Origin of the sequence: Marinitoga hydrogenitolerans DSM 16785 (genome assembly GCF_900129175.1) — a bacterium.
Lineage (GTDB): Bacteria > Thermotogota > Thermotogae > Petrotogales > Petrotogaceae > Marinitoga > Marinitoga hydrogenitolerans.
This window is the reverse complement of sequence record NZ_FQUI01000003.1, coordinates 1-103,216: the sequence shown is the minus strand read 5'-3', so window position 1 is coordinate 103,216 and position 103,216 is coordinate 1. Positions and strand designations below refer to the sequence as shown.

Here is a 103,216-nt window from a genome sequence, read left to right as displayed (position 1 = left end):
ATTTGTATAACTACTACCAATCACACTTCCTTTATATTTCAATACTTGTTTCGTATATAATATGGGGATTTTTAAATTATTAAGAGGCTGCAAAGCAGCCTCTTAATAATTTTTTATTTGCTTTAATACTTCAACTAAAAATTCCCATACTCTTTTTACAGATGAAATACTCATTTTTTCTTGTGGTGTATGTACATCATATAAATTTGGCCCAAACGAAATCATATCTACATCTTTCATTTTACCTGACAATATTCCACATTCTAATCCGGCGTGAATAGCTGCTATTTCTGGTTCTTTACCATACATATCTTTATATACTTTTTTCATTAATTCTCTTATTCTCGAATCTGGTTTATATTCCCATGCTGGATATGGAGCATTTGTATTTAATTCTGCTCCTACTAATTTTGTTATAATTTCTGTTTTGTTATGTATTAAATCCCTTAGTGTTTCCACAGAACTTCTGGTAGCTGATGTAAACTCTATTCTATTAGTATATGTTTTAACAACACCTAAGTTACTCGAACTTTCTACCAATCCTTCAATTGATTTACTCATTGTTTGAACTCCATCATGAACCAACATTAAAATATATATTGCTTTTTCAAAGGATTCTTTTGTTAATACTCTTTCTGATTTTTCTATTTCCTCTATTGAAACTTTTACCTTTGGATCTGAAACACTTAATTCATTTTTAAATGTTTTGTCCCAATACTCAACAATTTGTTTTGCTTTTTCTATATTATCAATAATCAATTCTGCTGTTGCCTCTCTAGGAATAGCATTGCTTTTATCTCCGCCATTTATTGAAGCACATTCGACTTTTATCTTTTTATTTAAATCATATAATACTCTTCCTAACAATTTATTGGCATTTCCTCTCTGCTTTATAATTTCCATTCCAGAATGCCCACCTTGCAATCCAAATACCTTTAATCTTATTCCATATTTATTTTCTGGCTTTTTAAATTCAACTGGCAATGTTATTACATCTCTCAAACCACCTGCACAACTCACATAAAATATTCCTTCTTCTTCAGAATCTATATTTAAAAGTACTTTTCCATTTAATAATGATGGATCCAATTCATTTGCTCCTGTCATTCCTGTTTCTTCTTCTGTTGTAAATAATGCTTCTATTTCAGGGTGGGCTATATCTTTGGAATCAAGTATAGCTAATGCATATGCCACAGCAATACCATTATCCGCTCCCAATGTTGTATTCGTTGCTTTTATATAATCTCCATCTATTTGTAATTTTATAGGGTCCTTTGAAAAATCATGATTAGAATCAGAAGTTTTTTCACAAACCATATCAATATGACCTTGAATAATAACACCTGGAGCACTTTCATAACCTTTGGTTGCTGGTTTTCTTATAATCACATTTAATGCTTTATCTTGAATATATTCTAAGTTCCTTTCTTTAGCAAAATTTACAAGGTAATCGCTAATAGCTTTTTCATTTCCCGAACATCTTGGTATTTGACTTATTTCTTCAAAATAATAAAATACTTTTTCTGGTTTTAACCCTTTTAAAACTCCCATCTTATAGCCTCCTATTAATAAATCTTTTTGAATATTTTAATGCATCATTTGCGTTTTTTGCATAATATACTCCAAAAAATCAAAATTCTGAAGTTTTCATCTTTCTATAATTTTACTATTTTATTTTATAAATTTCAAATAGAAAATTATGTTATAATTTAATATGATAATTGTATTTTAACTATACTGTTTGAGGTGATAAATATATGAAAATTATATCTTGGAATGTTAATGGAATAAGAGCAGCTATAAAGAAAGGTTTTATAGATTTCCTGAATACCGAAGATCCAGATATATTATGTATTCAAGAAACAAAAGCAAGGGAAGAGCAATTAACCAAAAAATTTTTAAGTTATGGAACATGGAAAAAATATTTTGTTTCAGCAGAAAAAAAAGGATATAGTGGTGTAGCTACTTTTACAAAAATCGAACCAAAAAATATTTTAAAAGGTTTCGGAAATGAAAAGTTTGATTCTGAAGGAAGAACATTAATTACTGAATATGAAAACTTTTCGCTTTTTAATATATATTTCCCAAACGGTAAAGCAAGACAGGAAAGATTGGAATATAAAATGGATTTTTACTATTATTTATTGGAATTTTTAGAAGATTATAAAAAGAAACAACCTAATATTATTATTTGTGGCGATGTTAACACTGCACATAAAGAAATAGATCTTGCAAGACCAAAGGAAAATGAAAATGTATCTGGATTTTTACCCATAGAAAGAGAATGGATTGATAAGTTATTGGATAGTGGATTTATTGATACATTCAGAATGTTTAATCAAGAACCAAATAATTATACATGGTGGGATTACAAAACTAGAGCAAGAGAAAGGAATGTTGGATGGAGAATAGATTATTTCTTCATAAGTACTCCTTTGGAAAATAAAATTAAAGATGCTTTTATTCTTTCAGATGTAATGGGTTCCGATCATTGCCCTATTGGAATTGAAATCAATAATAGTACATATACTGGATAATTAAACCGATTTATAATTTTAACATAAGTTTAATCAATGCTTAGTGTGAAATATGATAAAATAATTCGGAAAGGGTCTAAGGTTTAAAATCCCAAGTGGTACCTTAGCCCAATATTATTATTTCAAGAGGAGGTGACTATATGTACGCTATCATTGAAGTTGGCGGAAAACAATACAGAGTAGAAGAAGGCATGGAACTTTACACAGAAAAATTAAATGGATATGAACCAGGTTCTGAAGTTGTTTTAGACAAAGTTTTATTTGTAAAAGATGAGTCTGCAAAAGTTGGAAAGCCATACGTAGAAAACGCAAAGGTTGTTGCTGAAGTCGTAAAACATGGAAAAGATAAAAAAGTATTAGTTGTAAAGTTCCAGGGAAGAAAAAATTACAGAAGAAAAAAAGGACATCGTCAACATTTTACTGCTTTAAAGATTAAAAAAATCGAAGCATGATTCAAGTAACATTTAATTTCAAAAAAAACATAGTTACAATTAAAGGACACGCAGATTTCGATCAGTATGGAAAAGACATTGTATGTAGTGCTGTAAGTGTTTTAACCCAATTTGTTTCAGAAATCATTAAAAATGAGAATTTAGGCGATTTCAAAACAAAAGATGGTTATTTAAAAATTAATTGGTCAAATAATGAGTTATCTGATAAATTGATAAAATATTTACACGATGCATTAAAAAGTATTGAAGAAAGTTATCCCGATAACTTAAAAGTGGAGGTGAATAAGTAATGAAAATAAATCTTCAACTCTTTTCATCAAAAAAGAGTGGAGGTACCGCAAAAAACGGAAGAGATTCCAATCCTAAGTACCTCGGAGTTAAAAAAAGCGACGGTCAAAAAGTAGTTCCAGGAAATATCATTGTTAGACAAAGAGGAACTCATTTCCACCCAGGAAACAATGTTGGAATTGGAAAAGATCATACAATATTTGCTAAAATAGAAGGTTATGTGAAATTCGAAAAAAGAAACAACAGAAGAATAATCAGCGTTTATCCAGAAAGATGAGATGGTGATAATATGAGCCGTGTAAAAACATTATCCACGGCAGGAATATTGGGAGCGTTATCGGTACTATTAATGTTTTTAGAATTTCCAATATTTCCTTTTGCAAGTTTTTTGAAATTTGATCCAAGTGCATTACTAATTATTGCTTCTCTTTTTTTATTTGACTGGAAAACCGCCATGTTCTCGTTAATAACAAAAGATATTGTATTTTATTTTGTAAAATCTGGTGATTTAATAGGCGTTTCAATGGATTTTATAGCCATTTTTACTTTTATATCAATACTTACAATTTTTAAATTAAATATAAACAAATATATTAAATATAGTATTTCTTCTTTTGGTGTTGGTATAATAATGGTTTTAATGAACATGGCTATTATTCCTATTTATTTTAAAATGTCTTTTAGCGAAGCAGCAAAATATTTTGGTTTATCATCATGGACACTTATTATAACTATAATCGCTTTTAATATGATTAAATTCATTATAGACGCTATTTTAGGCGACTTGTTATATAAAAGAATAAAGAACTTTTTTTCCTAAGAAAGGAGGACAGCAAAATGGCTTCAATTATGACTCAAAAGAGTTATTTAGCAAAAAATGAAGAAATTGAAAGAAAATGGTATGTTGTTGATGCAGCTGGAATGTCATTAGGTAGATTAGCTTCACAAGTAGCTAAGATATTGCAGGGGAAACACAAACCAACTTATACACCACATGTCGATACAGGTGATTATGTAATTGTAATAAATGCTGAAAAAATTGTTTTAACAGGTAAAAAATGGACTCAAAAGAAATATTATAGACATACAGGATATCCTGGAGGTATAAAAGAACAAACAGCAAAAGAAATATTAGAAAAATATCCTGAAAGATTAATAGAAAAAGCTGTAAAAGGTATGCTTCCAAAAACAACATTAGGAAGACACATGTTCAAGAAATTAAAGGTTTATTCTGGTTCTAGTCACCCTCATGAAGCACAAAAACCAGAAAAGTTGGAATTATAAGGAGGGAATAATGCATGGCTGAATTTATAGATTATTATGGAACAGGTAGAAGAAAAGCTTCTATCGCAAGAGTACACTTAAGACCAGGTGAAGGAAAAGTAAGAGTAAATAAAAAAGAATTTGAAAATTTAACTCAATACTTTAATAATAACCCTGTTTGGTCAAAACACGCTTTAGAACCTTTAACAGTTACAGAAAATGAAGGAAAATTCGATTTAGTTATAACTGTAGAAGGCGGAGGAATGAATGGTCAAGCTGGTGCTATTAGATTGGGTATTGCAAGAGCTTTATTAAAATTCGACGAAAACTTAAGACCTGTTTTAAGAAAATACGGATTATTAACAAGAGATCCAAGAGAAGTAGAAAGAAAGAAATACGGTTTAAGAAAAGCAAGAAGAGCTCCTCAATTCTCAAAGAGATGATCTTTGCTTTATATCAAAATGTTGCATAATAAGGGAACGGTTTTCCGTTCCCATAATTTTGCTATATGGAGATGGTATCTTGATACCAAAGGAAATTATTGATGAAATCAATTCAAGATTAAATATAAAAGATATTGTCGGAAATTATCTTTCTTTAAAAAAAACGGGAAAGAATTATACCGCCTTGTGTCCTTTTCATCCAGAAGACACACCTTCTTTTTTTATTTTCCCATCAACAAATACTTTTCATTGTTTCGGATGTGGCGCCCATGGCGATCCAATTAGCTTTATTCAAAAATATGAACAATTAAATTTTATAGATGCCGTTAAAAAGGCTGCAGTTTTAGCTGGTATAGATATTTCTCAATATATACAAAGAAAAGAGCTACCTATAGAACTACAAATATTTGAAGAATATCATAAAAAATATAAAGAAATATTGTTGAATTTACCTCAATCTCATCCAGCATGGAAATATTTAATCAACAGAGGAATTAATAAAAATTATGCTGAAAGATTTGGTTTGGGTTTTTCCAATGGTTCTTTAAAATCATCAATTTTAGATGATTTTGATTTACCGATAACTCTTGGAAATAAATTAGGAATAGTTAGAGAAGATGGGAAAGAAATATTTCAAAACAGAATAATTATTCCTATAAATGATGATTTTGGAAGAGTTATTGCCTTTGCAGGAAGAACAATAAAAAATGAAACCCCTAAATACTTAAACAGTCCAGAAAATAAATTCTTCCAGAAATCTAAGATTTTATTCTTATTTGATAAATCTAAAAATATTATAAAAAGAGAAAAATATAGTATTTTAGTAGAAGGTTATTTTGATGCTATTAGTATGCATATAAATGGTTTTGAAAATACTGTTGCAATTCTCGGTTCAGCTTTTACGCAATATCATGCTAAAAAACTTATAAAATTATCCGATAAAATTATCACTATGTTTGATATGGATGAAGCCGGTCAAAACGCCACACTTAAATCTTTAGATTATTTATTATCTTTTGGATTTCAGGTTGCCATAGCCCAATACACCACAAAAGATCCTGATGAATTAATAAAAAAAGAAGGGCAAAATGGGATTCTTCGAACTTTAGAAAATTCGAAAAAATTTCATGAATTTATACCTGAATATTTTAAAGATAAATATAATTTAGATGATGAATTTGGTATTGAACAATATCTTGAAAAAATGGCAGAATGGTATTTGAAATTTCAACGATCAAAGCATGCTGCAATTCTGGATACATTTATTAAAAGAATTTCTTTGATTATTTTAAAGCCAGAAAATAATATAAAAAAAGCCATTGATAATATATTAAAATATAAAAAGTACAATAAAAAAGTAATTCCTTATGCATCTCTTGAAGAACCAACAATATCCTCAAGAGAAAAAAGGTATAATGAATTAGATAAACAACTTATTTGGTTATGGATAAAACATAAAAAGTATAGAAAAAGAATACAAGAAAAACTCTCTTCAAAAGACTTTGAAACATATGGAAAAGAATTTTTAGATTTTATTGAAAATGGCTATGATTTATCAGAAATATTGGAAAATGGTAGCGAAGAGTTAATTAATTTAATAAAGTTAACATGGAATTTTGATTATGATATCGAACCAGAAAGAATATTTATGAGTCTAATAGATTCGATAGAAAAATTCCGAAAAGAAGAGGAAGTTAAAAAACTAAGAAAAATGCTTAATAACACAAACGATCCAAAAGAAAAAAAAGAAATAATGAAAAAAATATTCGAGATACTCGCTACTCTTAAAAAGCGAGGAGGTGTTTTTTAATGGCAGATAAAGACTTAATGAAAGCTATTGAAGAAATTGGTGATTTAGAAATTGGTGATATTGACAAATCTAAAGAATTCGTTGAAGTGAAAAAAAAGAAAAGAAAAAGTTATAAACCTCCAAAACCTTTTGAAAAGATTGTTAAAGAGTTAGTGAAAAAAGCCAAAAAAAACAATATGGTTTTAACCTATGAAGATATTGATAAAACATTACCTACAGAATTAGATACCGAACTAATTGAAAAAGTATATGAAGCCCTTGAAAAAGAAGGAATAATGGTAGATGATGGTACCCAATTAGATGATAATAGTATTCATGAAATAGAAGGAATTATCGAATCTGAAGGCGCTGCTACAATTGAACTAATGGATTATTTAGAAGATGGTGAAACTCAAGTATTTGATAACATGTCTTTAAAAGATCCTATAAAGGTTTATTTAAAAGAAATTGGAAAAATAAAATTATTAACTCCTCAAAGAGAAAAGAGATTAGCTAAAAGAGCTAATGAAGGTAATAAAAAAGCACGTAATGAATTAATTAAAGCTAATTTGAGATTGGTTATATCTATTGCAAAAAAATATGTGGGTAGAGGGTTATCTTTCCTCGATTTAATTCAGGAAGGTAACATTGGTTTAATAAAAGCTGTGAATAAATTTGATTATAAAAAGGGTTTTAAATTCAGCACATATGCCACATGGTGGATAAGACAGGCAATTACAAGAGCTATTGCTGATCAGGCAAGAACTATAAGAATTCCTGTACATATGGTTGAAACAATAAACAAATTCAATAAAATAATTAGAGAATACTTACAAGAATATGGGGAATATCCATCTCCTGATAAATTAGCCGAATTAACAGGTAAACCTGTAGAAAAGGTTAACGAAATTTTATTAACCGCAAGAGAGACTATATCTGCTGATTCACCGCTTGGATCTTCAGATGAAGATGATTCAACAATTGGAGATTTTATTGCTGATGACTCATTAGATAAACCTTCTGAAGTCGCTATGAAAATGTTGTTAAGAGAAGAATTAGAAAAAATATTAGATACATTACAACCAAGAGAAGCTATGGTTTTAAAAATGAGATATGGTCTCCTCGATGGTAAAGTAAAAACACTTGAAGAAGTTGGGCAATATTTTAATGTTACTAGAGAAAGAATTAGACAAATTGAAGTAAAAGCACTTAGAAAACTAAGACATCCAAGTAGAAGTGCTCAACTTAAAGAACTTAGTTCAATGCTTGGAAAAGAATTATAATTAAAATAGTTTTGATTAAATAGTTATAATCGGAGGATTATTATGGAAGAAAAAGTATTTAACATAAAAAGGAATGAATATACAATCCCAGAATTTTTCAAAGAAGAATTGGATGATGAGCAATTAAAGGCTGTTATTAATTCAAAAGGTAGATCATTAATAATTGCTGGCCCGGGTTCAGGAAAAACCCGGGTTATTACTTATAAAATTGCTTATCTATTATCACAAGGTATTAGACCTGAAAATATCTTACTTGTTACTTTCACAAGAGCATCTGCTAAAGAAATGATTGAAAGGGTAAAAAATGTCACTAATGTGGATACATCATCACTTACTGCTGGAACATTTCATCATATTTGTAATATGATTCTCAGAAGATATGCAAAAGTATTAGGATATGATAATAACTTTTCCATACTTGACTCTGAAGATTCGAAAGATTTAATGAGAATTGCAAAAAATGAATATAAAGGGAACTTAACAAAAGAAGAAGCAAAGCAAATACCAAATGAAGGCGTTATACTAAAAATTGTAGGTTATGCTGCAAACACTTTAAAATCCTTAAGAGAAGCTGTTTTAGATGTTGCTCCATATTTAATCGATGTTGAAGATGATATAGAAAAGATTTATATGCATTACATAGATCTTAAACAAAAAATAAATGCTATGGATTATGATGATATGCTTGTAAATACTTTAAGACTATTGGAAACAAATGATGATATCAGGAATCATATTGCTTCAAAATATAAATGGGTTTTGGTTGATGAATTTCAAGATACAAGTTTAGTTCAACTAAGAATTGTTGAATTTCTATCTAGCGTTCATAAAAATTTAATAGTTGTCGGCGACGATTCTCAAAGCATTTATTCTTTCAGAGGATCAAGATTCGAAAATGTTGAAGATTTCCAAAATCATGAAAACGTGAAACTATTTAAAATACAAACAAATTATAGAAGTGTTCCAGAAATTGTAGAACTTGAAAATTATTTAATCCCAACACATTCTATTCCTAAAAAATTAAAACCTTTTCGTTCATCTTTTAATATAAAGCCTAAAATAGTAAAAACATATGATGAATTAGAACAAGCAGACTTTGTTGTACAATTAATAGAAAACAAATTTAATGAAGGTATTTCACCAGAAGACATTGCTATCTTATATAGATCACATAGTTTATCTATGACTTTACAACAGAAATTAGATGCAAGAAAAATATCTTACAAACTGTTATCTGGAAAAAGATTTATAGAAACACGGCATATAAAAGATATTATGGCTTTTTTAAAAATAGTCGCAAATCCTTTTGACAACATATCATGGTCAAGAGTTTTAAAATTATTTCCAGGTATCGGACAAAAAACCATGACAAAAATTACAAAAGAATTTTATACAAATTTAATGGAATATACTACACCTTATGATGCCTTTGAAAATATTAATCTAAAAAAATATCCGAAATTAAAAGATATAATCTTATACCTATATGAAAACGAAACAGAAAATCCTCAAGATTTAATAGACTACATATATTTAGAATTTTACAAAGAATATCTCGAATTAAATTTTAAAGATGCATATTCTAGAAAACTTGATATAGAAAGATTATCCGAAATTGCTTCAAGATATGAAACGCTTGATAAATTTTTAGAAGAATTAGCCTTAAGTGAAAATATTGAAATTCAAGGTGCAGAAAAAGATAGAAAAGTTGAAAAAATTACATTAACTACTGTTCATGGCGCAAAAGGCCTTGAATGGAAAGTTGTTATTATAATCTCTGTAAACCCTGGAGATTTCCCAAATGGAATGGCTTTAAAAGATAAAAAATTAGATGAAGAAGAGCGTTTATTTTATGTTGCTGTTACAAGAGCCAAAGATGAATTATATATAGTAAAACAACTAACTGGAACAACTAAACCTTATTATGGAAATTCTTTTTACATAAAACAAAAATTACCTGATTTTACTGATAAAATTCCAAAACGTCTTGTTGAATATTGGAAAATTGGTTATACAGAATAAGATGTATATTATATAATAATAGTCATTCTTTCTGATTTCAGTTGATAAAAATTAGTTGATTATAATTTTTTAAAATTATAATGGAATAATAATACATATTTTATTCAGTAATCCAAAACAAATCCCCATTTATGGGGATTTGTTTTATTATTTCATTAAATATTTAATTACATTAATTGCAAGTTGTGCGTCATCTCCCCATTGCCATCCGTTATGTAGTAAATCACCTGTATCTCCAGTTCCATCATCAAATGGAGAGCTATCTCCAATTGCAACTACTTTTCCTTTTCCATATGTAGTAACAATCATATATGGTTTGTCTTCAGAATTAGCAATTAACACTTTTACTTTGTCATTTAATATTTTTATCGACGAACCATTCCAAACACCTATTTTTTTAATTCCTTTTGTTATTTCGTGATTATAAACATGCGCTAATGGTGCTTCTTCTAAATCATCTCCAGCAAATTTAAATCCAAAATTTTCAACAAAGGTATTAAAAATTTTAGGAGAATCCCATCCATTTCCATTTCTATCCGAATTTCCATGATCTGCTATTATAAATAATGAACCGCCATTTTTTACAAAATTCAGTATAGCTGATACTTCAAAATCTTTAAAAGGTTTATTTGGCTCTGGAATTATCAGAGTTTTATACATATTTAAAATATTTTCATTGAAATCTTCTTTTATTTCTTCAACCTTTAAACCAAGATTTTTTGCTGCATCTGCAAAATCTGAATATCCACCGTTGATTACCCAATCTGCATTTCCTGCGGTTTGTCCGTGATTATTGTCAAATAATACTCTATTTTTGTAATTATCTTTTTCAACATTCATTGGTAAAATAATCATACCTGTTTTATTTCCATTTTTATCTGAAATTGATCTTAAAACAAGTTTAAATTTGTTTGGCATATTCTCTATTTCAATTTTCATTATAGTATTATCTCTTAAAAGTTCAATGTTTTTTATATTTGCTTTTAGTACTCTAACAGATTTATTCTTTAATACACTTTCTGGATTAATCTGCTCATTAAATTCTACTATAAGATAATTATCTCTAATTGCATATATTTTTACTTCTGGCGGAAAAATATCATCTACAAGAATATCATCCATGTTTCTCGGCCATAATTCGCGTATAGACATATATTGTCCCAAGACTCCTACAACTTCCATATTTATTCCTACTTTAAATAATGCTGAGTTTATACCTGTGTTTTCTCTTATAAATACCATACCTTTTCCGCTTCCATCATCTATATATATTTTTCTAATATCATGTTTATCAATTTCAATTATTTTACCTTTTGTTTTTACATATAATCCTTCATATTTTTCATCATTAATGTCTACAGTTTTTATTTCAATAGGAGCTGGCAAATCATTACCTCTGGATAAAATTTTGTAATAATGTGTCGGATTATCTCCTTCTAACACTATTTGCTTATTATTCCTATGTGACCATGTATATCCTCTTACTTCAACTAAATCTCCTCTTTTTATATCATTAAATTGCTTACCTCTATAATACAAATTTATTCCAGCTGTTTCGTCTTGAAGGAAAATTATGTTTACATCAAATGGCCCTGGTTCTACCGTTACTATCCCTCTAACTATCACTGTTTGTAAATCTTTTAATTGTCTTGCTTGAGAAATACTTATTACATTAGAAAAAGATAAAATAACCAAAGTTACTAAAAATAGTGTTATAAATAGTTTTTTCACTTCTATCCCTCCCAAAATTTTTTATTTTTAACATAACATTATATCACAAAATTTTAAGAAAAAACTCTTCTAATTTTTATCTTAAATTTTTAAAATGTTTCTGGTATAATTGTTAAAGCTATAAATTTTATTCGATATTTAGTTTGGAGGTGTGTTATTTGAAAGATTTTATTCTTGGTATAATAATGGGAATTGCGGAACTATTGCCTGGAATTAGCGGTGGAACTATTGCTGCTATTTCTGGCAGATACGAAATTATTTTAAAAGCAGCATCAGATATTGTATCTCTTAAATGGACTAAAGAATCTCTGAAAATTATTACTTTTTTAATTATTGGAATGGGAATGTCTATAATATTATTATCTAAAGTTTTATCTTATCTATTTAATAAATATCCAGAATATTCTTATGGAATTTTTGCTGGTTTAATTATAGGAGGTTTAATTTATTTATTAAATCAAATAGATTTCAAAAAAAAATCAAATCTATCTATAATAACCATAACTTTTTTTATAGCTTTCCTACTTTTAAATTTTGCAAAATCTATTGAATCTACAACAGGTAATATCAATTTCTGGTATTTAATGTTTGGAGGAGTTGTTGCTGTATCAGTTATGGTTTTACCAGGTGTAAGTGGATCATCCATGCTCCTAATTATGGGACTTTATAAACCAGTTATAAATGCTGTATCTAATATGAATTTTAATATTCTAATTCCTGTTGCTATTGGCATTTTTCTGGGTTTAATTTTTATTATAAAATTATTAGAAGGATTAATGGAAAAATTTCGTGAGCATGTTATGTCATTTTTAATAGGATTAACACTTGCTGGAATGGTTACTATTTTCCCAATTACTTCTAAATGGTTAACCTATATATTTTTTATAATAGGAATTTTCTTATCTCATTATTTAGAAAAAATATTAAAAGAATAAATTAGAAAGAGGTGTGATGATGCAGGAAATTTTATTGGGTGTTATTCAAGGATTAACAGAGTTTTTACCAGTTTCAAGTTCGGGGCATTTAGCTTTATTTTCAAGATTAATAAATTTTGATCCTAATGTTTCATTTTTTGCTTTTTTACATTTGATGACATTTTTTGCTGTATTGTTATTTGTATATAAAGAAGTATGGTTTATTTTAAAAGGAATATTTACAGGAAGAAAAGATGCCTGGAGTCTTTCAATAAAAATTATCATTTCTTCCATTCCAGCAGCTTTTATTGGAATTTTATTTGAAGATCAAATAAATAACGCATTTTCTTCATTAAAATTAGTCGGAATATTTTTCTTGTTTACATCTATTGCAATGATTTTATCTGATAGATTTAACGGAAAAAAAGAATTGTTAGACATTTCTTACATAGATGCATTAATTATAGGTTTATTTCAAGCTGCTGCGATTTTCCCCGGTATTTCAAGAAGCGGTTTTACATTATTTGGTGCATTACTCTTAAATACAAAAAAAGGAGCAGCTTTAAAATATTCATTCTTAATGAGTCTTCCTGTAACTTTTGGTGCGGGTTTATTAGAAATCCATAAGGTTACATTTACATCCTCTGTAATTTATTCTGGAATTGCAACCTTTATATTTGGCGTTTTAGGGCTTTATATTTTGAAAAAAACTGTTATTAACGGAAAACTCAAATATTTTGGATATTATACTATAATTGCAGCAATATTGAGTTTTATTGTATAATTGGTGATATTATGAAATTATTATTAACTGGTAAAATGGGAGTAGGAAAAACAACTGTTTTAAATAGAGCAATAAAAAAATATAATATAAGAACTGGCATTTTCACTCAAAAAAAGGGTGAAAATGTTTATGCTTGGTTTTTATATTCTAATAAAAAATTTATAATTGGCAAAAAATCCTCTTTTGGAATGGAAATTCAAGAAGATGGTTTTAAAAATATAACTACAGAGCTAAAAAATATAAGATTTCCAGATTTTTTCGTTATTGATGAAATTGGATTTTTAGAAGAAAAATATCCTCCTTTTTTAGAAGAAATAAAAAGAATTATCGAAGAATCTAAAAATTTTATAGGTATTGTTAGGCTGTTTTTTCATAATAGATATGACTTCTTGAATACATTACCTATTATAGAAATAACTGAAGAAAATAGAAATGATATTGAAATATAAAAACTTAATTTTTTACAAGATTACTTTAAAACAAAAATCACATAATTTCTAAAATATGCATTAAATAAAAAATAAAAGCCCTGGCTAGCCAGGGCTTTTATGATACCATATATCTATATGGAATCGGGGGATGGGGATTTCAAAATTATTATATCTTAGATATATTAATTTAACGTTACAAAAATATGATTTTTTATATTTTATTTTTTTTGTTTCTTAATGCCATTAAAACTTTTTCTGGAGTTATTGGAAGTTCTTTTATTCTTACACCAACTGCGTTGTATACCGCGTTTGCTATAGCTGCTGGTGGTGTATCTATTCCTATTTCACCCACACTTTTTGCTCCAAATGGTCCTGTTGGCTCATAACTTTCAACTAATTCAACATCAAGATTTTTTATATCTACACGTGATGGGACCTTGTAATTTAATAAATTATTTGTCAATAGCCTTCCATTTTTATCATATTTAACTTCTTCATACATTGCCATTCCAATACCTTGAGCAAGACCACCTTCAACCTGTACTTTAGCCAAATTAGGATTAATAGGTGTACCACAATCTACTACTGCAACATAATTCAACAAGTCAACTTTCCCTGTTTCTGTATCCACTTCAACTTCTGCAAAACCAGCCATAAATGGTGGTGGGGATTCTTCACCTACGTATGATCCTGTTACACTTAACTGCTTTTGATTTTCATTATAATATAAAATTTCAGCTAATTTTTTCAATGAAATTTTTCTATCTTCTGTTTTTATTTCTTTTCCATCAAATTCTACTTTATCTTCAGAAACTTCAAAATACTCGGCACCTGCTTTTATTATCTCTTCTCTCATTTTCTTCGCAGCTTCAATAACTGCATTTCCAGTAACATAAGTGGTACTAGATGCATATGCTCCTGTATCAAATGGAGTTATATCTGTATCTGAAGAATATGGAATTACATCCTCAGTTGGAACATTTAATATATCTGCAGCTATTTGAGATAATATTGTATCACTACCAGTACCTATATCCGTTGCACCAATTAACAAATTAAAGGAACCATCATCATTTAGTTTCAATGTTGCTGATGCCATATCTATTTTTGGAATACCTGATCCTTGCATAGCAATAGCCATTCCAACACCTTTAACTTTCTTACCTTCTTTTTTATCTTTAAATTTCTTTTCCCAATTTATTTTCTGAACTCCCTTTGTTACACATTCATCTAATTTACAGCTTCTTACAACCATATCAACTCCTTCTTTACCTTCTCCCATGATTTTGAAAATAGGAGATGTTTCATTTTCCTTTATCATATTAATTTCTCTTAATTTAACCGGATCGATACCTAATTTGTCAGCTAATATATCCATAGCTGATTCTATAGCGAAATTAGCCTGTATTGCTCCATATCCTCTATATGCTCCTGCTGAAGGATGATTAGTATATACTACATCACCACCAAATCTAACTGCTTTTACTTTATTATACATTGGTAATACTTTAGAGCCTGCAACCATAAACGTAGTTAATGCGTGTTCCCCATATGCACCTGTATCTGACAATCCTCTAACATCTATAACTTTTATTTTGCCATTTTTGTCAGCACCTATTGTTACATCAAATCTCATCGTATGTCTTGTATAAGTTGCTTCAAATACCTCTTTTCTTGTATAATAAACCTTTGCAGGTTTGCCGGTTTTTAATGTTACCAATGCAACATACGGTTCACCATGAATTCCTTGTTTGCCACCAAAACCTCCACCTACACGTGGTTTTATCACTCTAATATTTTTTATTGGCATTCCTAATGCATTAGATAATATCCTTCTTACGTGAAAAGGAACTTGTGTTGAACTTACAACTACCAATCTACCTAACATATCCATGTAAGAATAGGCTGTGTGCGGTTCCATCATAACATGAGCTTGAGCCTGTGTATAAAATCTTTCTTTAACTACAACATCTGAATTCTCTATTTCTTTTTCAATATCACCTATACTCATCTCATATGTTGCTGCAATATTATTTTTTGGATCGGAACTTACAAAACTTTCACTTTTATAATCTTTTTCCGGATGAATGATAGTCTTTGAACCTTTACTCTTTTCAAAATCTAATACTGGCTCTAAAACTTCATAATCAACTTTTAGAAGTTTTAATGCTTTTTCAGCTGTAATTTCATCTCTTGCTGCAACAACAGCAACTTCATCACCAATATATCTTACATATTCATCTAATATATATTTATCATATGGTGATGGCTCTGGATAACCTTGCCCTGCCCTTGTAAATCTGTTTTTTGGTACATCTTTATGAGTTAAAATACATTCAACACCTTCCAATTTCTCTGCTTCTGTAGTATCTATATTTTTTATTTTTGCAAATGCATAAGGACTCCTTAATATTTTTACTATTAAAGCGTTTTTCGGAGCTAAATCATCAGCATAAACAGGTTGCCCACTAACTAATCCATAACCATCTACTTTTTTTATTGAACTTTTTACTTCTTTCATGCTTTCACCTCAAAATATTTTTTTATTGCTCTCATTTGAGGAGCATATCCTGTACATCGACAAAGATTTCCAACTAAATACTTCTTCATATCCTCTTCTGTTGGATCTTTTAATTCTTTTTTCATAGAATACACATTTAAAATCAAACCCGGACTACAAAAACCACATTGATCTGCACCTTCATTCAATAAAGCCTCAGATATTGCTTTAAATTCAGGATCATCTTTTAATCCTTCTACAGTTGTAATCTCGTGGCCATCTGCTGAAGCAGCTAAGACTGAACAAGATAATACAGGCTTACCATCCATTAACACTGTACATACACCACATGTTCCTGTATCACAACCTTTTTTCACACTCATATAATCTAATCTTCTTAATACATCTAATAAAAATTCAGAAGCCGTTATTTCAACCTCTTTTTTTTCATTATTTATAGTTAATTTTATTTTCATTTTAAAACCTCCTCTAAACCTCTTTTAACTAATATTGGTGCAATCGCTTCTCTATATTCTTTTGAACATTTTATATTTGAACCATATTCGAATTCCTCTGCTGCTATCTTTGATGCTTCTTCTATATTTTTATTTTCCTTTAAATAATTCATTGCTTTTTTTGCTAATTTCGCAACACCCGGTCTTGCACCTATTGCTATTCTAAAATCATCTTTTTTATCATATGAAACTGCAGCATTTAGCATTGAAAAATCGTAAAACGAATTCCTCATGTTTTGGAATGATAATTTTCTATCTTCATCTTTTATTATAATTTCAGTTAAGACATCTTTTCTTATTTTTTCTTCTAAAAATACTTCTAAAGGCATTCTACCATTTTCATATAAGACTACATCTGTATTTAGTGCTAATAATACTGTTATTAAATCAGAAAAACCTAATTTCGGAAATATAGTACCACCAATAGTTGCTGTATTTCTTAATTGAACAGACCATATTAACTGAAATACTTCTAATAATTTCCCATCAAATGCTTTTTTTATAATCTCATTTCTCTCGACATCACCTAATGGTGTTGCTCCTCCTATTTTTATTTCATTTCCTTCTTTTTTTACATAGTTAATACCTGCATCTTGAAGATCTATTGCTAAATTGATCTTTCTTGATGAAAGTCTGATAAATGCTCCACTACCTATTATTTCAGCACCTTCAGTACTGATAAGCTTATCATATGCTTCTTCAACACTTTTCGGCCTAAAATATTCTTTAATTTCAATCACCGCTATCACCCTTCCTGTTTTTTAATTTATATATTGTAAAAAGCTTTTATAAATAAATTTTTCACCATTTTTTTTCTATATTCTGCACTAGCTCTAACATCTGTTATAGGATTTATTCTTTCCATATATTTATCCGAAAATTCCTCAAATACTTTTTCTGAAAATTCTTTTCCAATCATCTCTTTTTCTAAATCTTTAAATCTCATTACTGTAGGTCCCACTGAACCATATGCTACCTTTATATCTTCAATTATATTATCTTTAACTTTTAATAACATCCCTATACTGATTATAGATATATTCATTGCATTTCTCTTACCAACTTTTTCATAATAATATCTGTATCCTTTTCTCTCTCTAAGTTCTATTGCATAAATAAATTCTTCTGGTTTCAAACTCAATTTACCCGGTCCATGAATTAAATGGGATATTTTTATTTTTTTATTTGAAGGTTTTATTTCCGCATATCCTCTAAATAAATATGTTGCAAGTAAAAAATCTCCTGCAGGTGATGCATTTGCTACATTTCCAATTGGAGTTGCTCTATTTCTAATTTGTGGAGATCCTATTTGTTTTATAATATCTACAATCATTTGGTATTTTTCTTGAAATTCTTTGTTATTTAATAAATCATCATATGTTGTATTAATAGGTATTTTTACTTTTTCTTTTACAAATTCTATTTTCTCTTTTTCTAATCCTTTTGTATCTATAATAATTTGAGGATTTAAAACTCCTGCTCTCATTTTTACCATTAGGTCTGTTCCGCCAGATAACAACTTTACACTTTCAAATTTTGATTTTAAATTGGAAATCTCTTCAATAGATTTCGGTTTAAAGTATTTCACTTTGTTTCACCTCGTTTCTTTGCCGCTAATTTTACTGCTTCTATAATTTTCGTATATCCTGTACACCTACATAAATTCCCTTCCAAACCATCTTTAATATCTTCTTCAGTTGGATCAGGATTATTATCCAAAAGAACCTTTGTTGACATAATAAAACCAGGCGTACAGAATCCGCATTGAATTGCACCTTTTTCTATATATGAGTCTTGTATTACAGTATCGCCAATTTTATTTAATCCTTCCAATGTCCACACTTCCTGTCCATCCAATTCAACAGCCAAAACCATACATGAATTAACATTTTTACCATTTAATATTATTGTGCATGCTCCGCATTCACCTTCTCCACATCCTTCTTTTACAGAGGTCATTCGCATATCATCTCTTAAAAAATCTAATGCTCTTTTATGTTCTAAAACATCATATTCTATATCTTTACCATTTAACTTAAATTTAATTCTCATATTCTTCAATCACCTCTCTAACTGCATTTATTTCTGGTTTTACTTTTTTTAACTTTACAAAATTTTCTATAGCTTTTACATCTTTTAATCCATTGCCTGTAATTACAATAGCAACTTTATATCCTTTTAATTTTCCTGATATTTTCTTTAACCCTGCATAGGCTGCTGCACCTGCAGGTTCTCCAAATATTCCAGTTTTTAAAGATAATTCGTATATTGCATTTAATATTTCTTTATCTGACACACTTATAAAATATCCACCACTTGCTTTTACATATTTACATGCTTTTATTATATCTCTTGGTTTACCAACACTTATACTATCAGCTATAGTATGTGTTTCTATATCATCTGGTAAAAATGGTTCTCCTTTATCATATACTCTTTTTATTGCTGCTGCCCCTTCTGCCTGAACACCTATTATTTTAGGAATTTTATCAATTAATCCCAACTTGTAAAAATCGTAAAATCCTTTATAAAATGAACTAATTACAGTTCCATCGCCAACACTAACTAAAACATAATCAGGAATATTCCAACTATTTTGAACAGCTATCTCTAAAGCTCCTGTTTTTTTACCTTCTAATAAATATGGATTTATTGCTGAATTTCTGCAATACCATCCTTTTTCTTCTCCTATTTGCATAGAAATATCAAAAGCCTCATCATAACTACCATCTATAGGTATTACATTTGCACCATATATAAATAACTGAGAAATTTTAGCAATTGGTGCTGAAGCTGGAAGGAATATAAATGTTTTTAATTTTGTGGGTGCTGTTAATCCTGCTAAAGAACTAGCAGCATTGCCTGTTGATGCACAATATATAGTATCATAACCCTTTTCATATGCTTTTGTAATAGCAATAGCAGAAGCCCTATCTTTATATGAGGCTGTAGGATTAGTACCATCATATTTTATAATTAATTGTTTTAATCCTAATTCTTCTGATAATTTAGGAACATCATATAACGGAGTACCCCCAACATGTAAAAGCGTTCTATAGCTATCTTTTTCAATTGGTAAAATTTTCTCAAATTGCCATATACTTTCATATTTTGAAAATTCTTCCCTATTTATCTTTATATCTTCATAATCATATATAACTTCCAATGTTCCCATTCGATTTCCACAAGCAGGACACGTATACTCAACTTCATCTGGTTCATAAATTTTCTCACAAGTAATACATTTTAATTTATATTTACTCATTCCTTACCTCCCCGTTTTTTTATTTTTTCATATATATTAAATTTTACATTATTTTATACTCAAATTAAACTCTATTTAAATCTACTATATAACAAATATCCGCTATAATATTTGATTATTTCCACTTAACAGCTTTTTTTGGAATATTGTATATTAAATTAAAAATGAGGTTCTTTTCAAAGATACTTGGATTAATTGTATTCAATCATGAGAATTTTATTTTTTGGTGCTTTAATTTTACAATAAAAAAAACACCCCTGAATATCTTTAAAACAGGGATGTTTTTTGACTTGCATTATTAATTTCGTGCTACATAATGAGTATGCAAATAATGATGTGCTATTTCACTATTTGGCTCTTTAAGGAATTCTTTATACAACTCTTTTACTGCTGGATTTTCATGTGATTTTCTCAATTTTGAATCATAATCGATTTCATAAATAGATTCCATTCGTTTTAACAATACTTCTTCATTTGTTGGTATTGGTTGTCCTCCTCCACCAATACATCCTCCCGGACATGCCATGAATTCTACAAAATGATATTGCAATTCACCATTTTTCATTTTTTCAAGGACTTTCCTTGCAGCACCCAATGTATTTACAACTGCAACCTTTATCATTTTCCCATTTATTTCAACTGATGCTTCTTTTACCATTTTTAATCCTCTAACAGAAGTAAAGTCTAATTTTTCTAATTCTTTTCCTGTTAAAATTTCATATGCTGTTCTTAATGCAGCTTCCATTACTCCCCCTGATGCACCAAAGATTACTCCTGCCCCTGTTGATATACCAAATGGATTATCATATTCTTCTTCTGGCAAATTATTAAAGTCTATTCCGGATTCTTTTATCATTTTAGCTAATTCCCTTGTTGTTAATACATAATCTACGTCACCTGCAAGTTCTGGTCTATGCATTTCATACTTTTTAGCTGTACATGGCATTATTGAAACAACTACCAGTTTTTCTTTTGGAACTCCTAATTTTTTAGCATAATAATGTTTTGCAACAGCACCAAACATTTGTTGTGGTGATTTTGCTGATGATAAATGAGGCAAGTATTCTGGAAAATTATGCTCAATAAATTTTATCCATCCTGGACTACAAGACGTGAATAATGGTAATTTTCCTCCTTCTTTGAATCTATGAATAAATTCAGTTCCTTCTTCCACTATTGTTAAATCCGCAGTAAAATCAGTATCAAATACTTTATCAAAACCTAATAATCTCAAAGCTGATACCATCTTCCCTGTAGAAATAGTTCCAGGTTCCATACCAAAGGGCTCTCCTAAGGCAACTCTAACTGCTGGAGCTGTTTGCACTACAACTATTTTATCTGGATCATTTAATACCTTCCATACACCATCAATATGATATACTTCATGTAATGCTCCTGTAGGACAATTCATAACACATTGACCACAATTCGTACAATCTACATTTCCCATACCTTCATTCATAAATGTTGTAACTATTGTATTAGGCCCCCTGTTCGCAAATGTGAAAATATTAACACTTTGCACTTCAGAACATGTCCTTATACATCTTCCACATACTATACATTTTGTTGGTTCTCTTACAATAGAATAACTGGAAAAATCTGAAGGTAAATTTTTCTCTACTGGTGGTATATTAATTTTTGTAACTCCTATTTCTTCTGCTATTATTTTCAATTCACAGGATGTTGCTCTTGGACAGGTTAAACAGTTCAATTCACAACTTATCCCATGTGATGCTACTATTAATTGCATTATTGTTTTTCTAACTTTTCTGACTTTTTCAGAGTGTGTTTTTATTTTCATTCCTTCACTTATTTTCACTGCACAAGAAGGTACCAATGTTTTTGAACCTTCAACCTCTACAACACATAATCTACAGGCTCCATAAGGATCTTTTCCTTCTATATAACATAATGTTGGAATTCTTATATTAGCTTTTTTTACCGCTTCTAAGATACTAAGCCCCTCAGGCATATTATATTCTCTATTATTTATTACGATTCTCATCTTAACTCACCTCCGGTGAATATATTTTTAAAAAATATTTTTTTTGAGAAATAGAATTCATCTATTTCACCTCTTCATAAAAATATTTGTCTATAATGGAATATATAAAGTTGACAGATGATTGACCAAATCCACACCTTGCTGCAAGCATTATTGATTCTCTTAAATCTCCTATAATTTTCTTATATTCATCATTATATCCTTTTCTTTTCATTTTTAATAGTATCTCTTTTATATTTCTATTTCCCTCTCTACAAGGGAAGCATGTTCCACATGTTTCTTTAACAAAGAAGTCTGAAACATTTAATAATAACTCTATTAAGTCATGCTTTTTTGATACAACTATCATGCCACCTGATCCAACGGAAGATCCATTATTTTCTAAATCCTCATATGTATAAAGAACTTCAAGTTCATCATACTTTAATATAGATGTTGCTAACCCACCTGGAACAACAAAATTAATTTCATCTTTTGGACCACCTGCTAATTCAATAATATCTTTTATGGTCATACTACCAAATTCGATTTCATATACATCTGGTAATTTAACATCACCGTTTATAGAAACTAATTTTGTTCCTTTACTATTTTCTGTTCCCATTTTTGCATAAACATTATCTTCATATTTCATAATTTCAGCAACTGTTGATAATGTTTCTACATTATTAACTACTGTTGGTTTTCCGAACAATCCTTTCTGCACAGGATAAGGCGGTTTTATTCTTGACTGTCCTCTTTTTCCTTCAATAGAATTTATTAAAGAAGTTTCGTCACCGCATACATAAGCTCCTGCACCTTTTACCAATCTTAATTCAAAGTCAAAATTACTGCCTAATATTTTTTTTCCTAGTAGTCCTCTATGATATGCATCTTTTATTGTTTTTTCAAATACTTCTATTGCTTTAGCATATTCACCTCTAATGTAAATGTAACCAAAATTTGCTTTAACGGCATATGCTGCTATTATTATCCCTTCTAAAACTTTAAAGGGCATATTTTCTAGTAAAAATCTATCTTTAAAGGTTCCCGGCTCTCCTTCATCTGCATTACAAATTAAAAATTTTATATCACTTTCTTGAGCTAGAGCAAATTGCCATTTTTTTCCCGTTGGAAAGCCTGCTCCACCTCTTCCTCTTAATCCTGATTCGGTTATTTTTTTCACAATATTTTCCGGACTCATTTTTAATGTATTTTTTAATCCTAAAAAATCATAATTATCCATTGTCTTTTCAATATCTGTTTTTAAAAATATTTTTTCTTCTATCATCTACCTCACCACCTTATATGCATTCTTTTAAAATTAAAATTGCTTGTTGAGGTGTAAGTTTTGTATAAACTTTATTGTTTACAAGCATTACGGGACCTTCACCACAATGTCCTAAACATTCTACTACTTCAAAAGTAAATTTCTTATCTGGCGTTGTTTCACCTGATTCTATACCTAAGAATTCTTTAATAGTTTCAACAACATCTTCAGCATTATTAAGGTGACAAGAAAGACTATCGCAAATTCTTATAATGTATCTCCCCCTTGGTTTTACATGTAACATAGAATAAAACGAAATGACACCATACAATTGTGATTTAGGCATGTTTCTTGCCTTAGCAATTCTGATAATTTGTTCTTCTGGAATATATCCATAAGTATCTTGAATATCATGGAGTTCCTCTAATAATGTTTTTTCATAAAATTTTTCCATATTATTCACCTCCTTGTTTATATATTACCACTTAATTAAAAAAATAACAAATGTGTTTATATATAATGACAAGTAATTATTCCCATTAATAAAAGGTAATATGTTATTAAAGTTATTTTCCTCACATTCTTAATACAAGATAATTTTATACCCCAAAAATTAGTAAGTAAAATAAAAAGCGGAGAGTATATACTCTCCGCTTTTTATCAGATTACTTATTTGTCATTGTTGCATTTTGTGATTCCTGATATTCTTTTTCTGCATCTTCAATCATTTTATCTATACCTGGATAATTTGGATCTAATTTTTTTATCTCTTCTAAATAACCAATCTTTGAAAATTTATCTTGACTAAATAAATCATTGAAATCTATTAATGTTTCTAAGGCTTCTATTCGTGTTTCTGTAGACGCCTTGGAAAAGGCTACTCTATTTAAGTTAAAGCTTATTTCTCTTAACTGTTGCCCAAAATATTGGAACATAGAGTTAACATCAATATATTGTAAATATTGTTTATATGTGTTTATCTTATTTTCAGAATATTTCAATGCAACTTCTGGATTTTCTGGTGCTTCTTGATAGTAAAATTCTATTGTTTTTGTTGAACTTGGATATTCTGCAAATAATTCATCTAATACCTTTATTCTTTTTGCTTTTAATTCATCTAAAACTGTTTGTAATTCAACTTTACCTTTTGCTATTTCTTCATCTGTATATTCTTTTAACTCATCTTTTAATTCCAAAAAGCTTTTTGCATCTTCATATTTAAATCTTTCTTTTAATAAATTTGTATATTCTTCACCTTTAACATTTTTCATTTTTTTACTTATTTCATCATATTTTTTATTTATTTCGTCTAATCTCAAGTTAAGAATTTCTTCATCAACTGTATCTTTTAAAGTTAAATATTTAGTAAATTTATCTAATCGTTCTTCTAAAATACCTTTTAATAGATTAGTAGCATTAATATATAACGCCATTTCATCCGTTGAAGCATTTACTGCTAATTCACCATTTTCATCAAATACTAACGATTCTAAATATGATATAAATTCTTTAATCTTTTTTTCATCTTTTGTTGTTGATAAAAGCGTATATTCATCATAATTTTTCAAATTTTCATCTAAATAATTTAATCCTAATTTTTCACTTTCTTTATATTCTTTCAACCAAGATATAAATTTATCATCTTTTAATTTCTTCTCTATTTCTGAATATACTTCTGGGAATTTATCCATTATATCTTCTGGTTTATTAAATACCTTTTTATCTTGAACTCTTATAATGTGATAACCATAATCTGTTTTAACTGGACCAACTAAATCTCCAACAGTAGCATTAAATGAAGCATTTTCAAATTCTTTTACCATTGTGTTATGTTTAAACCAGCCTAATTCTCCACCACTTGTTGCATTTGATGTGTCTTTTGAATATTTTGCTGCTGCATCTTCAAAGGATATTTCTTTACTTTCAATCATTTGTTTTATTTTATTTGCTGTTGCTTCATCCGAAACAAGTATGTGTTGTGCTTTTACCTCTTCATATTGACTTTTTAAATCATTAAAATTCTTTTTTATATAATCTAAACCTTCTTCTTTTGAAATTTCTGAGACTTTATTTTTTACTCTATCAATAATTAATTGAATTCTATAAGCATCTTTATAACTCGATTTAATAATATCTCTTAAATTATCCTCTGATTTGTAATAATCGAGATATTTTTTCCATGTATCTTCATTTTCTTTTAGTTTTGCTATTTGATCATCTATATATTTATTAAATTCTTTTTCCACTTCTTTATCTGTTGGAATTAATCCATTTTTATCTGCATAATATTCTATAACTTTAATATCAAACAACTGTTTTACTGCATTATAGCTTAATGGAACTTCATCAAACACTGAATCTATTTGCTGACCATATGCTGTATATTGTTGTCTAATTCTGGATACTTCATCATTTACTTCATAACTCATTATCCAATAAGGATAATCTAATTCTGTTCCATCTTTAGTAATTACTGCTAATGCATTATCTCTCGATGGCTTACTAGCTGAGTTAACTGCAGATTTTGATGCCCCCAGATAAGTAGCTATTGACCACCATATAATTCCTGCTGTAAATAATACAACTATAATAATAACAATTACTTTTTCCCATTTGACAAACCAATCTCTCATCTATTAACCCCCTCTATACCGTGCGTTTTAATAAATAGCCTAAAAACCGGGGGCAAGCCCCGGTTTTTATTTTTCATTATCTTAAGTACATATCTTTTGTTACTTCTTCTAATTTTAATAATCTTTCCCACCTTGTATCTACATATTTTTGCATTTCTTCAATCATTTCATTATATTCTGGATGTTGTAGAGCTTTTCTAAATCTTCCAATTGATTTTATATATTCTTCGAGTGGTTTAAAGTTTCTTGGTTTTCTTGTGATCTTATATACTCCTCTATCTATTTCATATAATGGCCAATATTTTGTTTCTACTGCTAATTTTGTAATAGCAGGGCCATCGCTTTCAGGAATTCTCCAGAATCTTACACAAGGAGCTAACACAGCTATAAATGCTGGACCTTCAAATTTCAACCCTTTTTCTACTTTAGCCATGAAATCAAAAGGATCTGAAGTTGATGCTGTTGCTGCATATACATTTTCATGAGCACCTATTATCTCAACTATATTCTTTTTAAATTGAACCTTACCTGTTTTTACTTTTCCAATTGGTTCTGTTGTTGCATCTGCTCCTGGAGGTGTAGAACCTGATCTTTGATTACCTGTATTCATATAACCTTCATTATCATAAAGAATATATAAGAAATCATGTCCTCTTTCTACAGCTCCTGATAATGATTGAAGACCTATATCATATGTTCCACCGTCTCCACCAAATGCAATAAATTTAATTGGTTTATCTGTTTTTAGTTTTCCTCTATTTTTTAATGATCTATATGCCGATTCAACTCCAGAAATTGTTGCCGCTACATTTTCAAATGCATTATGTATATATGGAATGTTCCACGATGTGAAAGGATATATTGTTGTTGAAACTTCTAAACATCCTGTTGCTGCTCCAACTACTGGTTCAAATCCTAAAGCTTTTGCTGTCATTGTTACCCATTTTGCTACCATTGGTGCATTACATCCTGGACATAATCTATGTCCTTGTGTAAATGGCCAATCTTCTTTATCTACCAAATTAATTAATTGTTTCATATTTACAGGCACTATTATTCACCTCCATTATTCTTTTAAACCAAGATATCTTTCTTCATTTGGATCCAAATCACCTTTAATTGCATCTTCAAATGGTATACTCAACATTTCTGGTGTAACATCTCTTCCACCTAAACCATATACATATGAACCTATTAATGGTTTTTCTTTTGCATCATACAATGCAGATTTTATCAATGAATATAATGGTGCTTCTTTTCCAAATGACATTGCTCTATCAAGAACCATTACAGCTTTCTTTCCATCAAGAGCTGCTAAAAATTCCTTTTTAGGGAAAGGTGTAAATACCCATGGCTTTACTAATCCTGCTTTTATACCTTTTTCCCTTAATTCATCAATAACATATTTTGCTGTTGATGCTGCAGAGTTCATAACAACCATTACATATTCTGCATCTTCCATTCTATATAAATCTAAGAAATCATATTTTCTTCCAGAAATCTTTTCATATTCTGCAAATACTTCAGGTAATGCTTTATATGCATTTTTTAAACCTTCTTGTTGTTGTCTGTGATGTTCGAAATAATAATCGAATAAATCTAATGGTCCATGTGTAACAGGGTTATCTATATCCAATAATGGATATTTAGCTTCCCATTCGCCAACAAAATCTCTTACAACTTCATCATCTAATATTTCCACACCTTCAACACCATGTGAAGTGATGAATCCATCTAAATTAACCATTGCTGGTGTCAATACTTCTTCTCTTTCTGCTAATTTTGTAGCTATAATTGTCATATCATATGCTTCTTGAGAATTTTCTGAGAATAATTGAATCCATCCAGAATCTCTTACTGCATAAGCATCTGAATGATCTCCATGAATATTTATAGGACCAGATAAAGCCCTATTAACTATAGGCATTACTATAGGTAATCTCATTGATGCTGCAATATATACAATTTCAAACATTAAAGCTAATCCATTAGCTGCTGTTGCTGTCATTGTTCTTGCACCTGCTGCTGCTGAACCTACAACAGCACTCATAGCTGAATGTTCAGATTCTACAGGAACCATCACTGTATCTACAACTCCATCTGCTACAAATTGAGCAAAATACTCAACAATTGGAGTTTGTGGTGTTATTGGATATGCAGCTACTACATCTGGATTAATTTGTCTCATTGCATGAGCAACTGCAGCTGCACCAGTTATTGCTAACTTTGTAGGCATTTATATTCAACCTCCTTATTTTAAAAATTCCGTTTCTGGTTTCATTGTAATTGCATTTACAGGACATACTTTAGCACATGTTCCACAGCCTTTACAATAGTTATAATCAAAACCAATCATTTCTGTCTTCCCATCTTCTTTTACTTTTCCATTTATTGCCATATCTGGACAATATAACCAACATTGCATACAATTAATACATGCATCTTTATCAACAATAGGTCTCATAATTCTCCATGTACCTGTATTATACTCTCTTGCAGTAGCTGGCTTATCAATTACTCCAGCAATTGGCATTTCTTTCCAGCTATCGTATTTAGGCATTACCTTTCACCTCCTGATAACCCCTTTCAACTGCTCTAATGTTTGCTTCAACTACTTCTGAACTAAATTTCTTTTCAAATGTTTTCTTAACTTTTTCTTTAACTACTTCTAATGGAACTGCATTTGTCAATTTAACAAGAGCTCCAATCATAACTGTATTTGGTATTCCTCTTTTTATTTCTTCTAAAGCTATATTCGTTGCAGGAATCGTATAAATCTTTCCGTTAAACCCTGTTTTTTCTTTTACTTCTTCTGGAGACATAACTGTGTTTACCAACATAATTTTATCCTCTGATAACCCAGTTGTTATCTCAGGTAATCCTAACATTGTATCATCAAAAACTACAACTACATCTGGAGTCTCGATACCACTTCTTATTCTAATCGGAACATCTGCAATTCTGTTGAATGCCTTCATTGGTGCTCCTGATCTTTCAGCACCATATTCCGGAAATGCTGTTGAATATTTACCTGCTTCTACTGCTGCTTCTGTTAAAAATTGCGAAGCACTCTTTGCTCCCTGTCCAGCTCTTCCATGCCATCTGATTTCAAAATATTTTTCTGGCACTCTTATGCCCTCCTTTCAGATATTGATTACATAATATCACTATAATCAATGTTTTCAAAAATTTTATCTACCCACATATAATATTTTAACTTATTTTTTTCAATTTTTCCACTCTCAAGCATTGCATTAAGTTCAAAAAAACGTTTCACATGTGTTTTTATTCTGTTAACTGCATATTCAACTGTAGTCCCTGAACTTATAATAAACGCCCAATCACTTGACTGTGCAAGCATTAACTCTCTTATCATTAAGGATATTATCTTTTTTTCTTCACCTTGCCAATCATTCTTAAATTTTTTTCTTAATATTTCTATCATTTCATATATTGCTGGATATATCCAATCATTATTACCATTAACCCATTCTTCAAAAAAACCGTTTATACCCCATGATGATTTAGAGGGAGTTAAAACCTGAACTTCTTTTGTCTCTTTTATAATATCTTCTGCTTTTTTCAAAATAAGTTCATCTGTATTATATACTTTTTCTATTACTTTTTCTAAAAATAATATTCCTTCATACCACCAATGACCAAAAAATTCTGTATCAAACGTATATACCATAATAGGAGATAATTCTGGATACTCTTTTTTTAAATCTCGTAATTGATTTAACTTTTTTTGAACAAAATTTGCCGCATCCTCTTTTACTGCCGCATAAGCTTCATCAATATCATATAATAATTTATCAAAAAGTTCTTTATCTTTACCAGTAATCTTATAATATTTAATCCCAGTGTTACACCTAACACCACTTTTATCTATATAATCTTTTATATATTCATAATCTCTATCAAATCCTATATCTCTATAAAATTCTCTATAACGCGGATCATTCAAATAACCTGACTCTGTATCAAAAATTTCAATATTATTTTCTTTATCTCTTGAGAAAACAAAAACATTAGAATTCGTTATAGCCGGATTAAAAGTGTTATATATTGGATATGGATTTCCATATATCAATCCTTGTTTTTCAACAAAAAAATATTTTATATCAAATTCTTTTAAATAACTATCTAATCCTTCAAAATACCCCATTTCTGGCAACCAAAAACCTTCTGGATAATCTCCAAAAACCTTTTTAAATGTTTCCAATCCATACTTTATTTGCATTCGTATAATTTCTGGATATTCTGAATATAAAGGTAATACTGCATGTGTTGCTGCTGTAGTAATTAATTCTAAATATCCTTTTTCTTTATATTCTTTAAAAGCATTTAATATATTTTTATTATAATCTTTTTCAAATATTTCCAATATTTCTTTAAAATTATTTCTATAATAATCCGCCATTTTATGTTTTATTAATTCTTCATCTTTTGTTCTTTCATATTCTTTTTCAGACAATTCTATTATTTTTTTTAAATATCTTATATACTTTTCTTGTAAATCTATACTATTTAACATTTCCATTAATGTTGGTGAAAAACTCATAACTAATTTAAAATCTATTTCTTTTCTTTCCAATTTTTTAAACATTCTAATAAGCGGGACATAAGTTTCTGTTATAGCTTCAAACAACCATCTTTCTTCCATAAACTCTTCGTAATCAGGGTGTCTAACATATGGTAAATGAGAATGCAACACAAACATTATTTTTCCCCTATTCATTTTTTTATCCCCCTGTTTAAAGAATATAAATTCCAAACAAATGAACCTCCACCAGATATTGGTGGTCTATCTCCTAATTGAGGTAATGTCATATTTCCATTAGCTACACTAGGTATCTTTTCTACTATGTTGACATTAATTTTTTTTCTTAATTTCTTTTTTTTATTTGATTTCAAATTATATAATATTACATTTTCTGAAATATTAATATTTTCAGATGGCATTTTTAATCTATTGCTCCTTATCAAAGGAATAAATTCTTTATTTAAATATCCTATTTCAGCTATATATTCAGCATTTGACACTGGAACGAAAAAATAATAACTTTTATATTCTTTTAAATCATTAATTGATTCATATATTCTATTTGCTTCATCTATTGCAAAATCTTTATTCGTTACATCATAAAATCTCATTATCATTTTTGTGTTTTCAGGGATTTTGCTTATTTTCATCATCAATTCCTTTGAAAAATTCCAAAACGCAAATATCCAATTAGAATTGACACTTGTAATTATGAGCATATCTTCATTAAGTAGTTCTTTATTATTTTTAATTAAATCTATTCCACTAATTTGCGGGATTTGAAAAGATAATTGATTTGAAGTATCTGTTATTAATCCTTCTTCTTTTAATTGCAACAACTTATTTTTTATTACCTTTATTATATCCTTTTTTCGCATTGACCTTTTTAATTTGATTCCCATATTTTTTGCAATATTCCTCAATTCTTGAATACTTGGTTCTTCACTTTCTAATAATCTGGAAAGCTTTTTATCTATTATCATATTCCAACCTCCATTTATAGTTTCAACAATTTAAATTGTATCATATATTTTTTTTTAGTAAACAAGAGTTATATGGAGGTTTTATCTCTTAATTATAATTAATTAATTATAATAACAAAATATTCAATATATTAAAGATTATATATTTTTTACATTTTTGCAAAGAATTATTGGTACAACATAATTATTTATGGTTTTAATTGCATTTTCAAGTGTTGCCCCTGTTGTAAGAACATCATCTATTATTATATATTCTTTTTCTTTTACTCCTTCGAAAAAAAATTTATTTTTAACCTGATGTATTCTTTCAAAATAATTATTTGCTTCAACCTGAGATTTTGAATATCTTTTTTGAATTTTTAATTTATTGTTGATATTAAAACCCGTTAACTTGGAATATTCTTTTGCTAATAAAAAAACGGGATTATAACCTCTTTTCTTTAAATGCCTTTTTATAGAAGGGATATATATTATTTCAGGAATTTCATTAAACTCAATATTATAATGTTTATATGTTCTATATAATAACTTTGAGAATATTTTCGCAAGATGTATATTTTCTTTAAACTTGAATTCTTTTAACAAAGAAGATAATGGTTCTTCATATACACTTGCAAAATATATATTATAACTAGTTTTCTTCAAAAGAGATGGTTGGAAAAGCGAGTCTTCACAAGACTCGCAAATTATTTTGTTAAAAGGAATCTCTTTTTTACAAACTTTACATTTGTTGGGAAATAATTCATTCAAGAACACTCGGAACTACCTCAGGATTTAATTTAAGTAATGTTGTTAAAGCAGTTAATTTTAATGTTCCATTTTCATTTTCATCCTTTAATATATTATATGGGGTTTCCCAAAAATTATTTGCTTTTAATATCTTTAATATATTTAAAGCGTTTTTTCTCAAATTTACTGGATAAATTTTATTTTCTGCTATTTTTGAAACATCCATAATAAATTGTTCCGCTTTTAATTTTTTTATAATTTGCAGCGCATAGTTTTTCCTTTTTATTGATAGTGAATTTAAAAAATCTGGTATTTTATCAAGAAGTGTATAATCAAGGAAATGAAGTAAATAACTTATTGCTCCTGATAGGAGTTCGTCTTCTACTACATTTAACAAACTTCTTGCATAATCAACATAATTCATATCGTCTTTTTCCATCGCTAATTTAAAGCCGAAGTTCTTTATTTTTGGCATATCTGTATCAATAAATTTATCAATAATCCAATCTTGAATAATGTCATTACCACAAATCTTTTTCCCTTTATTTACCAATTCATATAATAATTCTATATCTTTTTCTTCATCTATATTCTTTGTGAAAAACGGTTTAGATATTTCACATGGTAATCCTGATATATATTTTATCAATATTAATTTCATATTTTTATCAACATTATGGTAAATTTCACTAAAAGTATTATAAACAGTAACAGAATCATTTGCTTCAAAATATCTTTTTAAAACAAGTTTTTTTAATGATATTGGGACTTCTTCAGATAAAATAATTTCATTAATATTTTCGGACATATTTAATAATATTTTTATTTGAGGATTTGTTTCATCCTCAAATTTATCTCTTATTTTATCTAAATCTTCTGGATAAAATTCTATAAAAGAATTTACTAATTGAAAGCGCACCTTAAAATCCGGATCCTTTGCTAATGGATACAGAGATTCAAAATCTTCACATCCTAAAGAAAGATACAATTTAATAGCTTCTTTTCTAATTACTGATGATATATCATTAAATAATTCTTTTAATATTTCACAATCAAGTTTCCCCATTTTTTCAAGATATTTCAATGCAGATAGTCGTACATTTGGACTATTATCTTTTAACATTTCATGCATATGGGTTATTTCTACTTTTTGCTTTAATAATTCTTGAATAGACTTAGCTTTTACAGTAGAAACTTTTGATTCTAATAACTCAAGGTATAATTTCATATTATCATGCCTTATTTTTTCCTGTAAAATCTTATATGCTTCTATTATTGGATTTGACATTTTACCACTCCCCAGAATAAATATTCAAAACGTAATTTTCCAATTGAAATTCCAATATATTATCCCTTTTATTTATATCTATCATTTTACCTGAATATAAATATTCGTATACTCTTTCATTATAAGAATTTATAAATATCAATTTTAAATAATTTGAACTTTTTTCAATTTGAATTTTTTCATTATTTACACGTTCAAATTCAAAATATTTTTTATATTTTGTATCCACAAACTTGACTGTATTTACTTTAATATCATCTCTAAAAAATCTAAATAAATTCAAAATAGAATTTTCTACATTTATTCTATTAAAATCTATTTCTATTATTTCTTTAAACATAATAATTGTCCTTGCAAATATCGCAAGGACAATTATTGAAATTATAGACATTATTATTAATGAAAGAGATATTTCTAACATTAAAAAACCTTTTTTCATCCTATTGGCTCCGAGAAAAATAATGAAAAATCCTTTCTTCCGTTTATGAAACGAAATTCAAGTTTTAAGTCATCAATAAAATGTTCTGGAGGTGGAACTATATAGGTTATCTTAAAGAACATATAATCCATAAGATTTGTAGAATACTCTTTTTGACTAAGAGGATATCCAAATCCAGCTTTTAATGATAAATTTTCAAGTTTTAATTTCAATCCAGTATACATTAAAAATATACTTCTATTTTGAGTAGCGTCTTGAGTTATTCTATCATTAAACCAAGCAATTCCAAAATCTATATTGCTATTATCATTTATTTTTAAAATTGATGTACTAACATCTAAAATTGTTAAAAAATTAAAATTTGGAGTACTTATATATGTAACATCACTAGAAAATTCAAAATTATCTTCTTCTAAACCCAATTTCAAACCCATATTCCAGTTATCTTCTCCAGTTAAAATAGACATACCAATATTAAAATTCACAGAAAATGCGACAATATTTATAAAAACAAAAATAAAAAAGAATATTTTTTTCACTTATTTCACCTCAGGTTTATATTCCTCTAATTTATCTTTATTTTTTAATCTTACATGGCCTTTTTCGATTTCTTTGAAAGCTATTGTAACTAAATTATTATCAGAAGTTTTTACAAGAGGTTTTGCAGTTACATCAAACCCTTCTTCTTTTAAAATCTGAACTCTTTTTGCAACCATAATAGGAACAACATATTTAAATCCTACTTTTTTCATAATTTCATCATAATTAAAATCCATCGACATTTTCATTCCTCCTCGATCTTAAAAAATGAATATCTCCCAAGGTGTTCCGTAACTCTTTCTGTTTTTATTTGCTCAGCTATAAATATAGAAATCAATTGATTAATCGCCTCTTTTAGTTCTTCGTTAACTATTAAATAATCAAATTCATTTATTTTGGATAATTCCCATTTAGCATCATTTAACCTAATTATTAAATCTTCTTTTTTTTCTGTTCCTCTATTCATCAATCGTTTTTTCAATTCAGAATATGATGGTGGGGCTATAAATATTAATACTGTCTCTTTCGGCATTTTCTTGACAACATTCAAAGCACCTTGAACATCAATATCTAAAACAATATTCATACCTTCATTAATTTTTTCTTTTATATACTTTTTTGAAGTTCCATACATATGCCCATGCACTTTAGCATACTCTAAAAACTCGTCATTTTCTATCATTTTATTAAATGTTTTTTCATCAACAAAAAAATAATCTTTACCATTTACTTCCCCAGGTCTAGGTGGTCTGGTTGTATATGAAACAGAAAAAGAGAATCCTTCTAATTTTGACATTGCACTCTTTATTATAGAGGATTTACCAACACCGCTGGGGCCACTGACAACATAAAGAATCCCTTTTGTCATTTAGAGTATACCTCTCTCCTTATTTTTTCTAATGCTCCTTCAACGTCATAAAAATTTTGCATGAATCTGCCACTTATGGTTTCTGGTTGAATAGCACTCAATATAATGTGATTACTATCTGTAATGACTATGGCTCTTGTTTTTCTTCCATATGTTGCATCAATCAACTTTCCTTCTTCTTTCGCTATATCCTTTAATCTTTTTAATGGTGATGATTCAGGATTAACAATAGCAATTACTCTATCACCAATTACAACATTACCAAAACCTATATTTATTAATCCGTACACAACTTACACCTCCGTTAATTATCAAAAATTATATTAATGAATATTTTGCACTTGTTCTTTTATTTTATTAACATTAAGCCTACCATCAATAGATAATGCTGTTATTTCTTTTAATTTGGATTTAGAAGCTATTGTATTAAATTCCCTATGCATTTCTTGAGTTAAAAAATCCAAATTTTGCCCTAATACTTCTAAATTAGAATCTATAACTTCTCTAAATTTTTTTACATGCATTTTCAATCTATCAATTTCTTCTGTAATATCACCACGTTCCGCTATAAGAGCAATTTCATATTCTAATCTTTCTTTATTGTATTCAACTTCCAAATTCATATCTTTTAATGATTCTCTTAATTTTTCCTTATAATATTCTTTCATCTTTGACGAATATTTTTCTATTTCCAATGTAATTTCTTCTATCTTATTTATATATTCTTTTAAAACTTCTTTTATTTTCTTACCCTCTGATTGCTGTACTTCAAGAGTATTTTCAATACATTTCACAAGCGCCTCTTCTAACCCATTCCATATAAGTTCCAAATCTTTTTCGTCTATGGAATATCTCATTATTTCTTTAAATTTCACTAATAATTCCAAGTTAGGTAAATCATTTAAATGAAGATAACTTGCAAGTTCGTTCAAAGCATCAAAATATGATTTCGCAAGAGCTTTATCTATTTTAATAATATCCTTAGGCTGCAATAATCTAATATCTATGTAAACATTTAATGAGCCTCGTTTAAAATATTTCTTTAAAACATCATTTATTTTTATTTCCAAAGATGAATATATCCACGGCAAATTTACTTTTATATTTAAATGTTTGCCATTTAACGATTTGATTTCTACAGTATAACTGTAATTTCCAATATTCTCCTCTATTCTCCCGTAACCTGTCATACTTCTCATAATTTCACCTCTTTTATTATACCATTATACACTAAAATTTTTAAAAAATCAAAATTTTCAAGAAAATTTAATCTTAAATGTGCTTCCTTTACCCATATCACTTATAATCTCTATTTTTACATTAATTTTCTCGCTTATTTTTTTGGCAATCGACAATCCCAGTCCAAACCCTTTTACCGAACGTGATTTATCTGATTTATAAAATCTTTCAAATATTTTTGGTATCTCGTCCTTTTCTATTCCTGGACCTTTATCAACAATTTCAATTGAATTATTATTTATTTTAACAAAAATCTCATCTTCACTATTTAATTTGGTGAATTTAATAGCATTTTCAATAATAACCTTAAGTAAAATACTTAAATAATCTTTATTAGTTTCAATATATAAATCTTTTAAATCTGTGTTTATCTTTATTCCTTCATTTTTATAAATACTTATAATCTTTTCTACAACTTCTTTAATATTTATTTTTTCAAACTTAATTTCTTCCTCTGTTTTAGTTAATAAAAGTAAATTTTCGATCATTTCTTTTAAATAATTTGAAGATTCTTTTATATTCTCCAATGATTCAAAAAATATTTTTTCCTCATCTTTTCCCCATCTTTCTATTAACTTTATATACCCTATTATAGATGTAAGCGGTGTTCTTAATTCATGAGAAACATCTGATACAAACTGTTTTTGCAACTCATAACCTTTATCTATCTTTTCTAACATGGAATTTATATTTTCAGCCAATTTATGGAATTCAACAAATTTTTGTTCTGGAATCCTTTTGTTAAGAGTTTCAACATTTATCTCAGAAATTTCTTTTGAAATATCTAATAGTGGCCTTAAAGAACGTTTAGCAAAATAATATGAAACCAAAAGAGAAACTAATATACTTATTAAACTCAAATTCAAAGCTAAAGAATTAAAAGTTTTTATTACTGCTGTATATTCTAAAGACGGTCCTCCTATTATAAGGGTGGAATTATCAAATATTTTAGTTTTTACAAAAATATAATATATCCCATCTTTTTGATAAGCTGCATATGCTTTATTTAAATTAAAAATTTTTTCATCTACTATTCCGTATGGATCATTAAGAATTATCCCATCGAGTATTATGACTCTATTAGAAATAATACTTCGTTTTAATCTTTCTGTATCATGCAAAATATTCCCCATCATTTTACCCATAGTTCTTCCCATAATGGGATTTGGTTCTGAAACTTTTTCTATTTGTTGTTTCAAAATAGTGGCATAAGATTTTATTGACATTATCTCAACAAAATATCTCATTGAAAAAATAACTGCCAATAATATAATGATTATTATACTTGTATAAATTATTGTTAGATTTAATACAACACTTTTTTTATTCTTCTTTAAAAACGTATCCAACACCTCTCACTGTTTTAATTTTTTTCCCTTCATTACCTAATTTTTTTCTTAAATAATTCACATATACTTCGACTAAATTAATATTTTCCGGATCATCATATCCCCAAATTTCCTCAAGTAATTTTTCTTTTGATATTACATTATTTTTATTAATTAAAAAGTATTTTAACAAATTAAATTCTGTAAGAGTTAAATTTATTTCTCTGCCATTTACTTTAACTTCCATTCTTTCAGAATCCAATTCAATGTTAGAAACAGATAATATTTCATGTTTTCCTAATCGTCTAAGTAATGCTTCTATTCTTGCAATTAATTCTTCTATTTCAAATGGTTTCACTACATAATCATCTGCTCCTACTTTCAAACCCTCTATCCTTGAAGGTAAATCCCCTCTTGCTGTAAGCATTATAATACCAACATTATGATCATAATTTCTGATAGAATCGGCAATTTCCATACCATCCATTTCTGGTAACATTAAATCTAAAATTATAATATCGGGTTTAAATTTTTCATACTTTTCTAACCCTTCTTTTCCATCATTTGCAATCTCGACTCTAAATCCTTCATGTTTTAATTCCAATTCTAATAGTCTGGAAATACTTCTATCATCTTCAACTATAAGTATTTTAAACACAATATCACCCTCTAATAAGTAAATCCAATATATAATTCTTTCAATGTCGTTTCAATAATTACATATCCTCCTAAATTTTCTAAAAAGAATTTTATTCCGTATTTCGTCGAAAAATCCAAATTCGAGGAAATAGGCTGTTCAATTATAATAGAAGCCTCTCTTTTACCAAAAGTTCCCATAATTGCAAATTTGGTTTGATAATCAATAGTATCGATTAAAGTACTAAAATCAAATGTACCTTTCAAATCATATAAATAATACTTAATAAAAGGAAATGAAAAACCAGCATCAAATCCATACTTTAAACTTGTGAGATCTTGGAAGGAGATTATAGCGTCAAATCTTCCAGTAACATCATTTAATGTCGGAATCACAATATCCAATGAAAAAATAGATTTTGCTGCATTTGATATGTTTAACATAAATACTACCATTACAAAAATTAAAAATACTTTTTTCATCTTTTTTACCCCCTTATGTTATAATAAATATTATTAACAATAAAAAATTATAGTTTATTTACTTTACAAAACAATAAAGACAAAAATCTAAAGAAAGAATTCTATAAAACAATTATACAACAAAATACTTAAAATTTACTTAAGAGGTGATAAAATGGAATTTAGAGGAACCACAATAGTTGGAATAAGAAAAAACGGAAAAACCGTAATCGCTGGCGATGGACAAATAACGCTTGGAAATACTATTTTTAAAGGAACTGCCAGAAAAGTTAGAAGACTTGGAGAAGGTAAAGTTATTGCTGGATTTGCTGGCTCAGTCGCTGATGCTTTAGCACTTTTTGAAAGATTTGAAATAAAATATAGAGCAAATGCTGGAAACTTATTAAAAGCTGCAGTAGAATTATCAAAGGATTGGAGAACAGATAAAGTTTTAAGAAAATTAGAAGCTATGCTTTTAGTTGGTGATAAAGATCATTTATTATTAATCTCTGGTAATGGTGAAGTTATTGAGCCAGAAGAAAATGTTATGGCTATAGGTTCTGGAGGTCCATATGCTCTAGCCGCTGCAAAAGCATTATTGCAAAACACTGATTTAGATGCAAAAGAAATCGCTGAAAAATCATTAAAAATAGCCGGAGAAATTTGTATATATACAAATCAAAATATTACTGTGGAGGTTATTGGATGAAAGAAAAAGTTTGGGTAATTGACAATGAAATATTAAATGGTATAAATTTTTATAATGGTTTTACAATTGTTGAGCAAAATATTTTAGAAAAAATATTTAAAAATGGATATTTTATCGACAGAGTTTTAGCAGAAAATGACGAATCAAAAAAACAAATTATACCATATGTTGTAATAAAAAATGAAAAAAATGAAATTTTAGTAGTTCAAAGAACACAAAAACAAACAGAAAAAAGATTACACAATTTATATAGCGTTGGAATAGGAGGACATATCAATCCAATAGATAAAAACGAAAATCCAGAATTAACATTTTATAACGGATTAAATAGAGAATTAAATGAAGAATTAGATATAGAAAATTTAAACTCATTAGAATACGTTGGGCTTATTTTAGATAATTCTACAGAAGTTTCAAGGGTTCATCTTGGTGTTTTATTTATTGCGTATGTTACAAATGCTGATATTAAAGAAAAAGAAAACTTCAAAGAACTTTGGTTAAAAGAAACAGAGTTTAAAAAATTCAATGGAGAATTCGAGGGATGGTCAAAAATAGCATTAAGAGCCTTAGAGGTGATTTAATGCTTTTAAAAGCTTATGCGAAGGTTAATCTCTTTTTAGATGTTATAGAAAAACGAGTCGATAACTATCATAATATTCTAACTCTTTTCCAAAGTATTCCCTTATATGATGAAATGAATATTGAATTTGCTGAAAAAGAAATATTTACATCTTCTCCTGAATTAAAATTCTCCTGGAATAATAACTTGATAAAAAAAGCAATAGACACCTTTAAAAGTTTAACAGAATATAGTTTTAATTTAAAAATACACTTAAACAAAAAATTGCCAGAAGGCGGAGGCATCGGCGGCGGAAGCGCTGATGCTGCCGCTGTTTTAAGATTTTTAAAAGTTGAATATAATATCTCTGATAATGATATTATTGAAATTGGTGCAAAGGTTGGAGGAGATGTTCCATTTTTAATTTTTGGTGGTACTGCTATTGCCGAAGGGATTGGTGATAAACTAACTTTTTTAGAACCTCTAAAATTAAATTTTGAATTTAACTTTCCTGGCATTCATATATCTACACCAGAAATGTATAATGAAATAGATAAAAATTGGAGTAAATTAACAAAATTCGGCAATCCAATGAAATTATATGAAGGATTAAAAGAAAGAGATTATATAAAAGTAAAAGAAAATACATTTAATATCTTTGAGCAGGTGGTTTTTCCAAAATATCCAAAATTAAAAAGAATTAAAGAAAATATGGATAAAAACTCTATTATTTCTTTAATGAGTGGGTCTGGTAGCACTATATTTTCAATACAATATATATAAAAATAGTTCTCCCACGAAAAGTGTAGGTAATTAAGAAAAAAATAAATTACCATATTGAGTATTATATAATCGAAAAGATATAACTGCACACAATCTTAAATTAATAAAATCCCCATTTATGGGGATTTTACTTTTTATTTTGTTCAATTCCAAATTCTCATTTTTTATTTTAAATTGAATCTTTTATATATTGCATCAATATTTCTCAAATAATAATCCGGAGTAAATATATTTTCAAAGTCTTCACGTGTAAATAGCTCTTTTATTTTATTTTCTTCCCATAATATTTTTTTAAAGTCTTTTCTTTCTTCCCATGCTTTTAATGCATATTTTTGAACAAATTTATAGCTTTCTTCACGGCTTAGCCCTTTATCTATTAATGATAGCAATACTCTCTGGGAATATACAAGATTATATGACTTTTCAAATGTTTCTTTTATTCTATCTTCATTCACAATTAGATTATCTATAAGATATTGAACTTTTTTGACCATATAAAATGCAATTAATGTTGCATCTGGTAAAAATACTCTTTCCACAGAAGAATGAGATATATCTCTTTCATGCCACAAGGCTATATTTTCATATCCGGCAACAGTGTAGCTTCGCAACATTCTCGCCATTCCTGTTAATCTTTCACATAATATAGGATTCTTTTTATGAGGCATTGCTGAAGAACCTCTTTGACCTTTTTTAAATGGTTCTTGAGCTTCTAATACTTCTGTTTTTTGTAAATGTCTAATTTCAATTGCAATTCTTTCAATCCCAGCACCAATTAACGCTAATGAAGATAAAAATTCTGCATGTCTATCCCTTGGAACAACTTGTGTTGCTACTGTTTCTGGTTTTAATCCTAATTTATTTAATGCTATTTTTTCTATTTCTGGATCTATATTTGCATAATTTCCTACTGCCCCACTTAATTTCCCATAAGATATATTTTCAATAGATATTTCAAATCGTTTTATATTTCTCTCCAATTCAGCAAGATATGACAACATTTTTAAACCAAATGATGTCGGTTCAGCATGAACGCCATGAGATCTTCCTACTGTATATAAATATTTGTATTTTATAGCTTTTTCTTTTAGAATCTGGGATAATTTTTTCATCTCTTCTAATATTATTTCTCCTGCTCTTTTTAAACCCAAAGACCATGCTGTATCTACTATATCAGAAGAAGTTAATCCTTTATGAAAGTATCTAGCCTCATCTCCCATATTGTCTGTAATTGATTTAATAAATGCAATTACATCATGATCTACTACACTTTCAATTTCTAAAATTTTATTCACATTTATTTTTGCCTGTTCTCTTAATTTTTTTGCTGTACCTTTAGGCGCTAACCTTTTTTCTTCAAAAGCTTCTACCACTGATAATTCTATTTCTAACCAACGTTTATATTTTTTTTCTTCACTCCATAATTCTTTCATCGGGGATAAAGAGTATCTTTCAATCATTTTTTACCTCCATATTTTAAAAAGATATTAGTGTCTTTTAATTCTTTCAAAGTACAGACTTCCATATGTCCAGGCATTATAATTGTGCTATCTTTTTTAGATTTAATATATTCATTAAAATTTTTTAAAGATTCAAACATAGCTTCTTCATCTCCATAAGGTAAATCTGTTCTGCCAATAGAGTCACAAAATATAAAATCACCAGTAAAAATAAATTCTCCAAAATCATAAATCATAGAACCCGGTGTGTGGCCTGGATAATATGATGCCAAAAATTTCAAATCTCCAAAATTATAGTAACCTTCATATATTGTTGCAAATTTTATATTCATATTAAAATTTTCACCAAATAAATAACTTAAATTTTTAGACTCATCTATTATACCCTCTTTATCCTTCTCAGGCACCATTATTCGAAACCCTTCAAATTCTTTTACCCCAACAATATGATCATAATGAGTATGTGTTATTATTATCCCTTTATAATCAAAGTTATTAATATTAAATAAATTTAAAGAATCAAAAAATTCTTTACTACCTTTACCTGGATCCACAATTATCAATGATTTTTTTGAAATTATAAGATATGTATTAACTCCAAAAGGAGGCATAATAAACAAATAAACTTTTATATTATTTTTTTTATAAAAAGGAATTATATCCATTTTTTTACTCCTTATTATTTTTTAATTTTCTTAAAAGTTCTTTTTTCTTTTCCTTCATCTCTTCCATCTTTTTTTTCGCCTCTATATATATTTTTTCTACACTTTGACCCTTATATTCTAAAAGGCCATAACTAATTGAAATCTTATAATCTTTATCTGTTGTTATATTAAACTTCTTTACAAAATCAACAAGTCTTTTCAAGATTTTTTGTGATATTTCCAAATTAACATATCTTATTAAAACCAAAAACTCATCTTCACTAATTCTAAATACAAAGTCTCTATCTCTAATTGTCTTTTTTATTATTTCAGACAAAGTTATAATCATATCATCTGCAACATTTTCCCCCATTCTTTCCAAAACATTATTATAATTGTCTAAATTAATATATACTACACAAAAACTTTCTTTATTGCTTATTATTCTTTGAAAGATTTTCATAGAACCTTTCTTATTAAAAAACTTTGTTAATTCATCTTTTAAAGCCATATCATATAACACGTCTCTTTCCTTTTCAATCATCTCAAATTTCTTTTTTAAATTAATTAATTCATTTTCTTCTTCTTCAAGTTTTTTAACCAGAGTTGAAACAAGATGTGAATAATATTTTATCAATGTGTCTATTTCTATGATGTTTGTTTCTATTTCTTCTACCTTACCATTTTCAATATCTTTTATTAATTTCAATAATGGCTTTTCAACTTTTAACGCATTATAATTAATATATAGTGTAAAAATAAAAACAAATAAACCAATTAAAATCAAAGATATAAAAATTATATAATTTTTAGTCTTAACTAAATCAGAAAAATCAAGAATTATTTTAGTCAAAGAAACTAAAGGATAACCATTTTCCGGCTGCCATTTCAAATATATATATACTCTTTTACCATTAGAAAGTTCTTTTACAATAAAGTTTTGGGTAAAGTCCTTTGATGCGTCTAATTCATTAAAAATATCCTTTTCTTCTTTATCTAAAAGCGGATATTCTGAAGAATACGGTATAAAAGATGTGTTATAACTATATATTCCTTCAATGAAATTAAAGCTTATCGAATCTATACCTTTATAAAATTTCGGGATTGCTCTCTCATCAAACAATACGCCTATTTCAAAAATATTACCATTATCCATTAATCTATATCCATATATTCTTGGATAATTTGTTTTTATTTCAAAAGATATTTTTTCAATAAACTTAGATTCTTTAACTAATCTCGTATTTAATACTTTCCAATAATTTGGAATCCTTTGAGCTAAATTTAGATTTAAATCCTTTTGATAATCTGTTTGTATAATTATCCCATCTTTGCTAATTATATAATAATTTATATCTCTAATCATTGGATATTCAGTAAGTTTTTCAGACTTAAACCTTTTATACTCAGAAAAAAAATTACCCTTTGTATAAACAGAATACATTTCATCTAATAATTTTTCAACCTTTTTTCCATATTCCACACTATAATAATCTAAATATTTAAAATTATCATTAAAATATCTCGAAAGAGCTATCACAGATTGCTTTATAGTAGAATTGTATAATTTTTTAAAAAATATATTAGTTGATAACACAGTAATCAAAATCATTATTAGCGCTAAAACCAGCATAATAACAAATACATTATTAAACAATAAATCCTTTAAACTTTTTTTATTCAACATCTCCACCTCCTATCCCCATAAATTTATTATACATCAAAATTTTTTAAAAAAAAAGCCACCTATCATAAAATATTTATAAAACACCTTTTTAATTTGATATATAATCATTTTATACTACAAAATCTTCAAGTTATATAAGTTATTACTTCCTTGAAATCCTATTTTGACCTAATTTTAACAGTATTAAAGTAAATTCCTTGTATAATATAATTTAGAAATAAAATCAAAAAAGGAGTGTTGAAAATGCAAAAAGAAATTATATCAGAAGAAAAAAATGTAAAAAGATATTTGGTAAAATTTGATAAAAAGGATATCGACAACGCTGAAAACCAGATAGTTAGAGAATTAAATCAAAGGTATACTTTTCATGGATTCAGAAAGGGTAAAGTTCCTAAAAAGGTTATGAAAATTAAATTTGGTGAGGATTTTGCTGAAATGGTTAGAGAAATTTTAATCGAAAAAGTTGAAGATGAATTCAAAGATGCTAAAGTTTTGTTTGGGCCATATATAGAATCTTTTGCTTTGGATAGCGATTCTGCAGAAGTTGAAGTATTAATACACGAACATCCAGAAGTTGTTTCTACAAAATTCGAAGAATTAAAAGTTGAAGTTCCGACTGAAAAAGAAATTGTGGAAAAATTTGTTGAAGATAGAATAAAAGATTTATTAGAAGAAAATCCTATTTTAGAAGAAAAGGAAGAACCTGCTGAAATTGGCGACTTGGTAAAAGTAAAATATACAGTTTTAAATGAAGAAGGTAAAGAATTATTCAAAGATAAAGAAAGCGAATATGTGTTATACGAAGAAGATAAAAGACCTATGGTTACAGATTTAATAGGTAAGAAAAAAGGAGATTATGTTGAAATAAATAGAGAATTTGAAGATAAAAAATATTTATATCAAATAACAGTAGAAGGTGTATTTAAAAGAATTGTTCCTGAATTAACTGATGATATTGCTAAAACATTAGATGCTGAAATAAATTCTGTACTTGAATTAAAAGAGAAATTATCTAAAGAAGGAGCAGAATCATTTAAAGTATGGAAAGATGATTATATAAAAAATTATGTTTTAGCTGAATTACACAAGTATGTTGAAGTTGACGTATCAGATGAAACTATTGATGATTTTGTTAATAAAACATTAGAAAGAGTAAAACAAAACGGGAAATACGAAGAAGAAGTTGAAAAACATGGTGGAGAAGAAGCTTACATAAATGAATTAAAAGAACAAGCTTTAAAATCCATTAAAGAAATGACTATTATAAATAAAATTGCAGATGAAAATGATATAAAAGTAGAAGAAAAAGAATTAAGCGATTCTGTCCATTCATTTGCTCAAATGTATAGAATCCCCTATGATAAAGCAAGAGAAATTATCTACTCGAATGCGGAAATATTAGGAAACTTAATGTGGGATATTTTAAGTAAAAAAGTTGCCGAATATATTGCGGAAAAAGTTCAAGTAATTGAAGTTGAAGATTTTGAAGAAAAACAAAAAGAGAAAGAAGAAAAAGAAGAAAATTAATTATAAATAAAAGCAGGGAGAAAATCCCTGTTTTTATTTAGTTGTTAATTCCTTATAAAGATGAGGTGAGAAAATGAACATAATTGAAGCAATTACTTCTGAATTAAAAGTTAAAACTTGGCAGGTAAAAAATACTATTGAATTATTAAATAATGGAAACACTATTCCATTTATTAGCCGATATAGAAAAGAAGCTACGGGAAATTTAACAGAAGAAGAAGTAAGAAAAATTTCAGAATTATTCCAATACTATACAGAATTAGAAAAGAGAAAAGAAAGTGTATTAAAATCTATCGAGGAACAGGGAAAACTTACAGAAGATTTAAAAAATAAAATATTAAATGCAATAAAATTAAGTGAGGTTGAAGATCTTTATTTACCTTATAAAAAAAGAAAGAAAACAAAAGCTGATATTGCTATTGAAAATGGATTAGAACCCTTTGCACAAAAAATATTATTACAGGAAGTCAAAGATATAAACAAAGAAGCTGAAAATTTTATTAATGAAAAGATTACTTCAACCAAAGAAGCTTTAGATGGTGTAAAATATATAATAGGTCAATATTTTGCACATAACGAAAGAATAAGAAAAACTTTAAGAAATGACCTTTTAAAATATGGATATATTGAAAGTAACAAAAAGAAAAAATATATTGAAGAAAAAACAAAATACGATATGTATCATGAATTTTCTCAAAAAATATCCAAAATCCCAAATTATAGAGTTTTATCCTTAAACAGAGGAGAAAAGGATGGCATTTTAAGTGTTAAATTAACTATTGATGATAAGTATATTGAAAAACTTTATAACTTTTATTTAACTAAATTTGAGGAAAATAATAAAATAATAAAAGAAGGTTTAGACTATGGTTTTAAAAATATGTTATTTCCTTCCATTTCAAATGAAGTAAGAAATATTTTAACTCAAAGGGCCGAAGAAAAATCCATTGAATTATTTTCTAAAAATCTAAAAGAATTATTGCTTACTCCTCCTTTAAAAAACAAAAGAGTTTTAGCTATAGACCCAGGATATAGAACTGGATGTAAAGTTGTAGCATTAGATGAATCTGGTAAATTCTTAGAAAATAATACAATCTATCCTGTTCCTCCACAAAATGATTTTGAAAATGCCGAAAAAATTGTTTTGTATTTAATAAAAAAATATAATTTAAATTTAATTGTCATTGGAAACGGTACTGCTTCAAGGGAAACACAAAAATTTATAGTAGATACAATTAAAAAACATAATTTAAATTTAAAATATATCTTTGCAGATGAATCTGGTGCTTCAGTATATTCCGCTTCAAAATTAGCCGTAAAAGAATTTCCAGATTTAGACGTCACTGTAAGAGGGGCTATTAGTATTGGTAGAAGAATACAAGATCCTTTAGCAGAATTTGTAAAAATAGACCCAAAATCTTTAGGAGTAGGACAATATCAACATGATATGAATCAAAAATTATTAAAAGAAAAGCTTGAAAATACCGTTGAACATGTTGTTAACCTCGTTGGAGTTAATTTAAACACAGCATCTTCTGCTTTATTACAATATATTTCTGGTATTACACCAAAATTAGCTGAAAATATTGTTAAATATCGTGAAAAAAATGGACCTTTTAAAGAACGAAAAGAATTGCTAAAAGTTAAAGGTTTTGGCGAAAAAGCTTTTGAACAATCTGCAGGTTTTTTAAGAATTTTTGATGGAAATAATCCTTTAGAAGTAACAGGTATACATCCAGAAAGTTATGAAAAAACTGAAGAATTGTTGAATTTTTTAGGTTTCAAAAAAGAAGATATACTAGATAACGAAAAATTAAATTCGATAAGAGAAAAGTTAAATACTATAAATATTCAAGAATTATCCAAAAAATTAGAAATAGGTGAATATACATTAAAGGATATTATTTCTGAATTACAAAAACCTGGGAGAGATTTAAGAGATGAATTACCTCAACCATTGTTATATGAAGATGTTTTAACCTTCGATGATTTAAAAATAGGCATGATTTTGCAAGGAAGAGTTACAAATATAACAGATTTTGGAGCTTTTGTTGATCTTGGTATTAAAGAAAATGGATTAATACATAAATCAAATGTTTCTGAGAAGTTCATAAAACATCCTTCTGAGGTTTTAGGTATAAATCAGATAGTAACTGTAGAAATCTTAGATATAGATAAAGATTTGAAAAGAATTAATTTAAAGTTGAGATCATAAAAAAACACCGGGAATTTTATTTTGTCCCGGTGTTTTTTATTCTTTTCATTTCATACATTAATTTATCAACTCTATTTATATTATCTTTTAATGTTATATTTTTGTTAATTTTCATTATACCATAGGAAATTTCTATAGGTTCTTCTAATTTATTCAATACCTTCCTTATTCTCCGCATTACATTACTGGCTTTTTTCATTGTAGTATTAGGAAATATTATAACGAACTCATCTCCACCATATCTTGTAAAAATATCTGATTCTCTAATATTTTCAAAGACTGCTTCCGAAAATATTGTTAAACACATATCTCCATAATCATGTCCAAATTTATCATTGATCATTTTAAAATTATCTATATCTATAAAACTTAAAACTATATCTTCGTCATATCGTTTTATTTTTTCATAAGATTTTTTTAAATATTCTTCCATAAATGTTCTATTATATGCTTTTGTTAAATGATCCTTTATGGACATTTCATAATATCTTTCCTTTTCTCTATGCAATTCTCCATATAATTTGCTAAATCTTATCACAGACTGAATTGCATAAGTTACTTCATCTAATAGCGTAAGTTCCAATTTAGAAAAATTATGAATATTTGGTCTTTCATATAATATCGCACCATAAGCTTTATTATTTTCATCTCTTAACGGAACTCCAAAAACACTATATGGCTTAGCATCTCCAACATGGTGTATCTTATACCCATCAGGTAAAACATAATCAAGTGAATTTGGAATATAAATTTTTTTATTTTTATCTATAACATATGCTGTTAAACTTTTACTTTTTCTGTCATAAATTTTCCCTGATAAATTTATTTTGTCAATAATTCCAAATTCAATATGAATTTGGTTATCGTTTTTTAAAGTGGCTACAACCATTTCCGCAACAATATTAAAATCTTTTAAAAGATTAAAGATTTTTATATATATTTTTCTACTATCAAAATTGGCTTTTGACAATTCTTTAAAACTTAACTCACTTATTTTTTTAGATATAGATAAATATTTATAATCAAGTAATTTTATTTCATTAGTCATATCTAAAACTGTAATAAAATAATATTTTTTATCCTCAATAATTAATCCTTCAAAATTAAATTCTAGGTATCTTCCATTAAATTCCATTATATCTTTAAAAAAAGCGTTCGTTCCTGTATTTGAGTGATTAAATATCTTTATATGATCAATCAAACCTTTTAATTCTATTAATTCGCTATTTTCCATTAAATATTTATTATAATTTCTATAAATATCAAGCGGAGATATTTTATCCACATTTAACCCAAACAATTTAGATAACTCTTTAAAAGAGTCATTCATATATAGCATTTTCCAATCACTAATTATTAAAACTCCTATTTTTTCACTTTCAAAATATTTTTCAAATAAAATACTTTTTATATTTTTATTCATAAAATCCCCCCATAAATTCTTAACATATTATTTTATATCTTGAATATAACATGTTAGTAAATACACCGGGGATGTTTTTAAATATTTTGTAACTTTTATTGTAAATTTGTGAGTTTTCCTTTAAAAATTACATATTCTGGTTTATTATGATTTCTAAATACTTCAAGTTCGCTATTTACATTTAATACAACTAAATTCGCTTCATTTCCAATGTCAAGTTTGTAGTTAATTTATCTGAAATTTTAATAATACAACCATCTTTTATGCCAATGTCCTTTAACTTTTTATAATTCCTTAATTTTGCATTTTTGATTAAAATATCAAACATTTTATCCCCCCTAACAAAAATTTTAGAAAAGATGCGGCATTTTAATGCCGCATCTTTTCTATAAACTATTTATAACTTTTTTAGATATTTCATTATGTTTTTCTATTAATTTTGGTAACTCTTCATCTAAAATTTTTCCATCTTTTATTCTTATTTCTCCATTTATAACGCTTAAATCAACCTGTTTTCCATCACACATTAATACTGCTCCAAGTGGATCATCAAGACCTCCTGCAAATTCAAGCCTATTAAGATCAAATCCTATGAAATCTGCAGCTTTTCCTATTTCTAAACTTCCTATATAATCATCCATTCTTAAAACTCTTGCACCACCCATGGTTCCCATTTTCAATGCTTCTCTAACAGTTAACGCATCTGCTCCATATTTTACTCTTTGTAATAATAAAGCATTCCTTATTTCAGATATCATATTATTTGTATCGTTGCTTGCACTTCCATCTACAGCAATACCTATTCTTATTTTATCTTTCATTTTTGTTACTGGTGCAATACCAGAACCTAACCTCATATTTGATGACGGACAATGCGCCATCCCAACATCATTTTTAGCCAATTTTTCTATATCCGAATCATTTAACCATACAAGATGTGCAAACCACGCTCGTGGATTCAACCAACCTAATTCTTCCATATAATCCACAGGACGTTTACCAAATCTTTCAAGGCAATATTCCTCTTCATCTAAAGTTTCAGCAACATGAGTATGAATTAAAACATCATATTTTTCTGCAATTTTTACTGTTTCTTTCATAAGATCTGCTGTAACAGAAAACGGAGAACATGGCGCTAATGCTATTCTCAACATAGAATATTTTTCTGGATTATGGTATTTTTCAATTACTCTAATGCTTTCTTTAATTATTTCTTCTTCAGTTTGTACAACACTGTCAGGTGGAAGACCTCCATCTTTTTTACTCATAGACATACTACCACGTGTTGGGTGAAACCTGATTCCTGTTTTTATAGCTCCTTCAATTTCAGCATCTATAGCCTCATTTAGTCCATAAGGATATAAATAAAGATGATCAGTTGTTGTTGTAACTCCTGTTTTCATCATTTCATAATTTGCTATTATAGAACTAATATAAAACCCTTCTTTATCTATAAATTTCCATCTTTCATACAAAAATACTAACCAATCAAATAGCTTTGCATTTTGTGCTCCTTTTACATTTCTTGTTAGAGACTGATATAAGTGATGATGGGTGTTTACAAATCCTGGCATTATCATCATATTTTTACAATCAATTATTTCATCTACTTCAATTTCAGTATCTCCAATCCCAATATCTTTTATTACATTGTCTTCTACATATATATATGCATTTTCAAATTCGCTATTTTTATCATCAAATGTTGCAAGATAGGAAATATTTTTAAATAATTTCCTCATTCTTCTAACCACACCTTTCTCAATATTTCTTTATGTTCTTCTCTGTATTGTTCTAATAATTTATTTATCTCTTTTACTTTTCTTTGATGTTCTTCCCAATATGCTTGCTCTTTTTGTGCGTTTAATTCTTCTAATGTTTTACCTTGTTGTTCTATCCATGTATAATATTTTAAATTGTGCCATCTTTCTCTGTTATATTTATCTCCTTCAAATATTCCAGAAGTTTCCTGGTATAAGAATATTCTTTCCACTCTTGATTTTGCTTCTGCTCTATCTAATTTGCCATATGTTTTTGTCATTTGTTCCATTACAGAATGATATCTATTTATACTATCTGTTGCAACAACAAATATATTATCATCTGATTTTAAATTATAGAATTTAGCCATTTTAATTGCACCAATTACATTTGCAACGCCAGAAATGCCAAATTTATCAGAAATATAATCAACCATTTCTGGATCAACAAATTCTTTAAGGAACTTTTTGCCTTCTTCATCTGTTAAAACCTGGAGCATTTTTTTGCTATCTATGTCATCAACTAATACAACTGCATCATTATTCATAACATTATGAATCCAAGTTACATGTTTATCTCCTATACCTTGAATATCATGACCACCATAACCATTTAATGATATTGTAGGGCATTGAACAGGTTCCATTGCAACTATTTTCGTTTCTGGGAACTCTTGTTTTACTCTATCCCCACTTGCAATTGTCCCTGCTGATCCTACGCCTAAAACTATAGCTGCAACTCTTTCATTTCCAATATGATATCTCCTTACTGTTTCTATCATTGTGTTTCCAGTTACATAATAATGGAATCTATAATTTGCAAAAGCTTCAAATTGATTTAAAATTCTTATATGTTCAGGGTCTGCTTCATATAATTCCTTTGATTTGTCATATATTTCTTTAACGTTTGATTCACATCCTGGTGTTGGAATAACATCTGATCCATACTTTCTGATAAGATCAAATCTTTCCTGACTCATTTCTTCTGGCAATAACACAAGAGAATCATAATTCATTCTTGAACTTACAAATGCTCCACCTATTCCATAATTTCCCGTTGAAGGCCATACTAATTTATGAATTGAGGGATCTACTTCATGTGTTATTGTTTTTTCCATTAAAACTGAATATGTTGCTCCTACCTTATGACTTCCTGAAGGAAAATCTTTTGCATATAATACTATTATATTTGCTTCTACACCAGTTAATTCTTTTGGCATAACAAAATATCTAATTTCATTTTTTTCATCCTTCCAAGATATATTAAATAAGTTAATTGGATGAAGTGGATCTTTTGTTTTCATTTCTATAGCTCTTTTTCTAATTTCTGGATCGATTTTTTCTGGATATAACATTTCTTCGTAGGTTGGACCTACAATTGGAACTTTTTTCATTCTATTACCTCCTTGAATTTTTTTAAATTATATCTTCTATAGATATTGGTATTTTTATTATTCTTCTTTTTATTGCATTTGAAACCGCATTTGCTATTGAAGGTGGTGCACTCATTAATGATGGTTCCCCTATTCCTTTTGCACCGAATGGCCCATACGGAAATTCTTCTTCTACTACATCTGGAATAATTTCCGGAATATCTTTTATTGTTGGAATTATATAATTATTAAAATTATCTGAAATTATTTTTCCATCTTTTTGCTTTATTTCTTCCATTATTGCGTGTCCCATACCTTGAACTGCTCCACCTTGTATTTGACCTATAACTCCATCATAATTTATCGCTTTACCTATGTCATGAGAAATCCACATTTTTTTCACATCGATCTTTCCAGTTAATATATCAACTTCAACAAGCGATAATTGTGTCGAATATGTATAGGTAACATAAGCTTCTCCAACCCCATTTTCCATATCAAATTTAAGCTTTGGCGATTTAAACCATCCTGATTCGTTTAATTGAACATTAGCATCATTACACATTTTTGCTATTTCACCAAATGTAAATGTATTATCTTTTATTTTATAAACACCCAATTCTATCTTTATTTCATCTGGAGATACATCAAATTTTTTACATAAAAAGTCTATTATATTTTTTTTGATTTTTTCAGCAGCATCCTTTGCCGCATTTCCACTAAATACTGTCGTTCTTGAAGCTACTGTTGGTCCGCTATCTTGAACAATAAATGTATCTGTTTGCAATACATGAATTTTTTCCAATTTTTGACCTAAAACTTCTGAAACAATCATAGATACAGCAGTTTTCGCACCTTGCCCTATTTCCGTTCCACCAAACATAATATTGATTGTTCCGTCAGGAAAAACATGCACTTCTGAATTTGCTGCATCAAGATGCTGACCACCTGCACCTAAACTTACGCCATATATAATATGAGACCATCCTAATCCTCTTTTTTTAAATTTATTTTTTTTATTAAAATCTTCTATTTCTTTTTTCAAATCATCATATTTAGACATATTCTTTACATGTTCAAGTGTCTTTTTTGCACCAACAGAAAATTCCAATTTATGCCCTGTAGCTGTTTCATCCCCTAAATCTAAAGCATTTTTTAACCTAATATCATAAGGATCTAATCCTAATTTTTCTGCAGCTTCATCCATAATTGATTCTATTGCAAATAATACCTGAGGTGATCCAAATCCTCTAAACGCTCCACATGGAACTTTATTAGTATAAACACCATATACATCCACATAAACATTTGAAACTTTATATGCTCCTGCGGAATGTGTCAATGTTCTATACATTACTATTGGTGATAATGTTGAATATGCTCCCATATCTAAATATGTTTCACTTTTTAATCCTATTAATGTACCATCTTTTTTAAATGCTGCCTTATAATGTGATTTTGATGGATGTCTTTTACTTGTTTCCTTTATATCGTGTTCTCTTTCATAAATTAGTTTAACAGGTCTTTTTGTCAAATAAGATAAAAGAGCAGCTTTTGAAGCTATATACGACGGGACATCTTCTTTACCACCAAATCCTCCCCCTGTTTCCATTTGAATAACATCTATTTTATTAAATGGCATATCTAATATTTCAGAAACATCTTCTTGAACATAAAAAGGACATTGCATGGATGCATATATTTTCATCACTTCACCATCATAATCTGCTATAGCGCCCTGAGGTTCAAGATATGCCTGTTCTTGATAATCTGTCTTGAAATCTCTTTCTATTATCAAATCTGCTTCTTTAAATACTTTATCTACATCTCCTCTTCTAATTTTCTTATGAAATGCAACATTAGTATTTTCATCATTTACTTTTATTTCATCTTTTATTGCTTCTTCAATTGTTAAAACAGGTCGTAATTCCTCAACCTCAAATTTAACTTTCGAAACAGCTTCTTCAACTGCTTCTTTTGATTCTCCTGCTATTACAGCAATAGCATCGTGCTCAAATCTAATTTTTTCTCCTACAGGAATTAAAAACCACATATCTTTTGTTACAACACCAAATTTATTAGTACCAGGAACATCTTTATATGTTGCAACTTTCACAATGCCGGGAATTTTTTCTGCTTCTGATACATCTATGCTTTTTAATATACCATGTGGAATATTTGAATAAACTACTCCTGCATATAACATTCTATCTAAATATAAATCAGCTGTATACTTTGATTCACCATAACCTTTTTCTTTTCCTTCTATTCTTTTAGCTATTTTCCCTACTATCTTCATCATATCCCTCCAATTATTTATTTATTATAAATTCTATTTTAAATTTTACCTTATTTTTTCCTTTTTTTAATAACCAGTTTTAAAAAGAATTAAAAACCTTTTTAGGTATAAATCACTTTAAATAGACTAAATCGCTATTAATCAAGAACTTATAAATATATATATTCTTCTAATATACATCTTAATTTACTTATTTTCATAGTATTATCATCCTTTATTTCTGATTATTGAATTTAAATAACTTTTATGATAGAATATTGTTAGTTTTCTATATTATTCGAAAGAGGTGAATTATGGAAGCAAAAATTGGTTATCAAATCTTCCCTGATAGGTTTTATTCTTATTATCATAGAGGCAATACAGATTGGAATACTCCCATCACAAATGATTTCAATTCTGGAAAAAGATTATATGGTGGTGATTTAAAAGGCATTGAGGAGAAAGTCTCTTATTTAAAAGAGCTAAACATAGATTTTTTATACTTAACTCCCATTTTCGAATCCAATAGCAATCATAGATATGATGCTAAAACATATTTTAAAATAGATCCTGTGCTTGGAGATGAAATAGATTTAAAAAATTTAATTGATACTCTTCATAATAACAACATTGAATTATGTCTTGATATCGCTTTAAATCATATGAGTAATGAAAGTGATTGGTTTAAGAACGCTTTAAAAAATAAAAAAGAAAAAGATTTTTTCAGACAAGAAAATGGCAATTTTACATATTGGAGAGACCATAAATCTTTAGTTGAATTGAATTTAGAAAATAAAGAATTACAAAATTTATTATGGCAGGATGAAAATTCAGCTATGAAAAAATGGACTAAACTTGGTGTTGATCACTGGAGATTAGATTGCGCATATGACCTTGGTTTTGATATTTTAAAAGATATTGTTATCCATTTAAAATCTTTAGGAAATCATGAGATTATTGGCGAAGTGTGGGCATATCCAAAAGATTGGATTCAAATAATGGATGGAATAATGAATTATTATTATACTGTAATAATAAAAAATATGTTAAATGGGACACTCAAACCAATTACAGCTTCACAAATTCTAAAAAAGGTGATTTTTGATAGTGGTATGAAACTTTTAAAATCATGGAATATGCTTTCATCACATGATTCACCTCGAATTAAAAATGTATTTGGAAAAAAATGGAAATTAGCAGTTGTAATGCAATTTACTTTACCTGGGAGTCCATTAATTTATTACGGTGAAGAAATAGGAATGGAAGGGGATCATGATCCTTTTTGCAGGGGCGTTATGGAATGGGAAAAAGTTGATAAAGACAATGAAACATTAAATTTCTATAAAAAGCTTATCAACTTATTTAAAAATTCAGAAGCATTAAAAAAAGGAAAATATTATGAAGTGATAGCTAATGATGATAATATACTTGCATACTATAGAAAATATAAAAGTATAAAAGATGGAAATTTGATTGTTATAAATCCATCCAATGAGGATAAAGAAATACAGCTATATTTCGAAGAATCTTTATTATTAGATGCTATGCATTTAAGTGATCACTTTAGCGATAATGAATTATATATTGAAATGGGAAGCATTAAAGGGAAAATACCTGCAAATTCTTTTGGAATTTTTTATATGAAGCCTAAAGAATATGAGACCTATTCTGCTTATAAAAGATTGTAATTTAATTATAAAAAGAACCCTGGCTTATAAAATTTTACCAGGGTTCTTTTTAACATTATTAATTTTTGAATTATTAATTTGTAAAATAAAGAATGTATTTAGTCCACATTAATTTTTGTAAACCTTTTTAAATTACTTTTTGCTATTCTTGGGTTTACCATTATACCTGGTCCTCCAATACACCCTCCTTCACAACCCATACCTTCTATTAAATCATATTTTTCTTTTTTTATTTCAGAAAATACTTTTTTTGCATCTTTTAATCCATCCATTTTTATTATTTTTAATTCTTTGGTACAATAATGCTTTACAGCTTCCGATACTCCTCCACTTGTAGCAAATATCCAACCATATGGTGTGTCGCTAACTTCACTATTTTCCAATTTCGACGGTTCTATTTTCTTTGTTATAAATAATGCTCCTAATTCTTCGAAGGTTATTACATAATCAACAAATTTATATTCTTTTGCTTCTTTCTTTTTAGCTATACATGGCCCTATAAAAACTACAACAGCATCATCATTTTCTTTTTTTATTTTTTTTGCTAAAGAAATCATAGGGGATGGTGCTGGCGATATTTTTTCTACAAAATCTTTCTGATGTTTCTTTATATATTCTACAAATGCAGGGCAGCAAGATGTTGTAATTAAATCTTCCGCTTTTTCCAACAACTCTGCTTCTTCTCTAGCTACTTCATCAGCCCCCAATGAGACTTCATATGAAGTTTCAAATCCAACTTTTTTCAAAGCCGTCTTTATTTGTCCAATCTGAACTCTTGGACCAAATTGAGCAATTAAAGATGGTGCAAAAATGGCTATAACTTTTTTCTTTTCTTTTAGAGATTTTAATACTTTTAATAAATCTGACGGTGTTTCTACTGCCCCAAAAGGACAGGCTACATAGCAGGCGCCACAATTAACACATTTCCCATAGTCTATATCTGCAGCACTTCTTTCGTCTTCATTTATAGCATTAACTGCACAAGATCTTTCACAAGGTCTTTCGAGTTTTACTATTGCATAATAACTACAAGCACTTGCGCACATCCCACAATTAACACATAAATCATAATTTATTTTTGCTTTATTGTTTTCAAAAGTTATCGCATTCTTAGGGCATACACTTGAACAAGAGTGGGCTACACAATTCCTGCACAAATCTGTCACATAATATTTTCCAGAAGGACATATGTCACATGCTTCTTTGATTATCTGCATATATTTTTCCTCTGGATCATATGGATTATTATCTGATAATATTTTGTCAATTTCTTTTGCTACTTCATATAATTCCATATCTTTTGATTTTTCATAATCCATTCCCAGTAGAATTTTAATTTTTTGTTTTAAAATTTCGCGATCTCTATATACAGACATATTATTTATTGTTTCATTTAGTGGGAAAAGTTCCTTTGGAATTTTTACAATATCTTCAAAATTTCCCTCCTCAAAATATTCAGCTAATTTTATTAATGTTTGTCTTCGTGTTTTCATTATTTCGTTAAAAACGAAATTTCTCATATTACTCATCCCCATTTTCCTTTAATAAATTTAATACGACTTCTTTGAATTTTTCTGGAGCCATATTATCATAAAACTTTTCATCAATCTTAACAATAGGCGGCTTCATATCTCCGTAACATAGATCAAAACATCCACTATATTTAACATTTATTGAATTTTTTACATCTTCAGGTAAATCATTTATAATCTCAAGTAACATTGATGACCCCATAAGATGACATGTTGTTCCTACACATATTTCTATTTTCATTTTATCCCTCCTCAACAATATTCAATTTCAACTTTCTTACCTAATTTTTCTAAATTTTTTGCAATATCTCTTATTAAATTAGATCTTATCGACATATCAAAAGGCAATGCTGGATTATGGTAAAAAACGTTAACTTTTCTTCCAACTAAAAATTTAATTTCATCACAAGCCCTAAGAATTAAAAATAATTTTTCTGCTGCATTTGCCTCTTCTTCATCTATATCAATTTCAAACATGTTATTTTTACAACTTTCCAACAATTCATTAAGTCTTTTTAAGGTTAAAACACCTTCTGTTACTAAATCTACACCTTCCATTTCCCCATATGGTGGTAATCCACCATGAGTAGGCGTGTCAAGGTTAATATTCACTTTTTTATCGCTAATTCTCGACACAATATTCCCTGTAGTTCCACCACAAATAACCTTCTTCCCATCAAATTTTAAGAATCTCTCTACATAATATTTATCAGTTTTAGGATCAAGTGGTGGTCCGGTAAATATTATAACTCCTGATTTTTCTGTCATTTTTATTCCAACTAATGTGGCATCATCACCGGGTTTAAATCCATAGTAACTATTAGTAACCTCAATTAAACTATCAACCATATATTTTACACTTCTTGATCTTCTATGCATACGTTTTAAATAAGCTGCTATATTTTCTATACCCCAACCAAAATCCATCAAATTACCTAAACCCGCATGAACCACACCATCACTCATAATAAATATAAAGTCTTCTGCTTCAAGATTAAATGTGGATACTTTTATTTTTTTTCCACTAATATTTTCTTCAGTATATGAAGGTCGAAAAATTTCTCCTTTTTTTATAATAACTGATTCAGGATTATCATAATTAACAAGTTTTATAGTTCCATTCTTATAAATTTGAACAATTGTAAAGGTCGAATATGCAATTCCTCTTACCTTACAAACTGGTAGAGTACTGGCTACTGTTTTTACCACTTCAGAAATATTCACACCTTTTTGCAACATTGTACTTATAATTTCTGTTGTAAGAATAGATAATATGCTTGCTTTTATCCCACTTCCAAGTCCATCTGAAAGAACTATTATTTTTGAGTCCTCTCTTTGAGTCATTTGAAAATTATCCCCACAAACTTGTTCTCCATATTTATTTAAACTTCTTTTATATACGACAGCTGATGCCATAAATACCCTCTCCCTAATTTTCTTTTTTTATTATTGACAACAATTTCATTAAACTCGCTTTTGTTTCTGCTGTCGTTTCACCCAAAATCGAAGCAATTTCTTGACCTGTTTTCATCTGCTTGTCAACTATCTTTTGCACTTCATCAATGATTTTAAATTTTAATTCTCTTAATTCTTTATCTTTCTTTTCGTATTCAGAAATATCATGAAATATCTTAGCAATAAGCATTTCTTCATCATTACCATCTATGGCAAATGCAATCTCAGAAGTTATCAAATTATAACTTGGATATTCTTTCATGTGTTTTATTACTTTTTTATTATCTTTTATTATATCTTCAAAATCACTAACATCATCAAAAAATTCAAAAATAAATCTTCCTATAATATCTTCATTCTCTAAATAAAACATTTTTAAAAAAGCTGGATTTATTACTTTTATTTTGAGTTCTTTATCTACTACAACTAATCCATTTGGATCATAATCCCATAGAGTCTCCCAAATGTTTTTAGGCATTTAAATCACCTTCTATTTCCTTTATATACGGTAGGATCTGACTTTCAAATATTTTTTTAGCATTTTGTGGATTAAGGAGTTTGAAATAATGATCCTTTACTTTAACAACAACGCCTTGATTACAGGGCCCTAAACAAAAGGACCCCTTTAACCTTATTTCTGCATCTAATGAATTTTTTGAGATTTCTTCTTTAAATATTTTAACAATGTCTTCTGAACCTTTTAAATAACAAGCACTCCCCATACATATAAATATTTCTACCATACTATCGTCCCCCTCAATTTTCTAAAAATTATAAATCTCCTTTAAATGCTTTTATATATATATCCTTAATTTCAGAGATTAATGGATACCTTGGATTAGCTGGTGTACATTGATCATCAAATGCATGTTCTGACATTTCATCTAACTTCGCATAGAATTCTTCTTCTGAAATACCTAACTCTTTTATTGAACTTGGAATATTTAATTGTCTTTTTAACTCTTCAATTGCCGCAATTAATTTTTCCACTTTTTCATCGGTTGTTTCTCCGCCTAAATTTAAATAATCTGCTATTTTAGCGTATCTTTCTTTAGCTAAAGGATATTTATATTGTGGAAATGCTGTTTGTTTTACCGGTTTATCTGTTGCATTATACTTTATTATTTGTGAAATTAACAATGCATTTGAAAGTCCATGTGGAATATGGAATGCCGAACCTAATTTATGTGCCATAGAATGACATAATCCTAAAAATGCATTCGCAAATGCCATACCTGCTGTACATGATGCATAAGCCATTTTTTCTCTTGCTTTTACAGCTTTCTCTCCATATTTATATGAATCTGGTAAATATTTAAATATTAAACGTATTGATTCAAGTGCTAATCCATTTGTAAATTCATTTGCAAACACTGAAACATAAGCTTCAATCGCATGTACTAAAGCATCAATTCCAGAATAAGCTGCTAATTTTTTTGGCATACTCATTGAAAGTTCTGGATCTATTATTGCCATATCCGGTGTAAGTTCATAATCTGCTATAGGATACTTTAATCCTGTTTTATCATCTGTTACAACTGCAAATGGTGTAACCTCAGAACCTGTTCCACTTGTTGTAGGTATGGCAACCATTACAGCCTTTTTCCCTAATTCTGGAAATGCATAAATTCTTTTTCTAATATCCATAAATCTTAATGCTAATCCTTCAAATTTTACTTCTGGGTGTTCATACATTAACCACATGATTTTTGCAGCATCCATTGGAGATCCTCCACCTAATGCTATTATAACATCTGGATTAAAAGAATTTATGATATTTAAAGCTTTTTTTACTGTACTTATTGATGGATCAGGTTCAACTTCATAAAATACTTCTCTTTCTATATTTAATTCTTCTAAAACCTTCTCTATTTTAGTAACAAACCCATTTTCAAAAAGGAATTTATCAGTAACTATAAATGCGCGTTTTTTACCTTTTAATTCTTGTAATGCTACTGGTAAGCTGCCTGTTTTAAAGTAAATCTTTGGAGGAACTTTAAACCATAACATATTCTCACGCCTTTCAGCAATAGTTTTTATGTTCAATAAATGTTTAACACCAACATTCTCACTAACAGAATTACCACCCCATGAACCACAACCAAGTGTTAAAGATGGTTCTAATCTAAAGTTATATACATCTCCAATTGCTCCTTGTGAAGAAGGCATATTTACTAAAATCCTACCAGTTTTTAATTTATTTCCAAAATAATCTATTCTTTCTTTATTAGATTGATCTGTATATAAAACTGCCGTGTGTCCCATACCTGCAAATTCTACCAATTTTACAGCTTTATCAACAGCTTCTTTGAAATCACTTGCTTTATACATTGCAAGAACAGGAGATAACTTTTCATAAGAAAATGGTTCGTTTTCACCTATTTCTTCCACTTCTGCAATTAATACTTTTGCATGTTCAGGTACTTCAATATCAGCCATTTTTGCAATTTTATATGCACTTTGACCAACAATAGCACTATTTAATTTTCCATTTTTTATTATTATATTACCCAATCTTTCTCTTTCATCTTTTGTTAAAATATACGCCCCTCTATTAAGAAATTCTTCTTTTACATTTTCATAAATTTCATCAACTACAATTACAGCCTGTTCAGATGCACAAATGGTACCATTATCAAATGTTTTACTTAATAGAATCGAACTAACTGCCATTTTCATATGTGCTGTTTCGTCAATAACTGCTGGTGTATTTCCAGCTCCAACACCTATAGCAGGTTTTCCAGAAGAGTATGCTGCTTTTACCATACCAGGTCCACCTGTAGCTAATATTAGATTTATTTCTGGATGTTTCATTAAATATTGTGTTAGTTCTACTGAAGGTTCAGTAATCCATCCTATTATATTATCAGGAGCACCAGAAGCAATAGCTGCCTCTAACATTATTCTTGCTGCTGCTACTGTACAATTTTTTGCTCTAGGATGAGGCGAAAAAATTATACCATTTCTTGTCTTTAAAGCTAATAATGCTTTGAAAATTGTGGTTGATGTTGGATTTGTTGTTGGAATTATTCCAGCAATTAAACCTATAGGTTCTGCAATCTTTTTTATACCAAATGTTTCATCTACTTCCAGTATACCACAAGTTTTTTCGTCTTTATACTTATTAAAAATATATTCTGCCGCAAAATGATTTTTTATAACTTTGTCTTCTACAATACCCATACCTGTTTCTTCTGCTGCCATTTTTGCCAACCATATTCTATAAGCATTTGCAGAAATAGCAGCTCTCCTAAATATTTCATCCACCTGTTTTTGTGTATATGTTGCATATATTTCTTGCGCTTTTTTAACATCTTGAATTAATTCTTCTAACTCTTCCACCGTTGATATTTTCCTTATTTCCATAATAATACCCTCCTTTTTAGTTTTAATGGGAATTTTTTCACTTTCTATTCAAAGAAATCATCTTTTGTTGTTTTCCAACTTTATTCTATACTATAAATATTAAAAAATGTATATAAAAATGTTTCGTTGTGATTTTTTTCACTTTAAATTTCTAATAACTCTTCTATTTATTAAAATAATAAATTTTTATCTATATATATATTTAGTACTTCATTACACTCTTGTTTAGACTTCAACTTTAACTATTTGTTCTTAATATTCTTTATGTATAATATTTACTTTCTAAGTTTAAAAATTCTATATACTTGAGATAAAAAAGTTGAAAAAAAATAACTCCAGAAAAACTCTGGAGTTATTTTTTAACCTTTTATTCTATTTTCTGCATCTATAATACCTTTTTCTGTTTTTTCAATAAGACTTTTTAAATTTATATTTGGTTTTGATTTTAATTGATGGTACATATATCCAATAGCTTGCATATCTAATTTTGCATAAAAAAGTGGAGACCCTTCTTTCTCACTTCTATTCCTTAATAAATAACTCGGATGAAAGGTGGGAAATATGTATATTCCACCATACCATTCTTTAAATCTTCCTCTATGTTTTGTTATAGGAACAACCTGTTTTAAAAAGAAATTCAAAGCTGTTGAACCTAATGCTACAATAATTTTTGGTTTTATCACTGTTATTTGTGCCATTAAAAAATGACTACATTTTTCCATTTCTTCTGTCGTAGGAACTCTATTTTTTGGTGGTCTGCATTTCACTACATTTGTTATATACAGATTTTCTCTTTCTATTTTTGCAATTTCTTTTAATAGTTTATCAAGCAAATTGCCAGCTCTTCCAACAAACGGCCTTCCTTGTAAATCTTCGTTTGCACCTGGTCCCTCACCTACTAACATTATTGGTGAGTCAGGGGATCCTTCTCCAATTACCACATTTGTTCGCGATAAACTTAATGAACAACTATCACAATTTTTTATTTTATCCCCTATTAATTCTAAATCTTCAACTTTCGACATATTATTTTCCTCCCTCAAATTTTCTTAAAACAGGTTAATATCAACACCTTTTTCTTCTGTATAACCAACGGATTTTTCTGGTATATCTGTAATAAAGAATTTAAATTCAAAACTTTTTAATGAAAATTTAGGCAATAATTTCAAATCACCTTTAAAATATAAAGACCAACATATAAGACGTTTATTCAATTCAAATTGTGTAAAATTCCAAACATTATTTTTTATATCATATATAAAGGATATCTTTGCCCAATCATATTTTGTTGATGTATTATATCCAATTCCTGTTTTTAAATATTCATTTTCAATATCATAATCAAGATTTAATATTAATGACTGTTTTGCTCCTTTGGATTTATATTTAAGGTCATAATGTATATTTTTATACTCATTAAAAAAATTTAAATTTCCCTCATATCTTCCACCATTTGAATCATAAAATAAGTATTTAGACTTTATTTGCGGAATACTTTCTTTAAATGTTTCTTTTTTTAAATAATAATCATAATTTATTTCTATTTTGTTTTTTCCAAAAATTATTTCACTTTTATTATTAATCACAGTTATTGGCATTATTTCATTTTTATGATCATAATCAAATTGATAATTGTGTTTAAATATATCGTATTTTATAAAACCATTGAATTTTGTTTTTATAAAGTCAATTTTTTCTTTTTCTAAATCTGTTCTGGTATTATTTTCAAAACTCAATTTATTATAATTTAATGTATATTTTGAAGTTAAAAAATGTGTTATAAATCGATCTTCAGCCTTTTCTTGCATGAAATCAAACGTTCTGTTATATCTTAAATCAAAAAAATTCTTTACATCAAAAATTTTTAGGTTGAATTCCGTACCCATAAAGTCTGTTAATTTATTTGTATGTGTTGCTGGATTAGAGACCCATTTGGGTTCATTTACTAAAACCCTGTAATATTGATAATCAGAAATCCCGTATTGAAATATTGAAAGTTTCGTCTTAAAATTAGCTTTTAATCCATATGCATAATAATTATATATTTTATTTGGATAACTATTTCTAAAAGCAAATTTCAATTGTGGCGTTATAGAACTATCAAGAAAAAAGATATCTTTATTATATTTTAATGGTTTATAATTATCTGTAATATCATTTTTAATATATAAATTAAAATTTTTCAGCTCATCTTTTTGATATAAACTCGAATAACTAATCTTTATGGTGTTTTTTTTATTTCCGTTAAATATTTGGGAATCAAATGATGTATTTATAGATACGGTTTTTTCTTTCCAGGACTCAAATAGTTTTGTTGCTGGACCTGTGATATTTATTCTTGTCGAATTAATTTTAAAAAATGTTTTTTTATATTTCTTAGTTAATGATGGTGTAGATAAATTCAAAAACTTTACACTAGTAATATTTCTATCTTTCCACAAAAAAGATGAAGAAAGAGAAAATTTACCTAAACCTGTTTTTATATCTTTTATATTGATAGAAAAAGAATCTGTATTTGAAGAAAAACTATGTGACAATGAAGAAGAAAAATTTAAAAGTTCTAGTTTTTTCGATAGTGATAATCTTAAATCTGAAAAGGAATTATCTTTAATACTATTTGATATTGCCAATGTTCCTAAAATGAAAGGTATAGTATATGTATAACTCATTGACTGTGATAATTTGTCTTCCTTTACGTTTCTAGCATATTCTTGAAAAAAAGATAGTGATGAATTATTTGCAAAAGTATGATTTATTTTTACTGAAATAGTAATTGTATCCTCTTTAAAAGCAAAGGCCGCAATAAAAGGAGCTTCTTTCTCTCCAGATAAACTTTGAAAATAAAAAGGGAAATAAAATACCGGGATACCAAAAAATTCTAATATTACATCACGAGCTACTAAAAATTGTTCTGGGTATATCGTAACATGTGATGCTTTAAAATAATATGTAGGGCATTCTTTACATGTTGTCAATTTTACTTTTTTGGAAAATACTACATCTTCATCAGTTTTTTTTTCTGATATTCCAGACCATACTCTAAGTTTAACCGTCTTTTTATTCTTATTTTTAAAAGATTCTATTGAATATGTATTATTTAAAACAACATCTTTACTCTCAAAGTTTATTTCCATAGAAGACGCTTCGATAGTTCTTTTATCCTGAATATATGTTACATTTCCAAAAAGACTTGCCTTTATTATCTTATTTTCATCATTCAACTCTCCAAAACCTTTTTGAGCCTTTATTATAGAATCTTTATAATTAATAATTGTGCTACCTTCAAAAGTAATTTTTGTCCCTTCTATAGTTATATTAGGTGACTCAATATATACTTTTTCTGAAAACCCCTGAGAACTTAACAATATCAATATAATAATTGTTCCAAATACTCTTTTCAAAGGCTCTATTAATTTATAAGCTGCTCTCGTATCTAATAAAACAAATAATATTATTCCAACAATACCAAATATAATATTTGGTATCCACGGTGCGAGATATGGATTTAGGATTCTTTCTTTACCCAAAGCACTTAACCAAGCTCCTGACCCTTGGTATAAAACTACTAAAACAAATGTTGATATAACACTCCAGGACTTGCTTCTGAGGTTTATAAATAAAGACAATGCTACCCCCAATAGAGATATTACAATAGGTGCAAAGGAATTTGAAAACTTTTCTTGATATCCTACAATTAACGCTGATGCATCTCCTCCTAGTTTTTGGGTGATTTCTATCTTATGCTTTAATTCCCTTGTTGTCATATCATTTGGACTTTTAGAAAACCTTAAATACTCTTCTACATTTTTTGAAATATCCAATTCCAATTTTTTAAATGTTATATCTAATTTCAATAAACCATCATCTGTTAATCTAAAAATACGACCATTTTCCATATACCATTTGTCTTTATCTTTAAAGGCTTTTTCAGCATGAAAAACTGTAGTTTTTGAATAATCAACTTCATATAATAAAAGGCCGTATAAAATTCCAGAATCTTTATCTATTTTTCTCACATATAAATATTTTTTATTTTTTTCCACTTCTACAAATTTATTCATTTCAATATTAGCTTCTACATTTTTATAAACATATTTTGAAATGGCCTCTTTGGCCTTCATATTTGATTTAGGAACAATTGTGTCATATAAAGAAAAGGTTAAAAAGGACAAAATAATAGCCAAAAAGATAAAAGGTATGACTATTCTTTTCGATGGAATCCCAAGGGATTGAAGAGCTATTATTTCATTATCATTGGATAACCTAGACAGTACCCAGAATATAGAAAAAAGTATTCCAACTGGAATACCCATAACCAAAAAATATGGTATATGATATGCAATTAAAATAAAGAGCTTATCAATTCCTACCTTATTTCTAACTATTATATCAGAAAGCTGATATAATAATTCTACACTAACAAAAACTATAAAACCAATTAATCCCATAAAAAATGGAGATATAAATTCTTTAGATATATATTTTATCAATTTTTGCATTAATTACTCCCCCAGAGAATAGAAAATATCAAACCCTTCTTTATTACATTTATACCTGTCTCCTGTAAGTATAAAAATAGAATATTCTGCTATGTTTGTTGTCAAGTCTGAAAATTTTTCTAAATTTGATAATATTTCTATGTTTGCCATAATAGACTTAAAATTATCCTTTGTGACTTTCCCCATAAGATTTCTTTTGAAAGCATTATATAAACTATCTACTTCAATGTCAGTTTTACATATGATCTTTGCAAGTTCTATTGCATCTTTTTCCATATATAAATCTCTATTTTCAACTATATTTGAAAATAACCTTAAAGATTCACCAAGCATATTTTGTGATATATCAAATAAATCTTCAAATTGATAAGGATTTATAGAATTAGGATAAGATAATAGATCTATATTATTTTTTGCCATAGTTTCGCATAAATCTGCCATACTTTCTAAAATTCCTATTATTTTATTTCCCAAAAAAACAATTTTAAAATATATTCCATATAAATTATTAATAGCCAATATTTCCATTGACTTATATTCTAACCTGGCCTCAATAAAATCCACTCTCATATCTTGTTTAATTATTTCTCTTGACAAATCTACATTTTTTTCAAAAAAAGCATCTTTAAATTTTAAAAACATTCCTTGAACAAGACGTCCCATTTTTAATATCTCATTATGATAAGAAATTACCTGCTTTTTGGTTTCTTCTGATAATAATTCTATCATATTATTCTCCTTCCAAATCCTAATTTATTATTTAGAACTTTAAAGAATGAATAATCATTTTTCTGAGCTAAAGTAACCTTTTTTTCAGAAGAAGATACTACTACAGCCATACCCGCTTCAATTCTATGTACAATATCTCCATCAACAGTTACATAAGCATTTCCTGCATCAATATGATGAATGATAATTTCAATATAATTATTTGAAGAAACAACAAGTGGTCTTATATTTAGGGAATGTGAAGCTAAAGGGTTTATTGTTATTAAATCTAAAGATGGTTCAATAATTGGTCCTCCCATAGATAATGCATATCCTGTAGAACCTGTGGGTGTGGAAAGAATCACACCATCACCTGCATAATTCAAAACGCTTTCTCCTTTGATTAATATTTCAAGATCAACAGTCCCTATAGGTTGACTTTTTTGTACTGTTATATCATTTAAAGAGATTAATTTTTTTCCTCCTACATAGCATTCCAATAAGAAACGATCTGAATAATGCAAATTATTTGATGCTATATCTTTTGCAGCCTGCTCAATTTCTGTACTATCATATGCAGTTAAAAATCCTAATGTTCCTAAATTAATTCCTACAATAGGAATAGAATTTTCTGCTGATAATTCTGCTACTCTTAATACTGTTCCATCTCCGCCCAAAACAATAAAAATATCTGCTTCTTGATACAAAGAATTATCAGCTAATGCTGATCCCGCTGGCATAATTTTTAATATTTCAATATCATTATTATGAAAAATATCAAAAAATTGTTCCTGAACATCTTCTTTTCTTGCTTTCAATGGATTAAAAAATAATATCGCTTTCACAGGTATCACCTCAACACTCTTGCGAGGTCAAACAATGAATTAACAAGAAAATTATCTAATAAGATTAATAATAATATCGCAACAAATGGTGTGAAATCAACCATACCAAACGTAAAGTTAAAATATCTTCTAATGGGTCTTTCAACTATTTCTGCAATTGAGTCAAAAAAATGTCTTATTGGGTGATGATAATTAAAAGAAATAAAACTAAATATTGCTGATATAATCAATGAAATTTGAAAAAAATTAATTGTAATTCTTAATACAACAGCTATTGCATAAAACAAATTGGCTAATATAAACAATGTTATCAACCTCCTATATTATAATTTCTTTTGCCAAATATAAGTGATCCAATTCTTAACATAGTTGAACCGGATTCTATTGCTATAAGATAATCATTACTCATCCCCATAGATAATTCTCTTAAATCAGGATAATCTTTTACATATTTATCCCTCAACTCTTTTAATCCTAAAAATACCTTTTTAATTTCGTTTTCATCATTTGTATATGGCGCCATTGTCATTAAACCAACTACTTTAACATTTTCATATTTTTCTGCTTGTTTTAAAAGTTCATTTAACTCATTAGGTTCAATTCCGCCTTTTGTTTCCTCTCCGGATACATTTATTTCGATCAAAATTTTTTGAATTTTACTGTGTTTTTTAGCTATTTTATCTATTTCAACTATTTCTTTTTCTCTAAAAACGGAATGAATATATTCAGATATTGGAACTATATATTTAATCTTATTTGTTTGTATTCTGCCTATAAAATGCCATTTAATATCATAATCTTTTAACTCTTCAGCTTTTTTTCTTAATTCCTGAGCTTTATTTTCACCAAAGTTTTTAATTCCAAATTCATATAATTCTTTTATGTATTCAACTGGAAATGTTTTAGAAACTGCTATTAGTAAAATATCATTATAATTTCTATTTACGCTATTTGAATGTTTTTTTATATTTTCTGTGATATTTTTTAGATTTTCTGTAATAAAACTCATTTTAATTCCCCCATAATGAAAATAAGTTTTTATTATCTCTTGCAATTCCTAAATGTTTTAATGCTTTTTCTGTAACCATTCTACCTCTATGAGTTCTAACCAGAAATCCTTTTTGAAGCAAATACGGTTCATAAACTTCACTTATACTATCAGATTCAATACCAAGCGATGCTGCTAAAGCCTTTAATCCAACTGGACCACCTTTATAAAATTCTATTATGGTTTTTAATATTCTTCTATCCATTTCATCTAATCCTTCATGATCTATTTCAAGCAATGTCATCGTTTTATTAACTGAATTTATGTCTATTAAACCCTCATTATTTATTTGAGCATAGTCTCTAACTCTTTTCAATAATCTATTTGCAATTCTTGGCGTTCCGCGTGATCGCTCTGCTATTAATAAAGCTGCTTCTTCAGTTATTTCTACATTAAGTATTTTGGCACTTCTAATGATAATCTTTTTCAATTCTTCTGGTGGATAAAAATTCATTTCCATTATTATTCCAAATCTACTTCTTAAAGGTGCTGCTATTAATCCTGTTCTTGTTGTTGCTCCTATTAATGTAAAATGATTTAAATCTATTCTAATAGACCTCGCTCCAGGACCTTTTCCTATAACAATATCCAATTGAAAATCTTCCATTGCGGAATATAAAATTTCTTCAACTGATCTATTTATTCGATGAATTTCATCTATAAACAAAACATCTCCATTTTGCAAATTAGTTAAAATAGCTGCTAAATCTCCTGCTCTTTCTAAAACTGGTCCACTTGTTACTTGAATATTTGCTCCCATTTCATTTGCAATAACATTAGCCAAGGTCGTTTTACCTAAACCGGGCGGTCCTGCTAATAAAATATGATCAAGTGGCTCTTTTCTTTTTTTTGCCGCATCTATACTAATTTTTAATTTTTCTTTTACCTTTTCCTGACCAATATATTCTTTTAAATACTGTGGTCTAAGATTTATAATTGTATTTTCTTCATTCTTTTCAGCGGGATCTAAAATTCTATCATTCATATAATACCTCCAGACAATCCAATTCATAATATTATATCATATATTTATTTTAAAACAATTATTTTTGAGATAATTTTATTTAATAATTAATGTTGGTTATGATATAATTGTAATTAGCCATTTTTGAAAATAAATTTGGAGGCATTTTATGGAAAAAGATACAAAAGGAACTATATTACTAAAAGGTGATCCTAAAAAAGCTATTATAAAACTTTCAATCCCTTTGATTCTAGCAATGTTGGTACAAACACTATACAATTTAATTGATAGTATTTGGGTTGCCGGACTTGGTTCAAATGCCCTAGCAGCAATAGGGTTATATTTCCCAATATTTATGATTGTAATTTCGTTGGCATCTGGACTTGGAGTTGGTGCAAGTTCTGCAATATCAAGAAAAATAGGTGAAAAAGATAAAAGTGGTGCAGATTCTGCAGCTATAATTTCTATTTTTTTATCCATAATTATAGGGGTAATTACAACAATAGTATTTTTAACTTCTATAAGATCTATTTTGACCTCTCTTGGCACAAGTAAGAAGACCCTACAATTATCTCTTGATTATGCATATATTTTAATATTTTTTTCACCACTTTTAATTTTCAATAATACAGCAAATGGAATATTGAGAGGTGAGGGTGATGCTAAAAAAGCTATGTATGCTATCGCTGCTGGCTCTTTATTAAATATAGGACTTGATCCATTATTTATATACGGATTTAAATTGGGAATAAAAGGTGCTGCTTATGCTACAGTTATTTCTTTTGGTATTTCCACACTTTTAATTATATATTGGATGTTTATAAAAAAAGATACATATTTAACAATTACTTTTAAAGATTATAAATACGACTCAAAAATATTAAAAGATATTTTAAAGGTTGGCATACCTGCTTCATTATCTCAAATCTCTATGTCTGTTGCTATATTTGTTTTAAATATATTTGCTGTTAAAGCAGGTGGAGATTTAGGAGTTGCTGTTTTTACCAGTTCATGGAGAATAATAAATTTCGGAACTGTTCCATTAATAGGGATTGCAATGGCCGTAACTTCAGTAACAGGTGCTGCTTACGGACAAAAAAATAGTAAAAAATTGTCAGATGCACATTTATTCTCCATAAAATTCGGAGAAATTATAAGTTTTTTTGTAATGACTATTATTTTTGTCTTTTCACCACAAATCGCAAAATTATTTACATATTCTAAAGGTTCTTCTGTTATTTATAATGACTTAGTTATAGCTTTAAAAGTTATGAGTTTATTCCTTCCAGGTGTTCCTTTTGGTATGTTCACTTCATCAATGTTTCAAGGTATTGGGCAGGGGATTAAAAGTTTTGTTGCCTCTATTTATAGAACGCTTATTATGCAGGTGTTTTTTTCATGGCTGTATGTATTCGCATTAAATTTCGGACTAATCGGTGTTTGGTGGGGGATTGTTACTGGAAATGCTGCTTCTTCGATAATTACTTTTACATGGGGGAGAGTCACTATAAATAAAATTAAATATTTAGATAAAAAATAAGAACACGATATTCATAAAATAGGAAAAGATCTTTTTCTATTTTTTCGCAATTATTTTATATCTATTATATTTTCTATCTTCATTCCTACAAACTGTATTACTTGCGTAATTAAAATTAAAATAATTAAATCATACATTAAAATATCAAATCTAAATCTTTGATATCCATAATTTATAGCCATTGCACCTAATCCTCCTGCTCCAACCGCACCTGCTATAGCTGTATAATTTACAAGGTTTATTAGTAACAAAGTTATATTAGAAACAATTTTTGGTAACATTTCAGGGATAAGAATCTTCACTATAAATTCAAAATTATTCATTCCTAATGTATGTGCAGTATCAATCATTTCTTTCGATAATGAATTAAAAGTACTTTCACTTAATCTTGCCATAAAAGGTATTGCGGCAATCGTTAAAGATACTATTGCTGATTTAGGACCTATTATTGTTCCTGCTATTAACTTTGTTAAAGGTATAACTAATACAATTAATATAATAAAGGGTATAGATCGAAATATATTAATAACAACATCAAAAATTCTATATATAATCTTTGATATTTTAAGTTGGCTGATAGATGTTAAGTATAATATTATTCCTAAAGGTATTCCAAAAATAACGCTTAAAAAACCCGAAAAAAATGTCATATATAATGTTTCTAATGTTGCCTTAACTAATTCATTTATAATGTTCAAAGCATTAACACCTCCAAAGCATAAACATGTTTTTTTAATTCATTTATAAATTCATTTGTTTTTTCTCCTTCTATTTCTATAATTAATTTTCCAAATGGTGCATTTTTAAAATCTTCTATTTTACCATATAAAATATTGAAAGTAATATCATATTTTTTAGAAATTTCGTTTAAAATTGGTTTTCCAACATTTTCTCCATAAAAAATAACCTTTATTATTTCTCCATTTTTAAATTTCAACTTGCTATAATCATAATTAATATCTTTATAAAACTCTTCATTTAATTCCTTTTCAAATTCAGAAAAAAATCTATATACTTCACCAAAATAATGAACACTTCCATTTTTTAAATACAAAATTTTATCACAAATTCTCTTTATTACATCCATTTCATGTGTTACTATAATTGTTGAAATTTTCATATCTTGATTAATTTTTAATATTAATTCAAGAATTTTTTCTGTAGTTTTTGGATCAAGCGCAGATGTTGGTTCATCCAAAAATAAAATATCAGGATTAGAAACAATTGCCCTTGCAATTGAAACTCTCTGTTTTTCGCCACCTGACAAATGTGCCGGAAATGCGTTTTTCCTATGTTCAAGACCAACTTTTTTTATAATATTAGATACTTTTTCTTCTATTTCATTTTCTTTATTTAAGATTAAAGGCAATGAAATATTTTCAAAAACAGTTTTTCTTGATAATAAATTGTAATGTTGAAAAGCCACTCCTATTTTTTTTCTAAATTTCCTTAAATCTTTTCTTGATAATTGGGTTAAATTAATATTATCAAATAATATTTCGCCATGAGGTCTTTCAAGTAAATTCAAAGCTCTTAATAGAGAAGACTTTCCGGCACCGGAAAGTCCTATAATTCCTAATATTTCTCCTTTTTCTAATTTAAAAGTTATATTCTTTAATACATGATTTTCTCCATCATATATAAGATTTAAATTTTTCACTTCTAACAATTCATTCACTCTCCTTAAAAGGTTGGTACAACAGCACCTTTATATTTTTCTAAAATAAAATCCTTAACTTTTTTTGATTGTAATAATTTAATTAAAAGTTGAATTTCTTTATTATCTTTATTTTTTTCTTTTACTGCTATAATATTTGCATATGGTGAATTAGCATTTTCTATAAATATTGCATCTTTTAGTGGGTTTAATCCATTTTCTATTGCATAATTTGTATTTATTACCGCACCAATTACAGAGGTATCTTCTTTATATGTCCTTGGCAAATATGCTGCATCTAATTCAACGAAATCCAAATTATATTTATTTTCTTCAATATCATTAATAGTAACTTTTAAAGAATTCGTATCCTTTAATTTTATTAATCCATTCTCCTGTAATAACAACAATGCCCTTCCTTCATTTGTTGCATCATTCGGAATTACCACTTTATCGCCTGATTTAAATTCTTTTATTGATTTTTTTGAATAAAACCCCATAGGTTCAACATGGATTTTTGCAATTGATATTAAATCTTTATATCCTTTGCTTTTTGAAAACTCCTCTAAATAAGGTACATGTTGAAAATAATTTGCATCGATCTGTTCTTCTTCTAATGCTATATTCGGCTGAACATAATCATTAAAAACTACAATCTCTAATTTATATCCGCTTTCTTTTTCAAAGTCATCTTTAATAAACTCAAGGATTTCTGCGTGTGGAACAGCTGTTGCACCAATTTTCAATACCTTTTCTTCTTTTGTACAACCAATAAAAATAACTAAAATTAACAATAAAACCACAAATAAAAACTTTTTCATAATATCACCTCCAAGAATTTTTATAAAAAAATAAGGCCGGTTATTTTCATAACCGGCCTTCTCAATTAATTCCACTCAGCACAAAAACAGAGTGGCATTAATCTTCTTAAAAAGAAGACCGGTATGCCACATCATCATCATATGTACTTTATATAATCTTTTTAAATTATTACTTAATCTCATAATATCACCCGAATATATTTTTTCATTCTATTTATATTTTTTCGTATTCTAACATATAAATCATCTAGATGTCAAGTAAACAAAAGATTATTAAAGTAAATAAAATGTAAATGAAAAAGAGCTGAAAATCAGCTCTTTTCTTAAGGATAAACTCTATATAATGTCCTTGCAAAAGGTATTGCTTCCCTTATATGCTTTAAACCACAAATCCAAGCAACTGTTCTTTCAATTCCTAAACCAAAACCACTATGAGGGACTGATCCATATTTTCTTAAATCAAGATACCATTGATATTCTTCAATTGGCAAATTATTTTCTTTTAATCTTTCTAAAAGCACTTCTTCTTGCCAGATTCTTTCTGATGCTCCAATAATTTCACCATAACCTTCTGGAGCAATCATATCATCACATAAAACAACATCAGGATTTTCAGGATCTGGCTGCATATAAAATGCTTTTACTGATTTTGGATACTTTTCAATAATAACAGGTCTATCAAATTCTTCAGAAATCAACGTTTCATCATCCGCTCCTAAGTCTTCACCCCATCTTATATCCGAACCTTTTTTATTCAATAATTTTATAGCATCTGTATATGTAATTCTTGGGAATGGTGCTTCTATTTTTTCTAATTTTGAAATATCTCTATCAAGAGCTTTTAAATTTTCCGATGCATTTTCTAAAACTTTTTTTACAACGTAAGACACCAAATTTTCCTGTAATTTCATATTATCTTCGTGCGTGTAATATGCTACCTCTGCTTCATTCATCCAAAATTCTATTAAATGTCTTCTTGTTTTTGACTTTTCAGCTCTAAATGTAGGCCCTAAGTTATATACCTTTCCCAAAGCCATTGCTGCTGCTTCTAGATATAATTGACCCGTTTGAGCTAAATAAACCTTTCCATAATCAAAATATTCTATTTCAAATGTATTACCTGCACTCTCGCCAATTGAACCTGTAAATATTGGTGTATCTATTAAAACAAACCCATTATTATTATAAAATTCTCTTATGGCTTTAATTATTTCATGCCTGATTTTTAATATATGAAACTGTCTTCTTGACCTTAACCACAAATGTCTATGTTCCATTAAAAAATCAATACCATGCTCTTTTTTTGAAATTGGATAATCTTCTGTTGGATTATGTACTATCTCAACATCTTCTATATGTAACTCAAAACCAACAGGCGATCTTTGATCTTCTACAACAACTCCTTTAACTATTAAAGAACTTTCCATTTTTAATTTTTTCACCTGAGCATATTTTTCTTCTCCTAAAGTGTTTTTTTCAACAACACCTTGAACAAACCCCGTACCATCCCTTAACTGTAAAAAGGCTATTTTTCCACTTGCTCTTTTGTTCCATAACCACCCTTTAAACTCTACTTTCTGGCCTATATATTTTTTCATATCTTTAATATATACCCATTCCATATTTCTCCCTCCCAAATATTCAATTTTTATATATTATAACATATAATATGTTATAATTAAATTAAATAATCTTTGAAAGGGGGCAATGTTATGGATAAAACTAAGGATAGATTTATAGGCGCATTATTTGGTTTAATTGTAGGAAATGCTTTAGGTGCTCCCTATAAAAACTTGAATGTAGAAAAAATAACAGACTTTTCAAAGGGCGGTATTTATGGTTTAAACATTGGAGAGTGGACAGATTCTGCCTCAATGGCTTTATGTCTCGCTGAAAGTTTAATTGAAGATGGATTTGATTTAGACAGCCAAATAAAAAAATACCTAAAATGGATTGATGACGGATATTTATCTTCTAAAGATAAAGCTTTTGGCATAGATAACCAAACAATGGATGCATTAATATATTATGAAAAATATACCAAATTTGCTGATATTACAAATATCGATTCAAATAAATCTTTAGCAAGATTAGCTCCTATTCCCATGTTTTTTAAAAATTCATTTAAAGACGCTATATATTATTCTGGACAAAGTTCTTATACCACACATAATAATATTTATTCAATCCACTCCTGCAAATTACTTGGTGGAATTATTCAACAGGCTATTAATGGCGAAAATAAAAAATTTTTAATGAATGAAATTCATAAGAAAATGGATTTGGTATATGACGTAAGATTAAGAGTTGTTGATATTAAATACAAATCAAAAGAACAAATAAGATCATCATCTGCTTCTTTGGATTCTTTAGAAATAGCATTATGGGCATTTTATAATACCAATAATTTTAAGGATGCTGTTTTAACTGCTATTAATTTTAAGGGAGATACTGATACAATTGGGGCTATAATAGGGCAATTAGCTGGATCATATTATGGATACAGTAACCTCCCTAAATTATGGATATTGAAAATCGCAAAAAAAGATTTAATAATGGAAATAATAGAGAACCTTTATAATGCTTCTATTTCAACCGAATGAAATTTTTGAAGTTTTTATAAGCCTCAATTTGAGGCTTTATTTTTTTATCTATATAAAAAATATTTAATTAATTTTATTAGATTTTTTCACTTAATAGCATATAACAACTACAAATGATATTTAATTATTAATAACCGCTCCATTTTATAATTGATAAAAAATTTTTTTTGTTGTATAATTAAAAAGAAAATTTTCTTTTTAATTTGTTTTAAAAAAAAATAATTCTCTAAAAGGGGGTATTTTTATGAAAAAGCTTTTTGTATTCATGCTGGTATTGGTATTGATATCTACTGTTTTTGGGAAAATTACATTTTGGACAACACAAGTAGAATCGAACAGAATGCAGAGAATTAGGGCATTAGCAACTATTTTCAAAGCACAAACTGGTATTGACGTGGAAGTTATCCCAGTAGAAGAAAATGATATGTTAAAACAAATTCCTATTGCAAAAAACGCTGGCACATTGCCTGATATTGTAGAAGGAGGAATTGAACCATTATTATTATTAGGTTCTCAAAACTTCTTAGATGAAGATTTAGCAACAAAAATTATTATGGACTTTGGCGATATTTATGATGGTGCTGCAAGATTGTTAAGCAACGGCAAAGGAAAGTATTATGGCATTCCATTTCACGCTTGGGTTCAAGGTATATGGTATAGAAAAGATATGTTTGCATCTCAAGATCTCGGAGATCCTGTAACTTGGTATAATATTGCATTAGCTGCAAAAGTATTAAATAACCCTGCAAAAGGGGTTTATGGTATAATCTTACCTAAAAAGGCTGATGCTTATGCCGAACAAGTATTCACAGAAGTTGCATTAGCAAATGGCGCAAGACCTATTGATGAAAACGGGAACATTACATTTAATACTCCTGAAATGATTGAAGCTTTTAGATTCTACAAAGAATTAGGAAAATATTCAAAACCTGGATTCACAACTGTTTTAGATGCTTTAAAGGGATATTTAAATGGAGAAACTGCTATGATTTTCTATTCAACATATATTATGGATGATATTGCTGTTGAAGAGGTTCAAAAAGGAAGAATAAATAAGTTTAATCCTCAATTAGTAAAAAATACAGGTTTTGCTAATAAAATGATAAACACAAGACCTACATCTTATGGGCAGGTTGTTGCATTAGGTATAACAAAAAATGCTAATAAAGATGAAGCTGAAAAATTTGTTAAATTTTTAATGTCAGATAAGAATTATGTATATTGGGTACATATGGCACCAGGCGGGATGAATCCAACAAGAAAATCTGTTGCTGAAAGTGATGCTTTCTTAGATAATTCAGTTTTGAAAAGATATGGAAAAGCAAAAATCGCAGAAATTGTTGCCGCTTTGGATTCTGTTGAAAGATTTGAATTTATTGATGGTAAGGTTATAACTGATATGAGCAAATTGAGTGCAAATTTTGTTATAGGAAAAGCTATTAATTATATGTTTGCAAATGACTGGACTCCACAAAAAACAGCTATGTGGGCACAAAAAGAAGCTGAAAAAGTATTAGGAAAATAATGATTTTTCATAAAGGGGGATTCCAAAAATCCCCCTTTTTTTAAAAAAAGGAGGTTTTACAATGCCTGCAATTTCTTTAAAAGAAAAAGACGCAAGGTTCGGATGGAAACTGGTTTTGCCGACTGTTATACTTATTGCTTTATTAATTTTATACCCCGTTATTTATAATATTTATTTAAGTTTTTTTGAGGTATCTATTTCAGATGCCCCAAATAGGTTTGTAGGATTACAAAATTATGTCGAAATACTTGGAGATTCTTCATTCTGGAAATCATTTGGTATTACTATATTGTTCACACTTACTACCGTTATTGGAAGTATTCTTTTAGGTTTAGGCGTGGCTCTATTAATGAATAGAGAATTCCCTGGAAGAGGCTTTGTTAGAGCTCTATTGTTATTACCATATGTCACTCCATTAATTGCAATTGTGTTTGCCTGGAAATATATTTTCTTACCTATTGATGGACCATTAATGAAAATTTTAGCTGTTTTTGGAATGGATCCAGGAAATGATTTTGTTAATAACCCAAACAATGCTTTTTGGGTTGTTTCTGTATTCAATATTTGGCGAAACTTTCCATTTGTATACTTAATGTTATTATCACGATTACAATCTATCCCTACAGATTATTACGAAGCTGCTGAAATAGATGGAGCTACTAACTGGCAAAAATTTTTACACATAACATTACCAGAATTATATTTTGTTATTGCTTCTGTTGCATTGCTAAGGGGTATATGGAATTTTTATAAATTCGATGAAGTTTATCTTATGTCTAAATTCGCAAATACTTTACCCATATACATTTATGAAAAAGCTTTTTCTGGAATCCCTGAACAAGGTGTTGCTGCAGCGATTGCTACAATTTTATTTATAATAATGATATCATTAATTGGCTTCTATGTAAAGAAGGTGTTAAAATGGTAAAGAAAAAAAGCTTTTTAAGAACTTTTATTTTTTGGTTTTTAATTACATTATTGGTTGTTTTTATTACTTATCCTTTTGCCTGGATGTTATCTGTATCTTTTAGATATGATACTGATGCTTTTGAACCTGGAATCATACCAGAGAGACCCACTCTTGAAACATATGCTATACTTTTAGGATTTAAAAAATCACTTCGTGAAGAATTAAGTAATGAACAACAACAATTACTTGAAATAATAAAAACGTTACCTAAAGAGCAGCAAGAAGCAGTATTATCTCAAATTACAGCTCAAAGAAAAAAGGAATCCTTCCCATTTCTAAGATTTTTTAGAAATAGTTTGGTAATTGCAGGTTTAAGTGCTTTGGTAAGTTTGATACTTTCTATTTTCGGAGCATATGCTTTTAGTAGAATAGATTTCAAAGGAAGAGGAACTATTCAACGTGGTGTGTTGATTGTTTATCTTTTTGGAGGTACAATATTAGCAGTTCCATTATATCAAATTTTTGTAAAAATTGGCCTTACTTCTTCAGGATTTAAATCAGCTATAGCTTTATTTATTATCTATATTGTTCAAACAATACCTGTTTCCTTATATATGCTTGGAAATTATTTTAGAACAATTCCAAGATCTATTGAGGAAGCTGCTATTATAGATGGCACAACACGAATGGGTGTTATCACAAAAATAATAATTCCTTTATCTTTACCTGCTATAATTACTGTATATATTTATGCTTTTATGATAGCATGGAATGAATTTTTATTTGCATCTATTTTTGTAAGACCTTTCCCGGAATTTTATACTTTGCCTTTAGGTTTAAATGAAATCTTTAATTCTGAACATGCTATATGGGCAAAAATGATGGCTGCTTCTGTAGTAACAGCTATACCAGTAGTTGCTCTATTTATGATGATGGAAAAATATTTAACAGGTGGTTTGACTGCTGGAGGGGTAAAAGAATAAGAGGTGAATATTATGATAATTAACAAAATCAAAGGAATTTATAACTCATTAACAAAAAGGGAAAAGAAGGTTGCCGATTATATTATAGAAAGAGCTCCTGATGTTATACATTATAGCATAACAGAATTGGCTAATTGGTCTGAAGTAAGTGAAACTACTGTATACAGAGTAATTAAAAAATTGGGTTTTACTGGTTATCAAGAATTCAAAATTTTACTTGCTAAAGAATTATCAGAACCACCATTAGATACTTCCAAAAAAGAGGATTTGTTTTCTCATTTTCATAACAAAATTTGTAATAGCTTAAATATTATATATCAAAATTTAAATAAAGAATTACTAAATAAAATTGCAGAAAGAATTTTAAAATCAAAGAAATTAATATTTTTTGCCGTTGGAAGATCCTTTCCTGTAGCTCTTGATAGTTCTTTGAAATTTGCTGCTTTAGGATTACCTACTGCAGCATATTCTGATCCACATATGCAGGTTATTGTTGGAGCTAATTTAAACGAAGAAGACACTGTTATATCAATTAGCCATTCTGGCTATATTAGAGATGTTTTTAAATCTACTCAAATAGCTAAAGATGCCGGTGCTCATACAATAGCTATAACATCAGGTGTTGATTCTCCTTTAAGTTTGGTCGCTGATGAAGTGGTATATACTACACCAAGTGATCCTTCTGAAAATGAATTTACCCATGATAGAATAGGCGAAATGTATATAATAGAATTATTATATAATCTGGTTGTTTCTAAAAAATTCAACGATGAACATTTTGACAAGCTAAAAAATGTTATTAAACCAAAGAAATTTTGAAATAGAGGTGTTTCCAATGATTCAAAATATATATGATAAGTTAAAGTTTTTATATACAGAAAATGCAGATGTTCTTTATAATAAACTAATGAATTTAATAGAAAAATACAAAATTTCTGATAAGGAAATAAATTTAACAGAGAAGGATGTTATTTTAATTACATATGGTGATTCTATAAAAAGAGATGGAGAAAAACCATTACAAACATTGCATAAATTTTTAAATGACCATGTTAAAGGTATTATTAACACCGTTCATATATTACCTTTTTTTCCATATTCATCAGATGATGGATTTTCTGTAATTGATTATAAGAAAGTAAATCCAGAATTAGGTGATTGGAGTGACATTGAAAGATTATCTAAAGATTATAATCTGATGTTCGATGCCGTTATTAATCATATTTCAAAATCAAGCAAATGGTTTCAAGAATATTTAAAAGGAAATCCGAAATTTAAAGATTATTTTATTGAGCAGGAACCTGTTGATGAACTAAAATACGTCACAAGGCCAAGGGCATTACCTTTATTACACGTATACGAAACCAACGAAGGGAAAAAACATATATGGACTACCTTTAGCGAAGATCAGATTGATTTAAATTATAAATCAGAAAATCTATTTTTAGAAATTGTAGAAATATTATTATTTTATGCAAAAAAGGGCGCAAAATTAATTAGATTAGATGCTATTGGCTATTTATGGAAAGAGGTTGGAACTTCATGTATTCATTTAAAACAAACGCATATAATGATACAACTATTTAGAGATATTCTTAATCTTACAGCAAAAAATGTTATTTTAATTACAGAAACAAATGTACCTCACAAAGAAAATATTTCATATTTTGGCAATGGTTACAATGAAGCACAAATGGTTTATAATTTTTCATTACCTCCACTTGTTTTACACTCTTTTTTATCAAAAAATGCTAAATACATATCACAATGGGCAAATACTTTGGAAACTCCAAGTGATAAAACTACATTTTTTAATTTTTTAGCTTCACACGACGGAATAGGGCTAATGCCTGCAAAAGGAATTTTAAAAGACGAAGAAGTTGATTACTTAGTTGAACACACATTAAAAAATAGAGGTTTAGTGTCTTATAAAAGTAATCCAGATGGCACTAAATCTCCATATGAATTGAATATAAATTATTTCGATGCATTATACGAAAAAAATGAAACTATGGATTTAAATATAAAAAAATTTGTTTCAGCTTATGCTATAGCTTCGTCTATGAAAGGCGTTCCTGGCATATATATTCATAGCTTACTTGGTTCAAGAAATTATTACGAAGGCGTAAAAATAACAGGTATGAATAGAAGTATTAACAGAGAAAAATTAGATTATGCCAAATTGGAAAAAGAAATAAATGATCCAAATTCATTAAGATATAGAATTTTTAATGCAATGAAAAATATGCTTAAAATTAGAACAAATCATAAAGCATTTAATCCTAAAGGAATTCAAAAAGTTTTATTTTTAGACAATAGAGTTTTTTCTTTTATTAGAGAGTATGAAGATGAAAAAATTTTAATTTTAACAAATGTTTCAAATGAAAAAGTTCTAATAAATATAGAAAATACATTATCTGAAAGACCTTTTGATTTACTCTCTAATAAAGAAATAGAAACAAAAAATAATGAATTAATCATTTATTTAAAACCTTACGAAACTATGTGGATAAAATAAAATTTAAATACCTCTTGACATACAATGTAACATATGATACAATATATTCAAATTTATTTTAGGGGTGTATATTATGAGTATTAATAAAATTTTTCAAATTAAAAATATAAATAGCTATTATTATTGGTATGGTAAGGGCATCCACAAAGATGACCTCCATGCCTCTTTTGTCATATTTGTTTAGGTGTGAGGTTAATGCAGGTGGATGCCAAATGGCATCCACCTTTTTTTATTTAAAAAAAATTTTCTAACATAAATCTAACATAAAAATTCTGGAGGTGTTATTATGAAAAAGTTGGCGTTATTAGTAGTATTATTAGTTACTTTAACAGGATTTTCTCTAACAGTTGGTATTACACAAATTGTAGATCATCCAGCTTTAAATCAGGTAAAAGACGCTATTATTAAAACTATTAAAGAAAAGCATCCTGAGGTTAAAATAGTTTTTCAAAATGCTCAAGGGTCATATCAAAATGCTGTCTCTATTGCTCAAGAATTTAAAAATTCTGCAGATATTATAATTGCAATAACTACACCAAGCGCACAAGCTGCTGCTAATACTATTAAAGATAAGCCTTTAATATTTTCGGCTGTAACTGATCCTATTAGTGCTGGTTTAATAAAAAGATTTGGAAAAAACGAAGGAAATATCGTTGGTTTAAGCGATCTTCTTCCTGTAAATGTTCATTTGTCATTATTGAAAAAGGTTTTTCCAAAAGCTCATAATGTTGGAATTATTTTTAATCCCGGAGAACAAAATTCAAAAACATTATTGGAATTATCAAAAAAATTTGCAAAAGATTTGAATTTAAATATAATAGAAATCCCAGGAACAACATCTTCTGAGATGATAACTTCGTTAAATACAAAAATAAAAGATATTGATGTTGTATATATTTTCACAGACAATCTCCTTGCTTCTTCAATGGAAAGTGTGTCTAAAATACTTAATGATAATTCTATCCCTTCTATTTCTGGAGATATTGAACTAGCTAAACAAGCAAAAAGCGTTATCGGCTTTGGCTTTGACTATTACTCATTAGGTTTAGAAACTGGTAAAATGGCAAATGAAATTATAGATGGAAAAAACCCTTCAGATTTAGAGTCTAAAACCATGGATATGAGTGCGTTGAATTTATTAATAAATTTAAAATCTGCTAAAAGATTTAATATTGACATTCCAGAGTCACTTTTAAATGTTGCCGATACTATTGTGAGGTGAATATATGATCGAAATTATTGAACAAGGTATAATATTGGCCATACTGTCTCTCGGTGTATTTACTACCTTTAAGATTATAGACACTCCAGATTTAACAACAGATGGTTCCTATGTTTTAGGCGGATCAATAACTGTTATATTATTACACAATAATATTCATTGGATTTTCGCACTATTAATTGGTGGAATATTTGCCGGTATTTCTGGTTTTTTTACAGGGTTAATTCATACTAAAGCAAAAATAAATCCCTTGCTTGCAAGTATTTTGGTAATGATTATGCTTTATTCGATAAATATTAGAATAATGAATGGGCCAAATTTATCTTTACCAAAAACATCAGTGGAATCATCTGTAAATCTTTCTGGAACAAAATTAGATTTTTTATTAGAAAATAATAATAATGTCACATTAGGAAAAGATGCTTCATTTTCATTTGTTAATCCATTTGAAACCTATGCTCTTTTAAAATTATCCTTTATAACTATTCTTATATTTTTATTATATTATTTATTTCTTAAAACAGAATTGGGAACATTATTAAGAGCATTTGGTTCAAACAAGCAAGGTGTTTTAACAATAGGTGTAAATCCTGATATTATAAGTATTTTAGGTCTATCTATAGGAAATTTTTTAGTTGGTATAAGCGGTGGCTTATTTTCTATTTATGCCGGTTTTTCAGATGTAAATATGGGACAGGGTATGTTAGTTACGGGATTAGCTGCTGTCATTTTAGGAGAAATTGTTTTTAAAAGTGATTTCTTATTAAAAATCCCTGCCCCTCTTATTGGTGGGATATTATATCAAGTTATAATAAGCATGGTTATAAAATACGGATATAATATAGGGTTCAAAGCAAGTGACCTAAAATTAGCAACTGCATTGTTTATAATAATTGTAATATCTTTAAGAAATTCGGAGGTGAAAAAATGGTTGAACTCAAAAATATCACTGTCATTTACAACCACGGAAAAACCAATGAAAAAATTGGTTTAAAGAATTTTAATTTGAAAATAAATAGTGGAGATTTTATTACAATTATTGGTTCTAATGGGGCAGGCAAATCTACCCTATTCAAAGTTTTAATGGGATTGGTAAAACCCTTAAAAGGCGATTATATAATAAATAATAAAAATATGAATAACGCTACACCCTTTCAACTTTCAAAAATGATTAGTATTGTATATCAAAATCCTGACATGGGTGTATTTCCTGATTTAACCATAAAAGAAAATTTAATTTTAGGTGCAAAAAAAGGTTTAAGATTTTTTAAATTCGGAAAATTACCTTCCTTAGACTTATTAAAAAGATTAGATATGGGGTTAGAAAAAAGATTGAATACAAAAGTAAAAGAATTGTCTGGTGGACAAAAACAGGCTCTTGCCTTAATACTGGCAACTATGTCTAAACCAAAATTGTTATTATTAGATGAACATACTGCTGCTTTAGATCCAAGAGTTACTGAAAAAATTATGGAATTAACATTAAGAATAAACAAAGAACTTAATATAACCACTTTAATGATTTCACATAATACACTTGTTATTTCAAAATATTGTGATAAAATTATAAGGATAGAAGACGGTGAAATTGTACACGCTGCATAATTAAATCAAAAAAGTGGTGAAAAAATGGAAAATGTGGAAAAATATATAAAAGAGAAAAAATTACAGTTTGATACAAAAAAACTATTTAAAAATCATAATCAAAAAATAGCTGTAATGTGTTATGCAGAAAATGAAGAAAATGAAATTTTAATGCTTGAAAGAATAAAAGAACCTTTTTCCGGAAAATTAGTTCCACCAGGTGGGAAAGTTGAAACAAACGAAGATATTGAAAAAGCTATAAGAAGAGAGTTTTTAGAAGAAACAGGATTTATATTAAATGATTTAAAATTGAAGGTTTTTACTTCTGAAGAAGGCCCAGAACATTATAATTGGATATTGTTCATTTTTCTTGGGAAAATAAAAAAAAGAAAATTAAATTATTGTAATGAAGGTATTCTAAAGTGGATTAAAAAAAATAAACTTTTAGAAGAAAATCTAACTAATATAGACAAAAAGATTCTTCCATATTTATATGAAAAAAAAGGTTTATTTTTTATTGAAATTAATTATGATGAAAATAAAAATGCTGAAATCTTACATGTTGAGAAAATAGAGACCTATTAAGGTCTCTATTATATTTCTCTTACTTCCTTAATTCCAAATTTTACAGAAGCTATAATCAAAGCTGATAATAATATCAAAGCACCTATAATTTGCTGAGTGTTCATTCTTTCTCCTAAAAATATATATGCTGATAACATGGCAAAAATTGGTTCTCCAACAAAAATAAACGCTGTTGTATTTGTAGAAACAACCTTTTGATACTTTAATTGAATAAGTGTTGCAAATATCGTTGCAAATAAAGCTGTAAACATAGCAGTTCCAAACATAGACCATGTAATATGAATAGGCTTAGTAAATGATAATATTCCATTTAATACAGCAACTATAAGAAATTGATAGCCCAACAATGATGTTTCTTTTTCAACTTTGGAATATTTTGTAATATATACCATTGATAATGCAAAGGCTATGGCACATATTACTGTTAAAAAATCTCCTAAATTAAAACCAGAAATACCTCCTGACAACAAATACGATCCTATAGCTGCAAGGGGAAGAGCTATTATATGATTCATATGAGCTTTTTCTTTTTCTATTAAATAAGAAAAAAATGGAACCATTATTATATATAAGGAGGTTATAAAACCACTTTTAGATGCTGTTGTTAAGGTTAACCCTATTGTTTGAGTAATAAATCCTAATGCTATAAAAATTCCTATTATAACTCCATGTTTAAACGATTGCTTTTTCCAGATAAGAAATGATAATAATGAAGCAATGGCAAACCTCATTGTAAGAAAAATATATACATCATTGCTTCCAACATTCATTTTTACTAATGGAAATGTACTTCCCCATATAAAGGTAACTAAAATTAATAAAAAATAAGCCTTAACCACATTTACTCCCCCCATCTTTGTTTAGTTTTACTAATTATTTTATCATATAATGTTTCTCATGTCAAAAAAACAAGATGGATTTATGTTATAATAAAAATAATTTATGTTATAATAAAAATAAAAGGTTATAAAAAGGGGGGGATTTTATGGCTTCAAAGGTTTATTTTACAAATTTAAGAACAAGACCTGGAATGAATCTACTTGATAAATTAGAGAACTTAGTAAAAAAAGCTGGAATATTAAATATTGATTTCGAAAATAAATTTGTTGCTATTAAATTACATTTTGGAGAACCTGGAAACCTTGCATATATCAGACCTAATTATGCAGCAAGGTTGGTTAAATTAATTAAAGAATTGGGAGGTCGTCCATTTTTAACCGATTCGAATACTCTTTATTCTGGTAGAAGAGCAAATGCTCTCGATCACCTTGAAAGCGCATATGAAAATGGTTTTAATCCATTATCGACTGGATGTCAGGTTATTATAGCTGATGGATTAAAAGGTACAGAATATATTGAAATCCCAATTAATTTAGAATATTGTAAAACCGCAAAAATAGGATCGGCTATAGTTGATAGTGATATAATCATATCTATGGCACATTTTAAAGGTCATGAACAAGCTGGTTTTGGTGGAACGTTAAAAAATTTAGGGATGGGTTGTGCATCAAGAGGTGGCAAGTTGGAATTACATTCTACATCTCAACCTAAAATTGTAGAAAAAAATTGCGTTGGATGTGGTATTTGTGTAAAAAATTGTGCTCATGATGCCATTCATTTAAATGAAGATAAAATCGCATATATTGATTATGAAAAATGCGTTGGATGTGGTCAATGTGTAGCTGTTTGCCAATATAATGCTGCACAGGTTGTGTGGAATGAGTCTTCTGAAATAATGAATAAAAAAATCGCAGAATATACTTATGCCATAGTAAAAGATAAACCTGCATTTTATATAAACTTTATTATGAATGTTTCTCCAGATTGTGATTGTTGGTCTAATAATGATTATCCTATCGTTCCTGATATTGGTATTGCGGCTTCCTTTGATCCTGTCGCTCTTGATATGGCAAGTGTTGATTTAGTTAAAAATGCACCTGTACTTCCTGGAAGTAAAATTTATAAAGATCATTCACATGATTTCTTAGGAAAAGATAAATTTAAGTTTGTCCATCCTAATGCTGATTGGGAAGCGGGGTTAAATCATGCAGAAAAAATTGGTCTTGGAAGTAAAGATTATGAAATAATATTAATATAATAGCAGCTTAGCTGCTATTATATTAATTTGTGTTCTCCATATAATAATGGTATTTCAGTTTTTAATAACTCTTCTTTTTCAACTTTTCCAATATATATTGTATGGTCTCCCGCATCTGCTTTGTTAACTATTTTGCATTCAAAAAAAGCTACAATATTTTTTATTTTAGGTATTCCATTTTCAGTTAATTCATAATTTACATTTTCAAATTTATTGTATTTTTCTCCACTTCTACTTCCAAAATACCTCGCTATTTCCATTTGCTCTTTTGATAAAATACATATACCAAATTTATCAGTCTCCTCTAGCAGTTTGTGAGAATATCTTTCCTTCCCTATTGAAATAGCTATCATAGGTGGCTTTATCGATACTCTAGTTATCCAAGCAACTGTTATTCCATTTATTTTCCCATTTGAATTCATGGTTACAATAGAAGTCGCATTATATATTTTTCCTAAAGCACCCATATAATCACTCCTTCAAAAAAGCGCCTTTTGGCGCTTTTTTTTGTTTTTATCTAAAATTTTCAAAAAACTTGTATAACTCTATATTTTATAATTAAAATACTCTTTTGATTCTCTAAAGAAGAGATTGGCTTCATCCTGAAAGCGTCAAAGGGGCTTTTTTAATTATTATCTTTCATCATATTTCTCAATGTTACTTTTATTTCTTCTATAACTTTTTGTGACTTTGTTTTTATTTCTTCATCATTTGTGATTGACACTATTTTTTCAAAAGCCTGAAATATTTTTTCCAGTTCCGGTTGAATTACATCTTTTGGTTGTGATGGAATATATTGCTTTATATATTGATAATATGTATAATTATATTCAAATGAAATTTGTGGATCATCTGGATTTAATTGATATAATCTTATTAAAGTATCCATATCTTTATTTTTCATATACATTTCTTCTAAGACATTGAATTCTTTACTTTTCAATTCATTCAGATATTTTTCAGTATCGCTAATATCTATTTCTTTTGTAAATAATTCTGGATACATAACTTTTGCATAATATAACCCTTGCAAATCTTTGCTTAAATTCATTTTATCATTTTTATCTTTCTTATCTTTTATTTGGCTAATCTCCGAATCAAGTTCATCAATTTTATCACTTATTTCTTTATCGCTCATTTTAATATATTCACTGTTTTTATATTTTAAAATGATATTTTCCAATTCAACTATCTCTGATAAAGACTTATTTAGTTCTTTAACTAAATTTAAATAACTAATCTTCCATAACTCTGGAGCTTCAGTTTTTGTCCTAATTGCATCATATAATTTTTTTTCTATATCTATTTTTTCATCTAATGTTTTTGCTTTTTCAATTCTATCTTCATATATTAAAGGTTCATATTTTAAAGCGTAACTAAAATCTTTTGAATAATCTGTATACCATTCATATAATTTACTATTTTTTACTTCTGCTTTTATATTTTCTAAAAGAACTTTATCTGATTCCACATCATCTACTGTATTATATACTTTTTTCCCTTCAACTTTAATTATATGATACCCATAATCTGTTTTAACAGGACCTACTATATCGCCAACATTTGCATTGAATGCTGCCTCAAAATATTCTGGAACTACTTGATTTTTCGCGACCCAATTTATACTACCACCATCTACAGCAGATTGTTTATCTATAGAATATTTTTTTGCTGCATCCTCAAATGAAATTTCCCCACTTTTAATTTCACTTAAAATTTTGTTTGCAGTAGACTCATCAGTAACTAAAATATGTTTGGTTAATATCTTTTCATTCCTTAATTTTATGTCTTCAAAATTGTTTTTTATATATTCATTTAATTCTTTCTCAGAAACCTTACCAATTGTTGAATCTATATATTTATAATATTCACTTGATGATAATGCATTTCTTAAATAATCTTTAAGCTTTTCCTCAGAACCAAAATAATTTATTATTTGATCTTTTGTCTGAGGATTACTTAAATATTGGGAAGCTAAATCTTCTACTTGTTGATTTATTTTATTTTCATCTATAACATATCCATTTTCTTTTGCATAATATTCAAGAATTTTATAATTTAGAAGTTCTTTTATTGTTGACAATCTATAATATGGCTCTTTCATTTTATCATATTGTTGCCCACTTTGTTGTAAAGAATTAATCCTATTTAAATACTCAATTTCAAACATTTTATCATCTAAAGAATAATCTTGCAAAACTTTACCTTCTTTTGTTAAATACCCTATTACATCTGAAAAAGAAAGAATACTAACCATGATTAATAGTAAAACTAAAACTACTTTTTTCATACTACACCTCCAAATTAAATATCTATTTTTGATTTAAAACAATTTTTCCCCATTTTTGAAATAGGAACAACATTTAATAAACTTTCGTTAAAACACATTGTTAAATCTTTGTCTAACCCTATTTTTTTCAGTTTTTGAGAATGAGTAGAATATTGCATTATTCTCGTATGTGGAATATTAGCCATATTCAATGCAATATATGATTCATCATTAAAATAAGTAATATCCTGTTTTGACAAAACGGAAAGAATCCTTCCTGCAGTAAATACATCTTCAAGTGAAACACGTCCATCCGTACCACTACATATAATTCCTATATCATCTATCTTTTTTGCTATAAGATATTGCAATGTTGCTTTTAAGTTCAATAAAGAAGTCGCAATAGTAATACCTTTAGAATTAGCTAATAATAGAGCTTTAGAGCCATTGGTGGTACATAATACTATTTTTTTATCTTTAAAATGTGCAGCATTTTTTAATATTTCTGAAGGTGAATTTGAATAATCAAATCCAGATATTTTCATAGCATTTCTTTCACCTACTAAAAGTGTATTATCTTCTTTAATCTTAAATGCTTCATCAGGATTATCCACCACAGATATATATTCAGCTCCAACAGATAATGCTGTTGCTATTGTTGATGTTGCTCTCAATGTATCTATAACAACATAATATTTATGAGTTTCCACACTTATTTCTGGTAAAAAATAGGTATATAACCTCATATTTCTTCCTCCACTGTTTTTGGATGAATTATTTTCTCTAAATCAAGGTGCCATGTTTCATTTAAATTTAATAGTCTCAATTTGTTTTCGTTAAATTCAATTGTAGTAACTGATGCATTATCTAACATAAAATGTCTATGTTGATTTAATGGTAAATTTAAAACCCAACAAATTATCGTTCTAATTAATAACGCATGTGAAACTATAACTATATTATCATTATTTTCTGCTATTACATTTTTTAATGCCTTGACACCTCTTTGCTGCACTTCACCTAAAGATTCCACACCATTAACAAATGCCCATGGATCATTTGACCACAATTCAAATTCTTTAGTAAAACGCTTTTTTACTTGATTTATATTATATCCATTCCATAATGATACGTGCACTTCCATAAAATCTTTTATAATTTTAGGCTCGGTTTTTATATTTTTGGCTATGGGTAACGCTGTTTTATAAGCTCTTTTTAATGGGGATGTATAAACCTTTGCAAAATGTTCATTTTTAAATCTTTTACCTAAATTTTCTGCCTGTTTTAACCCTATTTCGTTCAATTCTATATCGACATTCCCCTGCCATTTTCTTTCTAAATTCCAATCTGTCATACCATGTCTTACAAGAAATATTTTCAATGCCTATACACCTCAAATCTATTAAATATTTTATCATATTTTTGTAATTTTTTTATACATTTCCTTTATTTTATCTTTATTATATTCACCAGGAGTATTTTTAATATGAGAAGAACTCATTATTTCGTCAGAATATAATTCAAGTTCTTCCTCAGAAAATTCAATTTTTAAATCATATACACCTATTTTCTTCAAAAATTTTTCAAACTCCTCTAACGATCCAAATATTTTTTCTATAATTTTAGTTTTTTCAGGATTAAATCTTTTTACTTCATCTGCAATTAAAGGCAAAAAAAGAGCTGTTGCTTGGCCATGTCTTATTTTCTTATGGATAGTAATTCTATAACCCATAGCATGCGGAAGTATTGTTCCTGTTTGAGCAATTACCATACCTGCTAAGGTTGACGCTATTGCTAACTTTTCTCTAAATTCAATATTTTCAGGATTTTCAAGTGTTTGAGGTAAGTAATTATATATTAAGGTTATAGCCTCACGAGCAAGAATATTTGAAATTGTTGTGGATTTTTTAGAAAGAATTCCTTCAACTGCATGAGATAATGCATCTACTGCTGTTGTTATTGTTAAGGATTTATTCATTTTCACCATATATTTTGAATCCAAGTAAGAAACATCTGGAAAAATCAAATCACTTTTGAATCCGCTTTTTCTTCCATTTGGTTTTGTTAATACTGCATATTCTGTCACTTCACTCCCTGTACCTGCTGTTGTGGGAATAGTTACTATTGGTAATGCAACATCATAATTATTCATATCAAACAAATTATCTGGACTTAAGTCAGGATTAGCAGCTAAAACCGCAATTGCCTTTCCTGCATCCATAGGACTACCTCCACCTATAGCAATAACAAAATCACACTCATTCTTAATTGCTAATTCTTTACCTTTTAAAACCATTTCATACGTGGGGTTTTCACCTATTTCATCGTAATGAATATATGGTACATTAAAGTCTTTTAAAACAGAAAGCACATCGTCAAGAGCTCCTGTTATTTTTGCAGAATTTCTCCCAGTAACTATAATTGCCTTTTCTCCTAAAATCATTTCTTCTTTATGCTGAGAAATAATATCATTACCATAATATAACTTTGTTGGCATATAAAATTGCATATTGATGGCCTCCTTTGCATATTTTCTGTTATTTTTAATTTAATTATATCATATATTATAAAAAAATTGAGGCTCTCGCCTCAATGTGATGATTTTATTTTTTTTCAATATTTTCCACTAATTTATTCAATATATCACTATATTCAAATTTCTCATTTTTATATATAAAATATTCCTCATTATGAAACTCTATTTTTGATTTTTCAAGCAACTTTGAATTTTTTCTTTTAAAACCTATAAAATTAGATTTGAATTTTATAGGTACTTTAAGCTCTTCAAAAAAAATTATTATATCTTCTGCAATTTTTGTTCTAATTAAATCACCAAAAGAATCATGATATGGACCTACTACTACATTTTCCCTTTCTTTGCCATATAAACATATTCCTAGTCTTATTACCTTCTTTCCTGAGGCTTCTATTATTTCAGTCATTTTTGATACTTTTTCAACTGCCTCATCTAAAGATTCTGGAATATATTCTTTATTTTTATACATTTTTTCAAGAGTTGAATTTTTAAGTATTACTGTTGGATGTATCCTAACGCTTTTTGCTTTTAAAAGTGTCGTTATCATAGCCGAATTTATATCTTTATTATATGTACTCTTAGGTAACCCTGTCATCAAATGAATGCCATAATCAATATTATTTTTCTCAAGCAATTCTATTGCGTTCCATACATCTTCTAAATCATGTGGTCTATTGGCAGCTTTTAAAACATCATCAAAAAAAGATTGTACCCCAATTTCAATAAAATTGATATCGTATTTTCTTAATATTTCTATTTTTTCTTCTGTAATTTCTTCTGGTGATGTTGAAAATCGTATTCCATAAGATTCACTATTATTAATTTTTTCTTGAGCCCAATCTAAATAAAATTGCATTTGAATATTAGACATTCCAGTAAAAGTTGAACCATAAAAAGCTATATATGTTTTTTTATTTTGCGGAAAATACTTTATATATCTATAAAATGTCGCGTTTAATTCTTCTATATTGGGTTTTAATTTTATACCTGTTGCTGAATATTCATTACAAAAAACACAAATCTTTTTACACCCTGCATGTGGAATAAAAATTGGCACTATATACTCTCTGGACATACACTCACTCCCAACGTATAAAAAAACGGTGGAATTACCACCGTTTTTTTATTTTTCTATACCAATTAATTTTTTTACAAAGTTCGGTAAAGCAAAACTTGCAACATGAATTTCTTCATTGTAATACTTTAATGTATCTCTCTTTTCAAAACTTCTTACTTTTTCTGGATCAAAATCTTTTAATGGATCTAATCCTTTTGATGCAAATGTATAGCTCCACATTCCAGAAGGATACGTTGTCATGAATCCCATATATACTTTTGTAATAGGAAATGCACTCTTTATCCTGTTATATGCAATTCCAACCCATGCTCTATCATAAAAAGGATCTTCTGTCTCCGCTGAAAACACTCCATTTTCTGTTAATGCGTTATTACATGCTTTATAAAAATCTTCTGTAAATAAATGTCCTCCTTCACCTGCAGTAGGATCTGTAGAATCAACAATAATCACATCAAAATAATTTTCAAATTGTTTTACATATTCTGCACCATTTTCGTTTACTATCTTTAATTTAGGATTATTAAATTCCACACTTGTTGTAGGTAAATAATTTCTTGCTGCTTCAATTACCATAGGGTCTATTTCACACAATATAACTTCTTCAACAGATGGATGTTTTAAAGCTTCTCTTGTAGAACCACCATCTCCACCACCAATGATTAATACTCTTTTTGGATTAGGATGAATGAACATTGGCACATGCACTAACATTTCATGATACATAAATTCATCAACTTCTGTTGTCATTGTAATACCATCTAATGAAAAAACTCTTCCCAACTCTGGATTTTCAAAAACATCAACTCTCTGATATTCACTTTGACCTGAAAATAAAACTCTATTCATTTTCATAAATAATCCAACATCTCCACCTGTATACCATTCCATATATAATAAATGTCTACCTGGTTCAAGATTCTTTTCCATTTTTACCCCTCCTTAAACTTCCACTTTATGTGGTGAATTTTCATCAATTCCGATTTCCTCATATACCCCTCTTAAATGTTCAATTGTTTGTGCTCTTTGAGAATCAAATGCTTTTTTTAAAAATTCAAAACTTTTCCACGGATCTACATGATCCCCACAAGTATAAATATCAACAGATGCATATCCGTATTCAGGCCATGTATGAATTGCAAAATGCGATTCAGAAACAATAACAGCTCCACTCACCCCATGGGGCAAAAATCGGTGGAAAGTTGAAGTCACAATTGTAGCTCCCGATTCAATAGAAGCTTTTTTCATTAATTCTTCAATTTTATCTACATCATCTAATATATCTTTATCACATTCATAAAATTCTGCTATAATATGTCTACCTAATGATTTTGCCATATACAACCCTCCCCATGGAATTTTTACTGTATTTCTATCCATAAAATTTTTGCTTTTTTCTTTTTGCTGGAATTTTTTATATAATGTATTTTGTCTGATTTAAAATAAAATGCATCTCCTGTTTTCGCTTTATATTTAACATCATCTAACCATAATTCAATATTTCCTTCTAAAATATATCCAAATTCCGAACCTTCATGATAATTTTCTTCTTCTGTTTGACTCATTGGTTCTAATTCCACTATCATCGGTTCAATCCTTTTTACTTCCGTATCAGTCATAAGTAACTCTTCTTTTACACCTTCTGGTGTATCATACATTGGTACTCTTTCAGATTTTTTATATATAATCTTTTTTTCTTCAAAATCAGAAAAAAACTCTTTTAAATTAGTTCCTAATGCTCTTAAAATCATTTCTAAACTTTCAAGAGTAGGTGAAGTTAAATCCCTTTCTAATTGCGAAATAAACCCACGCGTTAAATCGGCTCTTGTTGCTAACTCTTCTTGAGTCAAACCTCTTGAAAGTCTTAATCTTTTAAGCTTTTCACCTATCTTCATAATATCACCTGTATTTTTAATATATCTTTTTTGTTTTTTATAATAAGCACATATAATCTTTTATTTAAGCCTATTACAAAATATTTAATAATTTCTCACGCGAATAAAACGATATTTTTTTCTCTATTATGTGTACTATAATAAACAATACGTTTATTATTATATTCTTTTTTTCTTTTATTGTCAACATTATTTCTTGTCAAAATCGTATTTTTAATATTAAATGTTTTTTACAATATCCTTTGTTTTTTAGATGAATTAATGTTATAATTGTATCAGACGATATAAAATATGAGATAATCCAGGAGGTAATTTTTATGGATAATATAAAAGTAAAGGTTATATATGAATCAGATAATCAAATTTTTGAAAGGATATTTTCAAAGGATCAATTTAATAATTTTAATGAATTAGTTAACTTTTTTCAAACAGAAAGAAGAAACTCTGTTCTTACTGGAATGAAAATAAATGAAAAAGAAATTCCTATGAAATTTTATGATGAAATAAAAAATGCTTTTTTCGAAGGTGGAGAAGAAATAGAATTGATTTTTGACGATTTATATGGCCTTGTTAGAAAATTACTGTTAGAAGGAGAACAGTATATCTATAAAATTGAAAACTCTTTAAGTTCTATATCAAAAGAGGTCATGTTAAATACTAAAGAGGGACACAAGATGATTAATGCTTTAGCTGAAGGGTTACAGGCTATGAATACGATACTTTCACAGGCTTCAAAAGTGTTAAATAAACCCTTCATAACAAAAGAAGAAATGGACAAACAAAAAGAAATTTTGGAAAAAATTATAGAATCACAAAATATTTCTGATAATGTAGAAATCTCTGATATACTTGATTACGAATTTTCTGAAATTTTGGAAATTTTCAAAAAAGCATTTCAAAGAGCTATTGGTGAAATCGAGTGAGGTGGTTAAATGTATCAACCAAATAATTTCCAAAATGCAAATAGTTATGTAGAAAATATGGTGAAAACTGCCAGTCCGGCAAAACTGGTAGAATTATTATATTTAAATTCAATAGAAAGGCTAAATAGAGCTATCAACATGATAAAAAACAAAAAAATAGCCGAGGCACATAATCAAATTGTCAGAGTCGAAGATATTATTATGGAATTAAATTTATCTTTAGATATGGAAAAAGGCGGAGAAATCTCTAAAAATTTAAGGTCTCTATATAACTACATGTATAGGCGGCTTTTAGAAGCAAATTTAAACAAAAACATTGAGATTTTAGAAGAAATAAAATCTTTATTAAACACTCTATTAGAAGCATGGCGAGAAGCTATGAAACAGGCTGGAAACGTGATAAAACAACAGGTTAACCAACCAACAAGAAAAGGATTAGATATTTCAACATAAAAACTGGCTTAAAAGCCAGTTTTTATGTTTTTAGGTTAAATCTAAAATTTTATTTATAATTATGTTATAATTTATAATAGAAACACAAAAAGGGGGGATTTTTATGGAATTTAAAAAAGCTTCTGAAGTTCCTAAGATTGCTATTGTTGACCTGGTGAATCAAACTTTCAAAGATTATACCGTTCCCATTAATTGGACAATAACCTCATTTGAGCATGATTTGAGAGAAAATTCAATCTCTTTAGATGATTCTTATATTGTTTATGAAAAAGATAAACCAATAGGTTTTTCATTAGTCTCTATTAGAGGAGTAAGAGGAAGAATTGATGCTTTTGGTTTTTTAAAAGAATTTAGATTAAAAGGATATGGTTCTGAACTTTTATACTACACCACCGAAAAAATGAAATGGAAAGGTATTACCAAGATAACTCTGGAAGTTGTTAATGAAGAAATTAATGCAAAGAAATTTTATCAAAAACATGGGTTCAAAGAAAAACGCATATTGGAAAGTTTTATCAAATATTTAGATAAAATAAATAAACCAAAATTCAAATATACAATAACAGACCATAAATGGATTCATGATAGAGCTGTTGAAGCTTTACATTATATTGGAAGAAATCCAAATTGGCAAAGAGAACCAAAAACTTTAGAATTATCAAGAGATAGGTATCAAATGGAAAAAATAATCCAAAAAGGATTTACTATAGGATATGTTGTTTGGGGAACAACAAAAGAAGGTGCTTTTATCGTTGATACTTCGCCAATAATCGACCCAACAAAATACGAAGAAATTTTAGAAGATTTGCTAAATAGATTTGCTGATTTAAATTTTAAAAATGTAACTATTGTCTCTTTACCAGAAAATGATCCATTATATTCATTGATAAAAAAATATGAATTTACTCCTTTTTTAAAACAAATAGAAATGGAAAAACGGATTCACTAAAAAAGCAGCGTAAATCACGCTGCTTTTTTTAAAAATCATAAATTATTTCAAAAATCTAAAATGATATTTTTCAATTCAACAATTAAATTTATTTTCAGAATACTATTCAGAAATAGGTTTTTACATAAAACCTCACATACTACCAATACGTTTTCTTAAATAAAATATTTTAATATTATTATACCCACTCTTTTCTTAAAATTCCCATTATTATTTCATCATGATATATTCCATCTCTAAAAATCTCTTCTCTTAATACTCCTTCAACCTTAAACCCTATTTTTTCATAAGATCTAATCGCTCTTTTATTAAAACTAAATACACTTAATTTTACTTTATTTATATTCATCTCATTAAAAACAAAATTAACCAATAATTTCATAGCTTCAGTTCCATATCCTTTATTCCAAAATGGTTTTCCTATAAAAATACCAACCGTCGCTACAGAATTTTTCCAATCAATTTCATTAATTCCACATCCACCTATATATTTATTATCCTCTATTTTTTCAATTGCAAAAGTATATTTTCCGCCATTATCAGGATTAATACTTTCATACCATTTTTCTTCATCTTCATAACGAAATGGAAAGACTATTCCTGGATTTATATATTTTCTTACTTCTAAATCATTAATATATTCTAACGTTTTATCTAAATCTTTTTTTGAATACGCTCTCAACTTAACTAAATACCCCGTCATTTCATATCCCCTCCTTGTCTATATTGCGAAAATTATATCAAAATATCTTTGTTATGTCAATTGTTTTTTCACGTAATATTTCATATAATGATATTTTTTAGTGGTATAATAATATAAAATGTTATTCGGGAGTGATTTTATGATTTTTGATACAATAGCAGCTATTTCTTCTCCTTTAGGAACAGGAGCCATTTCTGTTATAAGGCTTAGTGGAACAAAAGTTTTAAAGTTTATTGATGAAATATTTAATATAAAAAATCCCGAACCAAAAAAAATGTATTATGGGTGGATCAAAAAAGACAATGAAATATTAGATGAAGTTACATGGGTTTATCATAAAGGGCCAAAAAGTTATACTGGTGAAGATATGCTTGAAATTTTTGGTCATGGCGGTATCTTAGTAACAAAAAAAATTTTAAATTTAATTTTATCCAAAGGTATTAGAGAAGCTTTACCCGGTGAATTTTCAAAAAGAGCTGTAATGAATAAAAAAATGGATTTAGTAAAAGCTGAAGCTATAAACGAATTGATCCATGCAAACTCTGATTTTGCTTTAAAAGCTGCGGCTAATCAAATGGAAGGAAAACTTTCACAAAGAATAAAAAAGTTAAAAAATGAATTGTTCAATATTGCCGCAAGAATTGAAGTTGAAATGGATTATCCCGATGATTTTGAGGTTGATAATTTTGAATTTCTTAATTCTTTAAATTTTATAATGAATGAATTAGAATACTTGTATGAAAATGCTGATAATGGTATATCTGCTATTGATGGCATAAAAATGGCAATAGTTGGAAAACCAAATGCTGGAAAATCAACATTATTAAATGCCTTACTCAGAAAGGATAGAGCAATAGTAACAGATATTCCCGGCACTACACGTGATACCATTGAAGAAAATCTTAATATTAGAGGTATTTATATAAAATCTATTGATACTGCAGGAATACGAAGAACAGATGATATTGTTGAAAAAATAGGTGTTGAGAGATCTATAAAGGCTATTGAAGAATCAAAATTAATTCTATTTGTTCTGGATAATATCACAGGTATTGAAGAATACGATATTGAAATTTATGAAAAACTAAAAAATTTAAAAAATAAAGAAATTATTATTGTAATTAATAAATCAGATATTAAAAATGAAGATAATTTTGAAATTCCATGGAAAGATCATGATATTGTCAGAATCTCTGCTTCAAGTGGAAATATTAAAAATCTTGAAGATTTAATATATAAAAAACTTAAAAATAATGTTATTACAAATGAATTTACTCTTATTAACGAAAGACAAAAATTATCAGTGAAAAAGGCTATTGATTCAATAAAAAAAGCTATTGAAAGTATAGAAATCGGATTAACAAATGATGCTATAATGTTTGATGTTAGAAAAGCTATTGAAGGATTAAACGAATTAACTGGTGAAGATTATACAGAAACACTCCTAGATAACATTTTTGGAAACTTTTGTGTGGGAAAGTAGGTGTATATATGAATTATTTAATATTGTCAATTATATTTGGATTAATACCTTTTTTTCAACTATTTATAAAAGGCTGGTTATTTTTTCTCATTTCATTAATATTATTCATAATTTTTTATCATATTCTAAAAAACAGAGGAAAACAAGCGTTTTCATTTCTAGCTGCAACTATTCTTGGAAGCGAAGCATTTGCTTTGCTTTTTGGGTTCACTAATTTTTTCATTTTGTTTTATCTATTAGTTGTTTCTGGTATTTTTTTAGTTGCGGCTAATGAGGAAAAAAAATTTGATATTTTAAAAGAACATATTAAAAATAACAATTTTAATTTTAAAGATTGGAATTTTTATCATTTGTTTTTTGGTCGTGGGGAAATTTCTTCCCTAGAAGAAATTGGAAAATTAATTTCTTCCACATTTGCAATCGGAGAAAACCACATTGCATATTCTCTTAAAACACCAAATGGTGATTATTATAATCAAATAATTTCAAAAGAGGATATTGAGTCGTATAATTTATATGATATAAAAGGGAAACAAGAATTATACTATGCAAAAATGCAGGATTTGTTTATACCCAATAAACAAATAAGAACTTTACATAAACCATATTTGGAAAGTTTTTGCTTAACTATTTTATTAAAAAATGGAGAGTTAATTTCATTTTATGAAGAACCTGATGTACTTCAAAAAATAATTAAGAATTTAGATGATTTATAACTTGTAAAAATCTTGAAATATTTTTTTACTTGACTGGTAATGATTTTTGTGGTATTATAATTCTCGGACGTCTGATTAAGATTGACGTGTCGGAGCGTAGCGCAGATGGTAGCGCGCCGGTCTTGGGAACCGGAGGTCGCTGGTTCGATCCCAGTCGCTCCGACCAGAAGGTGGCGACTTTTTAAAAGTGCGGCTGTAGTTCAATTGGTAGAACACTGGCCTTCCAAGCCAGGGGTTGCGAGTTCGAGTCTCGTCGGCCGCTCCAGCGCCCATAGCTCAATAGGATAGAGCATTGGATTTCTAATCCAAGGGTTGGGGGTTCGAGTCCCTCTGGGCGCGCCACCTTATTTTTATTTAGTGATGGTGGCATTAGTTCAGTGGTAGAACGCCTGACTGTGGATCAGGATGTCGTGGGTTCAAATCCCACATGCCACCCCAAACAAAAAAGCGAGAGATAATCTCTCGCTTTTTTGTTATTTT

At 28.1% G+C, this 103,216-nt stretch carries 101 protein-coding genes and 4 tRNA genes; 40 read left to right on the top strand and 65 right to left on the bottom strand.

Translation table 11 applies throughout. The features are described 5' to 3' along the window. Positions 1 to 102: 102 nt before the first annotated feature. A complete protein-coding gene (locus tag BUA62_RS01860; protein WP_072862849.1) occupies positions 103 to 1,551 on the bottom strand; it encodes an aminoacyl-histidine dipeptidase in 1,449 nt (482 codons plus the stop codon). Positions 1,552 to 1,757: 206 nt separating this feature from the next. Here BUA62_RS01860 and BUA62_RS01855 point away from each other — a divergent pair, with 206 nt between their 5' ends. The 10 genes from BUA62_RS01855 to BUA62_RS01810 all read left to right on the top strand — a co-directional run bounded on the left by BUA62_RS01855 (position 1,758) and on the right by BUA62_RS01810 (position 10,077). Then, on the top strand, positions 1,758 to 2,537 hold the full coding sequence (locus BUA62_RS01855; protein WP_072862847.1) for an exodeoxyribonuclease III: 780 nt from the start codon (positions 1,758 to 1,760) through the stop codon (positions 2,535 to 2,537). A 140-nt stretch (positions 2,538 to 2,677) separates the two neighbouring features. After that, positions 2,678 to 2,989, top strand: coding sequence for a 50S ribosomal protein L21 (rplU, locus tag BUA62_RS01850; protein WP_072862844.1), 312 nt, complete (start codon positions 2,678 to 2,680; stop codon positions 2,987 to 2,989). Beyond that, positions 2,986 to 3,279, top strand: a complete 294-nt coding sequence (locus tag BUA62_RS01845) for a ribosomal-processing cysteine protease Prp (protein WP_072862842.1) — start codon at positions 2,986 to 2,988, stop codon at positions 3,277 to 3,279. The genes rplU and BUA62_RS01845 overlap by 4 nt, the downstream gene beginning before the upstream one ends. After that, a complete protein-coding gene (rpmA, locus tag BUA62_RS01840; protein ID WP_072862840.1) occupies positions 3,279 to 3,554 on the top strand; it encodes a 50S ribosomal protein L27 in 276 nt (91 codons plus the stop codon). Before BUA62_RS01845 ends, rpmA begins: the two co-directional genes overlap by 1 nt. 12 nt (positions 3,555 to 3,566) lie before the next feature. Then, entirely contained in the window at positions 3,567 to 4,097 is a 531-nt protein-coding gene (locus tag BUA62_RS01835; protein WP_072862838.1) for an ECF transporter S component, read from the top strand. Positions 4,098 to 4,114: 17 nt separating this feature from the next. Next, on the top strand, positions 4,115 to 4,561 hold the full coding sequence (gene rplM / locus BUA62_RS01830; RefSeq protein WP_072862836.1) for a 50S ribosomal protein L13: 447 nt from the start codon (positions 4,115 to 4,117) through the stop codon (positions 4,559 to 4,561). 14 nt (positions 4,562 to 4,575) lie between these two features. Next, on the top strand, positions 4,576 to 4,983 hold the full coding sequence (rpsI, locus tag BUA62_RS01825; RefSeq protein ID WP_072862833.1) for a 30S ribosomal protein S9: 408 nt from the start codon (positions 4,576 to 4,578) through the stop codon (positions 4,981 to 4,983). 79 nt (positions 4,984 to 5,062) lie between these two features. Further along, on the top strand, positions 5,063 to 6,793 hold the full coding sequence (gene dnaG, locus BUA62_RS01820; protein ID WP_072862831.1) for a DNA primase: 1,731 nt from the start codon (positions 5,063 to 5,065) through the stop codon (positions 6,791 to 6,793). Then, a complete protein-coding gene (gene rpoD, locus BUA62_RS01815) occupies positions 6,793 to 8,055 on the top strand; it encodes an RNA polymerase sigma factor RpoD (protein ID WP_072862829.1) in 1,263 nt (420 codons plus the stop codon). Before dnaG ends, rpoD begins: the two co-directional genes overlap by 1 nt. A gap of 42 nt (positions 8,056 to 8,097) precedes the next feature. Further along, positions 8,098 to 10,077 (top strand): ATP-dependent helicase, encoded by a 1,980-nt coding sequence (locus BUA62_RS01810; RefSeq protein ID WP_072862827.1) that lies wholly within the window; start codon positions 8,098 to 8,100, stop codon positions 10,075 to 10,077. A 147-nt stretch (positions 10,078 to 10,224) separates the two neighbouring features. Here the strand turns inward: BUA62_RS01810 and BUA62_RS01805 are convergent, their stop codons facing one another. Continuing rightward, positions 10,225 to 11,808, bottom strand: coding sequence for a Gldg family protein (locus BUA62_RS01805; protein WP_072862825.1), 1,584 nt, complete (start codon positions 11,806 to 11,808; stop codon positions 10,225 to 10,227). Positions 11,809 to 11,966: 158 nt separating this feature from the next. Between BUA62_RS01805 and BUA62_RS01800 the strand changes: the two genes are divergently transcribed. Genes BUA62_RS01800 through BUA62_RS01790 form a run of 3 tightly spaced genes read left to right on the top strand, consistent with a single transcriptional unit; the run spans position 11,967 to position 13,955 of the window. Then, positions 11,967 to 12,743 (top strand): DUF368 domain-containing protein, encoded by a 777-nt coding sequence (locus BUA62_RS01800; RefSeq protein WP_200782271.1) that lies wholly within the window; start codon positions 11,967 to 11,969, stop codon positions 12,741 to 12,743. Positions 12,744 to 12,762: 19 nt separating this feature from the next. Beyond that, a complete protein-coding gene (locus BUA62_RS01795; protein ID WP_072862823.1) occupies positions 12,763 to 13,506 on the top strand; it encodes an undecaprenyl-diphosphate phosphatase in 744 nt (247 codons plus the stop codon). An 11-nt stretch (positions 13,507 to 13,517) separates the two neighbouring features. Beyond that, entirely contained in the window at positions 13,518 to 13,955 is a 438-nt protein-coding gene (locus BUA62_RS01790) for a nucleoside-triphosphatase (protein ID WP_072862821.1), read from the top strand. A gap of 193 nt (positions 13,956 to 14,148) precedes the next feature. Here BUA62_RS01790 and BUA62_RS01785 read toward each other — a convergent pair whose 3' ends face one another. The 27 genes from BUA62_RS01785 to BUA62_RS01655 form a co-directional block, all read right to left on the bottom strand. Next, positions 14,149 to 16,458 (bottom strand): xanthine dehydrogenase family protein molybdopterin-binding subunit, encoded by a 2,310-nt coding sequence (locus BUA62_RS01785; protein WP_072862819.1) that lies wholly within the window; start codon positions 16,456 to 16,458, stop codon positions 14,149 to 14,151. After that, a complete protein-coding gene (locus tag BUA62_RS01780; protein WP_072862817.1) occupies positions 16,455 to 16,913 on the bottom strand; it encodes a (2Fe-2S)-binding protein in 459 nt (152 codons plus the stop codon). The genes BUA62_RS01785 and BUA62_RS01780 overlap by 4 nt, the downstream gene beginning before the upstream one ends. Then, on the bottom strand, positions 16,910 to 17,692 hold the full coding sequence (locus BUA62_RS01775; RefSeq protein WP_072862815.1) for an FAD binding domain-containing protein: 783 nt from the start codon (positions 17,690 to 17,692) through the stop codon (positions 16,910 to 16,912). Before BUA62_RS01775 ends, BUA62_RS01780 begins: the two co-directional genes overlap by 4 nt. Positions 17,693 to 17,718: 26 nt before the next feature. After that, entirely contained in the window at positions 17,719 to 18,540 is an 822-nt protein-coding gene (locus BUA62_RS01770) for an FAD binding domain-containing protein (RefSeq protein WP_072862813.1), read from the bottom strand. Next, entirely contained in the window at positions 18,537 to 19,004 is a 468-nt protein-coding gene (locus BUA62_RS01765) for a (2Fe-2S)-binding protein (RefSeq protein WP_072862811.1), read from the bottom strand. The genes BUA62_RS01770 and BUA62_RS01765 overlap by 4 nt, the downstream gene beginning before the upstream one ends. After that, positions 18,994 to 20,217: a threonine synthase gene (gene thrC / locus BUA62_RS01760; RefSeq protein WP_072862809.1), complete on the bottom strand. Its 1,224-nt coding sequence runs from the start codon at positions 20,215 to 20,217 to the stop codon at positions 18,994 to 18,996. The genes BUA62_RS01765 and thrC overlap by 11 nt, the downstream gene beginning before the upstream one ends. A gap of 298 nt (positions 20,218 to 20,515) precedes the next feature. Then, positions 20,516 to 22,225 (bottom strand): NADH-dependent [FeFe] hydrogenase, group A6, encoded by a 1,710-nt coding sequence (locus BUA62_RS01755; protein ID WP_072862807.1) that lies wholly within the window; start codon positions 22,223 to 22,225, stop codon positions 20,516 to 20,518. A 61-nt stretch (positions 22,226 to 22,286) separates the two neighbouring features. Beyond that, on the bottom strand, positions 22,287 to 23,495 hold the full coding sequence (locus BUA62_RS01750) for a complex I 51 kDa subunit family protein (protein ID WP_072862805.1): 1,209 nt from the start codon (positions 23,493 to 23,495) through the stop codon (positions 22,287 to 22,289). A gap of 13 nt (positions 23,496 to 23,508) precedes the next feature. Continuing rightward, complete coding sequence (gene nuoE, locus BUA62_RS01745) at positions 23,509 to 23,937, bottom strand: NADH-quinone oxidoreductase subunit NuoE (RefSeq protein WP_327037247.1); 429 nt, start codon at positions 23,935 to 23,937, stop codon at positions 23,509 to 23,511. Positions 23,938 to 24,139: 202 nt separating this feature from the next. After that, positions 24,140 to 26,107, bottom strand: coding sequence for a peptidylprolyl isomerase (locus tag BUA62_RS01740; RefSeq protein WP_072862800.1), 1,968 nt, complete (start codon positions 26,105 to 26,107; stop codon positions 24,140 to 24,142). A gap of 76 nt (positions 26,108 to 26,183) precedes the next feature. Then, positions 26,184 to 27,158, bottom strand: a complete 975-nt coding sequence (locus BUA62_RS01735; protein WP_072862798.1) for a thiamine pyrophosphate-dependent enzyme — start codon at positions 27,156 to 27,158, stop codon at positions 26,184 to 26,186. A gap of 15 nt (positions 27,159 to 27,173) precedes the next feature. Further along, complete coding sequence (gene porA, locus BUA62_RS01730) at positions 27,174 to 28,343, bottom strand: pyruvate ferredoxin oxidoreductase (RefSeq protein ID WP_072862796.1); 1,170 nt, start codon at positions 28,341 to 28,343, stop codon at positions 27,174 to 27,176. 15 nt (positions 28,344 to 28,358) lie between these two features. Then, positions 28,359 to 28,667 (bottom strand): 4Fe-4S binding protein, encoded by a 309-nt coding sequence (locus BUA62_RS01725; protein WP_072862794.1) that lies wholly within the window; start codon positions 28,665 to 28,667, stop codon positions 28,359 to 28,361. After that, positions 28,660 to 29,235: a 2-oxoacid:acceptor oxidoreductase family protein gene (locus BUA62_RS01720; protein WP_072862792.1), complete on the bottom strand. Its 576-nt coding sequence runs from the start codon at positions 29,233 to 29,235 to the stop codon at positions 28,660 to 28,662. The genes BUA62_RS01725 and BUA62_RS01720 overlap by 8 nt, the downstream gene beginning before the upstream one ends. Before the next feature lie 26 nt (positions 29,236 to 29,261). Beyond that, positions 29,262 to 30,848, bottom strand: coding sequence for a glycoside hydrolase family 57 protein (locus BUA62_RS01715; protein WP_072862856.1), 1,587 nt, complete (start codon positions 30,846 to 30,848; stop codon positions 29,262 to 29,264). Continuing rightward, positions 30,845 to 31,636, bottom strand: a complete 792-nt coding sequence (locus BUA62_RS01710; RefSeq protein ID WP_072862790.1) for a DUF4912 domain-containing protein — start codon at positions 31,634 to 31,636, stop codon at positions 30,845 to 30,847. The genes BUA62_RS01715 and BUA62_RS01710 overlap by 4 nt, the downstream gene beginning before the upstream one ends. 138 nt (positions 31,637 to 31,774) lie before the next feature. Continuing rightward, positions 31,775 to 32,281, bottom strand: coding sequence for a ComF family protein (locus tag BUA62_RS01705; protein ID WP_143148302.1), 507 nt, complete (start codon positions 32,279 to 32,281; stop codon positions 31,775 to 31,777). A gap of 97 nt (positions 32,282 to 32,378) precedes the next feature. Further along, the gene (locus BUA62_RS01700) at positions 32,379 to 33,653 is read right to left on the bottom strand and encodes a HEAT repeat domain-containing protein (RefSeq protein WP_072862786.1); all 1,275 of its coding nucleotides are present in this window, start codon (positions 33,651 to 33,653) and stop codon (positions 32,379 to 32,381) included. Position 33,654: 1 nt separating this feature from the next. After that, positions 33,655 to 34,092 carry a hypothetical protein gene (locus BUA62_RS01695; protein WP_072862784.1) on the bottom strand — a complete coding sequence of 146 codons (438 nt, stop codon included), beginning with the start codon at positions 34,090 to 34,092 and terminating at the stop codon, positions 33,655 to 33,657. Further along, positions 34,089 to 34,631, bottom strand: a complete 543-nt coding sequence (locus tag BUA62_RS01690; protein ID WP_072862782.1) for a hypothetical protein — start codon at positions 34,629 to 34,631, stop codon at positions 34,089 to 34,091. The genes BUA62_RS01695 and BUA62_RS01690 overlap by 4 nt, the downstream gene beginning before the upstream one ends. After that, positions 34,632 to 34,874 (bottom strand): DNA-directed RNA polymerase subunit omega, encoded by a 243-nt coding sequence (locus BUA62_RS01685; RefSeq protein ID WP_072862780.1) that lies wholly within the window; start codon positions 34,872 to 34,874, stop codon positions 34,632 to 34,634. It lies immediately after the preceding gene. Positions 34,875 to 34,876: 2 nt separating this feature from the next. Continuing rightward, on the bottom strand, positions 34,877 to 35,500 hold the full coding sequence (gene gmk / locus BUA62_RS01680; protein WP_072862778.1) for a guanylate kinase: 624 nt from the start codon (positions 35,498 to 35,500) through the stop codon (positions 34,877 to 34,879). Then, entirely contained in the window at positions 35,497 to 35,790 is a 294-nt protein-coding gene (locus BUA62_RS01675) for a DUF370 domain-containing protein (RefSeq protein WP_072862776.1), read from the bottom strand. Before BUA62_RS01675 ends, gmk begins: the two co-directional genes overlap by 4 nt. Before the next feature lie 33 nt (positions 35,791 to 35,823). Continuing rightward, on the bottom strand, positions 35,824 to 36,699 hold the full coding sequence (locus BUA62_RS01670) for a YicC/YloC family endoribonuclease (protein ID WP_084670651.1): 876 nt from the start codon (positions 36,697 to 36,699) through the stop codon (positions 35,824 to 35,826). A 57-nt stretch (positions 36,700 to 36,756) separates the two neighbouring features. Continuing rightward, a complete protein-coding gene (locus BUA62_RS01665) occupies positions 36,757 to 38,088 on the bottom strand; it encodes a sensor histidine kinase (RefSeq protein WP_072862772.1) in 1,332 nt (443 codons plus the stop codon). Next, positions 38,063 to 38,725, bottom strand: coding sequence for a response regulator transcription factor (locus tag BUA62_RS01660; RefSeq protein ID WP_072862770.1), 663 nt, complete (start codon positions 38,723 to 38,725; stop codon positions 38,063 to 38,065). The genes BUA62_RS01665 and BUA62_RS01660 overlap by 26 nt, the downstream gene beginning before the upstream one ends. Before the next feature lie 11 nt (positions 38,726 to 38,736). Next, positions 38,737 to 39,186: a hypothetical protein gene (locus BUA62_RS01655; RefSeq protein ID WP_072862768.1), complete on the bottom strand. Its 450-nt coding sequence runs from the start codon at positions 39,184 to 39,186 to the stop codon at positions 38,737 to 38,739. A 154-nt stretch (positions 39,187 to 39,340) separates the two neighbouring features. Between BUA62_RS01655 and hslV the strand changes: the two genes are divergently transcribed. Genes hslV through ispE form a run of 3 tightly spaced genes read left to right on the top strand, consistent with a single transcriptional unit; the run spans position 39,341 to position 41,216 of the window. Next, positions 39,341 to 39,874: an ATP-dependent protease subunit HslV gene (gene hslV, locus BUA62_RS01650; RefSeq protein ID WP_072862766.1), complete on the top strand. Its 534-nt coding sequence runs from the start codon at positions 39,341 to 39,343 to the stop codon at positions 39,872 to 39,874. Then, positions 39,871 to 40,455 carry an NUDIX domain-containing protein gene (locus BUA62_RS01645; RefSeq protein WP_072862765.1) on the top strand — a complete coding sequence of 195 codons (585 nt, stop codon included), beginning with the start codon at positions 39,871 to 39,873 and terminating at the stop codon, positions 40,453 to 40,455. The genes hslV and BUA62_RS01645 overlap by 4 nt, the downstream gene beginning before the upstream one ends. Then, positions 40,455 to 41,216 carry a 4-(cytidine 5'-diphospho)-2-C-methyl-D-erythritol kinase gene (gene ispE / locus BUA62_RS01640; RefSeq protein WP_072862764.1) on the top strand — a complete coding sequence of 254 codons (762 nt, stop codon included), beginning with the start codon at positions 40,455 to 40,457 and terminating at the stop codon, positions 41,214 to 41,216. The genes BUA62_RS01645 and ispE overlap by 1 nt, the downstream gene beginning before the upstream one ends. Before the next feature lie 164 nt (positions 41,217 to 41,380). Here the strand turns inward: ispE and purB are convergent, their stop codons facing one another. From purB to BUA62_RS01625, 3 genes are read right to left on the bottom strand one after another with little or no spacing between them, the layout of a single operon-like run. Then, entirely contained in the window at positions 41,381 to 42,676 is a 1,296-nt protein-coding gene (gene purB, locus BUA62_RS01635) for an adenylosuccinate lyase (RefSeq protein ID WP_072862763.1), read from the bottom strand. Continuing rightward, complete coding sequence (locus tag BUA62_RS01630; RefSeq protein WP_072862761.1) at positions 42,673 to 43,341, bottom strand: MBL fold metallo-hydrolase; 669 nt, start codon at positions 43,339 to 43,341, stop codon at positions 42,673 to 42,675. Before BUA62_RS01630 ends, purB begins: the two co-directional genes overlap by 4 nt. Before the next feature lie 4 nt (positions 43,342 to 43,345). After that, the gene (locus BUA62_RS01625) at positions 43,346 to 45,004 is read right to left on the bottom strand and encodes a GGDEF domain-containing protein (RefSeq protein WP_159429486.1); all 1,659 of its coding nucleotides are present in this window, start codon (positions 45,002 to 45,004) and stop codon (positions 43,346 to 43,348) included. A gap of 246 nt (positions 45,005 to 45,250) precedes the next feature. Here BUA62_RS01625 and BUA62_RS01620 point away from each other — a divergent pair, with 246 nt between their 5' ends. Both BUA62_RS01620 and BUA62_RS01615 read left to right on the top strand, forming a co-directional pair. Beyond that, positions 45,251 to 46,534, top strand: a complete 1,284-nt coding sequence (locus BUA62_RS01620) for a trigger factor (RefSeq protein ID WP_072862757.1) — start codon at positions 45,251 to 45,253, stop codon at positions 46,532 to 46,534. Positions 46,535 to 46,607: 73 nt separating this feature from the next. Then, the gene (locus tag BUA62_RS01615; protein WP_072862755.1) at positions 46,608 to 48,749 is read left to right on the top strand and encodes a Tex family protein; all 2,142 of its coding nucleotides are present in this window, start codon (positions 46,608 to 46,610) and stop codon (positions 48,747 to 48,749) included. A gap of 16 nt (positions 48,750 to 48,765) precedes the next feature. On the opposite strand, the gene BUA62_RS01610 is transcribed toward BUA62_RS01615, so the two are convergent. The 5 genes from BUA62_RS01610 to BUA62_RS01595 form a co-directional block, all read right to left on the bottom strand. Next, a complete protein-coding gene (locus BUA62_RS01610) occupies positions 48,766 to 50,172 on the bottom strand; it encodes a sensor domain-containing diguanylate cyclase (RefSeq protein WP_072862753.1) in 1,407 nt (468 codons plus the stop codon). A gap of 190 nt (positions 50,173 to 50,362) precedes the next feature. Then, positions 50,363 to 50,500, bottom strand: a complete 138-nt coding sequence (locus BUA62_RS11425) for a hypothetical protein (protein WP_159429485.1) — start codon at positions 50,498 to 50,500, stop codon at positions 50,363 to 50,365. Positions 50,501 to 50,558: 58 nt separating this feature from the next. Further along, entirely contained in the window at positions 50,559 to 51,914 is a 1,356-nt protein-coding gene (locus BUA62_RS01605) for an 8-oxoguanine deaminase (RefSeq protein WP_072862751.1), read from the bottom strand. Further along, positions 51,911 to 53,326, bottom strand: a complete 1,416-nt coding sequence (locus BUA62_RS01600) for a pyridoxal-phosphate dependent enzyme (protein ID WP_072862749.1) — start codon at positions 53,324 to 53,326, stop codon at positions 51,911 to 51,913. The genes BUA62_RS01605 and BUA62_RS01600 overlap by 4 nt, the downstream gene beginning before the upstream one ends. Before the next feature lie 22 nt (positions 53,327 to 53,348). Continuing rightward, on the bottom strand, positions 53,349 to 55,604 hold the full coding sequence (locus BUA62_RS01595; RefSeq protein ID WP_072862748.1) for a xanthine dehydrogenase family protein molybdopterin-binding subunit: 2,256 nt from the start codon (positions 55,602 to 55,604) through the stop codon (positions 53,349 to 53,351). A gap of 293 nt (positions 55,605 to 55,897) precedes the next feature. Here BUA62_RS01595 and BUA62_RS01590 point away from each other — a divergent pair, with 293 nt between their 5' ends. Further along, positions 55,898 to 57,271: an alpha-amylase family glycosyl hydrolase gene (locus BUA62_RS01590; RefSeq protein WP_072862746.1), complete on the top strand. Its 1,374-nt coding sequence runs from the start codon at positions 55,898 to 55,900 to the stop codon at positions 57,269 to 57,271. 98 nt (positions 57,272 to 57,369) lie between these two features. Here the strand turns inward: BUA62_RS01590 and BUA62_RS01585 are convergent, their stop codons facing one another. The 13 genes from BUA62_RS01585 to ruvB form a co-directional block, all read right to left on the bottom strand. Next, positions 57,370 to 58,791 (bottom strand): monomeric [FeFe] hydrogenase, encoded by a 1,422-nt coding sequence (locus BUA62_RS01585; RefSeq protein WP_159429484.1) that lies wholly within the window; start codon positions 58,789 to 58,791, stop codon positions 57,370 to 57,372. Between the two features lies 1 nt (position 58,792). Next, positions 58,793 to 59,044, bottom strand: a complete 252-nt coding sequence (locus BUA62_RS01580) for a (2Fe-2S) ferredoxin domain-containing protein (protein WP_072862742.1) — start codon at positions 59,042 to 59,044, stop codon at positions 58,793 to 58,795. 11 nt (positions 59,045 to 59,055) lie between these two features. After that, entirely contained in the window at positions 59,056 to 60,219 is a 1,164-nt protein-coding gene (locus BUA62_RS01575; protein WP_072862740.1) for a SpoIIE family protein phosphatase, read from the bottom strand. A gap of 13 nt (positions 60,220 to 60,232) precedes the next feature. Further along, entirely contained in the window at positions 60,233 to 60,736 is a 504-nt protein-coding gene (locus BUA62_RS01570; protein ID WP_072862738.1) for a PAS domain-containing protein, read from the bottom strand. Further along, on the bottom strand, positions 60,729 to 61,001 hold the full coding sequence (locus BUA62_RS01565) for a (2Fe-2S) ferredoxin domain-containing protein (protein WP_072862736.1): 273 nt from the start codon (positions 60,999 to 61,001) through the stop codon (positions 60,729 to 60,731). Before BUA62_RS01565 ends, BUA62_RS01570 begins: the two co-directional genes overlap by 8 nt. Positions 61,002 to 61,029: 28 nt before the next feature. After that, entirely contained in the window at positions 61,030 to 63,624 is a 2,595-nt protein-coding gene (gene adhE, locus BUA62_RS01560) for a bifunctional acetaldehyde-CoA/alcohol dehydrogenase (protein ID WP_072862734.1), read from the bottom strand. 359 nt (positions 63,625 to 63,983) lie between these two features. Beyond that, complete coding sequence (locus tag BUA62_RS01555; protein ID WP_072862732.1) at positions 63,984 to 64,649, bottom strand: uracil-DNA glycosylase; 666 nt, start codon at positions 64,647 to 64,649, stop codon at positions 63,984 to 63,986. Positions 64,650 to 64,673: 24 nt separating this feature from the next. Continuing rightward, entirely contained in the window at positions 64,674 to 68,123 is a 3,450-nt protein-coding gene (locus BUA62_RS01550) for an LptF/LptG family permease (protein ID WP_072862730.1), read from the bottom strand. Between the two features lie 3 nt (positions 68,124 to 68,126). After that, positions 68,127 to 68,852 (bottom strand): phosphate signaling complex PhoU family protein, encoded by a 726-nt coding sequence (locus BUA62_RS01545; RefSeq protein ID WP_072862728.1) that lies wholly within the window; start codon positions 68,850 to 68,852, stop codon positions 68,127 to 68,129. Then, positions 68,849 to 69,676: an NAD(+)/NADH kinase gene (locus tag BUA62_RS01540; RefSeq protein WP_072862726.1), complete on the bottom strand. Its 828-nt coding sequence runs from the start codon at positions 69,674 to 69,676 to the stop codon at positions 68,849 to 68,851. Before BUA62_RS01540 ends, BUA62_RS01545 begins: the two co-directional genes overlap by 4 nt. A 5-nt stretch (positions 69,677 to 69,681) precedes the next feature. After that, positions 69,682 to 69,981: a YggT family protein gene (locus BUA62_RS01535; protein ID WP_072862723.1), complete on the bottom strand. Its 300-nt coding sequence runs from the start codon at positions 69,979 to 69,981 to the stop codon at positions 69,682 to 69,684. Positions 69,982 to 69,986: 5 nt separating this feature from the next. Next, positions 69,987 to 70,685 (bottom strand): YggS family pyridoxal phosphate-dependent enzyme, encoded by a 699-nt coding sequence (locus tag BUA62_RS01530; RefSeq protein WP_072862721.1) that lies wholly within the window; start codon positions 70,683 to 70,685, stop codon positions 69,987 to 69,989. Between the two features lies 1 nt (position 70,686). After that, a complete protein-coding gene (ruvB, locus tag BUA62_RS01525) occupies positions 70,687 to 71,709 on the bottom strand; it encodes a Holliday junction branch migration DNA helicase RuvB (RefSeq protein WP_072862719.1) in 1,023 nt (340 codons plus the stop codon). Positions 71,710 to 71,857: 148 nt separating this feature from the next. Between ruvB and BUA62_RS01520 the strand changes: the two genes are divergently transcribed. Beyond that, on the top strand, positions 71,858 to 73,228 hold the full coding sequence (locus BUA62_RS01520) for an MATE family efflux transporter (protein ID WP_072862717.1): 1,371 nt from the start codon (positions 71,858 to 71,860) through the stop codon (positions 73,226 to 73,228). Positions 73,229 to 73,278: 50 nt separating this feature from the next. On the opposite strand, the gene BUA62_RS01515 is transcribed toward BUA62_RS01520, so the two are convergent. The 4 genes from BUA62_RS01515 to asnS form a co-directional block, all read right to left on the bottom strand. Continuing rightward, the gene (locus BUA62_RS01515) at positions 73,279 to 73,926 is read right to left on the bottom strand and encodes a methionine ABC transporter permease (RefSeq protein ID WP_084670649.1); all 648 of its coding nucleotides are present in this window, start codon (positions 73,924 to 73,926) and stop codon (positions 73,279 to 73,281) included. After that, positions 73,923 to 74,888 (bottom strand): methionine ABC transporter ATP-binding protein, encoded by a 966-nt coding sequence (locus tag BUA62_RS01510; protein ID WP_234970267.1) that lies wholly within the window; start codon positions 74,886 to 74,888, stop codon positions 73,923 to 73,925. The genes BUA62_RS01515 and BUA62_RS01510 overlap by 4 nt, the downstream gene beginning before the upstream one ends. A 23-nt stretch (positions 74,889 to 74,911) precedes the next feature. Beyond that, positions 74,912 to 75,706 (bottom strand): MetQ/NlpA family ABC transporter substrate-binding protein, encoded by a 795-nt coding sequence (locus BUA62_RS01505; protein ID WP_072862713.1) that lies wholly within the window; start codon positions 75,704 to 75,706, stop codon positions 74,912 to 74,914. A gap of 323 nt (positions 75,707 to 76,029) precedes the next feature. Further along, entirely contained in the window at positions 76,030 to 77,328 is a 1,299-nt protein-coding gene (gene asnS / locus BUA62_RS01500) for an asparagine--tRNA ligase (protein WP_072862711.1), read from the bottom strand. A 90-nt stretch (positions 77,329 to 77,418) separates the two neighbouring features. On the opposite strand from asnS, the gene BUA62_RS01495 reads away from it, so the two are divergent. The 10 genes from BUA62_RS01495 (at position 77,419) to BUA62_RS01450 (ending at position 87,636) form a co-directional block, all read left to right on the top strand. Then, positions 77,419 to 78,309 carry an ADP-ribosylglycohydrolase family protein gene (locus tag BUA62_RS01495; protein ID WP_072862709.1) on the top strand — a complete coding sequence of 297 codons (891 nt, stop codon included), beginning with the start codon at positions 77,419 to 77,421 and terminating at the stop codon, positions 78,307 to 78,309. A 244-nt stretch (positions 78,310 to 78,553) separates the two neighbouring features. Further along, positions 78,554 to 79,834 (top strand): ABC transporter substrate-binding protein, encoded by a 1,281-nt coding sequence (locus BUA62_RS01490; RefSeq protein ID WP_072862707.1) that lies wholly within the window; start codon positions 78,554 to 78,556, stop codon positions 79,832 to 79,834. Between the two features lie 61 nt (positions 79,835 to 79,895). Then, complete coding sequence (locus tag BUA62_RS01485) at positions 79,896 to 80,762, top strand: carbohydrate ABC transporter permease (protein ID WP_072862705.1); 867 nt, start codon at positions 79,896 to 79,898, stop codon at positions 80,760 to 80,762. Continuing rightward, complete coding sequence (locus BUA62_RS01480; RefSeq protein WP_072862703.1) at positions 80,756 to 81,727, top strand: carbohydrate ABC transporter permease; 972 nt, start codon at positions 80,756 to 80,758, stop codon at positions 81,725 to 81,727. Before BUA62_RS01485 ends, BUA62_RS01480 begins: the two co-directional genes overlap by 7 nt. Positions 81,728 to 81,739: 12 nt before the next feature. Beyond that, positions 81,740 to 82,546, top strand: coding sequence for a MurR/RpiR family transcriptional regulator (locus BUA62_RS01475; protein ID WP_084670648.1), 807 nt, complete (start codon positions 81,740 to 81,742; stop codon positions 82,544 to 82,546). A gap of 16 nt (positions 82,547 to 82,562) precedes the next feature. Continuing rightward, positions 82,563 to 84,245 carry an alpha-amylase family glycosyl hydrolase gene (locus tag BUA62_RS01470; RefSeq protein WP_072862701.1) on the top strand — a complete coding sequence of 561 codons (1,683 nt, stop codon included), beginning with the start codon at positions 82,563 to 82,565 and terminating at the stop codon, positions 84,243 to 84,245. A 286-nt stretch (positions 84,246 to 84,531) separates the two neighbouring features. Further along, complete coding sequence (locus BUA62_RS01465; protein ID WP_072862699.1) at positions 84,532 to 85,467, top strand: ABC transporter substrate-binding protein; 936 nt, start codon at positions 84,532 to 84,534, stop codon at positions 85,465 to 85,467. A 4-nt stretch (positions 85,468 to 85,471) separates the two neighbouring features. Next, a complete protein-coding gene (locus BUA62_RS01460; protein ID WP_072862697.1) occupies positions 85,472 to 86,461 on the top strand; it encodes an ABC transporter permease in 990 nt (329 codons plus the stop codon). Then, the gene (locus tag BUA62_RS01455; protein ID WP_072862695.1) at positions 86,395 to 87,072 is read left to right on the top strand and encodes an ABC transporter ATP-binding protein; all 678 of its coding nucleotides are present in this window, start codon (positions 86,395 to 86,397) and stop codon (positions 87,070 to 87,072) included. Before BUA62_RS01460 ends, BUA62_RS01455 begins: the two co-directional genes overlap by 67 nt. A gap of 24 nt (positions 87,073 to 87,096) precedes the next feature. Further along, on the top strand, positions 87,097 to 87,636 hold the full coding sequence (locus tag BUA62_RS01450; RefSeq protein ID WP_072862693.1) for an NUDIX domain-containing protein: 540 nt from the start codon (positions 87,097 to 87,099) through the stop codon (positions 87,634 to 87,636). An 8-nt stretch (positions 87,637 to 87,644) separates the two neighbouring features. Here the strand turns inward: BUA62_RS01450 and BUA62_RS01445 are convergent, their stop codons facing one another. Beyond that, positions 87,645 to 88,475, bottom strand: coding sequence for a DMT family transporter (locus BUA62_RS01445; RefSeq protein WP_072862690.1), 831 nt, complete (start codon positions 88,473 to 88,475; stop codon positions 87,645 to 87,647). Between the two features lie 146 nt (positions 88,476 to 88,621). On the opposite strand from BUA62_RS01445, the gene BUA62_RS01440 reads away from it, so the two are divergent. After that, entirely contained in the window at positions 88,622 to 89,734 is a 1,113-nt protein-coding gene (locus tag BUA62_RS01440; protein ID WP_072862687.1) for a DUF362 domain-containing protein, read from the top strand. Between the two features lie 17 nt (positions 89,735 to 89,751). Here the strand turns inward: BUA62_RS01440 and BUA62_RS01435 are convergent, their stop codons facing one another. The 9 genes from BUA62_RS01435 to BUA62_RS01395 all read right to left on the bottom strand — a co-directional run bounded on the left by BUA62_RS01435 (position 89,752) and on the right by BUA62_RS01395 (position 97,509). Beyond that, on the bottom strand, positions 89,752 to 90,201 hold the full coding sequence (locus BUA62_RS01435; protein ID WP_072862685.1) for a flavin reductase family protein: 450 nt from the start codon (positions 90,199 to 90,201) through the stop codon (positions 89,752 to 89,754). Positions 90,202 to 90,359: 158 nt separating this feature from the next. Continuing rightward, positions 90,360 to 92,024: a peptidylprolyl isomerase gene (locus BUA62_RS01430; RefSeq protein ID WP_072862683.1), complete on the bottom strand. Its 1,665-nt coding sequence runs from the start codon at positions 92,022 to 92,024 to the stop codon at positions 90,360 to 90,362. A gap of 14 nt (positions 92,025 to 92,038) precedes the next feature. Beyond that, on the bottom strand, positions 92,039 to 92,749 hold the full coding sequence (locus tag BUA62_RS01425) for a 2-phosphosulfolactate phosphatase (RefSeq protein WP_072862681.1): 711 nt from the start codon (positions 92,747 to 92,749) through the stop codon (positions 92,039 to 92,041). Continuing rightward, a complete protein-coding gene (locus tag BUA62_RS01420; protein ID WP_072862679.1) occupies positions 92,746 to 93,384 on the bottom strand; it encodes a histidine phosphatase family protein in 639 nt (212 codons plus the stop codon). Before BUA62_RS01420 ends, BUA62_RS01425 begins: the two co-directional genes overlap by 4 nt. Before the next feature lie 33 nt (positions 93,385 to 93,417). After that, positions 93,418 to 94,512, bottom strand: a complete 1,095-nt coding sequence (locus tag BUA62_RS01415) for an iron-containing alcohol dehydrogenase family protein (RefSeq protein WP_072862677.1) — start codon at positions 94,510 to 94,512, stop codon at positions 93,418 to 93,420. Between the two features lie 94 nt (positions 94,513 to 94,606). Further along, positions 94,607 to 95,614: an elongator complex protein 3 gene (locus BUA62_RS01410; RefSeq protein WP_072862675.1), complete on the bottom strand. Its 1,008-nt coding sequence runs from the start codon at positions 95,612 to 95,614 to the stop codon at positions 94,607 to 94,609. A gap of 48 nt (positions 95,615 to 95,662) precedes the next feature. Next, entirely contained in the window at positions 95,663 to 96,544 is an 882-nt protein-coding gene (speE, locus tag BUA62_RS01405; protein WP_072862673.1) for a polyamine aminopropyltransferase, read from the bottom strand. A 12-nt stretch (positions 96,545 to 96,556) separates the two neighbouring features. Continuing rightward, on the bottom strand, positions 96,557 to 96,952 hold the full coding sequence (gene speD, locus BUA62_RS01400) for an adenosylmethionine decarboxylase (RefSeq protein WP_072862671.1): 396 nt from the start codon (positions 96,950 to 96,952) through the stop codon (positions 96,557 to 96,559). Positions 96,953 to 96,975: 23 nt separating this feature from the next. Next, on the bottom strand, positions 96,976 to 97,509 hold the full coding sequence (locus BUA62_RS01395; RefSeq protein WP_072862669.1) for a helix-turn-helix domain-containing protein: 534 nt from the start codon (positions 97,507 to 97,509) through the stop codon (positions 96,976 to 96,978). Between the two features lie 317 nt (positions 97,510 to 97,826). Here BUA62_RS01395 and BUA62_RS01390 point away from each other — a divergent pair, with 317 nt between their 5' ends. From BUA62_RS01390 to BUA62_RS01380, 3 genes are all read left to right on the top strand, one after another. Next, the gene (locus BUA62_RS01390) at positions 97,827 to 98,432 is read left to right on the top strand and encodes a hypothetical protein (RefSeq protein ID WP_072862668.1); all 606 of its coding nucleotides are present in this window, start codon (positions 97,827 to 97,829) and stop codon (positions 98,430 to 98,432) included. Positions 98,433 to 98,441: 9 nt separating this feature from the next. Beyond that, positions 98,442 to 98,885 carry a flagellar export chaperone FliS gene (gene fliS / locus BUA62_RS01385; protein ID WP_072862666.1) on the top strand — a complete coding sequence of 148 codons (444 nt, stop codon included), beginning with the start codon at positions 98,442 to 98,444 and terminating at the stop codon, positions 98,883 to 98,885. Between the two features lie 103 nt (positions 98,886 to 98,988). After that, a complete protein-coding gene (locus tag BUA62_RS01380; protein ID WP_072862664.1) occupies positions 98,989 to 99,834 on the top strand; it encodes a GNAT family N-acetyltransferase in 846 nt (281 codons plus the stop codon). 178 nt (positions 99,835 to 100,012) lie between these two features. Here the strand turns inward: BUA62_RS01380 and BUA62_RS01375 are convergent, their stop codons facing one another. Further along, on the bottom strand, positions 100,013 to 100,537 hold the full coding sequence (locus BUA62_RS01375) for a GNAT family N-acetyltransferase (RefSeq protein ID WP_072862661.1): 525 nt from the start codon (positions 100,535 to 100,537) through the stop codon (positions 100,013 to 100,015). A 139-nt stretch (positions 100,538 to 100,676) separates the two neighbouring features. On the opposite strand from BUA62_RS01375, the gene mnmE reads away from it, so the two are divergent. The 6 genes from mnmE to BUA62_RS01345 all read left to right on the top strand — a co-directional run bounded on the left by mnmE (position 100,677) and on the right by BUA62_RS01345 (position 103,174). Further along, positions 100,677 to 102,020 (top strand): tRNA uridine-5-carboxymethylaminomethyl(34) synthesis GTPase MnmE, encoded by a 1,344-nt coding sequence (mnmE, locus tag BUA62_RS01370; protein WP_072862659.1) that lies wholly within the window; start codon positions 100,677 to 100,679, stop codon positions 102,018 to 102,020. 8 nt (positions 102,021 to 102,028) lie between these two features. Then, on the top strand, positions 102,029 to 102,736 hold the full coding sequence (locus BUA62_RS01365; RefSeq protein WP_072862657.1) for a hypothetical protein: 708 nt from the start codon (positions 102,029 to 102,031) through the stop codon (positions 102,734 to 102,736). 90 nt (positions 102,737 to 102,826) lie between these two features. Further along, positions 102,827 to 102,902 (top strand) — tRNA-Pro (locus tag BUA62_RS01360). 23 nt (positions 102,903 to 102,925) lie between these two features. Continuing rightward, a tRNA-Gly gene (locus tag BUA62_RS01355) sits at positions 102,926 to 103,001 on the top strand. Then, positions 103,002 to 103,078: transfer RNA gene (locus BUA62_RS01350), tRNA-Arg, on the top strand. A 21-nt stretch (positions 103,079 to 103,099) separates the two neighbouring features. Continuing rightward, positions 103,100 to 103,174, top strand: a tRNA-His gene (locus BUA62_RS01345). The last annotated feature ends 42 nt before the right edge of the window (positions 103,175 to 103,216 follow it).

Coding starts and splice junctions, on each gene's coding strand:
- BUA62_RS01710 (WP_072862790.1), bottom strand. CDS start 31,636: ATGATAATAGATAAAAAGCTTTCCAGATTATTAGAAAGTGAAGAACCA.
- BUA62_RS01835 (WP_072862838.1), top strand. CDS start 3,567: ATGAGCCGTGTAAAAACATTATCCACGGCAGGAATATTGGGAGCGTTA.
- ruvB (WP_072862719.1), bottom strand. CDS start 71,709: ATGAATGATAGAATTTTAGATCCCGCTGAAAAGAATGAAGAAAATACA.
- BUA62_RS01380 (WP_072862664.1), top strand. CDS start 98,989: ATGGAATTTAAAAAAGCTTCTGAAGTTCCTAAGATTGCTATTGTTGAC.
- BUA62_RS01740 (WP_072862800.1), bottom strand. CDS start 26,107: ATGAGAGATTGGTTTGTCAAATGGGAAAAAGTAATTGTTATTATTATA.
- BUA62_RS01555 (WP_072862732.1), bottom strand. CDS start 64,649: ATGTCGAAAGTTGAAGATTTAGAATTAATAGGGGATAAAATAAAAAAT.
- hslV (WP_072862766.1), top strand. CDS start 39,341: ATGGAATTTAGAGGAACCACAATAGTTGGAATAAGAAAAAACGGAAAA.
- BUA62_RS01565 (WP_072862736.1), bottom strand. CDS start 61,001: ATGGTAGAAATATTTATATGTATGGGGAGTGCTTGTTATTTAAAAGGT.
- BUA62_RS01615 (WP_072862755.1), top strand. CDS start 46,608: ATGAACATAATTGAAGCAATTACTTCTGAATTAAAAGTTAAAACTTGG.
- BUA62_RS01450 (WP_072862693.1), top strand. CDS start 87,097: ATGGAAAATGTGGAAAAATATATAAAAGAGAAAAAATTACAGTTTGAT.
- BUA62_RS01570 (WP_072862738.1), bottom strand. CDS start 60,736: ATGCCTAAAAACATTTGGGAGACTCTATGGGATTATGATCCAAATGGA.
- BUA62_RS01475 (WP_084670648.1), top strand. CDS start 81,740: ATGATAATTAACAAAATCAAAGGAATTTATAACTCATTAACAAAAAGG.
- rplU (WP_072862844.1), top strand. CDS start 2,678: ATGTACGCTATCATTGAAGTTGGCGGAAAACAATACAGAGTAGAAGAA.
- BUA62_RS01470 (WP_072862701.1), top strand. CDS start 82,563: ATGATTCAAAATATATATGATAAGTTAAAGTTTTTATATACAGAAAAT.
- BUA62_RS01790 (WP_072862821.1), top strand. CDS start 13,518: ATGAAATTATTATTAACTGGTAAAATGGGAGTAGGAAAAACAACTGTT.
- BUA62_RS01425 (WP_072862681.1), bottom strand. CDS start 92,749: ATGAGGTTATATACCTATTTTTTACCAGAAATAAGTGTGGAAACTCAT.
- BUA62_RS01455 (WP_072862695.1), top strand. CDS start 86,395: ATGGTTGAACTCAAAAATATCACTGTCATTTACAACCACGGAAAAACC.
- BUA62_RS01365 (WP_072862657.1), top strand. CDS start 102,029: ATGAATTATTTAATATTGTCAATTATATTTGGATTAATACCTTTTTTT.
- BUA62_RS01780 (WP_072862817.1), bottom strand. CDS start 16,913: ATGAAAATAAAATTAACTATAAATAATGAAAAAAAAGAGGTTGAAATA.
- BUA62_RS01485 (WP_072862705.1), top strand. CDS start 79,896: ATGCCTGCAATTTCTTTAAAAGAAAAAGACGCAAGGTTCGGATGGAAA.
- BUA62_RS01375 (WP_072862661.1), bottom strand. CDS start 100,537: ATGACGGGGTATTTAGTTAAGTTGAGAGCGTATTCAAAAAAAGATTTA.
- BUA62_RS01580 (WP_072862742.1), bottom strand. CDS start 59,044: ATGAAAATAGAAATATGTGTAGGAACAACATGTCATCTTATGGGGTCA.
- BUA62_RS01595 (WP_072862748.1), bottom strand. CDS start 55,604: ATGAAGATAGTAGGGAAAATAGCTAAAAGAATAGAAGGAAAAGAAAAA.
- speD (WP_072862671.1), bottom strand. CDS start 96,952: ATGGCAAAATCATTAGGTAGACATATTATAGCAGAATTTTATGAATGT.
- BUA62_RS01585 (WP_159429484.1), bottom strand. CDS start 58,791: ATGAGAAATTTCGTTTTTAACGAAATAATGAAAACACGAAGACAAACA.
- gmk (WP_072862778.1), bottom strand. CDS start 35,500: ATGACAAAAGGGATTCTTTATGTTGTCAGTGGCCCCAGCGGTGTTGGT.
- thrC (WP_072862809.1), bottom strand. CDS start 20,217: ATGAGTAAATATAAATTAAAATGTATTACTTGTGAGAAAATTTATGAA.
- BUA62_RS01605 (WP_072862751.1), bottom strand. CDS start 51,914: ATGAGGAAATTATTTAAAAATATTTCCTATCTTGCAACATTTGATGAT.
- BUA62_RS11425 (WP_159429485.1), bottom strand. CDS start 50,500: ATGTTTGATATTTTAATCAAAAATGCAAAATTAAGGAATTATAAAAAG.
- BUA62_RS01600 (WP_072862749.1), bottom strand. CDS start 53,326: ATGAAAAAAGTTCCAATTGTAGGTCCAACCTACGAAGAAATGTTATAT.
- BUA62_RS01810 (WP_072862827.1), top strand. CDS start 8,098: ATGGAAGAAAAAGTATTTAACATAAAAAGGAATGAATATACAATCCCA.
- BUA62_RS01430 (WP_072862683.1), bottom strand. CDS start 92,024: ATGAAAAAAGTAGTTTTAGTTTTACTATTAATCATGGTTAGTATTCTT.
- BUA62_RS01410 (WP_072862675.1), bottom strand. CDS start 95,614: ATGTCCAGAGAGTATATAGTGCCAATTTTTATTCCACATGCAGGGTGT.
- BUA62_RS01795 (WP_072862823.1), top strand. CDS start 12,763: ATGCAGGAAATTTTATTGGGTGTTATTCAAGGATTAACAGAGTTTTTA.
- rplM (WP_072862836.1), top strand. CDS start 4,115: ATGGCTTCAATTATGACTCAAAAGAGTTATTTAGCAAAAAATGAAGAA.
- BUA62_RS01630 (WP_072862761.1), bottom strand. CDS start 43,341: ATGGATATAATTCCTTTTTATAAAAAAAATAATATAAAAGTTTATTTG.
- BUA62_RS01550 (WP_072862730.1), bottom strand. CDS start 68,123: ATGCAAAAATTGATAAAATATATATCTAAAGAATTTATATCTCCATTT.
- BUA62_RS01520 (WP_072862717.1), top strand. CDS start 71,858: ATGGAAAAAGATACAAAAGGAACTATATTACTAAAAGGTGATCCTAAA.
- BUA62_RS01620 (WP_072862757.1), top strand. CDS start 45,251: ATGCAAAAAGAAATTATATCAGAAGAAAAAAATGTAAAAAGATATTTG.
- BUA62_RS01685 (WP_072862780.1), bottom strand. CDS start 34,874: ATGTCGATGGATTTTAATTATGATGAAATTATGAAAAAAGTAGGATTT.
- BUA62_RS01460 (WP_072862697.1), top strand. CDS start 85,472: ATGATCGAAATTATTGAACAAGGTATAATATTGGCCATACTGTCTCTC.
- asnS (WP_072862711.1), bottom strand. CDS start 77,328: ATGGAATGGGTATATATTAAAGATATGAAAAAATATATAGGCCAGAAA.
- mnmE (WP_072862659.1), top strand. CDS start 100,677: ATGATTTTTGATACAATAGCAGCTATTTCTTCTCCTTTAGGAACAGGA.
- BUA62_RS01700 (WP_072862786.1), bottom strand. CDS start 33,653: ATGTCAAATCCAATAATAGAAGCATATAAGATTTTACAGGAAAAAATA.
- BUA62_RS01590 (WP_072862746.1), top strand. CDS start 55,898: ATGGAAGCAAAAATTGGTTATCAAATCTTCCCTGATAGGTTTTATTCT.
- BUA62_RS01545 (WP_072862728.1), bottom strand. CDS start 68,852: ATGATAGAATTATTATCAGAAGAAACCAAAAAGCAGGTAATTTCTTAT.
- BUA62_RS01670 (WP_084670651.1), bottom strand. CDS start 36,699: ATGAGAAGTATGACAGGTTACGGGAGAATAGAGGAGAATATTGGAAAT.
- BUA62_RS01750 (WP_072862805.1), bottom strand. CDS start 23,495: ATGATAGAAGAAAAAATATTTTTAAAAACAGATATTGAAAAGACAATG.
- BUA62_RS01415 (WP_072862677.1), bottom strand. CDS start 94,512: ATGCAATTTTATATGCCAACAAAGTTATATTATGGTAATGATATTATT.
- rpsI (WP_072862833.1), top strand. CDS start 4,576: ATGGCTGAATTTATAGATTATTATGGAACAGGTAGAAGAAAAGCTTCT.
- rpmA (WP_072862840.1), top strand. CDS start 3,279: ATGAAAATAAATCTTCAACTCTTTTCATCAAAAAAGAGTGGAGGTACC.
- BUA62_RS01480 (WP_072862703.1), top strand. CDS start 80,756: ATGGTAAAGAAAAAAAGCTTTTTAAGAACTTTTATTTTTTGGTTTTTA.
- BUA62_RS01395 (WP_072862669.1), bottom strand. CDS start 97,509: ATGAAGATAGGTGAAAAGCTTAAAAGATTAAGACTTTCAAGAGGTTTG.
- speE (WP_072862673.1), bottom strand. CDS start 96,544: ATGGAAAAGAATCTTGAACCAGGTAGACATTTATTATATATGGAATGG.
- BUA62_RS01695 (WP_072862784.1), bottom strand. CDS start 34,092: ATGAAAAAAGGTTTTTTAATGTTAGAAATATCTCTTTCATTAATAATA.
- BUA62_RS01440 (WP_072862687.1), top strand. CDS start 88,622: ATGGCTTCAAAGGTTTATTTTACAAATTTAAGAACAAGACCTGGAATG.
- BUA62_RS01530 (WP_072862721.1), bottom strand. CDS start 70,685: ATGAGTTTTATTACAGAAAATCTAAAAAATATCACAGAAAATATAAAA.
- BUA62_RS01845 (WP_072862842.1), top strand. CDS start 2,986: ATGATTCAAGTAACATTTAATTTCAAAAAAAACATAGTTACAATTAAA.
- ispE (WP_072862764.1), top strand. CDS start 40,455: ATGCTTTTAAAAGCTTATGCGAAGGTTAATCTCTTTTTAGATGTTATA.
- BUA62_RS01435 (WP_072862685.1), bottom strand. CDS start 90,201: ATGGGTGCTTTAGGAAAAATATATAATGCGACTTCTATTGTAACCATG.
- porA (WP_072862796.1), bottom strand. CDS start 28,343: ATGCCTACAAAGTTAGCAATAACTGGTGCAGCTGCAGTTGCTCATGCA.
- BUA62_RS01860 (WP_072862849.1), bottom strand. CDS start 1,551: ATGGGAGTTTTAAAAGGGTTAAAACCAGAAAAAGTATTTTATTATTTT.
- adhE (WP_072862734.1), bottom strand. CDS start 63,624: ATGGAAATAAGGAAAATATCAACGGTGGAAGAGTTAGAAGAATTAATT.
- BUA62_RS01725 (WP_072862794.1), bottom strand. CDS start 28,667: ATGCCTAAATACGATAGCTGGAAAGAAATGCCAATTGCTGGAGTAATT.
- BUA62_RS01855 (WP_072862847.1), top strand. CDS start 1,758: ATGAAAATTATATCTTGGAATGTTAATGGAATAAGAGCAGCTATAAAG.
- BUA62_RS01575 (WP_072862740.1), bottom strand. CDS start 60,219: ATGGCATCAGCTGTCGTATATAAAAGAAGTTTAAATAAATATGGAGAA.
- BUA62_RS01490 (WP_072862707.1), top strand. CDS start 78,554: ATGAAAAAGCTTTTTGTATTCATGCTGGTATTGGTATTGATATCTACT.
- BUA62_RS01610 (WP_072862753.1), bottom strand. CDS start 50,172: ATGAATAAAAATATAAAAAGTATTTTATTTGAAAAATATTTTGAAAGT.
- BUA62_RS01505 (WP_072862713.1), bottom strand. CDS start 75,706: ATGAAAAAGTTTTTATTTGTGGTTTTATTGTTAATTTTAGTTATTTTT.
- BUA62_RS01465 (WP_072862699.1), top strand. CDS start 84,532: ATGAAAAAGTTGGCGTTATTAGTAGTATTATTAGTTACTTTAACAGGA.
- BUA62_RS01655 (WP_072862768.1), bottom strand. CDS start 39,186: ATGAAAAAAGTATTTTTAATTTTTGTAATGGTAGTATTTATGTTAAAC.
- BUA62_RS01390 (WP_072862668.1), top strand. CDS start 97,827: ATGGATAATATAAAAGTAAAGGTTATATATGAATCAGATAATCAAATT.
- BUA62_RS01715 (WP_072862856.1), bottom strand. CDS start 30,848: ATGAATAGGGGAAAAATAATGTTTGTGTTGCATTCTCATTTACCATAT.
- purB (WP_072862763.1), bottom strand. CDS start 42,676: ATGATTGAAAGATACTCTTTATCCCCGATGAAAGAATTATGGAGTGAA.
- BUA62_RS01645 (WP_072862765.1), top strand. CDS start 39,871: ATGAAAGAAAAAGTTTGGGTAATTGACAATGAAATATTAAATGGTATA.
- rpoD (WP_072862829.1), top strand. CDS start 6,793: ATGGCAGATAAAGACTTAATGAAAGCTATTGAAGAAATTGGTGATTTA.
- BUA62_RS01765 (WP_072862811.1), bottom strand. CDS start 19,004: ATGAGAATTAAATTTAAGTTAAATGGTAAAGATATAGAATATGATGTT.
- fliS (WP_072862666.1), top strand. CDS start 98,442: ATGTATCAACCAAATAATTTCCAAAATGCAAATAGTTATGTAGAAAAT.
- BUA62_RS01755 (WP_072862807.1), bottom strand. CDS start 22,225: ATGAGAATCGTAATAAATAATAGAGAATATAATATGCCTGAGGGGCTT.
- BUA62_RS01785 (WP_072862819.1), bottom strand. CDS start 16,458: ATGAAAGAAGTAAAAAGTTCAATAAAAAAAGTAGATGGTTATGGATTA.
- BUA62_RS01495 (WP_072862709.1), top strand. CDS start 77,419: ATGGATAAAACTAAGGATAGATTTATAGGCGCATTATTTGGTTTAATT.